Genomic DNA, 115,343 nt, shown 5'->3' on the forward strand with positions numbered 1-115,343 from the left:
GCCTAAAGGCACGCACGACGTGAAGAAGTTTATTAAACCGGCAGAATTGCTGGGCTGGGTGGATCAAACCAGTCTAAAAGAGCGCCATATGATCGGGCTGCATTATAACCCGATCACTAATACTTTTAAGCTCGGCCCCGGCGTTGATGTGAACTATATGCTGCACACACAGAATAAGTAAGGTTGTTGTTTGGATTCATCCGGCAACCGCGCTAATGCCTGATGCGACGCTTGTCGCGTCTTATCAGGCCTACAAATGCTCCCCGCCGACCGGATAAGGCGTTTACGCCGCATCCGGCAACCGTGCCAATGCCTGATGCGACGCTTGCCGCGTCTTATCAGGCCTACAAATGCTCCCCGCCGACCGGATAAGGCGTTTACGCCGCATCCGGCAACCGCGCCAATGCCTGATGCGACGCTTGCCGCGTCTTATCAGGCCTACAAATACTCCCGTAGGCCGGATAAGGCGTTTACGCCGCATCCGGCAACGATGCCGGGCGGACAGCGATTACCATTTCACCGTCATCGACAAAAACCCTGCCGTCTGGGCAAAATCATCGCTTCCTTTCTGCCACGCCACGCTGCCACGCAGCGAAACTCGCTGACTGATATTGCCCGTTACTCCCACTTTTATTTCACCACGCCGCTTCGCCGCATCGTCGCTGATTTGGCTACCATCTTCTTCAATTTCCGTCGAATGGGGATCGTGATAATAATTCAAATCCAACGTTGGCGTGATATGAAGCGCAGTATGCCATTCGCTGTGTAATCCCAGCCGCGTCTGAATATCATCGCCCTGCGATTGTGACACCCGCGCATGGTTAGCGGCGGTAAAATCATCCTGCTGCACGCCCTGATAAATCACCTGCGCCTGCGGTTCAATCACCACACCACGCCCCGGTAACCACTGATAGCCGGCTTCCAGCGAAGCAACGATCCCCGACGAATGGTAATGATCCGCACCATCACCTTGTTCAGAAACATCATTGCTAAACCAGGCATATTGCAGCCAGCTATCCAGCCATGCCCCTTGTTTTTGGCTACCGTGCTGAAACCAGCTTGAGGTCAGCCCAACAGCATAACCGTGGTTCTGGTTATCGGCGCGAGTTCCGGTCATGTTTGAGCGACTGTCCCCCTGATTATCACTGTAGCCACCTACGGCCCCTAGCATCCACTGGCCATCATCGCCCCAGTCTCCGCTTAACAGGTTGCCGCTAAGCTGTACCGTAGAAATGTCTTCATGCTGGGCCAACTGCCCTGCTGCTGTGTAATGATAATCTCCGCCGATAACGCGTAAATTCAGCGTCTGACCATCGCCACCAGCGTGATCGTGTCGCTCCATCATAAACGCCTGATTTGCCGCCCGAAGGTTATTAAAATATCCACCAACTTTGGCATTCAGCACAGGCTGATAAGCGGGTGTTGGGTCGGGCTCCGGCGTGGGATCGGGAGTCGGATCCGGATCGGGCGGTGGCGTCGGAGTGACTTTTTGCGAACGCAGATACCAGTCATTATCATCTTCCACCAACGTATAGTCGTAAGCGCCCATATTGACGTAGCCGCTGCCCGCCAGACTAAACTGCGCATTGTTTTGAAATTGCGTGGGATCGGCTGTGAAATCAATCACTTTAATGCCTGTAGATGTCGGCTCACCAATCCCGGTAATGGGGTTAACCACCACGGTCGTGTTGCCAGCAGTATTACCGTTCAACACCAGTTGGTCGCTTGCTGAGTCATCGCCGTTTAATTCGCTATCGAGCAGTAGCGTACCGCCGCCGGTATAATCACCGTTTACCGTCAGCGTATCGCCAGCGACGCCATTTTGCAGGCTAACCGCACCGGACGTATTGGTCAGATCACCATTAACCGTCACGTCTGAAAGATAAGTCAGACTGTCGGTTTCCAGGTTGGTATTAAGCTCACCTGTCAACATCACACCATCGGTGGCATTCACCAACGTACCGTCGCCGTTAAACAGCGAGGCATCCAGTGCGGCGGAAGTATCCTGCCCGGTCAGGCGCAAAACCGTACCATCGCTGATGTCGATAGTGCCGCTGGAAGTAGCATCAATAGACTGAATATCCTGATCCGCACCAGTCTCGAACGTCGCCCCATCACCGACCCACAGCGATGATGCATAAGGAAAGATATCCACAGCATCGCCTTTCAACGTGCCTTCTTCCACCCGCACCGCCGACTGCGCGGTGCCACTGGCAGTCAGTTCCAACGTTCCTGCACCTGTTTTCGTCAGTGTGGTTCCCGCGTCCTGCTGCTGCCCGCTGCTGTCAGCCATCAGTGCGCCCCACTGCGTGTCTACACCCGCATCCACCATCACTTCACCATCGGCGCGCATTTCGATATCACGTCCGCGGCCTGCCGCATCTGAACGCGTGTCAACGTCGGAGGTAATCTCCATCGTGCTATCTTGTTGATTATCAGTAAAGATAACCTGGCGGTTATAGTGGGTATCACCAAGCTGAGAGTTGTCGCTCACCACCAGCGTACCGGAAGCGATTTGTGTTGTGCCGAGGTATTGATTGTCATTTGCCAGGCTGACCTGCCCGTCACCTGCATCCACCACCACATAAACACCATTATTCCCGTCATCGCCAATATGCAGATCGTCGCCACCGTAAAGATCGACAACATCCTGCTGACCAATCACCGTACCGTCGCTGCCACTGATTTCCAGACCATCGTTCTCTGACGTACCGCTCTGCCAGGTAGTAAAATCGGAGAGATCCAATACGCCGCCATTTAACACGATGGACTGCGGATCGTCTTGCATCTCCGCAAGATCCGTGGCGTTACCCGAAAGCGAGAGGATTGCGCCATCTTCCACCACAATATCGCCGGTCAGCGCCATCGACTGCGCACCCGCCAGTACATAACTCCCGTTTTCAGCAATAGTCAGTTGCCCTTCCCCCTGAATTGTTCCGGCAAAACCGCCCTGGTTGACGGTAACATTGCCGCCAGCGTCAATATTTAAAGTGCCATTCTGAAAACCCGTTAACGAATGTACAAATGTTTGCTGAGTCGAACCGACGTTAAGCTCTGCCTGATTATCTGTTTGTCCGATACTACCAACGCTCAAGCCATAGCAATTTTGTGGATTACTTTGGCACTGACTGTCACCGACATTCATCAGCGAATTATTCCGCCCTAGCGTGACTTCACCGTTTTTAATTCTCATCTCGCCAGTAAAATAATTGTTATCAGCGTTAAGCACCAGTTCGCCCGCTCCGGCTTTGGTAATAACGCCCGTCCCCGCAATGGAGTCGATAGCCCCATCATTTTTTGTACTGCCAATGATCAAGGTTTTATCAGCCGCAACATCAAAACGGATTTCACTTGCCCCTGTATACAGAAAGCCTCCAGCTGCTGCCGAAGCGTCTTCACCATAAGCGGATGCGCTGTTATTCACATCTACTAATACGCCCCCGTTCTGGCTGTAGCTGTCATCAACAGCGATATCAATAAGATAAGGAGAAGTCGTGCTACTGGTATAAATTGCGCCACCATAACCTTCAGCAGTGTTATTTATGAACGAAGTATTGTTAATAATGGTAAATCCTGATGGGTGTGTTTTATCGCTATTATTATCAGTAATATCGATGGCTCCACCATCACCATCACTGTAACTTGTTGATGTATATGCCTGATTATTATCAAAAACAGTGTTATTTAAGTAGACATTATTATTAATCGAATAAATTGCGCCACCTTTACCATCATTAGCAACATTATCCGTAAATACGGCATTGGTAATGCTAAGATCAATATCACCAGCGTCATTTGTTCCCGCGGAGTAGATCGCCCCTCCATACCCTCCAGCGATGTTATTGTCAAAAATAACCTGAGTAAGGTTCAGCGTTGAGTTTTCTTTTGCAAAGATAGCTCCGCCATTATTATATTCACCGCTCACGGCATTATTTTCAAACAGAGTCATCCCTGTTCCGCCTTGTGCTGATAATGTGAAATCAGCACCTTGTTGTAAAAATACCGCGCCTCCACTGGCATCATTTGCCATAGAGGAAAAAACAAGCCATTGTCCGTCAGCAACATTCCAGGTCTGTGTACTACCTGAAAGACTTTGATAGCTGGCCCGACAACTGGCAGTAACGTTAACACCCTGACATGAAGCCAGAACCTGCGACGCGGCGTTTGCACGCGTAAACACGCAAGCAACGACGGCTGGGATAATTAATAGATATCCTTTCCTGATAAAAACAATCCGTTTTTTATTCATAATCTGACAGCCTGTGAGAAATAACACGCCATCATTAAAAGACATATTGTGATTGTAGATAATGATTAATTGTAAATAAGAAACATTTAAAACATATACACTAAAATAATATCTTCTAAAAGAAATAAATTATTCCTTTTGATACTAACCAAATTATGAAATAACAATAATTAAAACACATTAAACTGATTAATTCGTTTCTTGTTTACCTGGAATAATCAACATAACAAACTTTTATTTCACATCTGTTGATTAAAAAATACCTGTTCCGTGAACCGCAGCCATTTACATTCGCTCACATCATAAACATAACATTAAGTGCCGACGTTATATGAATTTGTGATGGCATCAATTTTCACCACACCTGACAAAAGCACAACAAATAACCTGGATCAATAATTATCTTAAATTGAGCGTTCAAGAAATCACCGAACGGTTATTTTTAACAAATTTTTCTCTTCCCATTGACTTTCCCGGACACCTTGTCTGACCTAAGGTACGCGGAAGTCGCTTTTTCCTTCCTGAGTTATCCACAAAGTTATGCACTTGCAAGAGGGCCGTTTTCACACTATCTTGCAGTGAATCCCAAACATACCCCCTATATATAGTGTTCGTTGCAGCTTTCCTTACTACAGGTAGTTGCCGTGAAACTATTGCGGAAAGAATTCCAAAAACAGGTACGACATACATGAATCAGAATCTGCTGGTGACAAAGCGCGACGGTAGCACAGAGCGCATCAATCTCGACAAAATCCATCGCGTTCTGGACTGGGCGGCAGAAGGACTGCATAACGTTTCGATTTCCCAGGTCGAGCTGCGCTCCCATATTCAGTTTTATGACGGAATCAAGACCTCCGACATCCACGAAACTATTATCAAGGCTGCCGCTGACCTGATCTCCCGTGATGCACCGGACTATCAGTATCTCGCCGCGCGCCTGGCAATTTTCCACCTGCGTAAAAAAGCCTACGGCCAGTTTGAGCCGCCTGCGCTGTACGACCACGTGGTGAAAATGGTCGAAATGGGCAAATACGATAATCATCTGCTGGAAGACTACACGGAAGAAGAGTTCAAGCAGATGGACACGTTTATCGTTCACGACCGTGATATGACCTTCTCTTATGCTGCCGTTAAGCAGCTGGAAGGCAAATATCTGGTACAGAACCGCGTGACCGGCGAAATCTACGAGAGCGCACAGTTCCTCTATATTCTGGTTGCTGCGTGCCTGTTCTCGAACTACCCGCGCGAAACGCGTCTGCAATACGTGAAGCGTTTTTACGACGCGGTTTCCACATTTAAAATTTCGCTGCCGACGCCAATCATGTCCGGCGTGCGTACCCCGACTCGCCAGTTCAGCTCCTGCGTGCTGATCGAGTGCGGCGACAGCCTGGATTCCATTAACGCGACCTCCAGCGCGATTGTGAAATATGTTTCCCAGCGTGCAGGGATCGGCATCAACGCCGGGCGTATTCGTGCACTGGGTAGCCCGATTCGTGGCGGTGAAGCGTTCCATACCGGCTGCATTCCGTTCTACAAACATTTCCAGACGGCGGTGAAATCCTGCTCCCAGGGCGGCGTACGCGGCGGTGCGGCAACGCTGTTCTACCCAATCTGGCATCTGGAAGTGGAAAGCCTGCTGGTGTTGAAAAACAACCGTGGGGTTGAAGGCAACCGCGTGCGTCATATGGACTACGGGGTACAAATCAACAAACTGATGTATACCCGTCTGCTGAAAGGTGAAGATATCACCCTGTTCAGCCCGTCCGACGTACCGGGGCTGTATGACGCATTCTTCGCCGATCAGGAAGAGTTTGAGCGCTTGTACACCAAATATGAGAAAGACGACAGCATCCGCAAGCAGCGTGTGAAAGCCGTTGAGCTGTTCTCACTGATGATGCAGGAACGTGCGTCTACTGGTCGTATCTATATTCAGAACGTTGACCACTGCAATACCCATAGCCCGTTTGATCCGGCCATCGCGCCAGTGCGCCAGTCTAACCTGTGCCTGGAAATCGCTCTGCCGACCAAACCGCTGAATGACGTTAACGACGAAAACGGTGAAATCGCGCTGTGTACGCTTTCTGCTTTCAACCTGGGTGCAATTAACAGCCTGGATGAACTGGAAGAGCTGGCCGTTCTGGCGGTACGCGCACTCGACGCGCTGCTGGATTATCAGGATTACCCGATCCCGGCAGCCAAACGTGGAGCGATGGGTCGTCGTACGCTGGGTATTGGTGTGATCAACTTCGCTTACTATCTGGCGAAGCACGGTAAACGCTACTCCGACGGCAGCGCCAACAACCTGACGCATAAAACCTTCGAAGCCATTCAGTATTACCTGCTGAAAGCGTCTAATGAGCTGGCGAAAGAGCAAGGCGCGTGCCCGTGGTTTAACGAAACCACCTATGCGAAAGGGATCCTGCCGATCGATACCTATAAGAAAGATCTGGATGCCATCGCTAATGAGCCGCTGCATTACGACTGGGAAGCATTGCGTGAGTCGATCAAAACTTACGGCCTGCGTAACTCTACACTGTCAGCGCTGATGCCTTCCGAGACCTCTTCGCAGATCTCTAATGCTACTAACGGCATTGAACCGCCGCGCGGTTATGTCAGCATTAAAGCGTCGAAAGACGGTATTCTGCGCCAGGTCGTTCCAGACTACGAACACCTGCACGATGCCTATGAACTGCTGTGGGAAATGCCGGGTAACGATGGTTATCTGCAACTGGTTGGTATCATGCAGAAATTTATCGATCAGTCGATCTCTGCGAATACTAACTACGATCCGTCACGCTTCCCGTCAGGAAAAGTGCCGATGCAGCAGTTGCTGAAAGACCTGCTCACCGCCTACAAATTCGGGGTCAAAACGCTGTATTATCAGAACACCCGTGACGGCGCAGAAGATGCGCAGGACGATCTGGTGCCGTCAATCCAGGACGATGGCTGCGAAAGCGGCGCATGTAAGATCTGATATTGAGATGCCGGATGCGGCGTAAAATGTCTTATCCGGCCTACGTCTCGAATTTTGTAGGCCTGATAAAACGCGCCAGCGTCGCATCAGGCTCTGGATGCCGGATGCGGCGTAAAATGCCTTATCCGGCATTAAACTCCCAACAGGACATATTCATGGCATATACCACATTTTCACAGACGAAGAATGATCAGCTCAAAGAACCGATGTTCTTTGGTCAGCCGGTCAACGTGGCCCGCTACGATCAGCAAAAATATGAAATCTTCGAAAAGCTGATCGAAAAGCAGCTCTCTTTCTTCTGGCGTCCGGAAGAAGTTGACGTCTCTCGCGACCGTATCGATTATCAGGCACTGCCTGAACACGAAAAGCACATTTTTATCAGCAACCTGAAGTACCAGACACTGCTGGATTCCATTCAGGGTCGTAGTCCGAACGTGGCACTGCTGCCGCTAATTTCTATTCCGGAACTGGAAACCTGGGTAGAAACGTGGGCATTTTCAGAAACGATTCACTCTCGTTCTTATACCCATATCATTCGTAATATCGTTAACGATCCGTCTGTTGTATTCGACGATATCGTCACCAACGAACAGATCCAGAAACGCGCGGAAGGCATTTCCCGCTATTACGATGAACTGATCGAGATGACCAGTTACTGGCATTTGCTGGGCGAAGGCACCCACACCGTCAACGGTAAAACCGTGACCGTTAGCCTGCGCGAGCTGAAGAAAAAACTTTATCTCTGCCTGATGAGCGTTAACGCGCTGGAAGCCATTCGTTTCTACGTCAGCTTTGCTTGTTCCTTTGCCTTTGCAGAACGCGAACTGATGGAAGGTAACGCCAAGATTATTCGCCTGATTGCCCGTGACGAAGCCCTGCACCTGACCGGTACTCAGCATATGCTGAATCTACTGCGCAGCGGCGCGGATGATCCGGAAATGGCGGAAATAGCCGAAGAGTGTAAGCAAGAGTGCTATGAGCTGTTTGTTCAAGCGGCACAGCAGGAGAAAGACTGGGCGGATTATCTGTTCCGTGACGGTTCGATGATTGGTCTGAACAAGGACATTCTCTGCCAGTACGTGGAGTACATCACCAACATCCGCATGCAAGCTGTCGGTTTGGATCTGCCGTTCCAGACACGTTCCAACCCGATCCCGTGGATCAATACCTGGCTGGTGTCGGATAACGTGCAGGTTGCCCCACAGGAAGTTGAGGTGAGTTCTTATCTGGTCGGTCAAATTGACTCGGAAGTGGACACCGACGATTTGAGTAACTTCCAGCTCTGATGACCCGCGTTACCTTGCGCATCACTGGCACACAACTGCTGTGCCAGGATGAACACCCTTCCCTTCTGGCGGCGCTGGAATCCCATAATGTGGCGGTTGAGTACCAGTGTCGCGAAGGCTACTGCGGCTCCTGTCGCACTCGCCTGGTTGCAGGTCAGGTTGACTGGATTGCCGAACCGTTAGCCTTTATTCAGCCAGGGGAGATTTTGCCCTGTTGTTGCCGGGCAAAAGGCGATATTGAAATAGAGTTGTGATCGGGTACTAGTGCCAGATGCGACGCTTATGCGTCTTATCTGGCCTACAACGATTACATGGCGTAGTAATACGCTTTCACCTGCTCCCAGTCGTCGGGAGGAATGGGAGATAAATACTTCTCCAGTTGGGCGAAATCATGCTGAGATGCTTTTTGACGACGCAATCGGCGGCGACTTTTTTCCAGATCAAGAAACCCCGCTTCCGCCACACCCTCCGTTTTCACATAAATATGACGAACGTAGCAACAGCCATGCTGACGCTTGACGCTATGCATTTTTTTAAACGCTTGTGCCACCGCGTGTAGCATTGCTTCACGCACATCGTCTGGGTAAGGGGTAATAGCATGTTGTGTATACCAGTCTGCAATACTGATGAAACCGGTCATATCCTCGGTAACCAGTAGCGCCCGCCATTCCCCTTCTCGTTTGATTGCTTCACCAAATACGATTTTCGGCACGATAACGCCCGCGCGCTCCAAATCGTTTATCACCTCAATCTCCCGCACAATCGTCGGGCGTCCAAAGGGATAGCGCAGCGAATGAAAGAGATGCTGAGTCATACGCTTCACATAAAGCTTTTTACCATCGCGCTCTACACACTGCACACCACTCATACCATTGCGTCGATAATTGGGTTCTTCGACCCAGTCTCCTTTGGTCGCCCACCAACGTTCAAATTGTTCGTCTTCCGTTCCTGACACCATTACTTACCATCCGGCACTATGTGTACGTTAATTATCAGGATGGAAATATAAAGTGTTGCCTTAAGAAATCCTTAAGATTTTTGTGTACAAAAATGGACTTGTTACAGAAGCAAAGCGGCATTCCGGGCAGACCGGAATGCCGAAGGTGAGATTATTTCTGTTGTTGCAGGAAGGTAACCGCTTTATCCGGGAAGTCAGTGAACAAACCGTTCACTCCAGCTTTGTTATACAAAATGTCATAAAGCTGATTCACATTCGTTGTGTAGGCCGGTAGCTTGTCGGCCCGCACGGTATAAGGATGCACCACCAGCTTATTCTGCTGTGCATCTTTTACCATTCCGGTAAGCTTGATATTACCCGGCTGCGATGTCTCATCAATCACCATATGGTAATCCGGGCCAATACCATCAGCGTATTCCGCCACCTGTTTCATGGCACCCGGCTTGAACATCCAGTCATAGCTGTAATTAACCCAGCTTCCGTCCGGTTGTTTCTGCTGAGTTTCGTTCCAGTCGGTATAGGCAATCAGCTGTACCAGGTTGAGGTCCATACCCATTTTAGGTTCCAGCTCATTCTTAATACGCTTCAGTTCATCAGCATCAAAGCATTGCAGATAAACCTTATCATCCTTACCGGTGTAGCCATATTTCTTCAGCACTTCCAGGGTTTTTGCCGCAATATCCTTCCCTTCCTGATGATGGAACCACGGCGCTTTAATCTCTGGATAGATACCAATATTTTTCCCGGTCGAATGGTTTAGCCCCTGAACAAATTCAATTTCCTCTTCGAAAGTGTGCACCCGGAAGTCAGATTTACCCATCGGGAAACGCCCGGGAAAAGTCTGCACTTTTTTACCGTTTTCAATATCGAAGCCTTCAGTGAATTTTAAAGACTTAATTTCATCCAGTGTAAAATCTATCGCGTAGTAACGGCCATCTTTACGCGCCCGATCCGGGAAACGATCGGCAACATCGGTTACCCGGTCAAGATAGTGGTCATGCAGAACGACCAGATGGTCGTCCTTCGTCATCACCAAATCTTGTTCAAGATAATCGGCCCCCTGCGCATACGCCATCGCCTTTGCAGGCAGCGTATGCTCCGGCAAATAACCACTGGCGCCGCGATGGGCAATCACTATTTTCTCACTGTTATCCGCCGCCATTGCACTGCTTCCCATGATCATTCCACTCATCATGATAGCCATGCTAAGTTTTTTCAGCGTCAATTTCATGCCATTAGCCTCCGTTGCGTTTTTGCTGTAATTCCTGATGGCGACGTTTTTCGCCAATCATCACGACAATTAACAAGATAACCGCCAGGATGCTGCCGCCAATCATCACCATGAAGCCGCCATCCCAGCCAAAGTAGTCAACGGTGTAGCCGACAATCGCGCTTGCCGCTACGGAGCCACCAAGGTAACCAAACAGTCCGGTAAAGCCCGCCGCCGTACCTGCCGCTTTCTTCGGCGCCAGTTCCAGCGCGTGCAGACCAATCAGCATGACTGGGCCGTAGATCAGGAAGCCGATAACAATCATACAAATCATATCGACAGTTGGGTTGCCTGCCGGGTTCATCCAGTAAACGATGGTGGCGATAGTCACCAGAGTCATAAAGAAGACGCCGGTTGCCCCACGGTTACCGCGGAAGACTTTGTCCGACATCCAGCCGCACAGCAGAGTGCCTGGAATGCCCGCATACTCATAGAAGAAGTAGGCCCAGGAGGATTTATCCAGCGCGAAGTGTTTCACCTCTTTCAGGTAAGTCGGTGACCAGTCGAGGATACCGTAGCGCAGCAGATAGACGAACACGTTGGCGATGGCGATGTACCACAGCAGTTTATTCGGCAGCACGTACTGCATGAAGATCTGTTTCGCGGTCAGTTCCTGTTCCGCTTTTTCGTTATAGTCGTCCGGGTAATCATTTTTGTACTCTTCGATCGGCGGCAGGCCACAAGATTGTGGGGTATCGCGCATCATCGCAAAGGCGAACAGAGCCACCAGAATGGCACAGAAAGCCGGCATATAAAGCGCCGCGTGCCAGTCATTAAACCAGGCCATCCCCAGCAGGAACAGCAGCGGCGGAATACCACCACCGACGTTATGCGCACAGTTCCACACCGACACAATGCCGCCACGTTCTTTCTGCGACCACCAGTGCACCATAGTACGACCGCACGGCGGCCATCCCATCCCCTGGAACCAACCGCAGAGGAACAGCAGCACAAACATCACCGCAATGCTCGATGTCGCCCACGGTACAAAGCCCATAAAAAGCATAACTGCCGCAGCAAGAATCAGACCTGCCGGCAGGAAAACGCGCGGATTCGAGCGGTCCGACACTGACCCCATGATGAATTTGGAAAATCCGTAGGCAATTGAGATCCCTGAAAGGGCAAAACCTAAATCACCTCGTGAGAACCCCTGCTCCACCAGGTAGGGCATCGCGAGAGCAAAGTTCTTACGAACCAAATAGTAAGCGGCATAACCAAAGAATATCCCCAGGAAAATTTGCCAGCGTAATCGACGGTAAGTCGGGTCGATCTCCGCAGCAGGTAAGCGCGCCTTGTGTGGCGCTGGTTTAAAAATACTCAACATTTATAGCCTCCGTGGCCGTGGTCTTATTTATGATTAACAGCCTGATTCAATGGAAGAACCTGCCGTTTCTTGAGTTGCCGCGATGTTAATTAATCATTCATTCCATGAATGTGAATTACCGCACACATTATTAAATAAGATTTACAAAATGTTCAAAATGACGCATGAAATCACGTTTCACTTTCGAATTATGAGCGATTATGCGCGAAATCAAACAATCCATGTTTTTTCTGTGGCTAAATGAGACAAAACGAACTTTTGAGGGATAACAATGAAAACTCGCGATTCGCAAACAAGTGACGTGATTATCATTGGCGGCGGCGCAACGGGAGCCGGGATTGCCCGCGACTGTGCCCTGCGCGGGCTGAAAGTGATTTTGGTTGAACGCCACGACATCGCAACGGGAGCCACCGGGCGTAACCACGGTCTGCTGCACAGCGGCGCACGCTATGCGGTTACCGATGCGGAATCGGCCCGCGAATGTATTAGTGAAAACCAGATTTTAAAACGCATTGCGCGTCACTGTGTCGAACCAACCAACGGCCTGTTTATCACCCTGCCGGAAGATGATCTCTCCTTCCAGGCGACTTTTATTCGTGCTTGCGAAGAGGCTGGAATCAGTGCTGAAGCCATTGATCCGCAGCAAGCACGCATTATCGAACCTTCCGTTAACCCGGCACTGATTGGCGCGGTAAAAGTTCCGGATGGCACCGTTGACCCATTCCGGCTGACCGCAGCGAACATGCTCGATGCAAAAGAACATGGTGCCGTTATCCTTACCGCTCATGAAGTCACGGGACTAATTCGTGAAGGCGCGACGGTGTGCGGTGTTCGTGTACGTAATCATCTCACCGGCGAAACTCAGGCACTTCATGCGCCTGTCGTAGTTAATGCCGCCGGGATCTGGGGGCAACACATTGCCGAATATGCCGATCTGCGCATTCGCATGTTCCCAGCGAAAGGATCGCTGCTGATCATGGACCACCGCATTAATCAGCATGTGATCAACCGCTGCCGTAAACCTTCCGACGCCGATATTCTGGTGCCTGGCGATACCATTTCGCTGATTGGCACCACCTCTTTACGCATTAATTACGATGAGATAGACGACAACCGAGTGACGGCAGAAGAAGTGGATATTCTGCTGCGTGAAGGGGAAAAACTGGCCCCCGTTATGGCGAAAACGCGCATTTTGCGGGCCTACTCTGGCGTGCGCCCGTTGGTTGCCAGCGATGACGACCCGAGCGGCCGTAACGTCAGTCGTGGCATCGTGCTGCTCGACCATGCCGAACGCGATGGTCTGGACGGATTTATCACCATCACCGGCGGCAAACTGATGACCTATCGTCTGATGGCGGAATGGGCTACGGATGCCGTCTGCCGCAAGCTGGGCAACACGCGCCCCTGTACGACCGCCGATCTGGCACTTCCTGGTTCACAGGAACCTGCTGAAGTCACCTTACGTAAAGTCATTTCCCTTCCTGCCCCACTACGCGGCTCTGCGGTTTACCGTCATGGCGATCGCACGCCAGCATGGTTAAGCGAAGGCCGTTTGCACCGCAGCCTGGTTTGTGAGTGTGAAGCCGTTACCGCTGGCGAAGTTCAGTACGCGGTAGAAAATCTAAACGTGAATAGCCTGTTAGATTTACGCCGTCGCACCCGTGTGGGGATGGGCACCTGCCAGGGCGAGCTCTGCGCCTGCCGCGCCGCCGGGCTGCTGCAACGCTTTAACGTCACCACCTCCGCACAATCTATCGAACAACTTTCCACTTTCCTTAACGAACGCTGGAAAGGTGTGAAGCCCATTGCATGGGGAGACGCATTGCGCGAAAGCGAATTTACCCGCTGGGTTTATCAGGGACTGTGTGGTCTGGAGAAGGAGCAGAAAGATGCGATTTGATACTGTCATTATGGGCGGCGGTCTTGCCGGATTACTCTGCGGCCTGCGATTGCAAAAACACGGTCTGCGCTGTGCCATTGTCACCCGTGGACAGAGCGCTCTGCATTTCTCATCCGGATCGCTGGACCTACTGAGCCACCTGCCAGACGGTCAGCCGGTGGCAGACATTCATGCAGGGCTGGAGTCTTTGTGCCATCAGGCACCTACCCACCCTTACAGTCTTCTCGGCCCACAACGCGTACTGGATCTCGCTTGTCAGGCGCAGACATTAATTGCGGAAAGCGGCGCGCAATTGCAGGGCAGCGTGGAACTGGCCCATCAGCGCGTTACCCCGCTCGGCACTTTGCGTTCGACCTGGTTAAGTTCGCCAGAAGTTCCCGTCTGGCCGCTACCCGCGAAGAAGATATGTGTGGTGGGAATTAGCGGGCTGATGGATTTTCAGGCGCATCTTGCGGCGGCTTCGTTGCGCGAACTGGATCTTTCGGTTGAAACTGCTGAAATTGAACTGCCGGAACTGGATGTGCTACGCAATAACGCCACCGAGTTTCGCGCGGTGAATATCGCCCGTTTCCTTGATAACGAAGAAAACTGGCCGCTGTTAATTGATGCACTAATCCCTGTCGCCAATACCTGTGAAATGATCCTGATGCCCGCCTGCTTCGGCCTGGCCGATGACAAACTGTGGCGCTGGCTGAATGAAAAACTACCTTGCTCACTGATGCTTTTGCCAACGCTGCCGCCTTCCGTGCTGGGTATTCGTCTGCAAAACCAGTTACAGCGCCAGTTTGTACGCCAGGGCGGCGTGTGGATGCCGGGCGATGAAGTGAAAAAAGTCACCTGTAAAAACGGCGTGGTGAGTGAAATCTGGACCCGCAATCACGCCGACATCCCGCTGCGTCCACGTTTCGCGGTTCTCGCCAGCGGCAGTTTCTTTAGCGGCGGGCTGGTGGCAAAACGCGACGGCATTCGCGAACCAATTCTCGGCCTTGATGTACTGCAAACCCCCACGCGGGGTGAGTGGTATAGAAGTGACTTTTTTGCTGCGCAACCGTGGCAACAGTTCGGCGTAACCACTGACGAGGCGCTACGCCCGTCGCAGGCAGGGCAAACCATTGAAAACCTGTTTGCCATCGGTTCGGTGCTGGGCGGATTTGATCCCATCGCCCAGGGATGCGGCGGCGGCGTTTGTGCTGTCAGTGCTTTGCATGCCGCTCAACAGATTGCCCAACGCGCAGGAGGCCAATAATGAACGATACCAGCTTCGAAAATTGCATTAAGTGCACCGTCTGCACCACCGCCTGCCCGGTGAGCCGGGTGAATCCCGGCTATCCAGGGCCAAAACAAGCCGGGCCGGATGGCGAGCGTCTGCGTTTGAAAGATGGCGCACTGTATGACGAGGCGCTGAAATATTGCATCAACTGCAAACGTTGCGAAGTCGCCTGCCCGTCCGATGTGAAGATTGGCGATATCATCCAGCGCGCACGAGCGAAATATGACACCACGCGTCCCTCGCTGCGTAACTTCGTTTTAAGTCATACCGATCTGATGGGCAGCGTTTCCACACCGTTCGCGCCAATCGTCAACACCGCTACCTCGCTGAAACCAGTACGGCAGCTGCTTGATGCGGCGTTAAAAATCGATCATCGCCGCACGCTACCGAAATACTCCTTCGGCACGTTCCGTCGCTGGTATCGCAGCGTAGCGGCCCAGCAAGCGCAGTATAAAGACCAGGTCGCCTTTTTCCACGGCTGCTTCGTCAACTACAACCATCCGCAACTGGGTAAAGATTTAATTAAAGTGCTCAATGCGATGGGAACGGGAGTGCAATTACTCAGCAAAGAAAAATGCTGCGGTGTGCCGCTAATCGCCAACGGCTTTACTGATAAAGCGCGTAAACAGGCGATCACAAATGTAGAATCGATCCGCGAAGCGGTGGGTGTAAAAGGCATTCCGGTGATTGCCACCTCCTCAACCTGTACATTTGCCCTGCGCGACGAATACCCGGAAGTGCTGAATGTCGACAACAAAGGCTTGCGCGATCATATTGAACTGGCGACCCGCTGGCTGTGGCGCAAGCTGGACGAAGGCAAAACGTTACCGCTGAAACCGCTGCCGCTGAAAGTGGTTTATCACACCCCATGCCATATGGAAAAAATGGGCTGGACGCTCTACACCCTGGAGCTGTTGCGTAAAATCCCAGGTCTTGAGCTGACAGTGCTGGATTCCCAGTGCTGCGGTATTGCCGGAACATACGGCTTCAAAAAAGAGAACTACCCCACTTCACAAGCCATTGGTGCGCCACTGTTCCGCCAGATAGAAGAGAGCGGCGCGGATCTGGTCGTTACCGACTGCGAAACCTGCAAATGGCAGATTGAGATGTCCACAAGCCTTCGCTGCGAACATCCGATTACGCTGCTGGCCCAGGCGCTGGCTTAAACCTCCTTCTGATGCCCGGTAAGCGCATTGCTTATCGGGCATTTTTGCGTACGCGATTCCGCGTCAAATGTACGCATTGCAACACAGTGAAAATTCCTCTGAAAACGTCTCGCAAAGGCTCAAACTGCCAGATGCCATCGGCCTGCGATCCCCGTAATGTCCCGTCATCATAAAAATCAGGTGACGGACAACCATGACTGAATCAACAACATCCTCCCCGCATGATGCGGTGTTTAAAACGTTTATGTTCTCGCCCGAAACCGCGCGGGATTTTCTGGAAATACATCTGCCGGAACCGCTGAGAAAACTTTGCAACCTGCAAACCTTACGCCTGGAACCCACCAGTTTTATTGAAAAAAGTTTACGCGCTTACTACTCGGATGTTTTGTGGTCGGTAGAAACCACCGACGGCGAAGGTTATATCTACTGCGTGATTGAGCATCAGAGTACTGCGGAAAAAAACATGGCCTTTCGACTGATGCGTTATGCCACTGCCGTCATGCAGCGCCATCTGGACAAAGGCTATGACAGAGTCCCTCTGGTAGTGCCAATGCTGTTTTATCACGGCGAAACCTCACCCTACCCATATTCACTTAACTGGCTGGATGAATTTGACGACCCGCAGCTTGCCCGGCAGTTGTACACCGAAGCTTTTCCGTTGGTGGATATCACCATCGTACCTGACGATGAGATCATGCAACATCGGCGTATAGCTCTGCTGGAACTGATTCAAAAGCATATTCGCGAGCGCGATTTAATCGGTCTGATCGACAGGATCACCACGCTTTTGGTTAGGGGCTTCACTAATGACAGCCAGGTGCAAACGCTGTTTAATTATCTGCTGCAATGCGGCGATACCTCCCGTTTCACCCGCTTTATTGAGGAGATTGCCGAACGTTCACCACTACAAAAGGAGAGATTAATGACTATTGCTGAACGGCTGCGGCAGGAAGGACACCAAATTGGCTGGCAGGAAGGTAAGATTGAAGGTTTGCAGCAAGGTAAATTAGAAGGTTTGCAGGAAGGCATGCATGAACAAGCCATTAAAATTGCCTTGCGAATGCTGGAACAGGGCATCGATCGTGACCTGGTACTCGCAACTACCCAGCTAAACGAAGCCGATCTGACAGCGAAAAACCACTAACTAACATACCGGCCCACAGGTAATCCCTATGGGCCTTTGATATTAATAACTTCCTGTTATGCGTGGCCCATTTTTGCCTGATTTAAATATCGCCAGTCGTTGATCCAGGGCATCGCTATAGAGCATCGTGTCAACGCCAACAGCGACAAAGTTCGCTCCCCACGCCAAACATTGCTGCGCCATATCAGGAGCCACAGCCAGAAAACCAGCCGCTTTACCCGCAGCGCGGATCCGACGAATGCTTGCTTCAATAATACACTGAACTTCCGGGTGGCCGGCGTTATCCGGATACCCCAACGACGCTGAGAGATCCGCAGGCCCAATAAATACGCCATCAATCCCTTCGACTTCGAGGATTTCGTCCAGGTTATCCAGTGCCGTTTTACTTTCCACCTGCACCAACAGACAAAGCGAGTCGTTGACTTGCGCCATGTAATTCTCAATGCGTCCCCAGCGCGCAGCACGAGCTACACTGGCCCCGACACCACGCTCACCGTAGGGTGGATATCGGGTAGCAGACACCACCTGACGTGCCTGTTCGGCAGTATCGACCATCGGGATCAGTAGGGTTTGAGCGCCAATATCCAGTACTTGTTTAATCAGCGACTTACTCCCCTCCACCGGGCGGATCACGGGTTGGCTGGCATAGGGCGCTATCGCCTGTAACTGGTGATAAAGATCCTGAATGGTATTTGGCGCGTGCTCTCCGTCAATCAGCAACCAGTCATAACCGGAAGTAGCGGCGATTTCTGCCATATAGGCAGTCGTTGAGCTTAACCACAGACCAATTTGCACTTCACCTTTGCGTAAGCGTTCTTTGAAGGGATTGGTTAATAATGCGTTCATCATATTCCTTAACCTATTAGTGATGTGCCACGTTAGTCTGCACAACTGAGCGACTTACACGTAGAGTGAAAATAATCAGCGAGCCGACGACCGCCACCGCAGCCAGCGTCAGCAATCCTGCCGCATCGCTGGCAAACAAGGTTTCTGCTTTTACGCGCAGGATCGGGGCGATAAATCCGCCCACTGCGCCAAACAGGTTAACAAAACCAATCCCCGCCGCCAGCGCCGTACCAGAAAGCAGTTGTGTCGGCATAGTCCAGAACACCGGCTGCACGGCAATAAACCCTATTGCTGCAACACATAGCGCAACGATTGCCAGTACTGGCGAAAGTAGCCCGGAAAGGCCAATACCAATGCCCGCGGCCAGCAATGTCAGCGCCGCGACATTGCGCCGTTCGCCGGTTTTATCGGAATAGCGCGGAATAAGCCAGGTCCCAAACAATGCCGCAACCCACGGAATAGCGGTGACCACAGAGGCCGTAAAGCCCACTTTTGTCCCCAGCAATGCCGCAACCTGCGTCGGCAGGAAGAAAATTAATCCATAAACCGCGACCTGAATGGTCAGGTAGATAATTGCCAGTTGCCAGACTCGTCCATTACGCAACGCATCGCTCAGTCGAGAAGTCACTTTCTGTTGTTCTTCACTTGCCAGTTGATTGATAAGCAACGTTTTTTCTTCTTTACTCAGAAAACGTGCCTGATCTGGTGTGTCATCAAGCCAAAAGAAAGTGAATACCCCAGCGCCGACTGCCAACAATCCTTCAATCACAAACATCCAGAACCAGCCGGGATGCCCCATAAATCCATGCATCTCCAGCAGCGCGCCGGAAAGCGGTGATCCCAGCGTTAATGCCAGCGGTGCACCCATATAGAACAGCCCCATAATGCTGGCGCGATTACGCTGCGGAAACCATTGCGAGGTGAGATAAATCATACCGGGGAAGAATCCGGCTTCCGCTGCGCCAAGCAGAGTGCGAACGATCAGAAATTTCGCTTCAGTATCGGCCCATGCCATTGCCGCCGAAAGAAATCCCCACAGCAGTGTCGTCGTACCAATCCAGGTTCTGGCCCCCAGTTTGCGCATCAACAGATTCGCCGGTACACCTAGAAACGCGTAAACCACAAAGAAAATACCCGCCCCCAGCGCATAAGCTTCATTACTCAGCCCGGTATCAATCTGGTAGGTCTGTTTGGCAAAACCAATATTCGAACGATCGAGAAACGCCAGCACATACAGTGCCAACATAAACGGGATCAAACGCGCGCGGTTTTTCTTCACCACGGCGTCAAGCAAAGCGGTGCTCATAAGAAGCTCCTTAGAACATGTGAGCGTTGCCGTTATCACGGCAACGCCCTGAGTGATTAGTGGCTGTAAGGGCGTTTCAGATTGCAGTCACGATTGAGTTCGACGCCGAAACCAGGTTTATCAAGTACTGATTTGTGAATACGACCATTCACAGGAACCGGCTCATTAAGCAGAATGGGGTCAAACTGCGGACGCATCGTTGAACAATCCGGACTGGTCATCAGGAATTCGCTAAATGGGGTATTAGTGAAAGTGATTACCGCATGGTGGGAGTAAACAGACGAACCGTGCGGCACCACCAGCTGTCCGCGTGATTTGGCAATTGCGGCAATTTCCACCAGCGTGGTTAAGCCACCACACCAGCCAACATCCGGCTGCATGATGTCGATACCGGTTTCTGAAAGCGTACGAAAAGATTGCAGTGTGCCGTGGTGCTCACCACTGGTGACCATCATTCCCGCTGGCGCGTTGCGTTTTAGTTCGCGATAACCTTCATACTGCTGTGGCGGCAGGCACTCTTCGATCCATTTCAGGTTATAGGGAGCGCAAGCATGGGCTAGTTTGGTGGCATAGTTCACGTCCTGGCTCATCCAGCAGTCGAGCATTAACCAGAAATCTTCACCACATTTCTTACGCATATCCGCGACCATAGCGGCATCTTTGCGGATCCCCGCATCGCCATCATGTGGCCCCCAGTGCGTCGGCATTTTGCCACCGATAAAGCCCATCTCTTTTGCCAGATCCGGACGTGCGCCAGTGGCGTAGAACTGGATTTCATCACGGACTGCGCCACCTAACAGTTTGTAAACCGGAAACCCAACCACTTTGCCGAACAGGTCCCACAGTGCCAGATCGACACAGGAAATCGTGTTCATCACCAGGCCACCAGAACCGGAGTAATACAGAGTGGCATTGAGCATTTGATCGTGAATCAGTTTGATATCACTGACACATTTGCCCTCGATAAAACGGTTAAGGTGTTTTTCGACGATAAAACACCCCATTTCACCGGCAGTTGAAACGGCGAAACCGCTCTGGCCGTTTTCTGCTTCAACTTCGACAATCAACGTGCCAAGAACGTTAATGCCAAATGACTGGCGCGACTGTTCGTAATCGCGGTATTTACTCATCGGGGTAGCAATGTGATCGTCAATCCAGTGATTCGCCCCCTGGTCGTGATAATCACCGCCACCAGCGCCTTTTTCTGCTGTAGCACCGCCAGTAAACCAGGCGCGAACCTGTTTGATTTTTGGTAAGGTCATGATGTTCTCCATTGTTATGAGGCCTGTAAGTCAAAGGGACTTTTCCATCCCAACAGACGTGAAATATCCCTGGCGCAGGCAATGGCTTTGCCCGCCAGATAATCACGGTATTCTTCGTTGATTTGTAAGCGAGTACCGACCACCGAGATCGCGGCGGTAAGTTCGTTATTGGCGTTAAACACCGGAGCGGCGACGCAACGAACATCGGCGTAATCTTCGCCGTTGTCATAGCTCCAGCCCTGACGGCGAATACGCGCCAGTTCCTCGTGGAGCAGTTGTGGATGAGTCATTGTGGTAGGTGTCGCCTTTTCCCAGACCAGTCCTTCGATAATGCTTTGCTGGACAGCGGCTGGTTGCCAGGCAAGAAGGCATTTCCCGATGCCGGAACGATAAAGCGAAAGGCTTTTCCCTTCATGGGAACGCACACTGATGGTGGCTGAAGACTCCACTTTCAGAATGTAATAAGCACTACCGTTATCGATGATCCCAAGGTGGCATAACAGCCCAGTGGTATCCATCAGTTGCGTCAGGCGTGGTCGCGCCAGCTCCCTGAGATCCATCTTGCTTAACGCATGAGCGGAAAGCTCCACCAGCTTGGTCCACAAACAAAAATTTTCCTGGTGATCAAGGCTAAGAAAACGCTGGCGTTTAAGTTCGTTAAGCAGCAGATAGGCCGTGCTTTTCGGGATCCCCAATGTGTCAATGATCGTTGCAGCACTACAAGGGCCAATGCGGGCAATCAGATTGAGAATATCAATAGCCCGTGTCAGGGCGGGTACTTTGCTTGATTCCAACATACTGGACTCCAGTCTTAGATACTGGAATCAGTCTCGTCGCTCAGGGTGAGTAAAATTGTGAAGCGCATCAAATCCCGTTTCTCGTCCAGCGGACTGGAGAAATTACGCACAAATTTGTGAATCAGCGCACGGATTTTTTCTTATTGAGTACAACAGGTTGGACAAATTTGCGGGAGGGGAATGTGCCGGTGCAGTAAACCGGCACAGAATGACTGATCAGACGGATAAGGTCATGGACTCAACAACCTCAATCCAGCCGTGCTCGCTGGCGATGTCCTGATTGTTCAGCCAACGGCGCAGCATATTCAACGCCATCATTGCACACACTTCCTGACGAATAGCCAGACTGTAGCGCGTAGTGCTGAAATGTACGCGCAGGGCATAAGTGCCGTCCGGCGTGGCTAGCGCAAAGTTGAGATATTCGTTCTCGAAACCCGAAACAGCCAGTGCCAGCCCGGCAAAATGGTTGGCCCGCCGTTCTGTAATCCAGTGCGCGGTTTGTGCCAGAGTCTCTTCCTGTGAAGGAACCACTTCACACGCCAGCAATGGCGCACCTGCGCGAGAAAGTTGCAAAGCCAATAAACCACCGGTGAATTGCTCGCTCAACGTCAGGCTGAACTGGCGGTTTTGCAATTCGCGACTGATCTGCGCGGGCAGTCCTTCGGTGCCTTCGTAAATCACGCTCTGTCCGGCAACACGTTTAACGTCCAGCCACAGTTTTTCCATCGCCTGTTGCTCGCTTGCCGGTCCGGTCAGCTTCAGTTCAATTATCGGCATCGAGGAGCGATAGCCCATTGTTACGCCCGGCGGCAGTTGTAGAGTGTCCAGGCTTTGTGCCAGATCGCTTTCCGAACGACCAAAGGTAGTCAAACGCAGACAAACCGGCGGCTGCGGTAAAGAAAAACGCTCGCGCAGGCGCGGCAGGATTTCGTGCTCGACCATCACCTTAAATTCTGACGGTACGCCGGGGGTAAAGAACATCAGGCAACGATTAAGCTGCACGGCAAAACCACAGGCGGTGCCTACGGGGTTATTGATGAACTCGGCACTCGCTGGCAATTCTGCCTGTTTACGGTTGCTCGGCGTCATCACGCGACCACGTTCGCGGAAATAACGTTCCATCTCTTTAAGCCAGGCTTCATGTAGCACCAGACCTTCACCTTTTGCTGTCGCAGCAGCGAGCGCGCTTAAATCATCGCTGGTTGGCCCCAGTCCGCCGTTGACGATCAGCACATCGGCGTGCTGACTGCGCTCACGAAGAATGGTGACTAAATCTTCAAGGTTATCGCCTACCGTATTACGGCGAGATAGCGGCAAGCCCTGATGAAAGAAAAAGTCGGCCAGCCAGGCTGCATTCGTGTCAACGATTTGCCCGTGTAACACCTCATCCCCGGTGGATAGCATTTCCACTTTTAACATGGTTATCTCCTGCTTTTGTTATCGAATCACTATAACGCAAAGGGAGATAAGGCATAGTAAGAAACTGAATGGCGCGACAGAACGCCGCGCCGGAAGGTATCAGAAGCTGGCGTTAACCCCGACATAAGGGCCGTCGGCCACGGCATTATCGCGATTGCCGTCTTTCCCCGACAGGTTCAGATAACGGTAGCCTGCCTCAATACTGACTGGACGCATAATGGTATAACGCGCGCCAGCATTCGCTTCTTCATAACTTTGAATACCGCTGGAGAGCGAATCCGGAGAGTAATAATACTCGCCAAACAGACGGAAGCTGTCGCCAATTTGCCACTGCAAACCACCACCGACTGCCGCCGCATAACCTTCATCACCGTAATTCGGGTTGGTATAAACACCTTTCCCACCTACAGTTGCCATTAACGGCCCCAGAGGAAGATTCAGGCCCAACCCCACGCCCGCGACATCACCGTCGTCGTCGTTATGTGTCCAGTTACCGCTTAACGCCAGTCCCGTAGACTCGGTCCCGAAACCGACGCCAATATTGGTGTATTCCTTACCTGCCTGGCCGCTGATGCTTATCGCATTTGCCGATGCAGAAACCAACAGCATTCCAGCCAGAACTGGTAGCGCAAATTTTTTCATTTTTACCTTTTTCCGCAAGAAGATAATCAACATTCCCCAAAGCTGCGGGATTGTACTGCCTGACGCAGAGGATTCAATGCGTGAAAAAAGCGATCTGCTAACTTATTGTAACTAAATACGTCTTTAATAATTTAACGCCGAAAAAATAAACATGATTTACGTTATAAACCAAAATAATAATCAGCGCAGTTATCATCGCAAAAGAGACTAATGTCACTTTCGCATATTTCTGAGTTGCCGTATTCTCTTGGTTTATTTTCGATTATAAGGAACATCCCTGTGCGACAACGGACTATTGTTTGCCCTTTGATTCAAAATGATGGTGCTTATCTGCTATGCAAAATGGCTGACGATCGCGGCGTTTTCCCGGGTCAATGGGCGCTTTCGGGTGGTGGCGTGGAACCTGGCGAACGTATTGAAGAAGCATTACGCCGTGAAATCAGAGAAGAGTTAGGCGAGCAACTGATTCTTACCGACATCACTCCGTGGACTTTCAGCGATGACATTCGCACTAAGACATATGCAGATGGTCGTAAGGAAGAGATTTATATGATTTACCTGATCTTTGACTGTGTTTCTGCCAACCGTGAAGTGAAAATAAACGAAGAGTTTCAGGAATACGCGTGGGTAAAACCTGAAGATCTGGCGCAATACGATTTGAATGTTGCGACCAAGAAAACATTACGTTTGAAGGGTCTTCTGTGATAGTGATGACAGCCATTACTGGCTGTCAGATTCAAAGATCAGTGATTGACAAATTCCCCATCCAGTAAAACTTTACCGTTTTCCACATGCATCACCAGTCCATCCAGATAATCTGGTTTAAATATCACGTTACGTTTATCTTTCGCGATATACGTCAGACAGTGATTGTGGGTGAAGATAACAATATTTTTATCAGGCGCTTTACTTTGTAAGTCTTTAATTGCGCTATAAATCTCATTACTACATTGTAGCAGTCGTTTATCTACCGTCAGTTTTTTGCCCGCAGAAAACCAGGTTGCCGACTGAATAGTCCGAACGGTATTACTGGAATAAAGATCGAAATCAGGGATATCTGCGCTGAAGGCTTTGCCCAGTTCACGCGCATCCTGAGAGCCATTTACCGTAATACCTGTTTTGTCTGACAAGCATTGATTGGAGGAACGATCGCAACGTTCTCCATGGCGAAACAGAACCACCACCGGGTGCTGCTGCGCTAGCCTGGCCAACGTTTTATTGTCGATTCGTGGCAACCCATTGCTACTCCAGGCAGCATGACTACCCAACCCGGCAATTACAGCAAGCACCAGTAAAATGAAGATATATTTTTTAGACTTCATCGAAGTCCGACAAAAAGCTAACACTTAAGCTCCACCTATAGACACGCGTAGCCAGCTAAATGACCGTGAAAAAAATAACATTTTCACCGGAAAATAGGGGCTGGGGATAGTATTAAAACATTACGATGCACGCAAAATGCCTTAAATCTTGTCAAATGAAAAGCCTGAAAAAGATAAAAAAACGAAAAAAACTAATATTTAAGTACTATATTAGTTCCTTAAGGTTAAATTAATATTCTACCCTTAGAATTTTACGCCAAATGGCAAAATACATATAACGCTCCCTATAACAAATATTAGTGAATAGATGGGAAAAGTATTCAATGGCCGAAGGAATAATAATGTCAGATTTTTTGCCCTTTTCACGTCCGGCAATGGGTGTGGAAGAACTCGCTGCGGTTAAAGATGTTCTCGAATCTGGATGGATCACCACAGGTCCGAAGAATCAGGCGCTTGAACAAGCCTTTTGCCAGTTGACGGGAAACCAACATGCCATCGCGGTCAGTTCAGCCACAGCCGGAATGCATATTACGCTGATGGCGCTGGAGATAGGTGCTGGCGATGAAGTGATCACGCCTTCTCTGACCTGGGTATCAACTCTTAATATGATTTCTTTGTTGGGCGCTACGCCGGTAATGGTAGATGTCGATCGCGATATGCTGATGGTCACGCCTGAAGCAATCGAAGCAGCCATTACGCCGCGTACCAAAGCCATCATTCCAGTGCATTATGCCGGTGCGCCAGCAGATATTGACGCCATTCGCGCCATTGGCGAACGTTACGGTATCGCGGTTATTGAAGATGCCGCCCATGCCGTCGGTACGTATTACAAAAGCCGACATATTGGTGCGAAAGGTACTGCTATTTTTTCGTTTCACGCCATCAAAAACATTACCTGTGCGGAAGGTGGCCTGATTGTTACTGATGATGAAAACCTCGCCCGCCAGCTACGTATGCTGAAATTTCATGGTCTGGGCGTCGATGCATATGACAGACAAACCTGGGGCCGCGCGCCGCAGGCAGAAGTATTAACGCCAGGCTATAAGTACAATCTGACCGATATTAACGCCGCGATTGCCCTGACACAGTTAGCCAAATTAGAGCAACTCAACACCCGTCGTCGGGAAATTGCCCTGCAATATCAGCAAGCACTGGCAGCTCTCCCGTTCCAGCCTTTAAGCCTTCCCGCATGGCCGCACATTCACGCCTGGCATCTGTTTATTATTCGTGTCGATGAACAACGTTGTGGTATCAGCCGCGATGCGTTGATGGAAGCGTTAAAAGAAAAAGGCATTGGCACCGGGTTACATTTCCGCGCCGCTCACACGCAAAAATATTATCGCGAGCGTTTTCCCACGCTGTCGTTACCGAATACCGAATGGAACAGCGAACGCATCTGTTCGTTGCCGCTTTTTCCAGATATGACCACCGCCGATGCCGACCGCGTCATCGCTGCCCTTCAGCAACTCGCAGGACAATAAGCCATGTTTGAAATCCACCCTGTTAAGAAAGTCTCGGTGGTTATTCCCGTCTATAACGAGCAGGAAAGCTTACCGGAATTAATCAGGCGCACCACCGCAGCCTGTGAATCGCTGAGGAAAGAGTATGAGATCCTGCTGATTGATGACGGCAGTAGCGATAATTCCGCACAAATGCTCGTCGATGCCTCACAAGCAGAGGGCAGCCACATCGTGTCTATTTTGCTTAATCGTAATTACGGACAGCATTCGGCGATCATGGCAGGTTTCAGCCACGTTACCGGCGACTTAATTATTACCCTCGATGCCGATCTCCAGAATCCGCCAGAGGAGATCCCCCGTCTGGTAGAAAAAGCCGATGAAGGTTACGACGTAGTGGGTACTGTGCGCCAGAATCGCCAGGATACCTGGTTTCGTAAAACGGCATCGAAGATGATTAATCGACTTATTCAGCGCACCACCGGCAAAGCGATGGGCGACTATGGCTGTATGTTACGCGCCTATCGCCGTCATATTATCGATGCCATGTTGCACTGCCATGAACGCAGCACCTTTATCCCGATTCTGGCGAATATCTTCGCTCGCCGCGCCATTGAAATTCCGGTACATCATGCCGAGCGTGAGTATGGCGAATCTAAATACAGCTTTATGCGCCTGATTAATTTGATGTACGACCTGGTGACCTGCCTCACGACCACACCGCTACGTATGCTGAGTCTTCTCGGCAGCGTGATTGCGATTGGGGGTTTCAGCATTGCGGTACTGCTGGTGATTTTACGCCTGACCTTCGGACCACAATGGGCCGCGGAAGGCGTCTTTATGCTATTTGCCGTGCTGTTTACTTTTATTGGCGCTCAGTTTATCGGCATGGGATTGCTCGGTGAATATATTGGCAGGATCTACACCGATGTCCGCGCCCGCCCCCGCTATTTTGTTCAGCAAGTTATCCGTCCATCCAGCAAGGAAAATGAATAATGAAAACCGTCGTTTTTGCCTACCACGATATGGGATGCCTCGGTATTGAAGCCCTGCTGGCTGCCGGTTACGAAATTAGCGCCATTTTTACCCATACTGATAATCCTGGCGAAAAAGCCTTTTATGGTTCGGTCGCTCGCCTGGCGGCGGAAAGAGGCATTCCGGTTTACGCGCCGGATAACATTAATCATCCGCTGTGGGTGGAACGCATTGCCCAACTGTCACCAGAGGTGATTTTCTCTTTTTATTATCGCCATCTCATTAGCGATGAGATTTTACAGCTCGCTCCCGCAGGTGCATTTAATCTGCATGGTTCGCTGTTACCAAAATATCGTGGTCGCGCGCCGCTGAACTGGGTGCTGGTGAACGGTGAAACGGAAACGGGCGTAACATTGCACCGAATGGTTAAACGTGCCGATGCCGGGGCCATTGTTGCCCAACTGCGCGTTGCCATTGCGCCAGATGATATCGCCATTACGCTGCATCATAAATTGTGCCATGCCGCGCGTCAGTTGCTGGAACAGACGTTACCCGCCATTAAACACGGTAAGATTCTGGAAATAGCCCAACGCGAGAACGAAGCCACCTGTTTTGGTCGCAGAACACCAGAAGACAGCTTCCTCGAGTGGCACAAACCGGCAGCCGTATTGCATAACATGGTCCGCGCCGTCGCCGATCCGTGGCCGGGTGCCTTCAGCTATGTTGGTAATCAAAAATTTACCGTCTGGTCGTCACGCGTACATCCTCATACATCCGCAGCACAGCCGGGAAGCGTGATTTCTGTTGCGCCGTTGCTGATTGCCTGTGGCGATGGCGCGCTGGAAATCGTCACCGGACAAGCGGGCGACGGCATTACTATGCAGGGCTCACAATTAGCGCAGACACTGGGCCTGGTGCAAGGTTCACGCTTGAATAGCCAGCCTGCCTGTGCCGCCCGACGCCGTACCCGGGTACTCATCCTCGGGGTGAATGGCTTTATCGGTAACCATTTGACAGAACGCCTGCTGCGCGAAGATCACTATGAAGTTTACGGTCTGGATATTGGCAGCGACGCGATAAGCCGTTTTCTGAATCATCCGCATTTTCATTTTGTTGAAGGCGATATCAGCATTCATTCCGAATGGATTGAGTATCACGTCAAAAAATGTGATGTCGTGTTGCCGCTGGTGGCGATAGCTACGCCGATTGAATATACCCGCAACCCGCTACGCGTATTTGAACTCGATTTTGAAGAGAATCTGCGCATTATCCGTTACTGCGTGAAGTACCGTAAGCGAATCATCTTCCCGTCGACTTCAGAAGTTTATGGGATGTGTAGCGATAAATACTTCGATGAAGACCATTCTAATTTAATCGTCGGCCCGGTGAATAAACCACGCTGGATTTATTCAGTATCAAAACAATTACTTGATCGGGTGATCTGGGCGTATGGCGAAAAAGAGGGGTTGCAGTTCACCCTCTTCCGCCCGTTTAACTGGATGGGGCCACGACTGGATAACCTTAATGCTGCGCGAATTGGTAGCTCACGCGCTATTACGCAACTCATTCTCAATCTGGTGGAAGGTTCACCGATTAAGCTGATTGATGGCGGAAAACAAAAACGCTGCTTTACTGATATTCGCGATGGAATCGAAGCGTTATACCGCATTATCGAAAATGCGGGAAATCGCTGCGACGGCGAAATTATCAACATTGGCAATCCTGATAACGAAGCGAGTATTGAAGAACTCGGCGAGATGCTGCTGGCGAGCTTCGAAAAACATCCGCTGCGCCATCACTTCCCACCGTTTGCGGGCTTTCGCGTGGTAGAAAGTAGCAGCTACTACGGCAAAGGATATCAGGACGTAGAGCATCGTAAACCGAGCATCCGCAATGCCCGCCGTTGCCTCGGCTGGGAACCGAAAATTGATATGCAGGAAACCATCGATGAGACGCTGGATTTCTTCCTGCGCACTGTCGATCTTACGGATAAGTCATCATGACCAAAGTAGGTTTACGTATTGATGTCGATACTTTTCGTGGCACCCGCGAAGGGGTGCCACGTCTGCTGGAAACCTTAAGTAAGCATAATATTCAGGCCAGCATTTTTTTCAGCGTCGGCCCGGACAATATGGGCCGCCATCTCTGGCGACTGGTGAAGCCACAGTTTTTGTGGAAGATGCTGCGCTCAAACGCGGCATCACTTTATGGCTGGGATATTTTACTGGCAGGTACGGCATGGCCAGGAAAAGAGATTGGTCATGCCAATGCCGATATCATTCGTGAAGCGGCTAAATACCACGAAGTCGGCCTGCACGCCTGGGATCACCACGCCTGGCAAGCCCATAGCGGCAACTGGGATCGGCAAACAATGGTAGACGATATTGCCCGCGGCCTTCGTACCCTGGAAGAGATTATCGGCCAACCGATAACCTGCTCCGCTGCTGCTGGCTGGCGTGCCGACCAACAGGTGATCGAAGCAAAAGAAGCGTTCCATTTGCGCTACAACAGCGATTGTCGTGGGGCGATGCCGTTTCGTCCCTTGCTCGAATCAGGAAAACCTGGCACTGCACAAATTCCAGTGACATTACCTACCTGGGATGAAGTGATTGGCCGGGATGTGAAAGCGCAAGATTTTAACGGCTGGCTACTCAACCGCATCCTGCGAGATAAAGGGACGCCGGTTTATACCATCCATGCTGAAGTTGAAGGTTGTGCTTATCATCCTGATTTTGTTGATCTCCTGAAGCGTGCCGCCCGTGAAGGCATTACTTTTTGTCCATTAGGCGAGCTGCTGCCGGAGACGTTGCCGCTCGGACATGTGGTGCGTGGAAGAATCGCTGGACGTGAAGGCTGGCTGGGTTGCCAACAAGTTGCGGGAACTCGTCCATGAAATCCATTCGCTATTACGCCGCATTCTTTGCGTTTATTACCGTCTATTATCTCTTGCCGATTAATTATCGCCTGCTCTGGCAACCTGATGAAACGCGGTATGCGGAAATCAGTCGGGAAATGCTGGCTTCCGGCGACTGGATTGTGCCCCATCTGTTAGGGCTACGTTATTTCGAAAAACCGATTGCCGGATACTGGATTAACAGTATTGGGCAATGGCTGTTTGGCGCGAATAACTTTGGTGTGCGAGCAGGTGTTATCTTTGCGACTCTGTTAACCGCCGCGCTGGTGACCTGGTTTACTCTGCGCTTATGGCGCGATAAACGTCTGGCACTACTCGCCGCTGTGATTTATCTCTCGCTGCTTATTGTCTACGCCATCGGCACTTACGCCGTGCTCGATCCGTTTATTGCATTCTGGCTGGTGGCGGGAATGTGTAGCTTCTGGTTGGCAATGGATGCGCAAACGTGGAAAGGCAAAAGCGCGGGATTTTTACTGCTGGGAATCACCTGCGGTATGGGGGTAATGACCAAAGGTTTTCTCGCCCTCGCCGTGCCGGTATTAAGCGTGCTGCCATGGGTGGCGACGCAAAAACGCTGGAAAGATTTCTTTATTTACGGCTGGCTGGCAATCATCAGTTGTGTACTGACGGTTCTCCCCTGGGGGTTAGCAATAGCGCAACGGGAGCCTGACTTCTGGCACTATTTTTTCTGGATTGAGCATATTCAACGCTTTGCGATGGATGATGCCCAACATAAAGCCCCGTTCTGGTACTACTTGCCTATCATCATTGCCGGTAGCCTGCCATGGCTGGGATTACTCCCCGGTGCGCTGCGTTCTGGCTGGAAAAACCGCAACCATTCCGCAACCGTCTATCTCTTGAGTTGGACGGTGATGCCACTGCTGTTTTTCTCCGTCGCTAAAGGCAAGCTGCCGACCTATATTCTTTCCTGCTTTGCGCCTCTGGCAATACTGGTGGCGTATTACGCGTTGCAGGCAGCAAAAAATAATCCTCTGGCGTTGCGGATTAATGGCTGGATCAATATCGCATTTGGCGTCACTGGCATTATTGCCACGTTTGTAGTCTCTCCCTGGGGACCAATGAGTACGCCAGTCTGGCAAACTTTCGAAATCTATAAAGTCTTTTGCGCATGGTCGATTTTTTCGCTATGGGCATTTTTCGGCTGGTACACATTAACGAACATTGAAAAAAACTGGCCTTTTGCGGCACTTTGCCCGTTGGGGCTGGCGTTGCTCGTGGGTATTGCGATCCCCGACAGAGTCATGGAAGGCAAACATCCGCAATTTTTTGTCGAGATGACGCAAGAGTCACTCCAGCCGAGCCGCTATATTCTTACGGATAGCGTCGGCGTTGCCGCAGGTCTGGCATGGAGTCTGCAACGCGATGACATCATCATGTATCGCCAGACGGGGGAGTTGAAATATGGCCTCAATTATCCGGATGCGAAAGGCAGATTTGTCAGCGGTGATGATTTCGCCAGCTGGCTTACTCAACATCGCCAGGAGGGGATTATTACTCTCGTGCTTTCGGTAGACCGCGATGAGGATATCAACAGCCTTGCCATTCCACCTGCAGATGCTATCGATCATCAGGGGCGTCTGGTGCTCATTCAGTATCGGCCCAAATGATCTGGCTGATTTTAGTCTTTGCCAGCCTGCTTAGCGTAGCCGGGCAGCTCTGCCAGAAACAGGCAACTCGCTTTGTGGCAATAAGTAAACGGCGCAAACATATTGCACTGTGGCTGGCGCTGGCATTGATGTGTCTGGGGCTGGCAATGGTGCTCTGGCTGCTGGTATTACAGAACGTGCCGGTAGGCATTGCCTATCCAATGTTGAGCCTGAATTTTGTCTGGGTGACGCTGGCAGCAGTAAAACTGTGGCACGAACCAGTGTCTTTTCGTCACTGGTGTGGGGTGGCCTTCATTATTGGCGGCATTGTGATTCTCGGGAGTACGGTGTAATGGGCCTGATGTGGGGATTATTCAGCGTCATTATTGCTTCTGCTGCGCAATTAAGCCTGGGTTTTGCGGCGAGTCATCTGCCGCCGATGACGCAATTATGGAATTTTATCGCGGCGCTTTTTACTTTTGATTTCGGTGCCCGGATGCTGGTCGTCGGCCTGGTTGGCTATCTGATCTCCGTTTTTTGCTGGTATAAGGCGTTGCATCGGCTGGCACTCAGCAAAGCCTATGCCTTACTGAGTATGAGTTATGTACTGGTATGGATTGCATCAATGGTACTTCCCGGCTGGGAAGGGACCTTCTCGCTGAAGGCTATGCTGGGCGTAGCCTGTATTATGGGTGGATTAACGCTGATTTTTCTACCAGCAGCAAAACAACGCTACTGACTTTTGCAGCCAGACTGACATTGTCGCCCCCATTCCTCAACACTATAACTGCTCGCCGAAATGACTTTCACCGTGCGCTGTTTTTCCCGGTTGATGCAATAAAGCGCATCCTGTAGCGGAGAAAGCAGGTCACCTGATTTAACGCTAAAGTCAGTTTGCACTTCGGCAATCATTTTTATCGTGCCGCCAGTATCACAAAGCTTCAGTACATGTCTGTTGTCTTGTTTATCGCTGCATGATTTTTTAACCAGCCATTCCATTGCACTATCCTGTCTGATAAGAATTGTCACATTAATTTACAGATTAACAGATAAACTCATTATCAATGGCAATGGAATAGCGGAAATGAGAGATGAAACTAATGATTTCTTAATACTGGCGTTGCACCCACTCTTTTAATGCCTGACGTGAAATCTTAATGCCGCCGTTTTTCAGCTCCAGCGGAAGCGTCAGCCAACGCACCGGTTGTTGAAAACGGGCCAACTTGTCTTTCACCCATTCGCTAAGATCAACGGTTTCGTGGTCATACTCCACCACCGCTACCGGTCGATGACCAAACTCCTTGTCAGTAACGGGGACGATAAACACCTGCAAAACCGCAGGATGCGCGGCAATCACACGTTCGACTTCTTCTGGCTGAATGCCTTCGCCACCACTGAAGAACAGATTGTCTAAACGTCCGACAATGGTCAGCTTGCCATTATGCATCTCACCGCGATCGCGCGTGGCGTACCAGCCTTCGTCATTAACCAGCGGCACCAGTTTCCCGTTACGCCAGTAACCTTCTGCCATACTGGCAGCCCGCAGCCACACTTCATCATTAACGATTTTCACTTCCCGCCCCGGCAGCGGCGAACCGACGTCAGCCAGGCCGTCCGCTTCTTTCGCGCAAACCGTGGAAGCGAACTCCGTCAGACCATAGCCGCAAAAGCAACGAATGCCCTGCTCGCGCGCCTGCTCCGTCAACTCAACCGGAATTGCCGCGCCGCCAAGTAACACCGCTTTCAGGGAAACTGAACTGCGGTTAACCAGCAAACGCCAGAGCTGTGTTGGCACCAGTGAAGCGTGAGTACAGCCTGCCAGCATTTGCTCCAATGGCTGTTTATCACGTACCGTCATCCGCGCACCAGCGTATAACCAGCGCCACATAATTCCCTGACCAGAGACGTGAAACAACGGCAAAGAGAGCAACCAGTCATCGTGATCGCCAAACGGAATTAGCGATAACACCCCTTCGGCACTGGCAAGATGAGCCTGATAAGTATGAACAGCGGCTTTCGGCAAGCCAGTGGAACCAGAGGTTAACGTCATTGAGCACAGACGCGTCGGCTGCCACGCAGCGGCATATGCGCCTTCAACCAGCTGAATGTGCAGCGACGTTAACGCCGGAAACGTGTTTTCCCCTTCCGGCACCAGCGCAAATTGCAGAGTGAGATTTGGCAGCAATTCCTCAAGCAACGGTTGCGGCAGTTGTGGATTCACGGGCAGCACCCGCGCCCCGCATTGCAGTAACGCCAGCCAGGCCAGCAGCGTTTGCGGCGTATTCCACGCCCGCAACATTACGCCGCTGCCCTCAACCACACCCTGCGCCGCAAAGCCGGAGGCTAATTCATCGACGCGAGCACAAAGCTTGCGCCAGTTGAGTTGCTCGTCATTAAGACGTAAGGCGATGGCTTCTCCCCGCACCTGCCGCCAGTGACGCCACGGCCAGTCAGAGAAGATCATAACAGCCGCTCCAGTGCATCAACTTCCACTAATGGCAGCGGGCTACCCGGCCAGCGACGAACCTGCTGCGCCTGCATCAGATCCAGCGTATCCAGCCCCGGAATGGTGTCTGGCGTTAACCAGGCAGCAATCCGCGCCAGTTGCGTTAAGCCTAAGCTCGACTCGATGGAAGAACTGATCACCGCCGTCAGCCCCAGCGCGTGCGCCGCCTGCACCTGCTCGCGGACTTTCTCCAGGCTGCCCGTGAGCGTGGGTTTGATCACCACCGCACGCACGCCCTCTTCCGCCACAAAGGCAAAATCCGGCTCGCGCAGGCTTTCATCCCAGGCAATGGCAATGCCGGTTTCACGGGCAAACGCACGCGAATCATCGCGGGTTTTGCACGGCTCTTCGAGAAACGCGATGCGGTGGCGATAGTCCGGGTTAACGTATTTGGCAAACTGCTGGCCTTTCAGCGGCGTCCAGGCGCGGTTCGCGTCAAGACGCAAATGCAGATCCGGAATTGCCTCCAGCAAAAGATTGACCACCATGCCGTCGCGCACGGCTTCGTACAATCCCACTTTGACCTTCGCCACTTTCTCGCCAGGCATATCGGCAAGTTTGAGGATCAGATCGTCCGGATCGCCATTACACAGCGGCGCAGCACGGTAATTGGCCGCCTGCGGGAGCGTATCTGCCAGTTCAGCCAGCGCGCAGCTTACGCCAAAGGCGACGGAAGGCATCTGTGGTAGCTCGCAATCGCCTGCCAGCCAGTTATGTACCCAGGCAAGCAGCACACTTTGCGCCTCTTCCCAGGTTTCCTGACTGAAGCCCGGCAGTGGGGAGATCTCCCCCCACCCTTCGCGCTCGCCCTCACGCAGGCAAACGTATAGCCCGTCGCGGGTTTTTAACCGCCTGTCGCGCAGAACCACCCCCGCGTCCATGGGGATCTGCCAGCGGTATACCTGCGCGCTACGCATTACGGATTCCGTTTAAATTTGCTGAAATCAGGCTGACGTTTCTGGTTGAAAGCGTTGCGACCTTCCTGACCTTCTTCCGTCATGTAGAACAGCATGGTGGCGTTACCCGCCAGTTCCTGCAGACCTGCCTGACCGTCACAGTCAGCGTTCAGTGCAGCTTTCAGGCAACGCAGCGCCATCGGGCTGTTTTGCAGCATTTCACGGCACCAACGGACGGTTTCTTTTTCCAGATCGGCCAGCGGCACCACGGTGTTCACAAGGCCCATATCCAGCGCCTGTTTTGCGTCGTACTGACGGCACAGGAACCAGATTTCACGCGCTTTTTTCTGCCCGACGATGCGAGCCATATAGGAAGCGCCCCAGCCGCCGTCGAAGGAACCGACTTTCGGGCCAGTCTGACCGAAGATGGCATTATCTGCCGCGATAGTCAGGTCGCACATCATGTGCAGAACATGACCGCCGCCGATGGAGTAGCCAGCCACCATCGCGACAACCGGTTTCGGACAGGTACGGATCTGACGCTGGAAGTCCAGCACGTTGAGGTGATGTACGCCGGAATCATCTTTATAACCGCCGTAGTCGCCACGTACTTTCTGGTCACCACCGGAGCAGAACGCTTTATCGCCCGCGCCAGTCAAAATGATCACGCCGATGTTGTCGTCATAACGGGCATCCGCCAGCGCCTGGATCATCTCTTTTACCGTCAGAGGACGGAAGGCATTGCGCACCTGCGGACGATTAATGGTGATTTTTGCGATACCGTCGGTGGATTTTTCATAACGAATGTCCTCGAAACCTTCGGAGCAATCGTGCCATTCAACCGGTGCGTAAAGCATTGCTTCATCAGGATAAATCATATTGTGTCCTTTAGTCAGAAACGCAAGATCTGCGCCAGACTTGCGATAACGCCAGCGGGATTTTCCCGATGCGCGTTATGTCCGGCGCGAGGAATGACATGGCAGTCGGCAGCCAGTTCCGCCGCCAGAGCGCGGAATTTGCTGTCACGTTCACCACATAAATAATAAAACGCAAATGTGCGGGCGCTAAGGTTAGCACGTAAATCAGGCTGGACGGCGAGAGAAGTGGCCTCCAGCATCGCGGCAAGGGTTGCGCCGTTATTGTTGCTGCGCAGCGCCACCAGCTCCCGGCGTTGATCGTCATTGAGCGAGGCAAAAACAGGCTGTTGATACCAGTCGGCAAATACCGCCGTTAACGGTTCTGAACAAAAACGCTGCGCCCAGCGATGATCGGAAAGCTGACGTTCCGTGCGTTGTTCAGCACTTTGCAGCCCGGGATGCCCACCTTCGACAATCACGCCACAAAGCCCCGCCATCCCCTGACAAGCCGCCATCATCGCCACCCGTCCACCGAGCGAGTACCCCACCAGCCAGAAGTTAAGGATGTTGTAACTAACAAAGGTTTTACGCAGTAAGTCGGTGACATCATCAAATCCATCGACGCTAATTGCCGCCGAACCGCCGTGACCTGGAAGATCAACATACAACCGCGAGTAGTCTGCAAACGCCTCGCCGACTTCCTGCCATTCGAGGCAATCGCCGGAGAAACCATGCAAAAACACCAGCCAGGGTAAACCTGGCTTGCCGTGTTTTGCCTGTGCGTGCAGGATCATAAATGGCTTACCTGCGCCAGCAGTTGCTGGAGGGTTTGCGCGCCGTCGGTGTCGTTAACCACCATTTCAATCACCGTGGTGGTCGGAGTGCGCCAGGCGTCGGCAAGTGCCGTTTCAAGTTCCTGCCAGTTTTGCGGACGATGATATTTCAGCTCAAACATCGCGGCAGCGTGCTCAAAATGGACGTTTTGCGGCATCAGATAGAAACGCTCGCGCTCGCTTTTCGGCGTCGGCAACAGCGAGAAAATTTGTCCGCCGTTGTTGTTCACCACAATTAATACCAGCGGCGCGGAAACCTGACGCAATAGCGCCAGCGCGTTGAGATCGTAAAGAGCAGAGAGATCGCCCACAATCGCCAGCGTCGGTTTACCACTAGCCCTCTGAACGCCTGCGGCGGTAGAAATCAGCCCATCTATTCCGCTGGCCCCACGGTTGCTATATACCGGGTAACCTGCCGGAAGTTGCGAAAGCGCATCAATCAGACGTACCACCAGGCTATTACCGACAAACAGTTGCCCCTGTTCAGGCAAATAGTCTCTGATGCGGTGCGCCAGTTGTGCTTCGCCAAACGCATCACGACGGGCAACAACTGCCTGCATTGCCTGTTCAGCCAGACGCGGGATCTCCACGCACCAGGGCTGGCGTTTTTCAGCCGGATGCAGCTCCAGCCAGTCGGCAATATTGGCGACCAGGCGACGTCCACGGTGGTGTGCCGGGTCAAGCTGCCCTTCGATGTTATCAACAATCCAGTATTCTTCTGGTTCACAGCTTGCCTGCCATTGCAGTAACCGTTTACCGGTCAGGCTGCTCCCCAGTTGCACGACAATCTGCGCCTGTTGCAGTTCGCTGGTCGCTTTGGCATTGCCTAACCAGAGATCGGCACACGGCAGCGGCTGCCCGGTTTGCGACAGCACGTCGCCAATCAGCGGCCAGCCAAGTGTTTGCGCCCACAGGGCAACTTTTTTGCCCTCTTCCGCACTCATGCGCCCGGCAACCACCACGCCGCGCTTTTGCCGCCAGAAGAACCAGTCGCGCTGTTTTTCGCTCTCAAGACGAGGCGCTTCACGCAGCCACGGTTTGTCGCCCTGCCACCAGTCGCCAAGACGTTGTTGCCAGCTAAGTCCGGTATCGTCCATCTCGCCATAAAGCGGTTCGGCAAACGGGCAGTTGATATGGACTCCGCCCGCATGCAGCGTGCCTAAAGCGTGGTCGATAGTAGAAACCAGCCAACGGGCGGGAATATCCTGCGTCGGGCGCGGTAGTGAAATGCTATGCGTAGGATGAGAGGCGAACATGCCCGGCTGACGAATTGCCTGATTTGCGCCGCAGTCAATCAATTCCGGAGGACGATCGGCGGTTAACAGGATCAGTTTTTCTCCGGTTAACCCAGCTTCAATCAGTGCCGGATAGAGATTCGCTACCGCCGTGCCGGAAGTCACTATCACCGCCACCGGCTGCTTGCTGACTTTCGCCAGCCCCAGCGCCAAATGCCCCAGCCCACGCTCATCAAAATGAGTGTGATGAATGAAAGCGGAATTTTCCGCCGCCGCCAGAGTTAATGGCGTAGAACGAGAGCCAGGGGCGATGCAGACGTGTCTGACGCCGTGACGTGTTAATGCTTCCAGAATGACCGCCGCCCAGCGTCGGTTAAATGCGCTTACTGACATGAGTTTGTCCGGTATCAATATTGCGGCTAAGTATAAGGAGCTACAAAAAGAGATTATTGATATGAATCGGTAATGATGCGACTCATTACTATTCCAATTGTAATAAAGTGCGCAGTCCTGCCGCTTTGTTGTCGATTTCCTGCCACTCCAGTTCGGGGTCTGAGCCTCGGACAATACCCGCTCCGGCATACAATCGCACGACATTGCCACTGATTTTCGCCGAGCGCAGGGAAACGCAGAATTCGCTTTGTTGTAATGAGAGATAGCCCGCAGAACCCGCATACCATTCACGGGTAAACGGTTCGTGCCGGGCGATGAACTGCCGTGCCAAATCGCGCGGTAAACCTGCCACCGCTGCCGTTGGCTGCAACTGATGCAGACAAACCACATCATCTGCCGTATTAAGCGAGGTCCAGATACAGCGACGCAGATGCTGCACTTTACGCAGACGAAGCACCTGCGGCGGTAAAACATCCAGCGCCTGGGTGTCGCTCTGTAATCGCTGGCAGATATCTTCCACCACCAGCATATTCTCGCGCTGGTTTTTATCATCCGCCATCAGCCACTCGCCCAGTTGCTGCGCCTGTTTATCATCAGGATGATTCGCCACCGTTCCCGCCAGTGCTTCAGTACGCAACGCTTTGTCACGCCGCCGCCAAAGCCGCTCAGGAGATGAACCCAGGAACGCGCTTTCGCCATCAAAGGCCATGTAGAAATGGTAGCAGTTCAGGTTCAACCGACGGCTGGCAGCCATCATTGCCGCCGCGTTAACTGAATCGGAGAAATGCAGGTCGGTCGCCCGCGCCAACACCACTTTATCCAGTTCACCTTCAGCAATGGTGTCGGTCGCCAGTTTAATTAACCCCGTCCAGGCTGGTTTGTCCGGCCAGTGATTTTCTTGGGTGATGGTTAAATGCAGAGCTGGCAACGGTTTAATATTTGCCAGAGCAGCAATGTATTCCTTTGCCTGATGTGCGTCTTGCTGAAGGGAGTTTTCGCTGAAAAGGGTCAGTCGAAGGGTCGCTTTGCCTGCACAGCGTCGCCATTCCAACCGCGGGAGGAGTAAATTGCCCTGGGAAGGGTCAAACGCATTCAGCCCCCAGATACGTAAGTCGGTGTGATCCGGGTATTGTCGGAGAAAACGCTGCGCCTGCGCCAGCGACGAAAAGCTGGCTATTGTACCCAGCACGGCAGCCTCTTCATCACCATTGCGTTGTTGCCAGTAAAATTGCGGATACATTTTCTGGCTGGCCAGCCAGCTTAAGGCATCAAAGGCGTCATTTAATGGGAAAGGAACATCAAAAACCCGAATGCCGGGCGTCGCTGGAAACTCTTGCGACAGATGGCGCAATAGATTTTCCAGCGCCGTAGTGAGTGATTGCACGCGGACCTCTCCCTGTTAAAAGCCTCACATTATACGGGGTACTGCAAAAAAAATGCAGTACCCCAGTGTAGGGAGGTTTTAACGGCGTGCCAGCAACAGTCCTAATACCAAACCAACCGCAGCGCCAACGCCAATCCCCTGCCACGGTTTTTCATGAACGTAGTCGTCGGCACGATAAACCGCTTGCTTCGCCCGATAGTAATAGCTGTCCGAAGCCTGACTGACTCTTTTTTTCACATCATCCAGCGCCTTCTCTGCTCGCGCCTTCAGCTCAACATATTTCTGATCGGCGGGATCGCCAGAGGAGCTCAGCACTTCTTCCAGTGTTTCACTCAGCAACGTCAGGTCGTCATCGATGCGTGTATCACCAAATTGATTAGACATTCTCGTTCTCCATTTGCTTAAAACCTGCCACTAACTATAGACAACGGTTATCAATTACGCCTGAATGACTTCGCGCGCCATCCCAATGTGGGGAATACCATCTTCCTCGTAGATATCCGTTACGGGGATAAAGCCAAAACTGCGGTAAAAGTTTTGTAAGTGCGCCTGCGCTCCCAGATAAATCGCCTTGTCCGGCCAGTGGCGCGTACATGATTCCAGCGCCTTACTCATCAGTTGCTGCCCCACTTTTTCGCCCCGCAACGCTTCGCTGACAATCACCCGACCAATCACCACCGGTTCGAGATCATCATCACTTTTCAGAATCCTCGCATACGCTACCAGTTTCCCGTTTTGCCAGCCGAGAATATGACGATTTTCCCCTACCAGATCGTCACCATCGACATCCTGATAAGGACAGTTTTGTTCGACAACGAATACCGCACAACGCAGTTGTAATAAGGCATAAAGATGAGAAACCGATAATTCAGAGTGATGAAGATCCTGCCAGTCGATCATGATGCGCTCCTTTTGGTTGTATGCCTTATACTAGCCGGATTATTTTTAGAAATGTGATGGTCTTATGGAATTAATTTTCTTAGGTACTTCGGCGGGAGTTCCGACCCGGGCGCGTAATGTCACGGCGATATTGCTTAATCTGCAACATCCGACCCAGGCCGGACTTTGGTTATTTGACTGTGGCGAAGGCACTCAACACCAAATGCTGCACACGGTGTTTAATCCCGGCAAACTGGACAGGATTTTTATTAGCCATCTTCATGGCGATCATCTTTTCGGCCTGCCCGGTTTGCTGTGCAGTCGTTCCATGTCAGGTATTGTGCAACCCTTAACCATTTATGGTCCGAAAGGTATCCGTGAATTTGTTGAGACAGCGCTACGCATTAGTGGCTCGTGGACCGATTATCCACTGGAGATTATTGAAATTAGCGCAGGCGAAATTCTTGATGATGGCTTGCGTAAAGTGACAGCTTATCCGATGGAACATCCGCTGGAGTGTTACGGCTATCGTGTAGAAGAACATGATAAGCCTGGTGCGCTGAATGCCCAGGCATTAAAGGCCGCAGGCGTACCGCCAGGCCCATTGTTTCAGGATTTGAAAGCCGGAAAAACTGTCACATTGGAAGACGGTCGGCAGATTAACGGCGCTGATTACTTAGCCGCGCCTACACCAGGAAAAGCGATCGCCATTTTCGGCGATACGGGTCCTTGCGATGCCGCGCTGGCGCTGGCCAAAGGTGTCGACGTAATGGTTCACGAAGCGACTCTGGATTTGGCGATGGAGGCCAAAGCCAACAGTCGCGGCCACAGCTCCACACGCCAGGCGGCGGCACTGGCCCGTGAAGCTGGTGTCGGTAAGCTAATCATTACCCATGTTAGTTCACGCTATGATGATAAAGGCTGTCAGCACTTGTTACACGAGTGCCGGACGATTTTCCCGGCAACTGAACTGGCGAGCGATTTCGCGGTGTTTAGCATTTAAGTCGAAAGCGGTGGTTAGTTGGCAGATTAATTTAATGATACCAACGCATTTATTTTTCATCTGTTTGCCGAATACGCTTGATGTCGATATCCGGCAAACAGATTTATCATTTATAGTTTTGTGAATTGTCCAGATCTTCCGCCAGCCCAATCAGACGAATAAATTCCGCTCTGTAGCCTTGTTGGTCGGGTCCTTTTGCTTGCCGCGCCCACTGTTCGATCTGCTGCCAGGATGTATTATTCAGGTATTCAGAACCGCGCAATTTTAGCCCATACGCAGAGACTGCTGCGCGAAAACGCATATATTCTGAAGGTGCGTTTATTGTGGGTGCCAACGGGAATTCAACTAACTGACTTTCTTTTCCCTGCGGGTATTTCCAACGAATCTTTAACCAGGCCAGTTCTTTCGCTTTATCTGATTTCGCTGATTTGTTATCCGGGACATAGCGTAACTTATCAATTGATGCTTTTTGCCCATTCAGCGTTAGCTGCCGGTGTCGACGTCAAGGCTAAACGTCGCCAACGGGTTTTGCGCTACCTGCTTAACCGGATTATCATCGAACAGCTGATAGCGAGCGGTTCCTGGATTTGCGATACGTGTAGCTTTTGCTTTAGCCGCTCTTTCAAATGTTGGCGCTTCCTGCAATCGCCCCTGCAAAGCCTGTTTGTCTGAGGATTGTTGCGCTTCATGCAGGGCTAAGGTTTTTGCTTTCGCGGCTTTAGCGGCGGCGGCTCTTTGCTCCGCCACTTTTGTTGCCGCTTGTTGCGCGGCAAGTACTTGCTGGTCTGTGGGTGTAGTAGATTGTTGTTGCTGACTTTCCTTATCATCAGATTCCGGCCCACATCCTCACAAAATCAAACTACTAATAAGCAACATGATTATATTTTTATTTCGCATATAAAATCCTTTTAAATAAACTCAACCACCAGACATAAAATAGACTCTTTGTATAATCCGGCTAATCTTAATAAAATACGATCTCGAAACCTATAACAAATAATGATTCAACAACGAAACCTATCAACAATTTATATATGAAAAAAATAACCTTTTCCTTTTTTATATTGTTCCTGTGTTCACTTCCTCTGATTGTTTTTTACCAACCCTGGGTCAATGCATTACCACCAACGCCCCAGCACGCAAGTCCCGAGCAATTAGAAAAAACAGTTCGCTATTTTACACAAACTGTGCATCCACGTAGTGCCGACAATATTGATAATCTGAATAGGTCCGCAGAGTATATAAAAGAGGTCTTTGTCAGTAGCGGCGCCAGAGTTACCGGGCAGGATGTCCCCATTACTGGTGGCCCCTACAAAAACATTGTTGCTGATTATGGTCCTACCGATGGACCACAGATTATTATCGGTGCGCACTATGACTCTGCCAGCAGTTACGAAAACGATCAATTAACCTATACGCCGGGAGCGGATGATAACGCCAGCGGTGTGGCAGGATTACTCGAACTGGCACGTTTGTTACAGCAGCAAGCGCCGAAAATAGGTGTGCAACTGGTCGCCTATGCGTCGGAAGAACCGCCCTTCTTTCGTAGCAATGAAATGGGGAGCGCGGTACACGCCGCTTCGCTTGAGCGTCCGGTGAAATTAATGATAGCACTGGAGATGATAGGTTATTAAGACTCCGCACCAAGGAGTCAGGATTACCCTTACTCTGTCATGTCCTGGCTTTATCCCGACCATGGTGATTTTATTGCTGTCGTCGGCAGAGTGCAGGATATCAGCGCTGTGCGTCAGGTAAAATCTGCGTTGTTATCAGCAAAAGAGTTGCCTGTTTATTCTATTAATGCACCTGGTTTTATTCCCGGTATCGATTTCTCCGACCACCTTAATTATTGGCAACACGATATTCCCGCCGTAATGATTACTGACACCGCTTTTTATCGTAATAAACAATACCACTTACCTGGCGATACCGCAGACAGACTCAATTATCAGAAAATGGCTCAGGTGGTGGATGGCGTTATAACCTTGTTGCAAAACAGTAAATAATAAAAATTTCTCGAGGAAGATCCAGAAAAAGCAACATGCGCATTTTATTTTCCCTCGTCTGTTTTAAGATGCGAAAAATTAAATTCAACGGAGGAAAAACAAATGGGAATGATTGGCTATTTTGCAGAAATTGACTCAGAAAGAATTAACCGACTGCTTGAGTCTACTGAAAAACCCTTAATGGACAATATTCATGACACGCTTTCAGGTTTACGCCGACTGGATATTGATAAACGCTGGGATTTTTTACATTTTGGCCTAACGGGTACCTCTGCTTTTGATCCAGCGAAGAATGATCCGCTGAGTCGTGCCGTGCTTGGTGAACACAGCCTCGAAGATGGCATAGATGGTTTCCTGGGATTGACCTGGAATCAGGAGTTAGCCGCGACAATCGACCGCCTGGAAGCTCTGGATCGAAGTGAGCTGCGTAAACAGTTTTCCATTCAGCGACTCAATGAAATGGAGATTTATCCGGGAGTGACCTTTTCAGAAGAGTTAGAGGGGCAACTCTTTGCTTCGATCATGCTTGATATGGAAAAGCTGATTAGCGCGTATCGACGTATGCTGCGACAAGGGAATCATGCGCTGACGGTTATTGTTGGGTGATATAGCTTGATGCCTGGGGGAGAAAGACCCATTAGTTAAAATTTACGCCAAGATCATCTTGAAAAAATATTTAACCATGGTCCGGTTTTTATCCCCTTGTATAAATATCGCTAAATGCTTGCTTAGTCGCATTCTTAAAGCAATGCCGTGTATTCGGTATATAACAGCGATGTCATCTGTGTTGGCAACGATTTGGAATCTTGGATGAAAACGGAACTCAACCTGTCATTACCTGGAAATTACCAGGTAGATAAAAAGTCTGTTCAATTTTGAGATGATTTTTTAAAAATCGTGTCCATTGTGACGACATGGGAAAAACTCAATATTATCCTCCACAAATTGCAGTAACACAGAATCAACATCTTTTGCAAGTTGGTCACAATGTGTGATAAGCATTTTGAATATTTCATCCTTTGTAATCTCATGAAAATTTTTTACCTTCTCTTTTAACTCATTATATCGGATTCTTGCAGTAACCATTTTTTTTGCAAGTTCTGACAATCCCAACGCTTGCAATTGTTGGTGAATATGATCACTTTCAAAAAAGATCCCACAATCCATTCCTTCCCAACCAACATATTCATGCCATTCATAAACCAGCATAAAAGTTTGTAAAACTGGCTGTAATAATTGGATATCTGCAAAACTAAACCAAAACTTACGCTTGAGATCCCACTCATATTCAATCGCCAATGCTATTTTGTTTAAGGCATCTCCGGCATCCTTATTTTTACGCAAAATCAATTCCGTCAGTGTATAGCGTTGTTCATCAATACGCCGAAGAGCTTCTGCAATATCATAGTTTGTAGCCAACAAAACATTCTCTGCTTCCTGATGTGTGACGTCTACTTTTGCAGTCAATATATTGATTTGATCAATATGAAAGAATTTAATGGCCTCATCAACATTACCGCCAGTCCTCTCTAGCAAACGTCTGGCAGACTGGATACCGACAGGTACGTGCTCCCGAAGTTTGCGAATTTCACTTAACCATTCCATGTCAAACCCCTTTAAATATTTATGATGCTATATATAACAACGTCTGGATCACGACCCAGCCTGACTGAATATTTCACCTTTTCCTGCTTAACATCCATGTTATGATGCGCCTGAAACTAATAAGACGTGTGGCATTGTCACTATTTATCCGCTAATGAATTCAAACAATGCCATTCATTTGATGAATACATTATTTCAGGGAATAATTATGACACCTTTAGAACGCATTACCCAACTTGTTAATATCAATGGTGATGTTAACGAGCCTGCTACCCCCCGTCCATTGTTATCTCTTGAGGATTTTTTTATCGGAAATAATATCCTCGGTTCAATATGTTGCAATGTGACTCCAGAACAATCTCCGCAAGCTATCTACCACCATTTGCTGAAAATTCGTGAGCGTAACGATGTCAGTGATGTTTTGGTAGAAATTACGATGTTCGATGACCCTAACTGGCCCTTTAGCGAAAGAATTTCAGTTATCACTTCTGCCTCACCCGAAGAAGTTCAGAATTGGTTTGCAGAAGAAATTGCCCCTGATGAGTGCCGGGAAGGATGGGAAGAAGATACAGATCATGGATGGGTTGAAGTCCCTGCGGGTATGCATCCGGTTAATTGTTGGTGGGATTAAAACATATTGCTCATTACGAAAAATTTTAAAAATACTTCATGGAGGATGTATATTGTCATTTTCAACGGGTGCTGTAATTATCATTTTTGCGTGTTATGCATTAGCCTTTATCATACCAATACTCTTTATCGTACCGTTTCTTCTTCGATGGGATAAAGAGAAAAGGGATAACACCGGTTTCATTTCTTTAATCTATCTGGAATTGCCAATCGGCACTACCGCATTAGCCTATTTATTTTATTTCAATAAGTATTTCGATTCTTTCTTTGAATATATTTTCAACCTCATACCCTATACATTAATTTTATGGTATGTGTGTTTTCTAAGGAAAAGCATATATTGCAGCCCACGCAAGATTTTATTTACAGGCTGGCGCGCCTTTGCCATTATATTTGTTTTACATACATTCTATTTATTCCCCATGAAAAACGAATCAGATTATGACACTGCTGTGAATACGGCACTAAGACAAGGGGATGGTACTGCATTGGATAAACTTTGGAAAACATGCCCGGAGGGTATCAATTCACTTTTGTTCAATATGAAATTTAACTATAACAGAACATATAACTTTGACTACCCAATCACTTCATTCGAGAAAGTTATCCAGTGTAGTGAATTTAAAGACGACTTTACCAGCGATTATGCTGTCAACTATTCTTTTGCTAACGTAACAAGCATTAATTTCTTAAAATTTCTATATAGCAAAATAGATGATAATAAAAAGAAAGAGATTCAGAATGATAAAGGTATTATAGACACTAGATTAATTGATTTAAAGCGATGTTTAAGAGACGAAAAGTGCAGTGCACAAAAAATCCAAATGCTCGATTTTCTACTAAAGCTCGTTCCAAAATGGCAAAAGCATTTATTTATCAAACCGGTAGACTTGCATAATTCTATTTTAAACTCAAATAAGCTTAGTGCTTCTTATTTTTCAAAATTTGTTCAACCTGAAAATGAAAATGACATTATCGCTATGCATGTTGTTTTAGGTGATAACCAGTCCGTAATATCAAAAATAAAGAACAAAGAATACCTACCTTCCGTGATTGGTCAAGAATATGGTGATTTTGGTGAAAATATAACATTAGTAAAGTTTATTATAATGAATGGTACTGAAGACATGATCGACTTCATCATTAACGATTTAAACGTTGATGTGGCGTGTTATGCAAGTGCGTCAACCATAAACTATAATACTATTGTCTCTTCAGACTATAATTATAAATACAATAAACGTTTCCAAAATAAAACCTGCACAAACCCAATCAAATCATAACACCATAAAAAAACCGCCGAAATCGGCGGTTTTTTAACATCAACACTCAACCTTACATCAGCGGCATTGCCAAACGCACAATACTAATCAGCGGTTGCGGCCATACACCCAGCACCAGTACCAACAGTGCAGAGATCAGCACCACGATACCGCCCGCGCTGTACTGCCAGTTTGACGGTGCATCGCGACCCGGTTGTTCCGGGGCGTGCAGGTACAGGCTCACCGCCACGCGCAGGTAGTAGTAAAGGCCGATTGCCGAACCGACAACCACGGCCCCCACCAGCCACCACAAGTGCGCCTGGACACCGACTGCCAGCACGTAGAACTTACCGATAAAGCCCAGCGTCATCGGAATACCGGCCAGAGACAGCATCATCACCGTCATCACCGCCGCGAGGATCGGACGATGCCAGAACAGACCGCGGTAAGAGAACAGGGAATCAGCATCCGGGCCACGATATGGGCTGGACATCAGGCTGACCACGCCGAACGCGCCGAGGCTGCTGAACAGATAACCGGCCAGGTAAACCCCTACCGCTTCCATCGACATCTCGCCAGTTTGCAGCGCAATCAGCGCCACCAGCAGATAGCCGAGGTGAGAGATAGATGAGTAACCGAGCAGACGTTTGATGTTGGTCTGGCTCAGCGCCATCAGGTTACCGAAGATGATGGAGGCAAAGGCGATAATCGCCAGCACCACGCGAATCGCTTCGCTGTCACCCACTGGTGCGTAAAGGAACAGACGCATCACCACACCGAAGATAGCGATTTTGCTCGCCGTCGCCAGGAAAGTGGAAACCGGCGCAGGCGCGCCCTGGTATACGTCTGGCGTCCACAGGTGGAACGGCACCAGAGAGAGTTTGAAGCCGAGGCCAACAATCATCAGGCCGAAACCTGCCAGCAACAGCGGCTCGTTGAGCATACCGTCGCCGAGGTTTTTACCCAGTGCAACGAACGACAGATCCCCAGACTGCGCATACACCAGCGCCATACCAAACAGCAGGAAAGAAGACGCTGCGGCAGAAAGAATGGTGTATTTGATACTGGCTTCCAGCGAACGTTTCTGGCGGAAAGCGTAACCGACCAGACCAAACAGCGGCAAAGAGATCAGTTCGATACCGAGGAACAGAGACGCCAGATGGTTAGCATTCGCCAGCAGGATCCCGCCCAGGGCGGCAATTAACACCAACAGGTAGAACTCGTCCTTGTTGTCGTTATAGCCTTCAAGCCACGGGTAGGCGAAAGTACAGGTGGCGAGGCTCGCCAACAATACCAGCCCGGTGTAAAGCATGGCGAAACCATCAACGCGCATCAGCGGCGTAACGTCCATAGCGCCCGCCTGGCCGACAAACCAGAGCGAAACCAGCGCCGCGTTAAGCCCAATAACCGAGAGCGTAGCGTTGAGGAAATGATTGCGTCGCCACGCAATGGAGAGCATCACAACCACCACCGTCAAGCCGACGATCAGCAACGGTAGCAGTGCGATCAGGTTTTGTGGAGTTATTGTCATGGCGATTTACGGCCTTGTAGTAGTAACGGAATTAACAAACCACTGCTGGATATTGCCAATCGCGGAGTGCGAGGTATCCAGAATCGGCTGCGGATAGAAGCCCAGCAGTACCAGCAGCACCACCAGCAACAGGATCATAAACAGCTCACGCAGCGACATCCCTGGCAGTTCCTGGCTGGCAATCTGGCTTTTCGCTTTACCGAAGTAAGCGCGATGCAACATCGCCAGCGAATAAACAGATGCAAAGACCAGCCCAAAGGTAGAGATAACGGTAATCACCGGGACAACCTGGAAGCTGCCGAACAGAATCATAAATTCGCCGACGAAGTTACCGGTGCCTGGCATCCCAAGCGTTGCCACCGCAAAGAACAGCGACAGTGCTGGCAGCCATTTCATCTTGCTCCACAGACCGCCCATCATGCGCATGTCGCGGGTATGGATACGTTCATAGAGCTGACCACAAAGAATAAACAGACCCGCCGCCGACAAGCCGTGCGCAATCATCTGGATTACCGCGCCCTGGTAGGCCAACTGGCTGCCAGTGTAGATAGCAATCAGCACGAAGCCCATGTGGGAAACCGAGGTGTAGGCGATCAGACGTTTGATATCGGTCTGGGCGAAGGCCATCCACGCACCGTAGAAGATGCCGATAACACCCAGCCACATAGCAATTGGCGCGAACTCTGCCGACGCGTTCGGGAACAGCGGCAGGGAGAAACGCAGCAAACCGTAAGCGGCAGTTTTCAGCAAGATCCCCGCGAGGTCAACGGAACCGGCGGTCGGAGCCTGGGAGTGCGCATCCGGCAGCCAGCCATGCAGCGGAACCACCGGCATTTTGACTGCGAAGGCGATGAAGAAGCCCAGCATTAACAGGTATTCCACACCACTGGACATTGGCGTATTCAGCAGCTCTTCATAGTTGAAGGTCCAGACGCCGGTCGCATTGTAGTGAACAAAAACCAGCGCCAGGATGGCGATCAACATCACCAGACCACTCGCCTGGGTGTAAATGAAGAACTTGGTTGCCGCCGTGATACGCGTTTTACCGTCAGAAGCTTTATGCCCCCACAGTGCGATCAGGAAGTACATCGGCACCAACATCATTTCCCAGAAGAAGAAGAACAGGAACATGTCGATGGCAAGGAACACGCCGATAACGCCGCCCAGGATCCACATCAGGTTTAGGTGGAAGAAGCCCTGATATTTTTCGATCTCGTTCCACGAACAGAGTACCGCCAGCACGCCGAGCAGACCGGTCAGCACGACCATCAGCAGCGACAGACCGTCAATGGCAAGATGGATAGAGATACCAAAACGCGGGATCCACGGCATGTCGAATTCAGACTGCCACTGCGGAATTCCGGCGGATTGCGTCAGTGAATAACCGCCCTGCAACCACAGTTGCAGCGACAGCGCCAGCGTCAATCCCATGGTGATCAGCGCTACCCAGCGCGGCACCTTGACGCCAAAGCGTTCGGTCTGCCAGCACAGGAAGCCGCCGATAAAGGGGATTAGTATTAACCAGGGTAATAACATAGCTAAGTATGTCCCTTATATTTACTCCTGCTCAGGCTATCTCACTCGCCAGCCCGAATCCCGGCAGTGCTCGCAATCCTCACGTACTTAAGTACGTTCCGGTTGCTGTGCGCTGGCGGTATCCGGTCTGACTTCGCCGATGACGCCTGTACTTCAGGAACAGTTACCTAAAATTTATTCTTAGTTCACAGACCCGGCGCAGCGCCGGGTATATTCACTCAGCCAACAACTCAACGCAGTACCATCAACAGTGCCAGCACCACGACCGCACCGATGCTCATGGATGCCACATACCAGCGCAGGTAGCCGTTCTCGCTTAACAGCAGACCTTTACCTGCAAAGCGGGAAAGAACCGCCGGGATGTTCATCATTGAGTTCAGCGGATCGCGTTTCAGCAACCAGGCAATCCCCAGGAACGGCTTGACGAATACTTTGTCATACAGCCAGTCGAAGCCCCAGGCGTTGTACCACCAGGTGCCCAGCAGGCGGCCCGGCGCACTGTTGGCGATGGAGGTCACCAGAGTACGTTTACCCAGCCACAGCCAGGCTGCCAGCAGAATGCCGACCACCGCGACCACGCCAGAGGTAATTTCCAGGGTCAACATGCTGCCGTGCGCCAGCTCCGTCGTTTGCGGAAGCACGCCCTGCAGCGGCGGTACAATCAGTGCGCCAACAAAGGTGGAAAGGATCAGCAGCACAATCAGCGGCAGGCTGTGAGTTACCCCTTTCACGGCGTGAGCGTGAATTTGTTCATTTCCGTGGAAGACGATGAAAATCATACGGAAGGTGTAGAGCGAGGTCATAAACGCACCGACCAGACCTGCCACCATCAGATTGATATGACCATTCGCCATCGCACCCGCGAGGATCTCATCCTTACTGAAGAAGCCCGCAGTGACCAGCGGCAGTGCCGACAGTGCTGCGCCGCCCACCAGGAAGCAGAGATAAACCAGCGGAATAGATTTACGCAGACCACCCATCTTGAAGATGTTCTGTTCGTGATGGCAGGCCAGAATGACGGAACCGGATGCCAGGAACAGCAGCGCTTTAAAGAACGCGTGGGTCATCAAGTGGAAAATCGCCGCATCCCATGCCTGCACGCCAAGCGCGAGGAACATGTAGCCAATCTGGCTCATGGTAGAGTAAGCGAGAACACGTTTGATGTCGGTCTGTACCAGCGCGGCAAAACCGGCCAGCAGCAGCGTAACCGCCCCAACAATACCCACCAGATGCAGAACTTCCGGGGTCATCAGGAACAGGCCGTGGGTACGGGCGATCAGGTAGACACCCGCGGTTACCATCGTTGCGGCGTGGATCAGCGCGGAGACAGGCGTCGGGCCCGCCATCGCATCAGCAAGCCATGTCTGCAACGGCAACTGCGCAGATTTACCAACCGCACCGCCCAGCAGCATCAGCGTCGCCCACATCAGCATGTTATTGCCGTCAGCAAAGTGCGCAGGCGCCAGTTCCACCATTTCACGGAAGTTCAGCGTACCCAACTCGTTGTAGAGAATGAACAGCGCGAAAGCGAGGAACACGTCACCCACACGGGTCACGACGAACGCTTTCATTGCCGCTGCGCCATTCTTCGGATCGGTGTAATAGAAACCGATCAGCAGATAGGAGCACAGGCCCACGCCTTCCCAGCCGAGGTACATCAGCAGCAGGTTATCGGCGAGCACCAGAACCACCATGCTGGCGATGAACAGGTTGGTGTAGGCGAAGAAGCGAGAGTAGCCCTCTTCACCGCGCATGTACCAGGAGGCGTACATGTGGATCAGGAAACCCACACCGGTAACCACCGAGAGCATGGTCAGCGACAGGCCGTCCAGCACCAGATTGAAACCGATGTTAAAGTCGCCTACCGACATCCACGTCCACAGCGGCTGGCTGTATGCCTGCTCACTGTTAGCGAAGAAGTCAACGCCGATAAAGGCAGTTACCAGCGCCGCCAGGCCCACAGAGCCAACGCCGACGATCGCCGAGACGTTTTCAGACCAGCGCCCACGGGAAAATGCCAGCAGGACGAAGCCAATCAATGGCAAAATAATGGTTAAGGCAAGCATGTTCATCCGCGCATCTCACTTACTGAATCGATGTTCAGGTTCTGGCGACGACGGTGAAGTTGCAGCAGCAGCGCAAGGCCGATACTCGCTTCTGCCGCCGCGAGGCTGATGGCGAGAATGTACATCACCTGACCGTCGGTCTGGCCCCAGTAGCTTCCGGCGACCACAAAGGCCAGCGCGGAGGCGTTAATCATGATTTCCAGACCAATCAGCATAAACAGCAGATTGCGACGGATAACCAGACCGGTTAAGCCAAGAACGAATAAGATTGCCGCGAGGATCAGTCCATGTTGTAAGGGGATCATGCGTGCTCCTCCATTTTTCTTTTCGCGCTGTCGTCTTTACGATTGCTCAGCACTTCACCCGCACGCTCTTCACGACCGACGTGGAAGGCCACAACCAGACCCGCGAGCAGCAGCATAGAAGCCAGTTCTACCGCCAGTACATAAGGCCCGAACAGCGTAATACCCACTGCTTTAGCACTGATTGGCGTACCGTCGATACCCTGATCGTTAACACCGAGGATGGCGTAAACAATCACCACCAGCATGATGGCCGACAAAATTGCCGGACCAATCCACACCTGCGGTTTCAGCCACTGGCGTTCTTGTTCGATTTCCGAACCGCCCAGGTTGAGCATCATCACCACGAACACGAACAGCACCATAATGGCACCCGCGTAGACGATAATTTCCAACGCACCGGCGAAGTAAGCGCCCAGCGAGAAGAACACCCCGGAAATCGCCAGCAGCGAAATAATCAGGTACAGCAGTGCGTGTACCGGATTGGTATGGGTGATCACTCGCAAGGTCGCAAGTATGGCTATTAGGCCACAGATATAAAAAGCGAACTCCATTGCCCCTCTCCTTACGGTAACAGGCTCTTGACGTCGATAGGCTTGGCTTCGTTCTCTGCTTCGCCCTTATCTTTGCCGTCGATTGCCATACCTGCCATCCGGTAGAAGTTATATTCCGGGTATTTGCCCGGACCGGAGATCAGCAGATCCTCTTTCTCGTAAACCAGGTCCTGGCGCTTGTATTCCCCCATTTCGAAATCCGGGGTTAACTGAATCGCCGTGGTCGGACAGGCTTCTTCGCACAAACCACAGAAAATGCAGCGTGAGAAGTTGATGCGGAAAAATTCCGGATACCAGCGACCGTCTTTGGTTTCTGCTTTTTGCAGCGAGATACAGCCGACCGGGCAGGCTACCGCGCAGAGGTTACAAGCTACGCAACGCTCTTCGCCGTCCGGGTCGCGGGTCAGAACGATACGACCACGATAACGGGGCGGCAGATAGACCGGCTCTTCCGGGTACATTCGCGTTTCGCGTTTGGCGAACGCGTGCAGGCCGATCATCCAGATACTACGAACCTGGGTGCCGAAACCTACTAACAATTCTTTTAAGGTCATGGTCTTATTGCCCCTTATTGCGCCTGCCAGAGAATGACAGCCGCCGTTACCAGCAAGTTGATCAGCGTCAGCGGCAGGCAGATTTTCCAGCCGAAGGACATTACCTGGTCATAACGCGGACGCGGTAACGACGCACGAATCAAAATGAACATCATCATAAAGAACGCGGTTTTCAGCGCGAACCAGATGAATGGCGGTAACAACGGGCCTTGCCAGCCACCGAAGAACAGCGTCACCATCAGTGCAGAGATGGTCACAATCCCGATGTATTCACCCACGAAAAACAGACCGAACTTCATGCCGGAATATTCAATGTGGTAACCATCCGCCAGTTCCTGCTCGGCTTCCGGCTGGTCAAACGGGTGACGGTGACACACCGCCACGCCCGCGATGGCAAAGGTAATAAAACCAAAGAATTGCGGGATGACGTTCCACACATGCGCCTGGCTGTTGACGATGTCGGTCATGTTGAATGAACCGGCCTGCGCCACCACGCCCATCAGGGAAAGCCCGAGGAACACTTCGTAGCTCAGGGTCTGCGCAGAAGCACGCATCGCACCCAGCAGCGAGTATTTGTTGTTACTTGACCAGCCCGCAAACAGCACCGCGTAAACCGCCAGACCGGCCATCATCAGGAAGAACAAAATCCCGATGTTCAAGTCGGCAACCACCCAACCTGGGCTGACTGGCACAATCGCAAAGGCCAGCAGCAGCGAGGTAAAAGCAATCATCGGTGCCAGGGTAAAGATGACGCGATCCGAGAATTTCGGGATCCAGTCTTCTTTAAAGAACATTTTGATCATGTCCGCAACCAGCTGGAGCGAACCGCCCCAGCCAACACGGTTAGGTCCGTAACGGTTCTGGAACAGACCCAGCAGGCGACGTTCGCCAAAGCTCATGAATGCCCCACAGGTGACAACCACCAGCAGGATCACCACCGCTTTGAGGATGGTCAGCAGGATCTCAATCAGTTCCGGTGATATCCAACTCATTGTTGTGCCTCCTTGAGATCCTCAAGATGCGCGCCGGCCAGCACCGGAGCAATGCCGGACATACCCATCGGCAAGCCCACCTGCCCTGCCGTCAGCCCTTCGGCGATTTCAACCGGTAGCGTGACCGTGTTGCCATCGTAGCTAAAGGAGACGCGTGTCCCCGCATTCACGCCCAACTTCGCGGCATCCGCTGGGTTGAGTTTGATGTACGGCTGCGGCATACGGCTCTGGAAGACCGGAGCACGCTGTGACAATTCATCGCTGCCAAACAGGTGGTAGTACGGCGCGATACGCCATTTCCCGTCCTGCGGCTGGAAGCGTGCCGGTACGCTGGTGAAGTAATCCAGACCGTTTTCGCTGGTTTCAAACAGACGCACGCCCGGATCGCCAAAGCGCAGTTTGCCGCCCACTTCGTCCTGGAATTTGTTCCACGCCTGCGGGGAGTTCCAGCCTGGCGCCCAGGCAAACGGCACTTGCGAACGGTGCGCGGTCGGCTGGTTGTTACCTTCCATCGAGAAGGTGAACATGGTGTCAATGTCCTGCGGCTGACGCGGCTCATGAACGCTGATGTTGGCGCGCATGGCAGTACGACCGCTGTAACGGTGCGGCTCACGGGCCAGTTTCTGCCCACGAATGCGGAATGTCGCATCCGGTGCGGCATCTTTGATACCCGCCAGTTCCGGGATTTTCGCCACAACGGCGTCAATCACGTGGTCGAGCTGCGTCCAGTCCACTTCTCGGCTCAGCAGGGTGCTGTGCAACGAGTGCAGCCAGCGCCAGCTTTCCAGCATGACAGTTTTGCTGTCGTAATAGGACGGGTCGTAAACCTGGAAGAAACGTTGGGCGCGGCCTTCATTATTAATTACCGTACCGTCACTTTCAGCAAAGCTGGCGGCGGAAAGCACCAGATGGGCGTTTTCCATGATCGCTGTGCGTTGATGGTCAACCACCATCACCAGCGGCGCTTTAGCCAGCGCAGCATTCACGCGGGTAGCGGAAGCGTGACGATGCAGATCGTTTTCCAGCACCACCACCGCGTCGGCGCGTCCGGTTTCCAGTTCGGTTAACGCTTCTTCCAGCGAACCACCACCCATAATGCCCAGCCCCATGCTGTTTACAGAACGGGCAATCATGGTGATACCGACGTCAGCGCCGCGACCTTTCAGGGCTTTCGCCACGTTAGCCGCAGCCTGAATCACTTCAGCGCTACCGGCGTTCGTCCCGGAGATAATCAACGGTTTCTTCGCACCAGCCAGTGCCTGCACGATGACGTCGATTTTGCTTTGCAGCTCAGGTTCGATACCGTCAACCGCTGGCGCGGAGTTGTCCAGCGCATGGGCGATGGCAAAACCTAAACGCGCCTGATCTTCAACCGGTGCGCGGTAAGTCCACGCCGCAATATCATCCAGACGGGTGTCATCAACGTTGGTAACAAACAGCGGATGCTTCGCACGCTGACCGATGTTGAGGATTGCCGCAATCTGCCAGTCAGCCACTTTCTGTGCTGCCGCCATTTCGCGCGCTTTACCTTTCACCGCCTGACGCACTGCCAGTGCGACGCGCGCGCCGGTCTGGGTAACGTCTTCCCCCAGCACCAGTACCGCATCGTAAGATTCGATTTCGCGCAGTGCCGGAGTATAAATGCCGCCTTCACGCAGCACTTTTAGTGCCAGTTGCAGACGTTCCTGCTCACCGTGAGCGATACCGGTATAGAAGTTTTCTTCGCCCACCAGCTCACGCAGCGCAAAGTTGCTTTCCACGCTGGCGCGCGGAGAACCAATACCGATCACTTTCTTCGACTGACGCAGAATATCTGCCGCGCCCTGCATTGCCTGTTCGGCGTTGAGGGTAATGAAATCATCGCCACGACGCTGTACTGGCTGACGCGGACGATCTTTCAGGTTGACGTAGCCGTAACCGAAACGACCACGGTCGCAGAGGAAGTAGTGGTTTACCGTACCGTTGTAACGGTTTTCGATACGACGCAGTTCGCCGTAACGTTCACCGGGGCTGATGTTACAGCCGATGGAACATTGCTGGCAGATGCTCGGCGCAAACTGCATATCCCATTTACGGTTGTAACGCTCGGAGTGCGTTTTGTCGGTAAATACGCCGGTTGGGCAAATTTCGACCAGGTTACCGGAAAATTCGCTTTCCAGCGTGCCGTCTTCCGGGCGACCGAAGTAGACGTTGTCGTGTGCGCCATAAACGCCCAGATCTGTACCGTCAGCGTAATCTTTGTAGTAACGCACGCAGCGGTAGCAGGCGATGCAGCGGTTCATTTCGTGAGAGATGAATGGCCCCAAATCCTGATTACGGTGGGTACGTTTGGTGAAACGGTAGCGACGGAAGGTATGCCCGGTCATCACGGTCATATCCTGAAGATGGCAGTTACCGCCCTCTTCACATACCGGACAGTCGTGCGGGTGGTTGGTCATTAACCACTCGACCACACTTTCACGGAACTGTTTCGCTTCTTCGTCGTCAATGGAAATAAAGGTGCCATCGGAAGCCGGTGTCATACAGGACATCACCAGGCGACCACGCGTGTCTTCCGCGTTTTGGTATTGCTTCACCGCACACTGGCGGCAAGCACCGACGCTTCCCAGCGCCGGATGCCAGCAAAAGTAAGGAATATCAAGGCCCAGAGACAGACAAGCTTCCAGCAAGTTGTCCGCTCCGTTGACCTCGTATTCTTTGCCGTCTACATGAATTGTAGCCATTAGCATGCTTCCAGTTTTCTCGGTCAGGGACCGAGCGTTAATCGAAATTCGGTTACCAGCGCTCTTTCAGCAGGTTCGGCTGAATCCCATTAATCAAATGGGTATTGCTGAACGGCTGTTTGATTCCCGCCTCAAATTCTTCGCGGAAATATTTGATGGCGCTCTGTAACGGCTCCACTGCACCAGGTGCGTGGGCACAGAAAGTTTTACCCGGGCCTAAGAATCGACACAGTTGCTCAAGTGTTTCGATATCACCCGGCTGGCCTTCGCCACGCTCCAGCGCACGCAGAATTTTCACGCTCCACGGCAGACCGTCGCGGCACGGCGTACACCAGCCGCAGGACTCACGGGCGAAAAACTCTTCCAGGTTACGCACCAGCGACACCATGTTGATCTCATGGTCAACCGCCATCGCCAGCGCCGTACCCAGACGGCTTCCCGCTTTACCGATACTTTCGAATTCCATCGGCAGGTCAAGGTGCGCTTCGGTCAGGAAGTCAGTCCCAGCGCCGCCTGGCTGCCAGGCTTTGAACTTCAGGCCATCGCGCATACCACCGGCGTAATCTTCGAGGATCTCGCGCGCGGTGGTGCCGAACGGCAGTTCCCACAGGCCCGGATTTTTCACCCGACCGGAGAAGCCCATCAGCTTGGTGCCAGCATCTTTACTTTTCGAGATGTTCTGATACCACTCCACGCCGTTAGCGAGGATCGCCGGAACGTTACACAGGGTTTCGACGTTGTTAACGCAGGTTGGTTTACCCCATGCGCCGGAGGTTGCCGGGAATGGCGGTTTTGAGCGAGGGTTAGCGCGACGCCCTTCCAGGGAGTTGATTAACGCCGTTTCTTCACCGCAGATATAGCGCCCTGCCCCGGTATGGACGAACAGTTCAAAATCAAAACCTGTTCCCATAATATTTTTACCGAGCAGACCCGCTTCGGTCGCTTCGGCAATGGCACGGCGCAGATTCACGGCTGCTTCAATATATTCGCCACGCAGGAAGATGTAGCCACGGTAGGCTTTTAGCGCAAACGCGGAAATAAGCATGCCTTCCACCAGCAGGTGCGGCAGTTGCTCCATCAGCAGACGGTCTTTATAAGTGCCAGGCTCCATTTCATCGGCGTTACATAGCAGGTAACGGATGTTCATGGATTCGTCTTTCGGCATCAGGCTCCACTTCAGGCCAGTTGAAAAGCCTGCACCGCCGCGCCCTTTCAGACCAGAGTCTTTAACCTGATTAACGATCTCGTCCGGAGACAGCCCGGTCAGCGCCTTACGCGCGCCTTCGTAACCGTTTTTGCTGCGGTATTCGTCCAGCCATACTGGCTGTTTGTCATCACGCAGACGCCAGGTTAGCGGATGCGTTTCGGGAGTACGGATAATGTTTTTCATTTATACCGCTCCAGCAGTTCAGGGATCGCTTCCGGGGTCAGATGCGCGTGAGTGTCCTCATCGATCATCATGTTTGGCCCTTTATCACAGTTCCCCAGGCAGCAGGTGGGCAGCAGCGTAAAGCGACCGTCAAATGTCGTTTGCCCTGGTTTGATGTTCAGCTTTTTCTCCAGCGCCGCCTGAATGCCTTGGTAACCGTTGATGTGACAAACCACGCTGTCGCAATAACGGATCACATGGCGGCCTACCGGCTGACGGAAGATCTGGCTGTAGAACGTTGCCACACCTTCGACATCGCTCGCCGGAATACCCAGCACATCGGCGATCGCGTGGATCGCGCCATCCGGCACCCAGCCACGCTGCTTCTGAACGATTTTCAGCGCTTCAATGGACGCCGCACGCGGGTCTTCGTAGTGGTGCATCTCGTGCTCAATCGCTTCACGCTCTGCCGCACTCAGCTCAAAAGCCTCGGTTTGTGGTTGTTGATTCTCGTGCATAATTAGCGGTCCACATCTGACATAACAAAATCGATACTGCCCAGATAAACAATCAGGTCAGACACCAGGCTGCCGCGGATCGCCGCCGGAATTTGCTGCAAATGCGCATAACTCGGCGTACGGATACGGGTGCGATAACTCATGGTGCTGCCGTCGCTGGTCAGGTAGTAACTGTTGATCCCTTTGGTCGCCTCAATCATCTGGAAAGATTCATTGGCAGGCATCACCGGACCCCACGACACTTGCAGGAAGTGGGTGATCAGGGTTTCGATATGTTGCAGCGTGCGCTCTTTCGGCGGCGGCGTGGTCAGCGGGTGATCCGCTTTGAACGGGCCTTCCGGCATGTTGTTGAGGCACTGCTCAAGAATGCGCAGACTCTGGCGCAGCTCTTCCACTTTAAGCATTACGCGGGTGTAGCAGTCAGAAACACCACCACCCACCGGGATTTCAAAGTCGAAGTTTTCATAGCCAGAATAAGGACGCGCCTTACGCACGTCGAAGTCGATCCCGGTGGCACGCAGGCCAGCACCGGTGGTGCCCCACTCCAGCGCCTCTTTCGCGCCATAGGCGGCAACGCCCTGGGAACGACCTTTCAGAATGGTGTTTTGCAGCGCCGCTTTCTCGTAAGACGCCAGACGTTTCGGCATCCAGTCGAGGAACTCACGCAGCAGACGATCCCAGCCACGCGGCAGGTCGTGCGCTACGCCGCCAATACGGAACCACGCCGGGTGCATACGGAAACCAGTGATTGCTTCCACCAGATCGTAAATTTTCTGCCGATCGGTAAAGGCAAAGAACACTGGCGTCATTGCGCCGACGTCCTGAATAAAGGTGGAGATATAGAGCAGGTGACTGTTGATGCGGAACAGTTCGGAGAGCATTACGCGAATGACGTTAACGCGATCCGGCACGGTGATCCCGGCCAGTTTCTCTACCGCCAGCACGTAAGGCATTTCGTTAACGCAGCCGCCGAGATATTCGATACGGTCGGTATACGGAATGTAGCTGTGCCAGGACTGGCGTTCGCCCATTTTCTCAGCGCCACGGTGGTGGTAGCCGATGTCGGGTACGCAGTCGACAATCTCTTCGCCATCGAGTTGCAAAACGATACGGAAAGCCCCGTGCGCCGACGGGTGGTTCGGACCGAGGTTGAGGAACATGAAGTCCTCGTTTTCGGTGCCGCGCTTCATCCCCCACTCTTCCGGTTTGAAGGTCAGGGCTTCCATCTCCAGATCCTGTTTGGCTTTGGTCAGCTCAAACGGCGAGAATTCGGTAGCGCGCGCCGGGTAATCTTTACGCAGCGGGTGACCTTTCCAGGTTTGCGGCATCATGATGCGGCGCAGGTTCGGGTGACCGTCGAAAGTAATGCCAAACAGATCCCAGGTTTCACGCTCATACCAGTTAGCGTTCGGGAACAGTTTGGTAAAGGTCGGTACGTGCAGGTCGTTTTCTGCCAGCGCCACCTTCAGCATGATGTCGCGGTTACGATCGATAGAAATCAGATGGTAGAAAACGGAAAAATCCGCGGCAGGTAACCCTTCGCGGTGTGTGCGCAGACGTTCGTCCATGCCGTGTAAGTCAAACAGCATGACGTAAGGTTTCGGCAGTTTCTTTAAGAAATCGCCAACTTCCAGTAATTGTTCACGCTTGATCCACACAACGGGAACCCCGGTGCGAGTCGCCTGAACAGTAAAGGCATCCGGCCCAAAACGGTTGCGCAGTTCGCCAATCACCGGATCATCAAGATGATCGCGGGTCTGCCAGGCGGGTTCTTGCGCGGTTAAGTCGGTCATATTGTTCACCATTGCAAATGGTCCGTGGTGACTGTCGGCGCAGTAAGCTTCGCGAAATAGATTTAGGAATAAGCGAAGAAAAATCCCTTTGCCGACAGGCGCAAATTAAATCTCGTCAGGTGTACGCAGGTTGGTTACGGCAATGCGTTCACCGCGCTTGCGTTCGCGCTCTGATTGCATATTGGCGCGATAAACGCCTTGATCGCCAACCACCCAGGAGAGCGGACGACGTTCTTTACCGATAGATTCCTGCAACAGCATCAGTGCCTGCATGTACGCTTCAGGACGCGGCGGGCAGCCCGGGATATACACATCAACCGGGATGAATTTATCGACGCCCTGCACAACGGAATAAATATCGTACATACCGCCGGAGTTGGCACAGGCACCCATTGAGATAACCCATTTTGGTTCCAGCATCTGGTCATAAAGACGCTGAATAACCGGTGCCATTTTTGTAAAGCAGGTTCCTGCCACCACCATCAGGTCAGCCTGACGCGGCGAAGCACGCAATACTTCTGCGCCAAAACGCGCCACGTCATGCACCGCGGTAAACGAAGTCACCATCTCAACGTAACAGCAGGAAAGACCGAAGTTATACGGCCAAATTGAGTTTTTACGACCCCAGTTAACCATGTCATTGAGCTTGCCCATAAACACGTTTTTGTTAACTTCTTGCTCCAGAGGGTCGGTTACGATCTCCTGCTTTTGCAGGGGGTAACGGTCGTTCTCACCGTTGGGATCTATGCGGGTGAGCGTATAATCCATCTTAATGCCTCGCGGTTAGCGTTGACGATTAGCGATACTGTTCGTTTCCGGGTTCATACGCTCGCGGCGTGAACGCGCGGGCGTCCAGTCCAGCGCGCCAATACGCACCAGATAAACCAGACCTGCCAGTAACACAAAAATAAAAATTGCAGCTTCCACAAAGCCTACCCAGCCGCTTTCGCGGATAGAGGTTGACCATGCGAACAGATACAGCGCTTCAACGTCGAAGATAACGAAGAACATGGCCACCAGATAAAACTTGGCGGACAGGCGTAAGCGGGCGGAGCCGACCGAGTCGATACCGGATTCAAACGGCACGTTTTTCGACCTCGCGCGTGCGCGACCGCCTAAAAACCAACCGCCTACCAGCATCAGGCAACACAGGCCAATGGCAACGATAAGAAAGATAGCGAATGCCCAGTGATGAGCGATGACTTCAGTGGATGTTGACATACTCATTGCTTACTCATCAAAAGTAGCGCCAGATTCACTGCTCTTCACGGCAGATGGACGCCACATCGATTCATGGGGAGGAATAAAAAAAACCTTACAACTACTGTAATAACAATTTTATACAGTGAATTGATGTGGTCTTTTACCCCTTTCTATAACCTTTTGTCAACTTTAACAAAAGTTTCTTCACATTAATTTACATAATACCAACAACCCTTGCATTTAATGCTCTTCATCCCAGATCATTGACGACTCCAGGAAAATTAGATGTTGTTGAATCGTGTCCGTTGTGAAGCAATGGAAAAAATACGGGCCTATTTTGACAGGAATTTGTGTCGATTCCTCCCCCTAAAAGAGAGTATTTTCTTGATCTGTGACACGCTTTTGTTAATCCATAACAAAAACACAGCAACAAGTTCACGTATTTTTTAACATTATTGTAGCAGGAGATTTTTATTAGGCGATTTTTGTTCGCGCGTATAGAGAATGGAGGTCGATTGAAAAATGAACACATTTGTTCAAAATCAGGAAAAGTCGTCATCATTTATTGTAAAAAAAAGCCACTGACGTTCAAAAAAACATCAGTGGCTTGTTTTTACAAATGTGGTTACCTGGTACCAGGCAATTATTCGTAATCGCCTTCAATTAACAGAGAATCATCCCCTTCATGGGCTCCTGTCGCGCTGAACTGCCATGGATTCTGATAACTCTCCATAGCCTGATATATCACCTGGGCCAGTTCATTACCGCTGGACGGATCATAGCAGAGCAAATATTCGGTATCTGGCAGTGGTGGTAAACCGTCCACAGCACTCAAGACGCGCAGGTCCGGACTCATCATTTCAACCGGCCTGGCCGTTACACCCAATCCCGCTTTCACGGCAGCACGGACCGCCGGCAACGTGGAGGCGACATAAGCCAGACGCCATGGAATATCTGCTTTATTGAGTGTTGCCAGAACCATATCGCGGAACGGACTAGGATCATCCAGCAACACCAGAGGGATCGGCTCGCCTTTTTGCAATACGTATTCCGCAGCGCAATACCAGTGCGTTGGAGAAGTTCTCAGATTCAACGCCTTAAAGGTATCAGGACGATTTGTGGTAACCATTAAATCCACTTCCTGGGACTTCAGCATATCTGCCATATAAGCATTACGCTTAACGCGGACATCCAGCGCAAGTTTCGGATAAACCGAACTCACGCGATTAAGCAGGAAAGGTAAGATCGTATCAGCAGATTCATCTGAAGCGCCGATTGTTAACACGCCCTGAAGATTACTGAACATCAATGATGAGCAAGCTTCATCATTAAAACGCAGGATCTTCCTGGCATAGCCAAGAAGCTGAATGCCATGTTCAGTTAACAGTTTGTTACGACCATGCCGAGCGAACAGTTCTTTCCCAACGAGTTGTTCAAGACGTTGCATTTGCTGACTAACAGCGGACTGAGTACGACACACGGCGGCAGCTGCGGCAGCAAAAGTGTTCAGATCGGCAACAGCAACAAATGTTCTCAGCAGATCGAGGTCGAGGTTAATTATCGGACGATTTGCACTTATCATATATTATCACTTACTGGCGGCTCATACTGAGCTGGTTAATGCTGTGCACACACAAACAAGCAATTCCATTTGTAATGTGCCTCCCTGGCAGTTTCATCCGGAAGTCTGGATGAAAGTTAAAATGCATATGAGTTGCACTAATAAGAACGACTCACATTGTTCCGTTATAATGCCTGAAGTAGTTCACAGAATATATCTTCAGGAATCGCATATCTATTAAGTTACTCACTCTTTTCTATTTATGACATGCGAGTGTTTGTGTAAATGTAAATGTTGATCCTTGTTCCACTACTAGCAAAGCGGCGCCACCCCAGCGTGAACACGCATAAGCGGCGATGATTTGTCTGCATCAAAAGTGGGGGTTCCGTCATTTAAGCGAGCATTTTACCCTAAAACCCATTTATTTATAAGGGCCATTGCGAATTATCTGATGCAAAGTTATGTTATGTTAGGCAAAGTAATCTTCTATTATTAATAAGCACAACAAAACCTTTTTGAATATTAAATAATAATTAATTAGCACACCCTGCATTCATTAATTACGCTTAACAATAGTTTCGCACGTCATCACCTATACGACACTTCGGCAATCACTACTCTGTTAATGTTTCACTTATAATGAAAATATCATGAATATGTTATGTTCGTGATTTCTTAAATCAAAGGAAATTCGCACATTTATCTACCAGACAAAAAACTATGCATTAGATTAATACTTAGAATAAATCACTACAAAACACAAATCACTAAGCATATGCATCTCAATATTTAACGATTATTAAGTTATTAACAGCACATTCCCTTCTTTTACTCTCGCAAAATCTTGTTCTGCAGAACTTCAAAACACCGCCTCGGGGGAGTACATTGTTCTAAGCTGACTTCCACGGCAGGGAGTGGCGATAACAGCAAAAAAGGTCAAGATTCATGTCACCCATTGAAAAATCCAGCAAGTTAGAGAATGTCTGTTATGACATCCGTGGTCCGGTGCTGAAAGAAGCAAAACGCCTGGAAGAAGAAGGTAACAAGGTATTGAAACTGAACATCGGCAACCCAGCCCCGTTCGGTTTTGACGCTCCTGATGAGATCCTGGTTGACGTGATACGCAACCTCCCGACCGCTCAGGGCTATTGTGATTCAAAAGGCCTCTACTCTGCGCGTAAAGCCATCATGCAGCACTATCAGGCGCGAGGCATGCGTGATGTTACCGTGGAAGATATTTACATCGGCAATGGTGTATCGGAGCTTATCGTTCAGGCAATGCAGGCCTTGCTGAACAGCGGGGATGAAATGTTGGTTCCTGCACCTGATTACCCACTATGGACCGCGGCGGTTTCGCTCTCCAGCGGTAAAGCGGTGCACTACCTTTGTGACGAGTCCTCTGACTGGTTTCCGGACCTCGATGATATTCGCGCTAAAATTACGCCTCGTACGCGCGGTATCGTTATTATCAACCCGAACAACCCTACCGGCGCGGTTTATTCCAAAGAGCTTTTAATGGAAATTGTGGAGATTGCGCGTCAGCATAATCTCATTATCTTCGCCGATGAAATTTACGACAAAATTCTCTACGACGACGCCGAGCATCACTCGATCGCGGCGATGGCGCCTGACCTGCTGACCATTACCTTTAACGGTCTGTCGAAAACGTATCGCGTGGCAGGCTTCCGTCAGGGCTGGATGGTGCTGAACGGGCCGAAAAAACACGCCAAAGGCTACATCGAAGGTCTGGAGATGCTGGCCTCAATGCGACTTTGCGCCAACGTTCCCGCACAACACGCGATTCAGACTGCATTGGGTGGCTATCAGAGTATCAGTGAATTTATCTTACCAGGCGGGCGTCTTTACGAGCAGCGTAATCGCGCATGGGAATTGATTAACGACATTCCAGGCGTTTCCTGCGTGAAGCCACGCGGCGCGCTGTACATGTTCCCAAAAATCGACGCCAAACGTTTTAATATTCACGACGACCAGAAGATGGTGCTGGACTTCCTGTTACAGGAAAAAGTTCTGCTGGTTCAGGGAACGGCTTTTAACTGGCCGTGGCCGGATCACTTCCGCATAGTTACGCTGCCGCGCGTTGATGATATCGAACTGTCATTAAGTAAATTCGCTCGTTTCCTTTCTGGCTATCATCAGCTGTAATCTTAAATTCACTGCCGGAGATTGCATCCGGCAGTGTTATCCCCCCACAATGATCTCATGAAGTCATCACACGCAAGGTCGTTATGAAGCAGAGCCATTTTTTTGCCCATCTCTCCCGTCTGAAACTCATTAACCGCTGGCCGTTAATGCGCAATGTACGGACAGAAAATGTGTCTGAGCACAGTTTGCAGGTGGCGATGGTCGCCCATGCGCTGGCTGCCATTAAAAACCGTAAGTTTGGCGGAAATGTCAACGCTGAACGCATCGCTCTGCTGGCGATGTACCACGATGCCTCTGAAGTACTCACCGGCGATCTCCCTACCCCAGTGAAATATTTCAACTCGCAAATCGCTCAGGAATACAAAGCCATTGAAAAAATCGCCCAACAAAAGCTGGTCGATATGGTTCCGGAGGAGTTGCGGGATATTTTCGCGCCATTAATCGATGAAAATGCGTATAGCGATGAAGAAAAGTCGCTGGTGAAACAGGCTGATGCACTTTGTGCCTATCTGAAATGTCTGGAAGAGCTCGCAGCCGGAAATAATGAATTTTTGCTGGCAAAAACGCGGCTGGAAGCGACGCTTGAAGCGCGCCGCAGCCAGGAGATGGACTACTTCATTGAAGTCTTTGTTCCCAGCTTCCAACTATCGCTCGATGAGATTAGCCAGGATTCGCCGCTGTAAGCAGACAGATACCAGCCGACGCAGCCTGATAAGACGCGCCAGCGTCGCATCGGGCTCTCGTTAAAACGGAAACAGCATCGGAATCATCACCACGCAAACCGCCATCACAATAACGGTGAACGGTACTCCCAGCTTCACAAAATCACTAAAGCTGTAATTTCCCGGCCCTAAAACCAACGTGTTAACCGGTGAGGAAACTGGCGTCATAAAGGCGGCGGATGCTGCCATCGCCACCACCATGGCAAATGGATACGGCGAGACGCCCATTGTTTTAGCCGCGGCCAGCGCAATCGGCGCCATCAACACAGCCGTTGCCGTATTCGAAATAAACAAACCAATCACCGCCGACAAGACAAACAAACAGCCAAGCATCATATGCGGCCCGTAACCGCCGCCGATGTCCATTAACCCTTTCACCGCCAGCGCGACACCGCCTGTTTTCTGTAGCGCTACCGCGAACGGCATCATCCCAACGATCAAAATAATGCTCGGCCAGTGAATGGATTTATAGGCGCTTTCAGCATCGATACAGCGGAATTTCCCCATCAGCAGGCAGGCAATGATAGCCGCGATGGGATTAGGGATTTCATCAGTCAGCATTAACGCCACCATCAACACCAGACAGAAAATGGCATGGGGTGCCTGACTGTGCGCAGGCGATGCTTCACTCACTTCTTCCGGTAAGTTCAGCGCCACGAAGTCGCGGCCCTGTTTTGCCAACATACCGATAAGCTTCCAGTTACCGACGACCAGAATGATATCGCCCAGCAGCAGAGGCTCATCCGCCAGCGAACCTTCTAGCGCCACGCCGTTGCGTTTCAGGCCCACCACATTCAGTCCGTAGCGCGTACGAAAGCCAATTTCGCGCACCGATTTACCAATCAACTCAGACTCAGGAATTAATGAAATCTCCGCCATGCCAACATCAAGGGCTTGATCGGAAAAATACTCGCCGCGCAGCACCATCGGTTCCAGCAATTGTTCACTACAAAATTGTCGGAGATCGACATCAGCCGCAGACATATCAATAAGCAAAACGTCACGCGCCCGGAATTCAGAAACCCCGTTCACGTTCACAATAACGCGACGAAAACGCCGCCAGCGTTCAACACCGATGACGTTAGCGCCATAACGTTCACGTAATTTGAGATCGTCCAGCCGCTGGCCAATCATCGGCGAACCGGGACGAATGGCCAGGCGACGCGCGCGCCCGGTAAGTCGGTATTCACGGATAAGATCGCGGAAGGTACGACGCGTCCAGCCTTCGCGCGGCGGGGTCTGGGCATCCCCTTTCAGCATGAAACGCATCACTAACATATACAAGATGCCCAGCACCAGTACGACCAGGCCGATGGGGGTTACGCTAAAGAAACTAAAACCATGATAGCCTTCACGCAGCAATTCACTGTTAATCACCAGGTTAGGTGGCGTTGCCACCAGCGTCATCATGCCGCTGATCAGCCCGGCAAAACTTAACGGCATCATCAGGCGCGACGGCGACGTTTGCATGCGCATAGCGACGCTTAACACCACAGGGATAAAGATAGCGACGACGCCCGTTGAACTCATAAACGCGCCAAGGCCCGCAACGGTCAGCATCAACAAAACCAACATTTTGATTTCACTGTTGCCTGCCACTTTAACCAGCCATGTCCCCATTACAGTGGCGACACCCGTGCGGACTAAACCATCGCCAATAATAAACAAGGCGGCGATCAGTACCACGTTAGGATCGGAAAAACCGGAAAACACTTCAGGGACGGTCAGCGTACCGCTTAATGCAAACGCAACAATGACAAACAAAGCGACCGCATCCATACGCACTCTGCCAGTCGCAAACAAGACGATGGCAACCGCCAGTAATGAAAGAACCCAGATCAATTCACCGTTCACAACGTATCCTTGTTAATTGAGGGGGATGGCCTGATTCTGCCACAAAAAAGCCCCGTCGGGACGGGGCTAAATCATGATCTGGCGTTTCACGCAATAATAACGTCACCATTTGGCTGTTTGATCACAGTAATTTGTTCCAGACTATGGAGGACCAAATCTACCTCATTCAGACGCGGCGTCTCAGTCGGCGCATTGACTGCGATAACCTTGCAACCCGCCGCCAGGCCAGAAAGCACACCAGCGGGCGCATCCTCTACCACCACGCATTCCTGCGGCGCAAGGCCCAACAGTTGTGCACCTAACAGATATGCATCCGGCTCTGGTTTTCCACGTTTAACCCGCTCTGCGGTAACAAACACTTCCGGCGCGGGAAGTCCGGCGACTTTGTGACGTGCTCGCGCAACAGGCATGGAACCAGAAGTGACAATGGCCCACGGAATCCCCGCTTTATTCAAATGATTGAGTAAAGCTATCGCCCCTGGGAGTGCGGTAATACCTTCGGTTTCCGTGGCCTCGATTTGTTCCAGACGGGTAAACTCGGCGGCAATTTCCGTCTCCGATTTGCCCATCATGAAATGGCGCAGAGACGTAATCGCCTGTTTACCATGAATAAACGCCAGCACATCTTCCGGTGCTAGCCCATGACGTCTGGCCCAGTTGCTCCACGCCCGCTCTACCGCGGGCAGAGAATCCACCAGCGTTCCATCCAGATCAAACAGAAAACCTTTACACCGCACGCGGGCCTCCTCAGGCGTTGATGATTTGGTTAATTTCGTTAGCGCTCAGGTGATACTGACGCGGGCAGGCATGCCAGACATTCAACATGCGCAGATATTTCTCCCACATTGGCGTCTGGGCATTAAAACCGTGAGTTCCGGCATCAAAATGGGTGTAACGCCCTTCAACGTTAACCATAAAGCGGACATAACCGAGATAACGTGCTTCGGTGGCGGCGTCAAAGCCGAGGAAGGTGACACGACGTTCATCGATGGATTGCTGGTCCTGTAAATTAGACCAGGAAACATGCAGCGCGTGATACATCTCCATAATGTCGATGATAGTGCGGCAGGTTTCTTCTTTCAGCTCGCCAAACTCGCGATCCAGTTCACGCATTTGTAAACCATAACCACGCTCAATGATTGTTTGCAGGCGACGGTAACGTTCAGCATTTGCCGGATCGAGCATAGTCATCATTTTGTACTGGTTAGACAAAATAAGACGTTGCGCGTTGGTCATTTCCATTGTTGACTCCTGTATCACTCTACTACGGTGAAAAAAAAGAAGGCCGATGTCTGCCTTCTTTTATATGCGTAATCAGGGGTCAATTACAAATCATCAAGGAAAGTTTTATCCAGTTGTTTGAAGGCGCGCTTAAGCGTGTCAGCTAATGCCTGGTAATCTGGCTTGCCTTCAACAGGTGCCAGCACCTGTCCAGACTCCTGCAATTTACCGCGAACTTCATAAAACCAGTTGAGGATTGCAGGTGGTAATGGCGTTACAGAACGCTTGCCCAGCCACCACAGTCCCTGCATGGGTAAGCTTAGGGCGAACAACGCAGTGGCGACTGCCGGACCAAGCTGACCGCCCAGCGCAATCTGCCAGCAGAGAGTAAACACGGCGATCGGCGGCATAAAGCGGATCGCATAGCGCGTCATCTTAATGACACGATTCTCAACAAAGACCGGGGCAAGGCGTTTTTCCAGCGGCCACGTCTTTGAGTAATGCTGTCCCCGGCGAAACAAGCTAAAAAAATTAACAGAACGATTATCCGGCGTTGACATGCTTCACCTCAACTTCACATATAAAGATTCAAAAATTTGTGCAAATTCACAACTCAGCGGGACAACGTTCAAAACATTTTGTCTTCCATACCCACAATCAGGTATCCTTTAGCAGCCTGAAATGGCCGAGTAGTACATATTCATTGAGTCGTCAAATTCATAAACATTATGCCATTGGCTGAAAATTACGCAAAATGGCATAGACTCAAGATATTTCTTCCATCATGCAAAAAAAATTTGCAGTGCATGATGTTAATCATAAATGTCGGTGTCATCATGCGCTACGCTCTATGGCTCCCTGACGTTTTTTTAGCCACGTATCAATTATAGGTACTTCCATGTCGAGTAAGTTAGTACTGGTTCTGAACTGCGGTAGTTCTTCACTGAAATTTGCAATCATCGATGCAGCGAATGGTGAAGAGTACCTTTCTGGTTTAGCCGAATGTTTCCACCTGCCCGAAGCACGTATCAAATGGAAAATGGACGGCAATAAACAAGAAGCGGCTTTAGGTGCAGGCGCCGCTCACAGCGAAGCGCTCAACTTTATCGTTAATACTATTCTGGCACAAAAACCAGAACTGTCTGCGCAGCTGACCGCTATCGGTCACCGTATCGTACACGGCGGTGAGAAGTATACCAGCTCCGTAGTGATCGACGAGTCTGTTATTCAGGGTATCAAAGATGCAGCTTCTTTTGCACCGCTGCACAACCCGGCTCACCTGATCGGTATCGAAGAAGCACTGAAATCTTTCCCGCAGTTGAAAGATAAAAACGTTGCTGTATTTGACACGGCGTTCCACCAGACTATGCCGGAAGAGTCTTACCTCTACGCCCTGCCGTACAACCTGTACAAAGAGCACGGCATCCGTCGTTATGGCGCGCACGGCACCAGCCACTTCTATGTAACTCAGGAAGCGGCAAAAATGCTGAACAAACCGGTAGAAGAACTGAACATCATCACCTGCCACCTGGGCAACGGTGGTTCCGTTTCTGCTATCCGTAACGGCAAATGCGTTGATACCTCTATGGGTCTGACTCCGCTGGAAGGCCTGGTAATGGGTACTCGTTCTGGTGACATCGATCCGGCGATCATTTTCCACCTGCACGACACCCTCGGCATGAGCGTTGATGCCATCAACAAACTGCTGACCAAAGAGTCTGGCCTGCTGGGTCTGACCGAAGTGACCAGCGACTGCCGCTATGTTGAAGATAACTACGCGACGAAAGAAGACGCGAAGCGCGCAATGGACGTTTACTGCCACCGCCTGGCGAAATACATCGGTGCATACACCGCGCTGATGGATGGTCGTCTGGACGCTGTTGTATTCACCGGTGGTATCGGTGAAAACGCAGCGATGGTTCGTGAACTGTCTCTGGGCAAACTGGGCGTGCTGGGCTTTGAAGTTGATCGCGAACGCAACCTGGCTGCACGTTTCGGCAAATCTGGTTTCATCAACAAAGAAGGTACCCGTCCTGCGGTGGTTATCCCAACCAACGAAGAACTGGTCATCGCGCAAGACGCGAGCCGCCTGACTGCCTGATTTCACACCGCCAGCCCAGCTGGCGGTGCTGTTTTGTAACCCGCCAACCGGCGGTAACGAAAGAGGATAAACCGTGTCCCGTATTATTATGCTGATCCCTACCGGAACCAGCGTCGGTCTGACCAGCGTCAGCCTCGGCGTGATCCGTGCAATGGAACGCAAAGGCGTTCGTCTGAGCGTTTTCAAACCTATTGCTCAGCCGCGTACCGGTGGCGATGCGCCCGATCAGACAACGACTATCGTGCGTGCGAGCTCTTCCACCACGACAGCCGCCGAACCGCTGAAAATGAGCTACGTTGAAGGTCTGCTTTCCAGCAATAAAAAAGATGTGCTGATGGAAGAGATCGTCGCGAACTACCACGCTAACACCAAAGACGCTGAAGTGGTTCTGGTTGAAGGTCTGGTACCGACACGTAAACACCAGTTTGCCCAGTCTCTGAACTACGAAATCGCCAAAACGCTGAACGCGGAAATCGTCTTCGTTATGTCTCAGGGTACTGACACCCCGGAACAGCTGAAAGAGCGTATCGAACTGACTCGTAACAGCTTCGGTGGTGCCAAAAACACCAACATCACTGGCGTTATCGTTAACAAACTGAACGCACCGGTTGATGAACAGGGTCGTACTCGCCCGGATCTGTCCGAGATTTTCGACGACTCTTCCAAAGCTAAAATCAACAATGTTGATCCAGCGAAGCTGCAAGAATCCAGCCCGCTGCCGGTTCTCGGCGCTGTGCCGTGGAGCTTTGATCTGATCGCGACTCGTGCTATCGATATGGCACGCCACCTGAATGCCACCATCATCAACGAAGGCGACATCAACACTCGCCGCGTGAAATCTGTAACTTTCTGTGCACGCAGCATTCCGCACATGCTGGAGCACTTCCGTGCAGGTTCTCTGCTGGTAACTTCCGCAGACCGTCCTGACGTACTGGTTGCCGCTTGCCTTGCTGCAATGAACGGCGTAGAAATCGGCGCCCTGCTGCTGACTGGCGGCTATGAAATGGACGCGCGCATTTCTAAACTGTGCGAACGCGCTTTCGCTACCGGCCTGCCGGTATTCATGGTGAACACCAACACCTGGCAGACTTCTCTGAGCCTGCAGAGCTTCAACCTGGAAGTTCCGGTTGACGATCACGAGCGCATTGAGAAAGTTCAGGAATACGTTGCTAACTACATCAACGCTGACTGGATTGACTCTCTGACTGCCACTTCCGAGCGCAGCCGTCGTCTGTCTCCGCCTGCGTTCCGTTATCAGCTGACCGAACTGGCGCGCAAAGCGGGCAAACGTATCGTTCTGCCGGAAGGCGACGAACCGCGTACCGTTAAAGCAGCCGCCATCTGTGCTGAACGTGGTATCGCAACTTGCGTACTGTTGGGTAACCCGGCAGAGATCAACCGAGTTGCAGCGTCTCAAGGCGTAGAACTGGGCGCAGGCATTGAAATCGTTGATCCGGAAGTGGTTCGCGAAAAATATGTTGCTCGTCTGGTCGAACTGCGTAAGAACAAAGGCATGACCGAAACCGTTGCCCGCGAACAGCTGGAAGACAACGTGGTTCTCGGTACCCTGATGCTGGAACAGGATGAAGTTGATGGTCTGGTTTCTGGTGCTGTTCACACTACCGCAAACACCATCCGTCCGCCGCTGCAGCTGATCAAAACTGCACCGGGTAGCTCTCTGGTATCTTCCGTGTTCTTCATGCTGCTGCCGGAACAGGTTTACGTTTACGGTGACTGTGCGATCAACCCGGATCCGACCGCAGAACAGCTGGCTGAAATCGCCATCCAGTCCGCGGATTCCGCCGCAGCCTTCGGTATCGAACCGCGTGTGGCTATGCTCTCCTACTCCACCGGTACTTCTGGTGCAGGTAGCGACGTAGAGAAAGTTCGCGAAGCAACTCGTCTGGCGCAGGAAAAACGTCCTGACCTGATGATCGACGGCCCGCTGCAGTACGACGCTGCGGTAATGGCTGACGTTGCGAAATCTAAAGCGCCGAACTCTCCGGTTGCAGGTCGCGCTACCGTGTTCATCTTCCCGGATCTGAACACCGGTAACACCACCTACAAAGCGGTACAGCGTTCTGCCGACCTGATCTCCATCGGGCCGATGCTGCAGGGTATGCGCAAGCCGGTTAACGATCTGTCCCGTGGCGCACTGGTTGACGATATCGTCTACACCATCGCGCTGACTGCGATTCAGTCTGCACAGCAGCAGTAATCTCGTCATAATCCGCAGCCTTACTGCTGCGGATATCAGAACCGGAAATAGCCACTATTTCCGGTTTTTTATTCTCTTAATTTGCATTACTCCTTTCTGATTATCTTGCTTAACTGCGCTGCATCAATGAATTGCTTCATCTCACTTTGCATACTTACCACTTTGTCTTGTGCAAGGGAAAATTTGCGCTATGTCAGCAATCACTGAATCCAAACCAACCAGAAGATGGGCAATGCCCGATACTCTGGTGATTATCTTTTTTGTTGCTATTTTAACCAGTCTCGCCACCTGGGTTGTTCCGGTGGGAATGTTTGACAGTCAGGAAGTGCAATATCAGGTTGATGGTCAGACAAAAACACGCAAGGTTGTAGACCCTCACTCATTTCGCATTCTGACCAACGAGGCGGGCGAACCAGAGTATCACCGTGTACAACTGTTCTCGACGGGCGATGAACGCCCCGGCCTGATGAACTTCCCGTTTGAAGGGCTAACCTCTGGTTCGAAATATGGGACCGCCGTTGGCATCATCATGTTTATGCTGGTGATTGGCGGCGCGTTTGGCATCGTGATGCGTACAGGAACTATTGATAACGGCATCCTGGCGCTTATCCGCCACACACGAGGGAATGAAATTCTTTTCATTCCGGCGTTATTTATTCTCTTTTCACTCGGCGGTGCGGTATTTGGCATGGGGGAAGAGGCAGTCGCCTTTGCCATCATCATCGCGCCACTCATGGTACGGCTGGGTTATGACAGTATCACCACCGTCCTGGTAACCTATATCGCTACGCAAATCGGTTTTGCCAGCTCGTGGATGAACCCGTTCTGCGTGGTCGTCGCCCAGGGGATCGCTGGTGTTCCGGTGCTTTCTGGCTCCGGTTTGCGCATCGTGGTATGGGTAATCTCTACTCTGATTGGCCTGGTCTTCACCATGGTGTACGCCTCACGGGTGAAAAAGAATCCTCTGTTGTCACGCGTTCATGAGTCCGATCGTTTTTTCCGCGAAAAACAGGCGGATGTCGAACAGCGCCCATTTACCTTTGGTGACTGGCTGGTATTAATTGTTTTAACCGCCGTCATGATCTGGGTGATTTGGGGCGTTATTGTCAATGCCTGGTTTATTCCTGAAATTGCCAGCCAGTTCTTCGCTATGGGTCTGGTAATTGGCATCATCGGCGTTGTCTTCCGTCTGAATGGTATGACGGTAAACACCATGGCTTCATCATTTACCGAAGGCGCGCGAATGATGATAGCCCCCGCCCTGCTGGTTGGTTTCGCCAAAGGGATTTTGCTGCTGGTAGGTAACGGCGAAGCCGGTGATGCCAGCGTACTGAATACCATCCTCAACAGCATTGCCAATGCCATTAGCGGCCTTGATAACGCAGTCGCGGCGTGGTTTATGCTGCTCTTCCAGGCGGTATTCAATTTCTTCGTGACATCCGGTTCTGGTCAGGCAGCGTTAACCATGCCGTTACTGGCACCGCTTGGCGATCTGGTCGGCGTTAACCGTCAGGTTACCGTGCTGGCCTTCCAGTTTGGCGATGGCTTCAGTCATATCATTTACCCGACCTCGGCTTCGTTAATGGCCACGCTCGGTGTTTGCCGGGTGGACTTCCGTAACTGGATAAAAGTGGGGGCAACACTGCTTGGGCTGCTGTTTATTATGTCCAGCGTGGTGGTGATAGGCGCCCAGTTGATGGGCTACCATTAAAAACGTTAAGAGCCGCGATTGCGGCTCTTAGATTGATGACAACGGAAAAATTGCCTGATGCGCTACGCTTATCATGCCTACATGGCCCATGCAATATATTGAATTTGCAATATTTTGTAGGCCGGATAAGGCATTTACGCCGCATCCGGCATAAACAAAGCGCACTTTGTCTACAACCTGAGAGCCGCAACTGCGGCTCTTTTTTCATTCTGCCGTTTCAGTCTCTACGGCTTCATTGTTGGCATTGCGCTTCATCCACAACGCCAAAGCTTTTAGCGAGTCTGGTGTGAACTCATCGCAACGAGCGGTGATTTCTTCTGGCGTCAGCCAGCAGACCTCGCTGACTTCATCTTCCTGAAGGGCGAAAGGGCCGTGAGAAACACAGCTGAACAACGCGCCCCAGACACGGCAATTTTTATCTTCGAAATAGAACTGCCCGTGCTCGGCAAAGGGGACACCGGCAATGCCCAACTCTTCTTCCGCTTCGCGACGTGCGGATTCCAGCAGTTGTTCATCAGCCTGGACCACACCACCAGCAGTAGCATCTAACATGCCGGGTAAAAAGTCTTTTGTCTCGGTACGACGCTGGACCAGAATTTTGCCCATACCATCATGCACGACGATGTAAGTTGCACGATGACGCAGACACTGTGCCCGCATTTGTTCCCGGCTGGCTTGTGCAATGACTTCGTTATCTTCATTGACAATATCCACCCATTCAGTACTTGCCAAACGACGCTGTTCCATTATCAGGAAACCTTCTTTTTCTGGCGCTCTTACGGCGCATTTTGAGTTGTTGGGTAAATTACGGATTAATCGCGACCTGCGCAATGATACTTTGATCATTGAGTGCGATTACGCTTAGTACGTCATCTTCGAGCATGCCGTAGCTCGCCAGATTGCCGCCTTTCGGAATGCTAACCGAACCGGGGTTGAAGTGGAAAATCTCCCCCCGCTGCTCCGCCACCGGCAGATGGGTATGACCATACACCAGCACGTCGTTCTGGTTTAACGCCGGCAGATTATCCGGGCCAAACAGATGCCCATGTGTCAGAAACAGGCGCTGTTTTTCCAGCAACACCTGTTGCCATGGCGCGGTCATTGGGAAATGCAGCAGCATTTGGTCCACTTCACTGTCGCAGTTGCCACGTACAGCGATGACTTTATGCGCCACTTCATTCAAGCGTTCCGCCACCTTTGCCGGCGCATAGCCCTCCGGTAAAGCATTGCGTGGGCCGTGATTCAACACGTCGCCAAGAATCACCAGCCACTGCGCGCCGCTTTGGGCAAACAACTCCAGTACACGTTCCGTCGCCGGTAACGACCCATGAATGTCCGATGCAAACATCAGTTTCATCACTCACTCCTCGTCGAAAAAACGTAAGCTATGATACTGGATTCTGTCGCTGCTATCAGCCAGATTGCTTTGCTGAAAGTGCAATAAAACGCTGAACTGAAGCACGCTGCCACTGGAATGCCGCATAATCCACCATACGCTCCGGCACCTCATCGCCGTGCAGCACCAGACGATTAATCATTAGCGCTAAATCAGTGTCGGCAATGCACCACTCGCCAAACAAATTAGGCTGGTTATGCGTCAGTAAATGTTCTGCCATTGCGAACAATTTCTGCGCGCTGGCTTTTCCCTCCGCCGTTAGCGGTGCTTTTTTTGCGCCAGCAAAAACGACATCCGTCGAACGCTCTTCACGCAGAGGCATCAGGTCGCTCCGCAGCCATGCCTGAATCTGCCGTGCACGCGCCCGGTTTTGCAGATCCAATGGATAAATGCGTTCCCAGGTCGGCGGCGCAAAACGGTCTTCCAGATATTCCGCTATGGCAGAGGATTCACTCAACTCAAAATCATCAATCTGTAACAAAGGCACGCGGCGTGTCTGCCCGTAACCTTGCCACGTCGGCTGTAAATGTTCACCGCTGTCAAGGTCGATAGTCTTTATATGAAAAGGTAGTCCTTTCTCCTGCAACGCCACCCAGGCAGATAACACGTAGGGGGAGAAAAAATGGGCATCTGACCAAAGCGTGATAGCGGGTTTACTCATTATATCCTCGGCGATAAAGGGACTTGCTCTCAAACTATAGAGCCTTTTTGCCACGGTTACTTGATGAAAACTCACGCAAGCCTCCCGGGTTTCTATACTTGAGATGTTCAGATTATTAGACAACCGGAGCTGCAATGATCGATCTCTATTATGCCCCTACCCCAAATGGCCACAAAATTACGCTGTTTCTCGAAGAGGCTGGCCTGGATTATCGTTTAATTAAGGTTGACTTGGGGAAAGGCTGTCAGTTTCGCCCGGAGTTTTTGCGCATTTCGCCGAACAATAAAATTCCGGCAATTGTTGATCATTCACCGACTGATGGCGGCGAACCGTTAAGCCTCTTTGAGTCAGGTGCAATATTGTTGTATCTGGCAGAGAAAACGGGACTATTTTTAAGTCACGACCCGCGTGAGCGCGCCACCACCTTACAATGGTTATTCTGGCAGGTTGGCGGCCTGGGGCCAATGCTCGGACAGAATCATCATTTTAATCATGCTGCGCCACAGACTATTCCTTACGCTATTGAACGTTATCAGGTTGAAACCCAGCGTCTGTATCAGGTACTCAATAAGCGCCTGGAAAACGCCCCCTGGCTTGGCGGCGAAGATTACAGCATTGCGGATATTGCCTGTTGGCCGTGGGTAAATGCATATGCTCGTCAGCGGATTGACCTTGCTATGTACCCGGCAGCGAAGAACTGGCATGAGCGGATCCGTTCGCGCCCAGCCACCGGACAATCACTATTAAAGGCCCAATTGAATGATGAGATCTCAGATAGTTAACTGAGAAAGGTTCTCGTGTATTATTCCAGTCTAAGTAAAACAACAGGGAACCTGCAATGTCACAACCTGCCGCTATTATTCGTATAAAGAACCTTCGTTTACGTACATTTATCGGAATTAAGGACGAAGAGATTAACAACCGTCAGGATATCGTTATCAATGTCACGATCCACTACCCCGCCGATAAAGCGCGTACCAGTGAAGATATTAATGACGCGCTGAACTATCGCACCGTCACCAAAAACATCATTCAACACGTAGAGAATAACCGTTTCTCTTTGCTGGAAAAATTAACTCAGGATGTGCTCGATATCGCACGAGAACATCACTGGGTAACCTATGCTGAAGTGGAGATCGATAAACTGCACGCGCTGCGCTACGCCGATTCGGTATCAATGACCTTGAGCTGGCAGCGTTAACCGCCATATCGGGAGGCTGCATGAATATAGTGATCACCGGAGGGACTGGATTAATTGGTCGCCATTTAATCCCGCGTTTGCTGGAGTTGGGCCATCAGGTCACTGTGGTGACGCGTAACACGCAGAAAGCCAGTTCAATCCTCGGCCCTCAAGTGACACTATGGCAAGGGCTCGCCGATCAAAGCAACCTCAACGGCGTTGATGCGGTAATCAACCTGGCTGGCGAACCGATTGCCGACAAACGCTGGACTCGCGAGCAAAAAGACCGACTGTGCCAAAGTCGCTGGAATATTACGCAAAAACTGGTGGATTTAATTAACGCCAGCAACACGCCGCCGTCGGTCCTTATTTCCGGTTCGGCGACGGGATATTACGGTGATTTAGGTGAAGTTGTAGTTACCGAAGAAGAGCCTCCGCATAACGAATTTACCCATAAACTCTGCGCTCGTTGGGAAGAAATTGCCTGTCGGGCGCAAAGCGACAAAACGCGTGTGTGCCTGCTGCGTACCGGTGTGGTGCTGGCACCAGATGGCGGAATTCTCGGCAAAATGCTGCCGCCGTTTCGCCTCGGTTTAGGTGGCCCAATTGGCTCTGGTCGGCAGTATCTGGCCTGGATTCATATCGATGATATGGTCAACGGGATTCTCTGGCTGCTGGATAACGATCTGCGCGGACCGTTTAATATGGTTGCCCCCTATCCGGTACGCAACGAACAATTTGCCCACGCGCTCGGTCATGCACTGCATCGCCCGGCAATTATGCGCGTCCCCGCCACCGCTATTCGGCTGTTAATGGGCGAATCTTCAGTTCTGGTATTAGGCGGGCAACGTGCGCTGCCAAAAAGGCTGGAAGAAGCGGGATTCGCTTTTCGCTGGTACGATTTAGACGAGGCGCTGGCAGACGTTATTCACTGATGTGTTTTACCGCGAACATCCGCCAGTTAGTTCCTGGTAATTCAGAATTAGTGGCTTTTCGCCAAAAGGTCGTCTGGCGAAAGTCGGGTCAACATCAGGATGACTTCGCGGTCAAATCCTTTTTCCAGCATCTCCTGAGCAATTCGCAGGGCTTCTTCGTGTTTGCCCTGCATTGCGCCTTCTTCACGTAATCTGTCAGCAATGGTCATCAGTTTCTCCTTTTCTTGTGGTGCACGTTCCGCTATCTCACCAATAAATGCGCGGAAGCGCTGGGCATCCCCCGTTTGTAATACGTAATTAAACAGGGCTTTTAGCTGCCTGTCATTAGTGTTGCCTGTAATAAGCAGAGAAACTATTTGATCGACTAATCCCAACAGATCGCGCTGGCGAATATGTTTCTGCATTAACTCCAGCAACGCCATTTTGCGGTGTTGCATAATCTCGTCATCCGGCACTACGGTAATATCCACCAGCGGAAAAGCCGATGAATAAATTTGGCGGGCAATAGCAGGTTCTGCAAATTCATCAAGCCAACATAGAGAATAAGGATAAGGACTTCTGCAACCATGATAAAACAGCATCGGGATCACTAACGGAAGCTCTTTATAGCCTGCATCAAGATGGTTTTGCATTGCCGCGATAGAATAGCGCATCATGCGAAAAGCCATTAATTCTTCCGCCTTACTTTGGTGTTCAATAACGACATAAATATATCCCATCCCCTCATCAGTTTTCACTGACCACAAGATGTCGGAATAATATTGCCGCAGGTTTTCATCAATAAAACTGTTTGGTTCCAGTTTTAACGTCGATAAATCACAAAGTTTACGTAGAGGCGCAGGAAGGTGAATATCAATAAAATCCCGTGCGGTGTCCGGATGACGTAAAAAGGATTTAAATACCGCATCATGCGGTGTGGAAGTTGTCGATATGGTCATGGCGTTCCGTCACCCCTCAAATTTAAGATGACGAGACAATAACCACCCTTTATAAGCAATGCAGCAGGCAGTTTTTATATCTGGACAGTGAATTCAGAACTATTTTAAGTGGACTGCAATATATACATGTCAATGGAAGCCAACTCGCAAATTAGCCTTGAAAATACTCCGGCAGCATTAGCCACCGGAGAGGCAATTATTTCAGCGATCCCTTAAGGAACTGTTGCAAACGAGGACTTTGCGGGTTGCCAAATAATTGTTCTGGCGCACCCTCTTCTTCGATTTTCCCCTGATGGAGGAAAATAACATGTGTGGAGACATGGCGAGCAAATTCCATTTCGTGGGTTACCACCACCATCGTTTTGCCCTCTTCCGCCAGCTGCTGCATAATGCGCAGCACTTCGCCCACCAGCTCCGGATCAAGGGCCGATGTAGGTTCATCAAACAGCAGAACTTCTGGTTCCATTGCCAGCGCCCTTGCGATGGAAACACGCTGTTGCTGACCGCCGGACAGATGCACCGGATATTTCCCCTGCGCACGTTCGTCTATGCCGACTTTCGCCAGATATTTCACCGCCCGCTCGCGCGCTTCATGCTTGCTCAGGCCCAGCACCTGAATGGGCGCTTCCATGACGTTTTCCAGCACCGTCATGTGGCTCCAGAGATTGAAGTGCTGGAACACCATCGTCAGGCGCGTGCGCAGTAAACGCAGCTGATTTTTATCGGCGACTTTCAGTTGGCCGTCTTTATCCCGCACCAGATTGATAGTCTGGCCGTTAACCACGATCGTGCCTTCACTCGGTTTTTCGAGGAAGTTAATGCAACGCAGAAAGGTACTTTTCCCCGATCCCGACGATCCGATGATGCTGATCACATCCCCGGCGTTCGCTTGCAGTGACACCCCTTTCAGCACTTCATGTTCGCCGTAGCGTTTGTGCAAATCGATAACGTTTAATTTATTCTCGGACATCGTATTCTCAGTGCGTTGAAGAAGGTTTCACATGCTGCAACCAGCGTTTTTCCGCTCTGCGAAAGAGGCTGATCAGGACATAAGAGATGATTAAATAGAGTACCGCAGCAATGCCAAAGGCGGTAAAAGGTTGATACGTCGCGGCGTTGATATCACGGGCAATTTTCAGCAGATCCGGCACCGTGGCAGTAAACGCCAGCGCAGTAGAGTGCAACATCAGGATCACTTCGTTGCTGTAGGCCGGTAAAGCAATACGCAGCGCCGACGGTAAAATAATGCAGCGATACATTTTAAAGGTCGAGAAACCATAGGCCCTGGCAGCTTCAATTTCCCCGTGCGGCACCGAGCGGATCGCTCCGGCAAAAATCTCGGTGGTGTAAGCACAAGTGTTAAGCGTCAGCGCCAGCACGGTACAGTTCAGGCCACTGCGGAAAAAGGTGTTAAGGAACTCGGTCCCTTTAACAATCTCCAGCGTGTACATGCCGGAATAGAACACCAGCAACTGCACATACAGCGGCGTACCGCGAAAAATATAGGTAAATAACCAGATTGGAAACTGGATGTATTTATTACTTGAGACGCGACCAATCGCCAGAAACAGCGCCAGAATTCCGCCTATCACTACTGACAAAATCAGCAACCAAAGGGTAATCGCCACGCCGGTAAAGCGATAACCGTCGGTCCACAACAGCGGTTTCCAGTATTCATGTAAGATTTCGATCACAGGTCAGCCCTCTTCACACCCACGGAGTAGCGGCGCTCAAGGAACAGCAGCACACCATTGGAAACGGTGGTGAAAACCAGATAAATCACGCCACAGACGATGGCGAAATAGAACGGTTCCCATGTACTTTTGCCTGCCAATTGGGTGGCTTTCACCACATCTTCCAGGCCGAGTAACGAAACCAGAGCGGTAGATTTGAGGATCACCTGCCAGTTGTTGCCAATGCCCGGCAGAGCGTAACGCATCATCGCCGGAAACATAATCCGCCGAAATACTTGCCCGCGAGTAAAACCGAACGCCGTAGCCGCCTCTATTTGTCCTTTCGGCACCGCCATAAACGCGCCACGGAACGTTTCGGTGAAGTAAGCACCGTAAATAAAACCCAGGGTGATAATACCGGCAACCATCGGGTCGATATCAATCTGTCCGACGCCCATCGCTTCCGTCACCGCGTTTAGCGCAATCTGCAAACCGTAAAATATCAGCAGCATCAACACCAAGTCCGGCACGCCGCGAATCAGCGTGGTGTACCCTTCGAAAATCAGCCCCGAAAGCCGATTTTGCGAGAGCTTACCGCCAGCGCCAATTAAACCGATGATTACAGCGAGCACTACAGAGCTGATAGCCAGCTCCAGCGTGACGAGCGCCCCCTGTAAAATAACACCTGAAAACCCATACAACATGCAGCCTGTCCTGTCGTGTGTGGTGAATTTCCTGCCTCTTGTCTCCCTCCGGTTACCCAAAGGGAGCGGGCTTTCTTTCACCGATGGTGATTAACCACCATAAACATCAAAATCGAAGTACTTTTTCGCTAATTTCTCGTAAGTACCGTCAGCGCGCATTTCGGCAAAGGCTTTGTTCAGTGCCTCGCGCAGTTCGTTATCTTCTTTACGCAGGCCCATGCCGGTGCCTACGCCAAACAGTTTTTCATCTTTAACAGACGGGCCACCGAATTTGTAATCTTTACCGACTGGCTGTTTGAGGAAACCTTCGCTGGCGGCAACTTCGTCCTGGAACGCGGCATCAATACGCCCGGCGGTCAGGTCAGAATAAATGTTGTCCTGCCCCTGATAAGAGACGATTTCAATGCCTTTTGGCGCCCAGTGCTCGTTACCAAATGTCTCCTGGGTCGTGCCCTGCAATACGCCCACCCGCTTGCCTTTCAGCGATTCTACTGTCGGCTGAATGTCGGAATTTTTCGCCACAACCAGGCGAGAATCGGCGGCGTACAATTTGTCGGTGAAGGCTATTTCCTGCTGACGTTTTTCGGTGATGGAAAGCGATGACATGATGGCGTCAATCTTCTTCGCTTTTAATGACGGAATTAACGCATCCAGCGGGTTTTCGACAAATGTACATTGCGTATTGATGCGTTTGCACAGTTCCTTCGCCAGGTCGATATCAAAGCCAACCAATTCACCTTGTGAATTTTTTGATTCAAACGGTGCATAAGTCGGGTCAGTACCGATGCGAATATTTTGCGGAATAGCAGCAAAAGCAGCAGTCGCGCTGGAGAAGGCCAGAACCAAGGAGAGCGATAGCACCAGTTTTTTCATAATGTCCTCAACTGACAGTCTTTTAATAGGGAATATTTACAGGTTTGTTACACTTATCGTGCCATAAAATTGACCAACAAGGCAAAATATCCTGGCCCGTTAATCGTATTATTTTTCATTAAAATTGCTTAAGTATGCATTTCAATGCACCACGATAGTGCAACAAACCTATAATGCACCATGATAATGACGCTATCAGGTGCAGCTTCCCTGCGACGTATCAGTCACCGTAGACATTAAAATCGAAGTACTTTTTCGCCATCTTGTCGTAAGTACCATCCTGGCGCAGTTCGCCAAGCGCCTTATTAAACGCAGCCGTCAGTTCAGCATCATCTTTACGTAGCCCGACACCGGTGCCGTCACCGAAGTATTTTTTGTCTTTCACTGAAGGGCCAGCAAAGGCGAACTCTTTACCGGCAGGTTGCTTAAGGAATCCTTCACTGGCGGCGACTTCATCTTGTAACGCAGCATCCAGACGCCCCGCAGCAAGATCGGAATAGACTAAATCCTGGTTGGCATAAGCCACAACATCAATACCTTTACTGCGCCAGGTATCGTTAGCGTAGGCTTCCTGGGTGGAGCCTTGCAGCACTCCGACATGTTTACCTTTCAGTGAATCCAGCGTTGGCTGAATAGGTGAACCTTTAGCGGCAATCAGACGGGAATCCGCGGCGTACAACTTGTCAGAGAAAGCAATCTCCTGCTGACGTTTATCGGTAATGGAGAGCGACGAAATAATAGCGTCGATTTTTTTCGCTTTCAGTGAGGGGATCAGCGCATCAAAGTCACTGGCAACCCAGGTACATTTCACCTGCATCCGTTTGCACATCTCGTTACCGAGATCGATATCAAAGCCAACAAAGTCACCTTTGGCATCTTTCGATGAGAACGGTGCATAGGTGGTATCCGTTCCGATACGTACCGTCTCCGGCAGCGCCGCGTAGCTGGAAGCTGCTGCGGAGATACCGACTAACAAAGACAGAGCGAGAATCGACTTCTTCATACATAACCCTCAAGTGAAATGGCTTTTTTATATTGTGTATTGTGTTGTGTGTTTGCAGGCTCGTTCATGCAGGTCTTATGCCATCTTGCCGACAGCAGCAACATTCAACGTAAAATATGTTAATAAGACGTTGCATTATTGTCCTGAAATTGAAGATAGCAGGTATGGCGGTTGAATCGCAGCGTTTCGATTCAATGGAAGGAACAAAATGTCGAGGATTTGATCGCGGTTGCAAAATTGCCCTGAAACAGGGCAACAGCAGAGTTATGCGCCCTGCCAGCGGGCAAAGAGATCTTCGGGAAGGGTTATCGCAAACTGGTCAAGAACACGGTTAACCGTCTGATTTATCACATCATCAAGGGATTGCGGGCGATGATAAAACGCCGGAACGGGAGGCATAATCACCGCACCGATTTCAGCCGCCTGAGTCATTAAACGCAGGTGGCCTAAGTGCAATGGTGTTTCACGCACGCAGAGCACCAACGGGCGACGCTCTTTCAGCACCACATCTGCCGCGCGGGTCAACAGGCCATCGGTATAGCTATGGACAATGCCGGAAAGGGTTTTGATTGAACAGGGTAAAATCACCATGCCCAGCGTCTGGAAAGAACCAGAAGAGATGCTGGCAGCAATATCGCGCGCATCATGAGTTACATCGGCTAACGCCTGCACTTCGCGCAGGGAAAAATCCGTTTCTAGGGATAAGGTCTGGCGCGCCGCCTGGCTCATAACCAGATGCGTTTCGATGTCTGTGACATCGCGCAGAACCTGTAATAAGCGCACGCCATAAATCGCGCCGCTGGCACCACTGATGCCTACAATGAGTCGTTTCATAGAGAGTTGCCCTGTCAGACTTGCAGGCAGACTTTGCAGGATTTCGGCGGGAGTTGCAAGTCAGGGTGCCAGACTGGCACCCTGAGTGAAGGCATCATCCTTCGTTATGCATTTCCAGGTTTTCCACTTCGTTCTGACGTTGCAATGCTTTGGCGTCGTCATTACGTAAAGTATCGAGAAAATCGAGGTAGCCCTGATCAACATCTTTGGTGACGTAGACGCCGTTGAACACCGAGCATTCAAACTGCTGGATATCCGGATTTTCAGCGCGAACGGCTTCGATCAGATCGTTGAGATCCTGGAAAATCAAACCGTCGGCACCGATGATCTGGCGAATTTCATCCACTTCACGGCCGTGAGCGATCAGTTCCGTGGCACTCGGCATATCAATACCATAAACGTTCGGGAAGCGAATTTCCGGTGCCGCAGAGGCGAGGTACACTTTCTTCGCTCCGGCTTCGCGTGCCATCTCGATAATTTGTTCAGAGGTGGTGCCGCGCACGATGGAGTCATCAACCAGCAGGACGTTTTTATCGCGGAACTCAGCGCGGTTGGCGTTCAATTTACGGCGCACAGATTTACGACGCAGTTGCTGACCCGGCATGATGAAGGTACGACCAACATAGCGATTTTTAACAAAGCCCTGGCGGTACGGTTTGCCCAGAATTCGGGCTATTTCCAGCGCGATATCGCAAGAAGTTTCCGGGATCGGGATCACCACGTCAATATCCAGATCTTCCCATTCACGGGCAATTTTCTCGCCCAGTTTCGTGCCCATATTCACACGCGCGCTGTAAACGGAAATTTTGTCGATGAACGAGTCAGGACGGGCAAAGTAAACATACTCAAACAGGCACGGATTGCTGACCGGATTGTCAGCACACTGACGGGTAAACAACTGCCCTTCTTCAGTGATGTAAATCGCTTCGCCTGGGGCGACGTCACGCAGGAACTCAAAGCCCAGCGTATCGAGCGCAACGCTTTCGGAAGCGACCATATATTCTGTGCGATTCTCGTCGATATCACGTTTCCCCAACACCAGCGGACGAATCCCGTTAGGATCGCGGAAGGCGACCATACCGTGGCCGATAATCATCGCCACGCAGGCATACGCGCCGCGAATTTGGCGGTTAGTCGCGGCAATGGCGGAGAAAATGTTGTCGGCTTCCAGCGGGTAGTGGCGGAAGTTGTCCAGCTCGCTGGCGAAGATATTAAGCAGAATTTCCGAGTCAGAAGTGGTGTTGATGTGGCGGCGTTTTTCTTCAAACAGTTTTTTACGCAACTCGTGAGCGTTGGTCAGATTGCCGTTGTGGGCAAGCGTAATACCATACGGAGAGTTAACGTAAAACGGCTGCGCTTCAGAGGCACTGGAGCTGCCAGCCGTAGGGTAACGCACATGACCAATGCCCATATTGCCCTGCAAACGCTGCATATGGCGAGCTTCAAATACATCGCTCACCAGCCCGTTCGCTTTACGCAAACGGAAGCAGTTATTGGCATCTATGGTGATGATGCCGGCGGCATCCTGACCGCGATGCTGAAGCACCGTTAAGGCATCATAAATCGACTGGTTAACCGGCATAACACCGGCGATACCGACAATACCGCACATACGTCTTTTTCCTCGTTAAGCCACATCTCAGAGCACTTACGCCCTGGGCAAGAAACTTGACGAGCTTTGCAGATAATCAAAAAACCATCTGATGATAAAACTGAACTGCGGGATCAATTGTGATTTGCTCCAGTCTTCGCTTTTCGACACCCCAGTAAAGGAGTCGAGAAAGAAAAGAATAGCGGCGACAATCAGCACACCGCGCAACGCACCGAAACAGACGCCCAGCACCCGATCGGTGCCTGACAACCCCGTTTTCTCCACCAGCTGGCCTATCACGAAGTTCACGATAGCACCAACGATCAGGGTAGCGATAAACAGTACCGCGATGGCAATCCCATTTCGAACCAGTTCGTCTTCAAAGCCCGTAAACCAGACTGACAGGTAAGTGTAGTAATGACTGGCAACAAAGAAAGCACAACCCCATGTCACCAGCGATAACGCTTCACGAACAAAGCCGCGGATCAGGCTAACCAGAGAGGAAAAAGCAATCACCGCGATTATGGCGTAATCAATCCAGACCATATGTGTCCCACGATTTTACGCCCTGTCATCCTGTTCGGGGCGCATTCTAACAGAAAAAGAAAACGTTTGCGTAGGGATTTCCTTCCCGCGCATCAATAAAAATGGCGCTGAAAAAATATTCAACGCCATCGACTTTTTATGCCTTTGCGGCATCGGGCAATCATTGTCGGATGCGGCGTGAACGCCTTATCCGACCTACGGTTCTGCTCCAGCACAGGCCTGATAAGACATGCTGGCGTCGCATCAGGTAAAACCGTATTAATTCGGCGTGTAGCCCATCACCACGCCGCTCAAACCAGAGATCTGCTTCAGTTCGCCAAGCGATCCTTTCAGCTTATCTTTTGAGGCATCTGGCCCCACGAGAATACGGGTGATTTTACCCTGCACTGGCGTTGACGGCGAAGTATAAACCCGATATCCCGCGCCACGCAGCTTACCGACAATCTCATTCACTTTATCGGCATTTTTCAGCGCGCCCAGTTGCACAACATAGGCTTTACCCGTCGGCGCTGCCTTTTCTTCAACAACCGGCTTCGGTTCTGGCTTCGGCGGGGGCGGCACTTCAACCTTCGGCTTAGGCGGATCCACCGGTTTCGGTTTCGGTGGAGCGACCGGTGCAGGCTCCGGTTCAAACACGGTATTATTGGCCGCAATGGTTGTCGGGTCGAGCGAAGGCGCTGCGGCATCACCTGCCCGCACCTCTTCTGCCGCGCCTTCTGGCGGCTGTGTCGGCAACGCCTGAGTGGCGGCTGGCATCATATCTGGCTCGTCACGATCGCCCGCTTTCGGCACCAGCGGGATCGCTGCAAACTCATCCTGATAATGTTTTTTCTGCCCATCAAGCAATCCTGGAAGCACAATAACTCCCAGAGCTACCAGCACAATAGTGCCAACTAACCGATTCTGAAACTTACTCGCCACCGCTTCTCCTCGCGTCAATCACTTCCATGACATGTGCGACCGTATGGAACGAACCACACACCAGCACGGTATCTTCCGGTTTAGCGTCCGCCATTGCGGCTTCCCATGCCTGCGCAACGCTATCGAATGGTTTGCCGTTCCCCAGATGCTCAAGCAGTTGTGCTGCCGTGGCACCACGCGGCCCTTCCAGTGGCGCACAATACCAGTCATCAACCACGCTTTTCAACCAGGCCAGTGTTCCGGCAATATCTTTATCATGTAGCATACCGATAACCGCCAACACGCGCCCGTTTTTCGGTAACGCTTTCATGCGTCCGGTAAGATATTCCGCCGCATGAGGATTATGGGCGACATCAAAAATAACGCGTGGCGTCTCGCTCACAATCTGGAAACGTCCAGGCAAAATTGCGCTGGCGATACCGTCGCGAATTGCCTTTTCACTGACTTCCAGGCCGCTGGCACGCAGTGCCGCCAGCGCCGTTGCGGCATTCGGTTGCGGGACAAGTGGCAACGGTAATCCCGCCAGCGTGCCGTGAGCATCGGTAAATGACCAGTCATGGTCAGTGACGGAATAATTCCACTCAACGCCACAACGTTGCAACAGTGCGCCTTTCTCCTGTGCTACATCGGCAATGGTGTAAGGCATTTCCGGTTCACCGACGATTGCCGGTTTTTCGCTGCGGAAGATCCCCGCTTTCTCACGACCAATGCTTTCACGATCTGGCCCCAGCCAGTCGGTATGATCCAGCGCAATACTGGTCACCACGGCAACATCAGCATCGACAATGTTAGTAGCATCCAGACGACCGCCCAGACCTACTTCCAGAATCACCACATCGAGTTGCGCCTCTTTGAACAACCACAATGCCGACAGCGTACCGTATTCAAAATAAGTCAGAGAAATATCGCCGCGCTCGGCCTCAATCTCGGCAAAAGAAGCCGTATGGGCCGACTCCGCCAGTTCTTTGCCCTGTATACGAACGCGCTCGGTATAACGCACCAGATGCGGCGAACTGTAGACCCCCACCCTGTACCCTGCCGCCATCAGAATCGACTCCAGCGTACGGCAGGTCGTGCCTTTGCCATTAGTTCCCGCAACGGTAAACACAAACGGTGCAGGTTTAAGGACGCCAAGACGCGCCGCAACCTGGCTGACGCGATCAAGGCCGAGATCGATAGTTTTACTGTGCAGGTTTTCCAGATAAGAAAGCCACGAAGCCAGAGGCGACGCGGCTTGAGGAGTGCGTTTGATAATCATGGTATCCGCTGATTCGTTACGGGGAGAATAAATAGCAAAAGGGCAGAGCCAGTGGCCCTGCCCTTATCAGTTATCAGGCCTCTGGTTCCTGATCCGGCACCGGTGGCACCACTTCGCCTTCACGCGGCGCATCAGGATTAGGCGCTGGCAGATTCATCAGCTTCGCCAGAATGCTCGCCAGTTTCAGGCGCATTTCCGGTCGACGGACGATCATATCGATGGCGCCTTTCTCGATCAGGAATTCACTGCGCTGGAATCCTGGCGGCAGTTTTTCGCGAACGGTCTGTTCGATAACGCGCGGACCGGCAAAGCCGATTAACGCTTTCGGTTCAGCAATATTGAGATCGCCCAGCATCGCGAAGCTTGCAGAAACACCGCCCATAGTCGGGTCGGTCAGTACAGAAATGTACGGTAACCCGCGCTCCTGCATTTTCGCCAGTGCTGCAGAGGTTTTCGCCATCTGCATCAGCGACATTAACGCTTCCTGCATACGTGCGCCACCAGAAGCGGAGAAGCAGATCAGCGGGCAGTTATCTTCCAGCGCTTGCTCAACGGCACGCACGAAACGAGCGCCAACCACTGAACCCATTGAACCGCCCATAAAGGCGAATTCGAATGCCGCAGCGACAACCGGCATACCATACAGAGTGCCTTTCATCACCACCAGCGCGTCTTTTTCGCCGGTTTCTTTCTGCGCAGAGGCCAGACGGTCTTTATACTTTTTGGAGTCACGGAACTTCAGCACATCTTTCGGCTCAAGCTCGCTACCCAGCTCCACAAGGCTGCCTTCATCTAACAAGCTATGCAGGCGGTTACGCGCCGACATACGCATGTGATGGTCACACTTCGGACAGACCTCAAGATTACGTTCCAGTTCAGCGCGGTATAAAACCTGACCGCAGCTATCACACTTAGTCCACACACCTTCAGGAATGCTCGCCTTGCGGGTGGGAGTAATGTTGCTTTTAATTCGTTCAATCCAGCTCATTAGGGACCTTTCTGTCTGAACCTGGTTCGATGCCAGTTTTATCTTTGGGGACGCATAATGCCATTTTTGCCCCCAACAGACCATGAATGTTGCACATTAAAACATAACAGCCCGAAACTTTGGATAAAAAAGTGGTCGAACCGCGGAGTTACTTTTTATTTTGCAGCGCGTTTGTGACGAATAAATTCGAAAACCCCAGGCAATATTGAAACAAAAATAATGCCAACAATCATCAGTTTAAGGTTACTCTGAATGAAGGGGAGCGTGCCGAAGAAATAACCTGCGTAGGTAAAAATCAGTACCCACAACAGTGCACCAATCACGTTAAAAGCGGCGAAATGACGATACGACATGTGACCCATTCCCGCAACGAACGGCGCGAACGTTCTGACGATCGGTACAAAACGGGCGAGAATAATTGTTTTGCCGCCATGTCTCTCGTAAAACTGATGAGTCTTATCAAGATAACTACGACGAAAAATTTTCGAATCCGGATTACTGAACAGTTTGTCACCAAATAACCGCCCAATGGTGTAGTTGACCGCATCACCCACAATTGCAGCAATCAACATCAGTACCACCATCATATGGACGTTGAGATCATTAGTCTCCAGAGATGCCAACGCGCCAGCGACAAACAGCAACGAATCACCAGGCAGGAATGGCGTTACCACAAGCCCGGTTTCACAGAACAGAATCAAAAACAGAATGGCATAAACCCAGACGCCGTACTCTGCGACCAGTTCCGCCAGATGCACATCAATATGCAAAATAAAATCGATGAGGAAATAAATCAGGTCCATAATTGCCTATGCCTTGTACTCTTCATTTCTCAGGCTGTAACTGCATTGGCTACAGCCTGAAATTTTTAGAGCATTATTCTCATTAGTCCGCCAGAAACAGCGGGCCCATTGGCGGTTTTGGAAGATCAAATCGGTCAGGGTAATCTACCGCAACCAGATACAGCCCTTCCGCTTTCGCCGTTGCTGCCGCCAGCGTTCTGTCCTTTGCCGCTAACAGCTCTGCTATCCAACTCTCTGGCTGGTTGTGGGCGCCTACTTCCATCAGGCTACCGACAATATTCCTCACCATATGATGTACAAAGGCATTCGCTTTGATATCTACCACCACATAAGGACCATGTCGCGTGACGTTAATATGCATAACGTTGCGCCACGGCGTTCGGGACTGGCACTGCACCGCGCGAAATGAGGTGAAATCATTCTCGCCCAACAAGCATTGCGCAGCCCGATGCATCCGTTCGGCATCCAGCGGTTCGTAAAAATGGGTTACCCCTTTACTTAGTACCGCCGGGCGCAGCCGATGATTGTAGATGATGTAGCGATAACGGCGAGCCGTGGCGCTAAATCGGGCATGAAAATCATCAGGTACAGCTTTAACCCAACGCACAGCGATGTCACCAGGTAAATTCGCATTTACGCCTAATGTCCACGCCGCGTCTTTGCGCTGCGCGGTGGTTTCGAAATGCACTACCTGCCCGGTGCCGTGTACGCCTGCGTCAGTACGCCCGGCGCAGAAGACGGTGATGGGCTCGTTCGCCACCTGGGAGAGCGCCTTTTCCAGTTTCTCCTGCACACTGCGGACTTCGTTCTGCCGTTGCCAGCCGTAATACCTACTGCCGTCGTACTCAATGCCCAGCGCAATTTTATAAACTGGCGGTTGTTGCTGGTCGGACATTAGTACAGATACTCCTGCACCAGTTTCTCGGCGATTTTCACTGCCATCAGTGCGCCGCCAAAACGGACGTTATCGGCCACCGACCAGAACTGGATTTGCTCTGGAATACCGTAATCATTGCGCACGCAGCCCACAGAAAGATGCGGCGTACCGGAAGCGTCACCCACCTGCGTAGGGAATTCGTTCTCTTCGGAAAGCACAATATCTTCGCCCTGGGTAAAGGCATCACGCGCTTCTTCTGCCGCCAGCGGACGCAGAGCTTCAAAGTTGACCATCTGAGCGTGACCGTAAAATACCGGTGCCTGCACGACGCTTGCCGAAATCATCAGCCCTTCGTCCTGCATGATTTTGCGCACTTCATCGACGATACGACGTTCTTCACGCACGCTACCTTCCCTGTCCGGCAGTAACGGCAGCATGTTGAACGCCAGCTGACGTCCGAAGAAATCTTCTTCGTCAATCGGAATGCCGTTGAGCAATTTCGCACTCTGCCCCGCTAACGCATCGACCGCTTTTTTGCCCTGGGCGGAGGCTGAAATCAGGCTGGTAACGCTAATACGCGACAATCCGCCCTGATCGATTAACGGTTTCAGAGAGGCCAGCAGCTGGCTGGTCAGGCTGTCCGGTACGGCAATGACATTACGGTTACGGTAATCAGCAAGTACAAACGGGTTTACTTCCGGCACCACCAGCGGTACGTCGGGTTCGAGAGCAAACAATCCGCTGCTGTCGATAACCAGGCAGCCTGAGTTGGTTGCTTCTTCAACCCAGGTCGCGGTCGCTTCTTTGCCTGCGACAAAAAACGCCAGTTGCGCCTGCGTCCAGTCAAATTCGGCAGCATCCTGCACGGTGATTGTCTTACCACCAAAGCGCAGATGTTCGCCTGCGCTTTCGTTACGTGCCAGTGCATAAATTTCCCCAACCGGGAACTGACGTTCAGCCAGCGTTTCAATCAGGGCTTCGCCCACAGCGCCAGTTGCGCCCAGGACGGCAATGTTCCAGCCTTCAGACATGGTGGTTTACTCCAGAAAATGCAAAGCTCCCTGCCTATGTTACAGCAGAGAGCATGAAGAAGAGATTAACGAGCCGGATGATGAACGGCGTTAAAACCCAGTTTACACAGTAATGATGCCGCACTGGCGTCATTACAAATCACATACAGAGACGACCATTCACGGCGCTCAAGGTAATTTTTGCGCAGTTTATCGAACTCACCCGGTATTCCGGCGACTTTACGCAACGGCGCATCGTCGCGGCGCACATCATACACCAAATGCACCAGCCTTTTTAGCGTCGGCTGATCGAGCGGACCATGCAGCGTGATACGGCCAAACTCCGGCGCGGGCAGTAAAGTATCCAACGCCACGTGCTGTTCATGACCAATAAACTTGCTGTAGGCTTCAAACACTTGCGTTGTGCCACGCGCTTTACCTTCGAGGGTGTAGCCCGCGATATGCGGCGTGCCGATATCCACTTTTTGCAGCAGCTCGACGTTGAGTTCTGGCTCGCCTTCCCAGACATCCAGCACTACGCTTAACTTCTGACCTTCATTCAGGCAGGTCAGCAGTGCGGTATTATCGACAACGGCACCACGGCAGGCGTTAATCAGAATCGCCCCCGGCTTCAGGCTGCGAATCAGTTTTTCATCCGCCAGATGCCGCGTTTTGTACGGACCATCTTTAAAGAGTGGAGTATGGAAAGTCAGAATGTCTGCTTGCGCGACCAGTTCATCAAGAGGGCGGAAATCCCCCTCATCCCCACGATCGGCGCGTGGTGGATCGCAAAGTAATGTTTTGATCCCCCACGCTTCCAGCCGTGCCTGTAAACGTCGCCCGACGTTGCCGACGCCCACGATCCCCACGGTACGCTCGTGCAGTGAAAATCCATCGCGTTCGGCGAGCATCAGCAGTGACGAGAAAACATATTCCACTACCGCAATCGCATTGCAGCCAGGTGCAGCAGAAAAACCAATTCCCGCCTGCTTTAACCACGCTTCATCGACATGGTCCGTCCCCGCGGTCGCGGTGCCAATAAATTTTACTGGTTTTCCTGCCAGTAAAGATTCATTCACTTTCGTGACCGAACGCACCATCAAAGCATCTGCATCATCCAGTTCAGCAACTGGAATTGGACGCCCCGGAACCGCTTTCACCTCCCCCAGACGACTAAATAATTCGCGGGCATAAGGCATATTTTCATCAACAAGGATTTTCACGTTTGTGGTACCTGTATGAGAACGAGAGTTAACCGGACAAGTGTGCCATAATCTCGCGGCCAGGCATACTTGCGATGATTTCAGGTATAAGGATACGTAATGATACAACCAATTTCCGCCCCTCCTGGGCAACCACCGGGTCAGGGGGATAAACTGTCGTCTGGCGCAGGCAATCAGCCTTTATCCAGCTTGCAACGTACAGTGCTGGAAAGTTTGATAACCAAAGTGACTTCGCTGACGCAACAGCAGAGCGCGGAATTGTGGGCCGGTATAAAGCACGACATCGGTCTGCCAAGCGATTCACCGTTACTTTCACGCAATTTCCCCGCCGCAGAACAAAACCTTGCACAACGTTTACTGGCCGCGCAAGAAAGCCATTCTGTCCGCCAGCTTTTGGCGCAATTGAGCGAGTACTTACGGCTGGGGAATAATCGTCAGGCGGTCACAGATTACATTCGTCATAACTTTGGTCAGACGCCGCTGAATCAACTCTCACCGGAGCAATTAAAAACCGTCCTGACGCTGTTACAGGAAGGGAAGATGGTTATCCCGCAGCCGCAACAGCGCCAGGCGACCGACCGCCCTTTGCTACCGGCAGAACACAATACGCTTAAGCAACTGGTGACTAAACTCGCGGCGGCAACAGGAGAACCCAGCAAGCAGATTTGGCAATCTATGCTGGAACTTTCTGGGGTAAAAAATGGAGAGTTGATCCCGGCCAAAATGTTTACCCACCTGGTTACCTGGTTGCAGGCACGCCAGGTGTTAAGTCAGCAAAATACACCGACACTGGAGTCGCTTCAGATGGCGCTAAAACAGCCACTGGATGCCAGCGAGTTGACAGTATTATCGAGCTATGTTGAGCAAAAATATGGCCTTTCTCAGCATTCAGCCCTGACTTCCGCACAGGCCGAGGATATCCTCAACCAGCTTTATCAACGGCGGGTGAATGGGATTGAACCGCGAGATATTCAACCGTTGCTCAATCCCTTTACGCCATTCATTAACACGATGCAAGAAATGGCCATGCGCCCCAGCCTGTGGATATTGCTGACCGCCATCATCGTGATATTGGTCTGGTTATTGAGTTAACCACGACGAAATGACAGTATCGTCACGATAATCCCCAGCACCGCCGATATCGCCCCGGCAAGGAATACCGACGAGTAGCCAAATGTGGTCGCCAGGACACCTGCCAGTGGCCCGGAAACACCGAGGGCGATATCCTGAAACGCCGCATAACCGCCGAGCGCAGTACCGCGAACCTGAGACGGAACGCGCTTAACCACTTCCACACCAAGCGCCGGGAAGATAAGTGAACACCCTGCCCCGGTTAACGCCGCACCGGCTAACGCCACCCACGCGCCAGGTGCTTGCCAGAGCAGCAACAAACCTACCGTTTCGACAAGCAAAGAGACAATCGCCACTTTCACGCCGCCAAAACGGTCTGGCATCCAGCCGAACATGACGCGCATCACGACAAATGCGCCGCCAAATGCGGTGAGTGTAAAACCTGCCATCGCCCATCCTTTGCTGGCAAAGTAGAGCGATACAAAGGTTCCGATAACCGCAAAGCCAACGCCCTGAAGCGCCAGACCAAGACCCGGTTTCCAGATAAGTCCGACAACGCTCCACAGTGATGGACGTTCTCCCGCCATTGCCGGTACTTTGCGTACTGTGCCGTTACAAGCCCACGCCAGCAGGGGCAATGCCATTGTCGTAAGCGCCAGTGCGGCAAAACCGTAATGGCTATGAATCAACAAGCCAAGCGGTGCGCCCACCGCCAGTGCGCCATAAATCGCCATTCCGTTCCACGACATCACTTTGCCTGAGTGTTTTGGCCCGACAATGCCCAATCCCCAGGTCAAAGCGCCCGTCAGTAACTGGCTTTCGCCAAAACCAAGAATCAAACGCCCGACGACCAGCAGGGCAAATTTAATTGGTGCGGAGACAGGCAAAAGCGCCGCCAGCAGCAGCGCGCCGCCAGCCAGACCGCAGGCGAACATACCCTGAAGCGCCGAACGTTTTGCGCCATATTGATCGGCCAGTCGTCCGGCGTAGCCACGCGTCAGCACCGTGGCCAGAAACTGAATGCCGACGGCAATCCCGACCATGGTGTTGCCATAGCCCAGTTCATGATGAACAAACAGCGGGATAACCGGCAACGGCAGCCCTACGGTCATGTAAGTTAGAAAAACCGCAAAAGCGATGCGGAAGAGCGAAAAATTGGCAGAAGATCGTGTTTCTGTTTGGCTTACAGCAGTCATGCATTACTCCAGAATGCAGCGCAAGGCGAGGAGTCTCCCCGTCTCATCTCTCTGGTTTTCAGGGTTACGGTGCGTTGGCAGGATTTAACGCGTACGTCTTTTCAGAAGGAAATCGACAAAATGGGAAGTTTGCCTGGAACAGGCGGCGATTGTCAATGATGTGAAAAAGGGAACCATCGGGTTCCCTTTTGCGTTAGTGCCGGATGCGACATTGTCGCGTATCGTCGGATGCGACGCTGGCGCGTCTTATCCGACCTACTCCGAATTAATCTTTCAGCTTACGCATTACCAGCGTGGCGTTGGTGCCGCCGAAGCCGAAGCTGTTAGACATCACGGTGGTCAGTTCGCGATCGGTCGTTTCGGTCACGATGTTCAGACCCGCAGCCTGCTCGTCCAGCTCTTCAATGTTGATGCTCGGGGCGATAAAGCCGTGTTCCAGCATCAGCAGAGAGTAGATAGCTTCCTGTACGCCAGCAGCGCCCAGAGAGTGACCGGTCATTGCTTTGGTTGCAGAAATCGCCGGGCTCTTATCGCCGAACACTTCACGGATAGCCGCCAGCTCTTTCACGTCGCCAACCGGAGTCGAAGTACCGTGGGAGTTCAGGTAGTCGATTGGGGTATCAACACCGTGCATCGCCATCTTCATGCAGCGCACTGCGCCTTCGCCAGACGGAGCAACCATGTCTGCGCCATCAGACGTTGCGCCGTAGCCAACGATTTCAGCGTAGATATGAGCACCACGAGCCAACGCGTGTTCCAGTTCTTCGACCACCACCATACCGCCGCCGCCAGCGATAACGAAACCGTCACGGTGAGCGTCATAAGTACGGGAGGCTTTTTCCGGGGTGTCGTTGTATTTGGTAGACAGCGCGCCCATTGCGTCGAATTCGCAGGCCATTTCCCAGCACAGCTCTTCGCCGCCGCCGGCAAACACGATGTCTTGTTTGCCCAGTTGGATCTGCTCTACTGCGTTACCGATACAGTGTGCGGAAGTCGCACACGCGGAGCTGATGGAGTAGTTAACGCCGTGGATTTTGAACGGCGTGGCGAGGCAGGCAGAAACGCCAGATGCCATCGCTTTAGTGACCACATACGGGCCAACCGCTTTCAGGCCACGCGGGCCGCGCATTGCGTCAGCGCCGAACACCTGGAAACGCGGAGAGCCGCCGCCGGAACCTGCAATCAGGCCAACGCGCGGGTTATTCTGGTAAGCTTCCGGGGAGAGGCCAGCATCTGCAATTGCCTGCTCCATAGAAAGGAATGCATAAATGGATGCGTCGCTCATAAAGCGCACAACTTTACGGTCAATGAGGCCAGTGGTATCCAGTTTTACGTTGCCCCAAACGTGGCTACGCATGCCGGAATCCTTCAGCTCCTGAGAGAAAGTGATCCCTGAGCGTCCTTCACGCAGAGATGCCAGGACTTCCTGCTGGTTATTACCGATGCTGGAAACAATGCCCAGGCCAGTAATCACTGCACGTTTCATTCAATACCTCTGTAAGTCGCACATAGAGTAAGTTTCGAATGCACAATAGCGTACACTTGTACGCCGAACAAGTCCGATCAGCCAATTAATAGAGAAATTTGCGCAGCCTGGCACACATCGCTAAGATCGAGCCACCGCCTGTAAGACGAGTAACTTACGTGAAACACTACTCCATACAACCTGCCAACCTTGAATTTAATGCTGAGGGTACACCTGTTTCCCGAGATTTTGACGATGTCTATTTTTCCAACGATAACGGACTGGAAGAGACGCGTTATGTTTTTCTTGGGGGTAACCAATTAGAGGCACGCTTTCCTGAGCATCCGCATCCTCTGTTTGTGGTAGCAGAGAGCGGCTTCGGCACCGGATTAAACTTCCTGACGCTTTGGCAGGCATTTGATCAGTTTCGCGAAGTGCATCCACAGGCGCAGTTAAAGCGCCTCCACTTTATAAGTTTTGAGAAATTTCCCCTCACCCGTGCGGATTTAGCGCTAGCGCACCAACACTGGCCGGAACTTGCGCCGTGGGCGGAACAGCTTCAGGCGCAGTGGCCTTTGCCCCTGCCCGGTTGCCATCGTTTATTGCTCGATGAAGGCCGCGTAACGCTGGATTTATGGTTTGGCGATATAAACGAACTGACCAGCCAACTGGACGATTCGCTAAATCAAAAAGTAGATGCCTGGTTTCTGGACGGCTTTGCGCCAGCGAAAAACCCGGATATGTGGACGCAAAATCTGTTTAACGCCATGGCACGACTGGCGCGTCCGGGCGGCACGCTGGCGACATTTACTTCTGCCGGTTTTGTCCGCCGCGGTTTGCAGGAAGCCGGATTCACCATGCAAAAACGTAAGGGCTTTGGGCGCAAACGGGAAATGCTTTGTGGGGTGATGGAACAGACATTACCACTCCCCTGCTCCACGCCGTGGTTTAATCGTACGGGCAGCAGCAAACGGGAAGCAGCGATTATCGGCGGCGGTATTGCCAGCGCGTTGTTATCGCTGGCGCTATTACGTCGCGGCTGGCAGGTAACGCTTTATTGTGCGGATGAGGCCCCCGCGCTGGGTGCTTCCGGCAATCGCCAGGGGGCGCTGTATCCGCTTTTAAGCAAACACGATGGGGCGTTGAACCGCTTTTTCTCTAATGCGTTTACTTTTGCTCGTCGGCTTTACGACCAATTACCCGTTAAATTTGATCATGACTGGTGCGGCGTAACGCAGTTAGGCTGGGATGAGAAAAGCCAGCATAAAATCGCACAGATGCTGTCGATGGATTTACCCGCAGAGTTGGCTGTAGCCGTTGAGGCAAATGCGGTTGAACAAATTACGGGCGTTGCGACAAATTGCAGCGGTATTACTTATCCGCAAGGTGGCTGGCTGTGTCCGGCGGAACTGACCCGTAATGTGCTGGTACTGGCGGAACAGCAAGGTTTGCAGATTCGTTATCAACATCAGTTACAGGATTTATCCCGTAAGGATGACGGTTGGTTGTTGAATTTTGCAGGTGATCAGCACGCGACGCATAACGTGGTGGTACTGGCGAACGGGCATCAAATCAGCCGTTTCAGCCAAACGTCGTCTCTGCCAGTGTATTCAGTTGCTGGTCAGGTCAGCCACATTCCGACAACGCAGGAACTGGCAAAACTGAAGCAGGTGCTGTGCTATGACGGTTATCTCACGCCACAAAATCCGGCGAATCAACACCATTGTATTGGTGCCAGTTATCATCGCGGCAGCGAAGAGACGGCGTACAGTGAGGACGATCAGCAGCAGAATCGCCAGCGGTTGATTGATTGTTTCCCGCAGGCACAATGGGCGAAAGCGGTTGATGTCAGTGATAAAGAGGCGCGCTGCGGTGTGCGTTGTGCCACTCGCGATCATCTGCCAATGGTAGGCAACGTGCCTAATTATGACGCTACACTCGTGGAATATGCGTCGCTGACGGAGCAGAAAGAGGAGGCGGTAAGCGCGCCGATTTATGACGATCTCTTTATGCTTGCTGCTTTGGGTTCGCGTGGTTTGTGTTCTGCCCCGCTGTGTGCCGAGATTCTGGCGGCACAGATGAGTGAAGAACCGATTCCGATGGATGCCAGTACGCTGGCGGCGTTAAATCCGAATAGGTTATGGGTGCGGAAGTTGTTGAAAGGTAAAGCGGTTAAGGCGGGGTAATCTGCTTTGGCATTGTTTGTCGGATGCGGCGTGAACACCTTATCCGACCTCGTCTGACTTGTAGGCCTGATAAGACGCAATAAGCGTCGCATCAGGCATGGTGCTCCAGACGCCGCAACTTACTGCTGTGACGCCTGCTGAAACAGGTGTTCCCACATATCGGTTACCAGCGCCTGGTCCCGCGGCGACAACTCACCGGCACCAATAGCTTTTTCCAGACTCTGGCTAACCGTCGTATGCACCGCCTGAGCGGAGTGGTCATCACCACTTTCCAGTTCTGCGATGGCTAATGTCAGGTGGCCACGCAAATACCCACTGGCAAATAACTCATCATCACTGGCATGGTCAACCATACCGTCGATTAATGCCAGAATGCGTGATTCAAACTCCGCGATCATCTTCTTTCCTCATTGTAAAACGTGGCGCCGGCTTCAGTTGAGCGCTTCCGGCCACGGGAATTGTTCCGCCGTAAGTTCCGGCGTGTGATAATAATTTTGTAATGCTTTAATTAAGCGTGCCGGACGTTCTGGAATACCGTTAGCCAGATAATCCATCAACTGCGCATGTACTCGCCGTTGAAACACCACACGATCCGGTTCGAAATCCCCTTCCAGATTGTCGCAACTGACGTTAAACGGATATCCCGCCGCCACGCAGAACAACCAGTCGAGCGCCTGCGGCTTCACTTCAACATCTTCAAACTGGCTTTGCGTTTGGGCATCGCGACCGTCCGGGCAATACCAGTAACCGAAATCAACCAGTTCACGGCGCGCTTTCCCGGCAATACACCAGTGCGAAATCTCATGAATTGCGCTGGCATAAAAGCCATGAGCGAAGACGATTCGGTTATACGGTACTTCCGCATCAGCAGGAAGATAGATCGGTTCGTCGTCGCCTTTAATCAGACGGGTATTAAATTCATCGGCAAAGCAGCTATTAAAAATTTCAATTAACTGCTCATAGTGGTGTGTACTGTTCATTAGTTCATCCCCAACCAGTGGAGGATCTCCTGTCCGTGGCTATCATAAAGTAATTTGGCACTCATCACCGCCGAGACGATAACGATCATCGGGCGGATCAGCTTTTGTCCTTTGCTCAACACCAGTCGTGAACCCATGCGCGCGCCGAGGAACTGCCCCACCAGCATCACAAAGCCCGTCGCCCAAATCACTTTGCCGCCGAGAATAAACAGCAGTAAACCGCCGATATTTGACGTTGCGTTGAGTAATTTTGCGTGAGCCGTGGCTTTGGCGAGGTTGAATCCGCACAGCGTAACGAAAGCCAGCGCGTAAAACGATCCGGCTGCCGGGCCAAAGAATCCGTCATAAAAACCGACGCAGCCACCGGCAATTAACGCGAAGGGCAAACCGTACATCCGGCGCTGGCGATCTTCTTCACCCAGCTTTGGCATCAGCAAGAAATAGAGGCCGATGCAAATCACGAGGATGGGCAATATCTGCCGTAATATATCGGCCTGAACATATTGCACCAGCAGTGCGCCACTCATTGAGCCGACAAAGGTCATGGCGATATTGAGTTTTTGATCGCTTAAACTAACCACTTTGCGGCGAATAAAGTAGATAGTGGCGGAAATAGAGCCACCGCAGGCTTGCAGTTTATTGGTTGCCAGCGCGTTAGCGGGAGACATCCCCGCCGCCATCAATGCCGGAATAGTGAGTAACCCACCGCCACCGGCAATCGAGTCGATAAATCCCGCCAGCATGGCGACAAAAAAGAGAACTCCCAGCAGCAGCGGGGAAACCATAAACAGGCTATTAAACGTTTCCATTAGATCACGTGCTCATCCAGTAGCGCCTGGCAGGAAGGCGGCAACGGAGGCGGTGTCTTCTTCTCAGGCTTTGTTGTTCCCGGTTTTGGAGGTTCAAACCAGCTTTGCAGTTCTGCCCCGCAACCATCGCCTGGTGGCGGTAAAGGTTGATCTTCACACTCCAGACTATCGGCAGGACAACGTAATCGTACATGCATATGCGCGCGATGCTGGAACCAGGGTCGCACTTTGCGCAACCAGTCGCGATCGGTGCCGGCATCAAGGCAAAGTTGTTGTTTAATCGCCGGATTAACAAAAATGCGCGTGACGTCTTTGTCCTGGGCGGCAAGTTTGATCAAGCTGAAAATTTCCGGCTTCCACAGCGTCGGGACAACGTGTTTACCGTCGCGGGAAACCAAATCTAATGCTTGCGGGCGCAAGAGCTGCGCAGAGGTCCAGCGTGTTTTTGGCAGTTGCAGGAAGATATCGACATCCAGTCCGGTCTGGTGGCTGGCGTGACCGCCGTTGAAACGCCCACCAGCAGGCATCCCCATATCGCCAATCAACACCGTCCCCATGCCCAGATTGCTCACCTGACTACTCAGACGTTGGATAAACATCACCAGGTCCGGGTGACCGAAGTAGCGACGCTGATCGGTACGCATGACCTGATAATGTTCGGACTGTATCGGCAGCGTGTCAGCGCCGACGATACAACCATTGGAGAAACTACCTATCGATTGTGCGCTACCCGGCACAGGTTGGGTTATTTTTTGCCACGGCGTCGCTGCCTGGCTGACGCTACTGGCAAGCAGGGCCAGCAGCGCAATCGCAGTTTTGTTCATTTTTTACCAGCGTGGAATATCAGTCTTCACATCGGCATTTTGCGCCCGCTGCCGTAACAGGTGATCCATTAAAACGATCGCCAGCATCGCTTCAGCGATCGGCACCGCGCGGATCCCGACACAAGGATCGTGACGACCTTTGGTGATCATCTCAACTTCTTCGCCAAAGCGGTTAATGGTGCGCCCCGGCACGGTAATGCTGGAGGTCGGTTTTAGCGCCATATGGGCAATGATTTGCTGCCCGCTGCTAATCCCGCCGAGAATGCCGCCCGCATGGTTGCTCTGGAAACCTTCTTTGGTGATTTCGTCGCGGTTCTGGCTGCCGCGCAGCGCCACCACGTCAAAACCATCGCCAATTTCCACACCTTTCACCGCGTTAATGCTCATCAGCGCGTGGGCGATGTCGGCATCCAGGCGGTCAAAGACCGGCTCTCCAAGTCCGGCAGGGACGCCACTGGCAACAACGGTGACTTTCGCGCCAATGGAGTCGCCCTCTTTTTTCAGCGCGCGCATCAGTTCATCCAGCACGTCGATTTTGTCAGGGTCCGGGCAGAAGAACGGATTTTGCTCGACCTGCGACCAGTCTTTGATTTCCAGCGGAATGTCGCCCATTTGGGTCAGGCAGCCGCGAATTTCGACACCGAATTTCTCGGCAAGATATTTTTTGGCAATCGCCCCTGCCGCAACGCGCATGGCGGTTTCACGGGCGGAAGAGCGTCCACCGCCGCGATAGTCGCGCAAACCGTATTTTTGTTCGTAGGTGTAATCGGCATGGCCTGGACGGAAAACGTCCTTAATTGCGCTGTAATCCTGAGAACGCTGGTCGGTGTTTTCTATGAGTAGGCCAATGCTGGTGCCGGTGGTCACACCTTCAAAAACACCGGAGAGAATTTTGACCTGATCCGGCTCGCGGCGCTGGGTGGTATAGCGCGATGTCCCCGGGCGGCGGCGGTCAAGATCGTGTTGCAGATCCGCTTCCGTCAGCGGAATGCCTGGCGGAACACCATCGACGATGCAACCGAGCGCCAGCCCGTGCGATTCGCCGAAGGTGGTTACGCGAAAGAGTTGTCCAATTGTGTTTCCAGCCATCACGGCTCCGTTATTGTTGTGTTTGCGTGTTTATTTAATCTTTATAAATCGCGAAATGTTCACGTGCGGCAATAAGCTGCGCTTTGGTGAGCATAAACACACCGTCGCCGCCGTTATCAAACTCCAGCCAGGTGAACGGAACATCCGGATATTGTTCCATAAGATGTACCATGCTGTTGCCGACTTCACAAATCAGCACACCATCATCAGCAAGATAATCTGCCGCGTTACCGAGAATGCGGCGGGTCAGTTTCAGGCCGTCGGTACCAGACGCCAGGCCCAGTTCCGGCTCGTGACGGTATTCATTTGGCAGGTCGGACATATCTTCCGCATCGACATACGGCGGGTTGGTGACGATCAGGTCGTACTGCACTTTCGGTAAATCACGGAACAGATCGGAACGAATCGGGATGACATTGTGGATCAGACCGTGTTCTTCGATGTTCTGTTCGGCAACCGCCAGCGCGTCTGGAGAGATGTCCACCGCGTCGACTTCCGCTTCCGGGAAAGCATAAGCGCAAGCAATAGCGATGCAGCCGCTCCCGGTACACATATCTAAAATGTGCTGCGGTTGCTTGCTGATGAGTCCGGCAAATTTATTGTTGATCAGTTCACCAATCGGCGAGCGCGGCACCAGCACGCGTTCATCGACGTAAAATTCATGGCCGCAGAACCACGCTTTGTTGGTCAGATAAGCCACCGGAATGCGTTCGTTGACGCGGCGGATCACGCGCTCAACAATGCGGTGTTTTTCGCTGGAGGTCAGACGCGCATTGCGCATATCTTCCGGAATATCCAGCGGCAGGTAGAGCGAAGGCAACACCAGCTGTACGGCTTCATCCCACGGGTTATCGGTGCCGTGACCGTACCAGATATTTGCCGCGCTGAAGCGGCTAACCGACCAGCGCAACATGTCCTGAATGGTTTGCAGCTCATTTACTGCTTCATCAACGAAAATTTTATCCACGTATTCCTCCAGGGCATGATCGCAATAATTTCGGCGGCTAGTTTGCCATGAAGATGACGATAAATCAGCATTCACGCGCGGTGAGTGAGGAAAAATACGTTTAAAACGATCGATTGCGCGACGAGTCGGGTAAACTGTAGGGAAATTAGAAATAGAGACACATCAATGAAAAAGAAAACAACACTTAGCGAGGAGGACCAGGCTCTGTTTCGCCAGTTGATGGCGGGGACTCGCAAGATAAAGCAAGATACGATTGTCCATCGACCACAGCGTAAAAAAGTCAGCGAAGTGCCGGTGAAACGGTTAATTCAGGAGCAGGCCGATGCCAGCCATTATTTTTCCGATGAGTTTCAGCCGTTATTGAATACCGAAGGTCCGGTCAAATATGTTCGCCCGGATGTAAGCCATTTTGAGGCGAAGAAACTGCGGCGCGGTGATTATTCGCCGGAGTTGTTTCTTGATTTGCACGGTCTGACGCAGCTACAAGCCAAACAGGAACTGGGCGCGTTGATTGCCGCCTGCCGCCGTGAACATGTGTTTTGCGCCTGTGTGATGCATGGGCATGGTAAGCATATTTTGAAGCAACAAACACCACTGTGGCTGGCGCAACATCCGCATGTGATGGCGTTTCACCAGGCCCCCAAAGAGTACGGTGGTGATGCGGCGTTATTGGTGTTGATTGAGGTGGAAGAGTGGCTGCCGCCTGAGTTGCCCTGAACGCAAAACCGGATACGGCATAAACGCCGTATCCGGTTTGGTCGCTACAACATATTCAGCACATACTGGAATCGGCAAGTGGAATCTATTGGCTGCGGTGTAGTAGTATCGACACGCACCACAATATCATGTAGTTGTTTGTCGGTTATCGCATGTCGGTTTGGTATGGTTGTCACTTTGCTATCTGTACAACCATATGACGTAAAAGTGATCATTTGCGAAATAAAACGACAATATGCGCCACGCTCGTTAAATTGGCTACCATCACACAACTTGCCATCCTTCATCAAAAAGGTAGGGAGTGTATTTTCGATTACCCCTCCCGTGGATTTCAATGATAACAGCTTGCTATGCACTACCGAATTTGGACTCCATGAAACATCATAAGGGTCTAAAGGAACTGGCGGACAGGTGGAGTTAAACGCTGAAGGCCCCAGGTAAACAGTACCAGTCGCTCTTGCTTGTGTTTTGATATTACTGGTCACTATCCAGGGACAGCTACCGGGATCGCCTTCAACGATAATATCCATGATAACCTTACTACAACTAAAACCTCCCGATGTCGGCAACCCTGGGCAATTCGATGAGTCAATATAATCCCCACTTTTCACATTAATTTCTGGTGCTGTCCCTGGCCCATTCCAGGATATATTGGGAATATCTCCGGTATAAAGAGTATAACCATCCCGGTGATATGTTCCCTGATAGACGCCAGATAAAGTTTGGACATTAAGTTCATACCAGATTGCGGTATTACCGTTACCGGCATACCCCATCAACGTGTGCATATCACGAAATATTGTTGATGCCATCGCGGTGGGTACCATTAGTATCAACACTAGTAAGCAAAAAACATGGCGTAATTTTTTCATTTTAAAGGTACTCAAACGTTGCGGTTAGCTGGGCGGTAAAATTGCCAGGAGTCACATCACGACCGCTTTTTGCCTGTAACCAGGCCCGGAAATTAAGACTATTGCTGCCGTTATTAAGTACAAAGGTCGCTCCAGTAGAACTGTTGATGGCAACAGGTGTGCCGTCGTTTTTTTCCATTCCTATACCAACTCCCTGCGCACCCGATGACGCATCCAGCGCCAGAATACCCGGCTGTTCGCTATCTTCCGTGCCGGTCAAGGTTACCTTTACGTTGTATGACGTTGGTCCCTTACAGTCTTTCAGTTGAAAAACCACCGGCACACGGGCCGACTGCCCGGCGACCACTAAATCTTGTGCACTCACCGTAGGAAACTGTACTTCCGCCAGCAATCCTTGTGTCTCTACCGGTGTACAGGTTTTATTCAATAAATTACCGTAAAAATGCAGGTTGTCAGCCGCCTGCACCGGCGCTACACAGAGCAGCATTAAGCTCCCCAGCAGCGTTGCGAGAACATATTCTTGTGTTTTCATTGGTAATCCACCTGTAGCGTGGCATACGCGGAAAATGCTCCGTCTCCCAACACCGCGCCGCTGGCTTTCACCGGTACCGCCTTGAGCATTGGGGGGCTGGCAGGATCAATACTCAGAGGTTTATCCAGCTCAAACGGACTGCCATTTTGTTGCATTTCAATGCCCAGGTCGGTAACGCTGGTCTGGACTGCCGACGTATTGTAATTGGTGGGAGTCCCCTTCCAGGTCAGAGTCATCTCCCAAACCGCATCACGAACTCCAGAATCACAGGTGATCTCATAGGGTACAGTCTGACGAAAGTTAACACCGTCAATGTCATTAATAAGGATGTCGCCAAAATCCACTTCAATGGTTTTCCCGCCGCTAATGGTACAAACTGGCGGTGATACCAAAGTTCCGTGAAAAGTAATGTCTGGTGTCGCCGCCTGTACCACGCAACAGCAACCACAAATCACAAAAAAACCGAGTCGTTTCATTGGTAATCCACCACCATCGTCATACTGGCGTTAAATTCCGACGCCGCGAATGATACACCGCTCTCTTTTACTGGCACCGCTTTCAGTTTCGGTTGGCTGTTGATGTTGAAAGGCGTCCAGTTGTTTTCGCCAATCGGAAACAGCGAATTATCAGACGCACTTTCAATTCGAATCCCAAATCCAGAAATTCCTGTACTCAACACTGTTTCGCCATTAATCGTGGTAGTCGTTCCCTTAAACTGCATTTGCAGGTCGTCACTTAGACTTCCCTTACAGTCCAATTTGTACTCAGCATTCATGCGATAGTTGGTGCCATTGATCTTTTTGATGATCACATCACCAAACTCCACAGCACTACCCGTTACTGAACAAGGTGGCGGAGCATCGACCAGCACCCGCAATATCAGATCAACGGATTTCGATTCTCCGCCTGCCGCAGGATGGCTCACCACACCAAAAACCAGCAGTAATTTAACCAGAAACATCTTTCTCATCGGATTCTCCTGGAATCAGCCTTTGCTGCTTAGTTCTTCATCCACCAGGCAGGCACTACCGCTACAGCGGAAAAAGAGCGGCATACGCGCACCATAGTCGTTGACATAGGTCAGCACTGGTGTGCTATCCATTTTCACGTTTAACGGGGCGTTGGTTTTGGGCGGCATGACTAACGGCGAGAAACCTGCCGCTGGATTGCCATTTTTCTGCGTACTGGCGTTGCTGATGATGACGTAATACGCCGTTGGGTTATTGACGGTAAATTCCTGGCCGCTGCGTGTTAGGGTCACTTTATACTGCCAAGGAGTTTGTGTGCTGCTTTTTTCCAGTACCTTAGGACGCCAGAAAAGTTTGATACGTGTCTGCAGAGCAATTTGCAGCGTGTTAGCTTTATTCGATTTAGGCGGGATCTCGCGAACGTTAAAGTAGAACATCGTTTCGCGATCGGCAGGCAATTTGTGGATATCTGGCAATCCCTGAATTTTCACCTGACCGTTCATCATCGCATCAATACGCTGTACAGGAGGTAAAACAGCTAATGGTGAACTCACCTTGTTACCCTTTTCATCTTCAATCCAGCTTTGCGCCAGGTAAGGAAGTTTAGGATCGTTATTACGTAGGGTAACACTAATAGATTTGTCACTTTCGTTAAAAATCAAACGGGTACGATCGGGCGTCACTGAAGCCTGCGCGTAAAAACTTGCAGCCGCCGCCATCAACGTCAATGCAGTGACGATCTTTTTTGAAGAGATATGTTTAGACATGGATCATTCCTTAATCACGTTATTAATTCGATGAAACAGACATTGGTGGTTCCATTGGTGTCACCTGTTGTGTCTGCTCCTGAATGACGGGCTGAATATCATGTGATATTGCGGGAGCACTTCCCCCAATTTGCTGGCATGGCAACAGCAAGCCATTGAAGAGATCATCCGGTAGCGGGTCCGGCAGACTGATATCGCAGTGGGATTCTCCCTCCCAGGATACCGTCATGCGTTCACCCGGTTTAACGCCCGCCAGATAGACATTCCCTTCATCATCAACCAGACCAACTTGCTGTTTATTAACATTTTTCACTTCCGCACCAAATGGCGGATGACTACCATCCTGCAATCGCAATACCGCCATTGCTTTCTGCCCACTGATCACCGCAAATTTACGATAACCAATGGCACCTTCCGTTAGCGTTGCCTGGACCACCGACTGGGTGGCCTCAGCATTTTCTGGCAGGTTATTCAAATCGATATAAGCCTGATTACGGTAGTAGTCGTTAACATCGGCCACCACGGCTTTACCAAACATGTTGGTATAAACAGCAGCACCGTTGCCTTCTACTGGCACATTGGCAACACCATCGGCATCAATCAGCAAACGCGTACCGCCCATGTTCTGCGTGCGATGCAGCGCGCCGCCGTGGGCAGTCAGCGTTGCACCGCCCTGTAAAGAGATACCCGCGGAAGTGTATTGCCCTTCATGATAGTTGGCGCTCAGATCAACTTTTGCCATAGTGCCATCGTGGCTGTAATAACCATCTACACTGGCGTGGTTTTCACTGGTCCCTGTGCTCACCGTATAGTGGCTGGCGTCATCTATTCGATGGTACAAGCTCGCCTGGCTGCTGTCGGCACCACTGCCATAGTTGCCGTTGTAACTAATGGTGCTGCTGTCACCCCACGGCAGGCTTAAGGAAAGATAAATACCTTTATCGGCATTGTTATCGTATTCATAGCGATAACCGGTCAGAGAAACGCTCATGTTTCTGATACTTCCCATATTGAAATAATGAGAAAGCATCATGTTGTAGTTGGTTTGATCTTCGCTGTCCCAGTAGGTGTGGTGGGAATAGTTGAGATAGACCGAAACACGCGCATCCCTGAAGTTCTGGTTGTAAGTGACCGTATACATCTCTTTGTCGTTACCCGTGCGCGCCCGATCGGCGTTGTTAGCATCCAGGTATTCGCTCATGGTCATGTAGTTTTTTTCAGAGAAGCGATATCCGGCAAAGGTCACACGGCTGTTGAGTTCATCAAAATCTTTGGCATAACTGACACGATAAGAGTTACCATCCAGCGTTTTGTTGCCGTATACGCTGTTGTCGTCAAAACGAGTACGGGAGTGGGTAACGTCAAACGCTAACGCGCCAAACAGTGCCAAATCGCGTCCAAGTCCAATTGCCGCTGACTGGTAGTTTTCATCCGCTAACGCACCGCCATAGAGCGACCAGCCATTGGCAATCCCCCATGATGCCTCGCCTCCCGAGAAGAAACTCCCTTCGACATGATGATCCCAGTTTTGCGGACGGCCCATCGCCACTTTATATCGCACCTGGCCTGGTCGGGTCAGAAACGGCATGGAAGCCGTGCTGACGTCATATTCCTGCACCTGACCATTTTGTTCTTCAATACGGACATGCAGAGTACCAGATACCGAATCACCAATATCCTGAATACGGAACGGGCCTGCGGGGACCTGGGTTTCATAAAGGACGCGCCCCATTTGCGTTATCGTAACTTTCGCGGTGGTATGTGCTACACCGGAAATATCCGGAGCGTAGCCGCGAAGGTTTGGCGGCAACATTTGATCGTCGGTGCTGATGCTACCGCCAATGTAGCTAAAGCCATCAAAAATATCGGAGTTGAGGTAATCTTCGCCCAAAGAAAGTTTGGCTTTTAATGACGGCAAGGCGCGCCAGGCGTAGTAACGGCTCCACTCCCAGTTTTTTTGCGTGCCGCTATCGTTAGCATCACCATCATCGTTACTGCGGGTATGCCGATAGTCGCTCTGCCAGTCGGCACGCAGGCGCCACGGGCCAACGTTAACGCCAACCGTACCATTACCACTAATATCGTTAGTATCATCCCCACCCTCTTCATGCCGGGTCTGGGCGTTGATACTGTAATCGGCAATAAGACCGGGAATACCTTCATCCCAACGTGAAGGTGGATCCCATTCACTGTCGGTATATTCAAGATAAGCCTGTGGCAAAGAAATCACGAGAACTGACTGGCTTAAATCGCCAGTCATTTCCATGCCATTTAACGGTTCAGTATTCAAACACTGACCATCACGAATCCATTGCAAATTTTTCGTGATATCTTCTTTAAAGCCTAACTGAGCAACCAGTTCAGGCGGTAAGCAGGCATACGATTTATCAGGATTGTTTTCGACTGCGTACCAGTAGATATCGTATTCATCAGGTAAGGATTGGTTATTTACATGAACCTGTAAATTATATTTACCCGGCTCAACATAACCTTTTTGGGAAAAACGACCCAAATCAATTTTGGTATTCCCTTTTAACTCGAGAAATCGGGCATCAAACTGAATGGTATCATCTGCCAGGGCATAAAATGGACTTCCGGAAATTGCCAGAGCAATCCACCACGAAAGCCCCCGTAAACGGAGAAAAGAATGTTCGGGCATTTACGTATCCATCCGTAATTATTATAATTTAATTATCTTTCATTTAAAAACCCCATAACTTTGCAGTTATGGGGGAGTCACATTAAAGATACGTAATCTGGAATGTTGTTAGCGTTTCAAACGGAGCCGGAGTTGGTGTTACCGCAGCAGTTTCACCGACTAACCAGGCTTTAAATTTCAGCGTTTGTTTCTGTTTGCCTTTACCCGTTGAACTGTCCATTGCGATGGCCTGATCGATACCTTTGCCCAGGTCATAGCCTTTACCACGCTGGTCGCCAATCACCAGACTTACGTTTGGAACTTCGGTGCCATTATCCAGGTTAGACAGGGAGTAATTATTTGGATTACCGGAATATGGATTACCGGTAAATGTCGTGGTCATCGTTGTTTCAGTATTGAAATTGCAATCCTGTAAACGAATCTGGAAATCCTTTGGTGTGGTAGTTTTGCCACCCGTTAAAGAACCGGTACCGATGCTCCCCATATCCACTTCCAGCTTATGGTCATCAGGAACAATTGAGCACGGAGAGTCTTCAATTATACCGAAAAATCTCACTGTACCGTTGTTCCCTGCGGCTACGACCGATGCTGAAGTCAGCGCCCCCATAAGCATTGCTGTGGCGACGGCTGCTTTTACAAACTTACTCATTATTTGTCCTTAAATCATAAATGATTAAAATGTCAGCCAACTGACATATTAATACTGAATATAATAACTTTCAGTGTAATTTGCAGTGGCTTATAACCCACCATTGAATAGGATTTCTGAGGTCTCGTGAGATGATATTCTTTGGCGTGGCGAGCATGTTGATATTATAGAGCGCGTGACACAATTTAAATTTACTAACAACAATATTTAGAAATATTTAAATGATTAACAAAACAAATAATATTTTGAGAACTTTCCTGGAATTACGTGGCAAATGACTAAAATATGGTATAAACACATCATGGAGTGAATGATTAAAGAGCAAAAAACAACCAACAACAAATAACACGATTGTATTTTTATTTTTTGCCGATACAATATTAAAACACTAAAATTAATATAAAATCAAGACCAAAAAATATCTCTTTTCTACTCTCTTATTCTGCGTTCACAGTGGTTAACTCTGGAAATAAAATACAAGAAAAGGTAATGAATATTTCTAGATGTAACTTTATGCAAATCGGCGATTAAACGCTAAAAAGATGCCATCTGCATCGTTATTGGGAGAATTTCAATAAGGTATGAACAATTCAGGCCCGATAGCTTGCGCCATCGGGCACTTTACGATCACATCAGATTGCTTTTGCCATTTTCAAATTACACGGACTCATCTGCCAGTTGAATGTGCCGTTTCCGCTTTCATCAAGCGTTACGCTGGCAATGGCCGAAGTGGTAAACATAGGCGGCGTTTCGCCCGGACATAACTCGGCAACCAGATACCCGACTAACGGTAAGTGGGAGATAACCAGTACCGAAGCGACACCTTCGTTGGTCAGCGCCTGTAAATATGCACTGACCAGCCCTACATCGCCGCAGGGCGTCAACTCCGGCAGAACTTCCACGTTGGAAGGCAGGTTCATACAATCCCCTACTTCCTCCAGTGTTTGCTCGGCTCGCAGGAACGGGCTCACCAGAACACGTTCGACTTCCACTTTTTGACCTTTCAACCAGTTCGCCATCAGGCGAGATTCGTCACAACCGTTAGTGGTCAGAGGACGAACCGAATCACTGGCGGCATCGAGGGCTGCGTCGCCGTGACGCATGATAAAAACTTGCATATTGCACCGCTTTTGTTAACCAGATTCACCCGCCCCGTTCATCTGAAACCAGAGAAACAAGGCGGTGGCCGGCATTGTGCCTTATCCATTCACCGAATGAAACGCTGTTTTTTACCTCAATGGCGCAAGTATAGTCAATATGCGTTTACATTTTGACCAACACTCCGCCATTCAGCGCGGATTCATATAGCTTTGACCCTTTTATTGAGGGTCAGTTGCACTTGTTTTCCAAAAACTTTCCCCGCGCTCGCTCATCTCTAATAGACGCTCGCAAGGGGTAAAACGAGAACCATACTGCGTGGCCAGTCGTTGCATTGTTGCAACGACTTCCCCCGCGCCGAGAGCATCGATATATCGGAACGGGCCACCAAGAAACGGAGGGAAGCCTATTCCAAATACCGCGCCAATATCCCCGTCACGCACACTTCGGATAACCTGCTCGTCCAGACAACGTACTGCTTCATTCAGCATCAACATCACACACCGTTCAGCAACCTGCGGTGCGGAGAGTCGCCCCTGCCCTTGTACACCAATTAGCGGGTAAATGGCGGGATCGACCTGTTTTTTGCTTTTACGCCCTTTTTGGCCATAAAGATAGAAACCTCGGCCATTTTTTCTGCCTTTGCGATCATCATTCAAAATTGAAGAAACAACATTTGCAGGCGCGCTAAAACGTTCTCCATAAGTTGCTTCCAGTACAGGAATAATTTTAGTCCCGGTATCAATTCCTACCTCATCCAAAAGTTGGATTGGTCCCACCGGAAAACCAAATTTCACCAGCGCGGCATCAA

General features: G+C 51.2%; 106 protein-coding genes and 2 pseudogenes (2 of these 108 only partly in view). 32 read left to right on the forward strand and 76 right to left on the reverse strand.

Annotated elements, in window-relative coordinates; genetic code table 11:
* Window positions 1–181 carry the final stretch of a bifunctional 2-polyprenyl-6-hydroxyphenol methylase/3-demethylubiquinol 3-O-methyltransferase UbiG gene (gene ubiG, locus D9734_RS09975; RefSeq protein WP_130207157.1) on the forward strand. The gene continues 542 nt to the left of window position 1, outside the view, so the window shows 181 of its 723 coding nt (coding positions 543–723); the start codon falls outside the window, past its left edge; the stop codon is at window positions 179–181.
* A gap of 327 nt (window positions 182–508) precedes the next feature.
* Here ubiG and yfaL read toward each other — a convergent pair whose 3' ends face one another.
* Window positions 509–4,249, reverse strand: coding sequence for an AIDA-I family autotransporter adhesin YfaL/EhaC (gene yfaL, locus D9734_RS09980; protein WP_130207158.1), 3,741 nt, complete (start codon window positions 4,247–4,249; stop codon window positions 509–511).
* A 688-nt stretch (window positions 4,250–4,937) separates the two neighbouring features.
* On the opposite strand from yfaL, the gene nrdA reads away from it, so the two are divergent.
* From nrdA to yfaE, 3 genes are all read left to right on the forward strand, one after another.
* The gene (nrdA, locus tag D9734_RS09985) at window positions 4,938–7,223 is read left to right on the forward strand and encodes a class 1a ribonucleoside-diphosphate reductase subunit alpha (protein WP_130207159.1); all 2,286 of its coding nucleotides are present in this window, start codon (window positions 4,938–4,940) and stop codon (window positions 7,221–7,223) included.
* Window positions 7,224–7,378: 155 nt separating this feature from the next.
* The gene (gene nrdB / locus D9734_RS09990; protein ID WP_130207160.1) at window positions 7,379–8,509 is read left to right on the forward strand and encodes a class Ia ribonucleoside-diphosphate reductase subunit beta; all 1,131 of its coding nucleotides are present in this window, start codon (window positions 7,379–7,381) and stop codon (window positions 8,507–8,509) included.
* A complete protein-coding gene (gene yfaE / locus D9734_RS09995; RefSeq protein WP_130207161.1) occupies window positions 8,509–8,763 on the forward strand; it encodes a ferredoxin-like diferric-tyrosyl radical cofactor maintenance protein YfaE in 255 nt (84 codons plus the stop codon). Before nrdB ends, yfaE begins: the two co-directional genes overlap by 1 nt.
* Before the next feature lie 53 nt (window positions 8,764–8,816).
* On the opposite strand, the gene inaA is transcribed toward yfaE, so the two are convergent.
* From inaA to glpT, 3 genes are all read right to left on the reverse strand, one after another.
* Entirely contained in the window at window positions 8,817–9,467 is a 651-nt protein-coding gene (inaA, locus tag D9734_RS10000; RefSeq protein WP_130207162.1) for a lipopolysaccharide kinase InaA, read from the reverse strand.
* A 151-nt stretch (window positions 9,468–9,618) separates the two neighbouring features.
* Window positions 9,619–10,698: a glycerophosphodiester phosphodiesterase gene (gene glpQ / locus D9734_RS10005; RefSeq protein WP_130207163.1), complete on the reverse strand. Its 1,080-nt coding sequence runs from the start codon at window positions 10,696–10,698 to the stop codon at window positions 9,619–9,621.
* Window positions 10,699–10,702: 4 nt separating this feature from the next.
* The gene (gene glpT, locus D9734_RS10010) at window positions 10,703–12,061 is read right to left on the reverse strand and encodes a glycerol-3-phosphate transporter (RefSeq protein WP_064526704.1); all 1,359 of its coding nucleotides are present in this window, start codon (window positions 12,059–12,061) and stop codon (window positions 10,703–10,705) included.
* 271 nt (window positions 12,062–12,332) lie between these two features.
* On the opposite strand from glpT, the gene glpA reads away from it, so the two are divergent.
* The 4 genes from glpA (at window position 12,333) to D9734_RS10030 (ending at window position 17,541) form a co-directional block, all read left to right on the forward strand.
* On the forward strand, window positions 12,333–13,961 hold the full coding sequence (glpA, locus tag D9734_RS10015) for an anaerobic glycerol-3-phosphate dehydrogenase subunit A (protein WP_130207164.1): 1,629 nt from the start codon (window positions 12,333–12,335) through the stop codon (window positions 13,959–13,961).
* Window positions 13,951–15,207, forward strand: a complete 1,257-nt coding sequence (gene glpB, locus D9734_RS10020; protein ID WP_130207165.1) for a glycerol-3-phosphate dehydrogenase subunit GlpB — start codon at window positions 13,951–13,953, stop codon at window positions 15,205–15,207. The genes glpA and glpB overlap by 11 nt, the downstream gene beginning before the upstream one ends.
* Window positions 15,207–16,397, forward strand: a complete 1,191-nt coding sequence (glpC, locus tag D9734_RS10025) for an anaerobic glycerol-3-phosphate dehydrogenase subunit GlpC (RefSeq protein WP_001000377.1) — start codon at window positions 15,207–15,209, stop codon at window positions 16,395–16,397. The genes glpB and glpC overlap by 1 nt, the downstream gene beginning before the upstream one ends.
* Window positions 16,398–16,590: 193 nt before the next feature.
* Window positions 16,591–17,541 carry an ISNCY family transposase gene (locus D9734_RS10030; RefSeq protein WP_130207166.1) on the forward strand — a complete coding sequence of 317 codons (951 nt, stop codon included), beginning with the start codon at window positions 16,591–16,593 and terminating at the stop codon, window positions 17,539–17,541.
* 42 nt (window positions 17,542–17,583) lie between these two features.
* On the opposite strand, the gene yfaU is transcribed toward D9734_RS10030, so the two are convergent.
* From yfaU to D9734_RS10060, 6 genes are all read right to left on the reverse strand, one after another.
* Complete coding sequence (yfaU, locus tag D9734_RS10035; protein ID WP_130207590.1) at window positions 17,584–18,387, reverse strand: 2-keto-3-deoxy-L-rhamnonate aldolase; 804 nt, start codon at window positions 18,385–18,387, stop codon at window positions 17,584–17,586.
* Window positions 18,388–18,403: 16 nt separating this feature from the next.
* On the reverse strand, window positions 18,404–19,693 hold the full coding sequence (locus D9734_RS10040; RefSeq protein ID WP_130207167.1) for an MFS transporter: 1,290 nt from the start codon (window positions 19,691–19,693) through the stop codon (window positions 18,404–18,406).
* A 56-nt stretch (window positions 19,694–19,749) separates the two neighbouring features.
* On the reverse strand, window positions 19,750–20,955 hold the full coding sequence (rhmD, locus tag D9734_RS10045) for an L-rhamnonate dehydratase (RefSeq protein WP_130207168.1): 1,206 nt from the start codon (window positions 20,953–20,955) through the stop codon (window positions 19,750–19,752).
* Between the two features lie 14 nt (window positions 20,956–20,969).
* Window positions 20,970–21,752 (reverse strand): IclR family transcriptional regulator, encoded by a 783-nt coding sequence (locus D9734_RS10050; RefSeq protein ID WP_130207169.1) that lies wholly within the window; start codon window positions 21,750–21,752, stop codon window positions 20,970–20,972.
* A gap of 216 nt (window positions 21,753–21,968) precedes the next feature.
* Complete coding sequence (locus tag D9734_RS10055) at window positions 21,969–23,171, reverse strand: nicotinamide mononucleotide deamidase-related protein YfaY (RefSeq protein WP_130207170.1); 1,203 nt, start codon at window positions 23,169–23,171, stop codon at window positions 21,969–21,971.
* Between the two features lie 99 nt (window positions 23,172–23,270).
* A complete protein-coding gene (locus D9734_RS10060; protein WP_130207171.1) occupies window positions 23,271–23,813 on the reverse strand; it encodes a YfaZ family outer membrane protein in 543 nt (180 codons plus the stop codon).
* Between the two features lie 279 nt (window positions 23,814–24,092).
* Between D9734_RS10060 and nudI the strand changes: the two genes are divergently transcribed.
* Complete coding sequence (nudI, locus tag D9734_RS10065) at window positions 24,093–24,518, forward strand: nucleoside triphosphatase NudI (RefSeq protein ID WP_130207172.1); 426 nt, start codon at window positions 24,093–24,095, stop codon at window positions 24,516–24,518.
* A gap of 38 nt (window positions 24,519–24,556) precedes the next feature.
* Here the strand turns inward: nudI and ais are convergent, their stop codons facing one another.
* Window positions 24,557–25,159, reverse strand: a complete 603-nt coding sequence (ais, locus tag D9734_RS10070; RefSeq protein WP_130207173.1) for a lipopolysaccharide core heptose(II)-phosphate phosphatase Ais — start codon at window positions 25,157–25,159, stop codon at window positions 24,557–24,559.
* Between the two features lie 317 nt (window positions 25,160–25,476).
* Here ais and arnB point away from each other — a divergent pair, with 317 nt between their 5' ends.
* The 7 genes from arnB to arnF are packed head-to-tail and all read left to right on the forward strand — an operon-like array spanning window position 25,477 to window position 32,827.
* Complete coding sequence (gene arnB, locus D9734_RS10075; RefSeq protein ID WP_130207174.1) at window positions 25,477–26,616, forward strand: UDP-4-amino-4-deoxy-L-arabinose aminotransferase; 1,140 nt, start codon at window positions 25,477–25,479, stop codon at window positions 26,614–26,616.
* Between the two features lie 3 nt (window positions 26,617–26,619).
* Window positions 26,620–27,588, forward strand: a complete 969-nt coding sequence (arnC, locus tag D9734_RS10080) for an undecaprenyl-phosphate 4-deoxy-4-formamido-L-arabinose transferase (protein ID WP_130207175.1) — start codon at window positions 26,620–26,622, stop codon at window positions 27,586–27,588.
* Window positions 27,588–29,570, forward strand: coding sequence for a bifunctional UDP-4-amino-4-deoxy-L-arabinose formyltransferase/UDP-glucuronic acid oxidase ArnA (arnA, locus tag D9734_RS10085; protein WP_130207176.1), 1,983 nt, complete (start codon window positions 27,588–27,590; stop codon window positions 29,568–29,570). The genes arnC and arnA overlap by 1 nt, the downstream gene beginning before the upstream one ends.
* Window positions 29,567–30,460 carry a 4-deoxy-4-formamido-L-arabinose-phosphoundecaprenol deformylase gene (gene arnD, locus D9734_RS10090; protein ID WP_130207178.1) on the forward strand — a complete coding sequence of 298 codons (894 nt, stop codon included), beginning with the start codon at window positions 29,567–29,569 and terminating at the stop codon, window positions 30,458–30,460. Before arnA ends, arnD begins: the two co-directional genes overlap by 4 nt.
* The gene (gene arnT, locus D9734_RS10095; protein WP_130207180.1) at window positions 30,457–32,109 is read left to right on the forward strand and encodes a lipid IV(A) 4-amino-4-deoxy-L-arabinosyltransferase; all 1,653 of its coding nucleotides are present in this window, start codon (window positions 30,457–30,459) and stop codon (window positions 32,107–32,109) included. The genes arnD and arnT overlap by 4 nt, the downstream gene beginning before the upstream one ends.
* Complete coding sequence (gene arnE / locus D9734_RS10100) at window positions 32,106–32,441, forward strand: 4-amino-4-deoxy-L-arabinose-phosphoundecaprenol flippase subunit ArnE (RefSeq protein WP_130207182.1); 336 nt, start codon at window positions 32,106–32,108, stop codon at window positions 32,439–32,441. The genes arnT and arnE overlap by 4 nt, the downstream gene beginning before the upstream one ends.
* Window positions 32,441–32,827, forward strand: coding sequence for a 4-amino-4-deoxy-L-arabinose-phosphoundecaprenol flippase subunit ArnF (gene arnF / locus D9734_RS10105; protein ID WP_130207184.1), 387 nt, complete (start codon window positions 32,441–32,443; stop codon window positions 32,825–32,827). The genes arnE and arnF overlap by 1 nt, the downstream gene beginning before the upstream one ends.
* Here the strand turns inward: arnF and pmrD are convergent.
* The 9 genes from pmrD to D9734_RS10150 form a co-directional block, all read right to left on the reverse strand.
* A complete protein-coding gene (gene pmrD / locus D9734_RS10110; RefSeq protein ID WP_130207186.1) occupies window positions 32,821–33,087 on the reverse strand; it encodes a signal transduction protein PmrD in 267 nt (88 codons plus the stop codon). The genes arnF and pmrD overlap by 7 nt on opposite strands.
* Window positions 33,088–33,196: 109 nt before the next feature.
* The gene (menE, locus tag D9734_RS10115) at window positions 33,197–34,552 is read right to left on the reverse strand and encodes an o-succinylbenzoate--CoA ligase (RefSeq protein ID WP_130207188.1); all 1,356 of its coding nucleotides are present in this window, start codon (window positions 34,550–34,552) and stop codon (window positions 33,197–33,199) included.
* Window positions 34,549–35,511 (reverse strand): o-succinylbenzoate synthase, encoded by a 963-nt coding sequence (gene menC, locus D9734_RS10120; protein ID WP_130207190.1) that lies wholly within the window; start codon window positions 35,509–35,511, stop codon window positions 34,549–34,551. Before menC ends, menE begins: the two co-directional genes overlap by 4 nt.
* Window positions 35,511–36,368: a 1,4-dihydroxy-2-naphthoyl-CoA synthase gene (gene menB, locus D9734_RS10125; protein WP_000639996.1), complete on the reverse strand. Its 858-nt coding sequence runs from the start codon at window positions 36,366–36,368 to the stop codon at window positions 35,511–35,513. The genes menC and menB overlap by 1 nt, the downstream gene beginning before the upstream one ends.
* 14 nt (window positions 36,369–36,382) lie before the next feature.
* Window positions 36,383–37,141, reverse strand: coding sequence for a 2-succinyl-6-hydroxy-2,4-cyclohexadiene-1-carboxylate synthase (gene menH, locus D9734_RS10130; RefSeq protein ID WP_130207192.1), 759 nt, complete (start codon window positions 37,139–37,141; stop codon window positions 36,383–36,385).
* Window positions 37,138–38,808 carry a 2-succinyl-5-enolpyruvyl-6-hydroxy-3-cyclohexene-1-carboxylic-acid synthase gene (gene menD / locus D9734_RS10135; RefSeq protein ID WP_130207194.1) on the reverse strand — a complete coding sequence of 557 codons (1,671 nt, stop codon included), beginning with the start codon at window positions 38,806–38,808 and terminating at the stop codon, window positions 37,138–37,140. Before menD ends, menH begins: the two co-directional genes overlap by 4 nt.
* Window positions 38,809–38,896: 88 nt before the next feature.
* Window positions 38,897–40,192, reverse strand: a complete 1,296-nt coding sequence (menF, locus tag D9734_RS10140) for an isochorismate synthase MenF (protein WP_130207196.1) — start codon at window positions 40,190–40,192, stop codon at window positions 38,897–38,899.
* A gap of 78 nt (window positions 40,193–40,270) precedes the next feature.
* Window positions 40,271–40,576 (reverse strand): stress response protein ElaB, encoded by a 306-nt coding sequence (elaB, locus tag D9734_RS10145; protein ID WP_001564816.1) that lies wholly within the window; start codon window positions 40,574–40,576, stop codon window positions 40,271–40,273.
* Window positions 40,577–40,630: 54 nt separating this feature from the next.
* Entirely contained in the window at window positions 40,631–41,092 is a 462-nt protein-coding gene (locus tag D9734_RS10150; RefSeq protein ID WP_130207198.1) for a GNAT family N-acetyltransferase, read from the reverse strand.
* Window positions 41,093–41,156: 64 nt separating this feature from the next.
* Between D9734_RS10150 and rbn the strand changes: the two genes are divergently transcribed.
* Window positions 41,157–42,074, forward strand: coding sequence for a ribonuclease BN (gene rbn, locus D9734_RS10155; RefSeq protein ID WP_130207200.1), 918 nt, complete (start codon window positions 41,157–41,159; stop codon window positions 42,072–42,074).
* A gap of 106 nt (window positions 42,075–42,180) precedes the next feature.
* Here rbn and D9734_RS10160 read toward each other — a convergent pair.
* Window positions 42,181–42,971: pseudogene (locus D9734_RS10160) on the reverse strand (von Willebrand factor type A domain-containing protein).
* A 137-nt stretch (window positions 42,972–43,108) separates the two neighbouring features.
* Here D9734_RS10160 and D9734_RS10165 point away from each other — a divergent pair.
* Both D9734_RS10165 and D9734_RS10170 read left to right on the forward strand, forming a co-directional pair.
* Window positions 43,109–44,080: pseudogene (locus D9734_RS10165) on the forward strand (M28 family metallopeptidase).
* Window positions 44,081–44,182: 102 nt separating this feature from the next.
* Window positions 44,183–44,686, forward strand: coding sequence for a YfbM family protein (locus D9734_RS10170; protein WP_130207202.1), 504 nt, complete (start codon window positions 44,183–44,185; stop codon window positions 44,684–44,686).
* 282 nt (window positions 44,687–44,968) lie between these two features.
* Here the strand turns inward: D9734_RS10170 and D9734_RS10175 are convergent, their stop codons facing one another.
* On the reverse strand, window positions 44,969–45,685 hold the full coding sequence (locus D9734_RS10175) for a hypothetical protein (RefSeq protein ID WP_130207204.1): 717 nt from the start codon (window positions 45,683–45,685) through the stop codon (window positions 44,969–44,971).
* 208 nt (window positions 45,686–45,893) lie between these two features.
* Here D9734_RS10175 and D9734_RS10180 point away from each other — a divergent pair, with 208 nt between their 5' ends.
* Window positions 45,894–46,316 (forward strand): hypothetical protein, encoded by a 423-nt coding sequence (locus D9734_RS10180; RefSeq protein ID WP_130207206.1) that lies wholly within the window; start codon window positions 45,894–45,896, stop codon window positions 46,314–46,316.
* Window positions 46,261–47,598: a hypothetical protein gene (locus tag D9734_RS10185; protein WP_130207209.1), complete on the forward strand. Its 1,338-nt coding sequence runs from the start codon at window positions 46,261–46,263 to the stop codon at window positions 47,596–47,598. Before D9734_RS10180 ends, D9734_RS10185 begins: the two co-directional genes overlap by 56 nt.
* 52 nt (window positions 47,599–47,650) lie before the next feature.
* On the opposite strand, the gene nuoN is transcribed toward D9734_RS10185, so the two are convergent.
* From nuoN to lrhA, 14 genes are all read right to left on the reverse strand, one after another.
* Window positions 47,651–49,108 (reverse strand): NADH-quinone oxidoreductase subunit NuoN, encoded by a 1,458-nt coding sequence (gene nuoN, locus D9734_RS10190; protein ID WP_000156701.1) that lies wholly within the window; start codon window positions 49,106–49,108, stop codon window positions 47,651–47,653.
* A gap of 6 nt (window positions 49,109–49,114) precedes the next feature.
* Entirely contained in the window at window positions 49,115–50,644 is a 1,530-nt protein-coding gene (gene nuoM / locus D9734_RS10195; RefSeq protein WP_130207211.1) for an NADH-quinone oxidoreductase subunit M, read from the reverse strand.
* Between the two features lie 230 nt (window positions 50,645–50,874).
* Window positions 50,875–52,716 (reverse strand): NADH-quinone oxidoreductase subunit L, encoded by a 1,842-nt coding sequence (nuoL, locus tag D9734_RS10200; RefSeq protein ID WP_130207213.1) that lies wholly within the window; start codon window positions 52,714–52,716, stop codon window positions 50,875–50,877.
* On the reverse strand, window positions 52,713–53,015 hold the full coding sequence (nuoK, locus tag D9734_RS10205) for an NADH-quinone oxidoreductase subunit NuoK (protein WP_000612644.1): 303 nt from the start codon (window positions 53,013–53,015) through the stop codon (window positions 52,713–52,715). The genes nuoL and nuoK overlap by 4 nt, the downstream gene beginning before the upstream one ends.
* Window positions 53,012–53,566, reverse strand: a complete 555-nt coding sequence (gene nuoJ / locus D9734_RS10210; protein ID WP_130207215.1) for an NADH-quinone oxidoreductase subunit J — start codon at window positions 53,564–53,566, stop codon at window positions 53,012–53,014. The genes nuoK and nuoJ overlap by 4 nt, the downstream gene beginning before the upstream one ends.
* A gap of 11 nt (window positions 53,567–53,577) precedes the next feature.
* Window positions 53,578–54,120, reverse strand: a complete 543-nt coding sequence (nuoI, locus tag D9734_RS10215) for an NADH-quinone oxidoreductase subunit NuoI (RefSeq protein ID WP_000172749.1) — start codon at window positions 54,118–54,120, stop codon at window positions 53,578–53,580.
* A 14-nt stretch (window positions 54,121–54,134) separates the two neighbouring features.
* On the reverse strand, window positions 54,135–55,112 hold the full coding sequence (gene nuoH / locus D9734_RS10220; RefSeq protein WP_000118507.1) for an NADH-quinone oxidoreductase subunit NuoH: 978 nt from the start codon (window positions 55,110–55,112) through the stop codon (window positions 54,135–54,137).
* A complete protein-coding gene (gene nuoG / locus D9734_RS10225; RefSeq protein ID WP_130207217.1) occupies window positions 55,109–57,835 on the reverse strand; it encodes an NADH-quinone oxidoreductase subunit NuoG in 2,727 nt (908 codons plus the stop codon). Before nuoG ends, nuoH begins: the two co-directional genes overlap by 4 nt.
* Window positions 57,836–57,887: 52 nt before the next feature.
* The gene (gene nuoF / locus D9734_RS10230) at window positions 57,888–59,225 is read right to left on the reverse strand and encodes an NADH-quinone oxidoreductase subunit NuoF (RefSeq protein WP_000789507.1); all 1,338 of its coding nucleotides are present in this window, start codon (window positions 59,223–59,225) and stop codon (window positions 57,888–57,890) included.
* Window positions 59,222–59,722: an NADH-quinone oxidoreductase subunit NuoE gene (gene nuoE, locus D9734_RS10235; RefSeq protein WP_000545042.1), complete on the reverse strand. Its 501-nt coding sequence runs from the start codon at window positions 59,720–59,722 to the stop codon at window positions 59,222–59,224. Before nuoE ends, nuoF begins: the two co-directional genes overlap by 4 nt.
* 2 nt (window positions 59,723–59,724) lie before the next feature.
* Window positions 59,725–61,527 (reverse strand): NADH-quinone oxidoreductase subunit C/D, encoded by a 1,803-nt coding sequence (gene nuoC, locus D9734_RS10240; protein WP_000247878.1) that lies wholly within the window; start codon window positions 61,525–61,527, stop codon window positions 59,725–59,727.
* A 93-nt stretch (window positions 61,528–61,620) separates the two neighbouring features.
* Window positions 61,621–62,283 (reverse strand): NADH-quinone oxidoreductase subunit NuoB, encoded by a 663-nt coding sequence (gene nuoB / locus D9734_RS10245; RefSeq protein ID WP_000386733.1) that lies wholly within the window; start codon window positions 62,281–62,283, stop codon window positions 61,621–61,623.
* A gap of 15 nt (window positions 62,284–62,298) precedes the next feature.
* Entirely contained in the window at window positions 62,299–62,742 is a 444-nt protein-coding gene (gene nuoA, locus D9734_RS10250; RefSeq protein WP_000062997.1) for an NADH-quinone oxidoreductase subunit NuoA, read from the reverse strand.
* A gap of 619 nt (window positions 62,743–63,361) precedes the next feature.
* Window positions 63,362–64,300 (reverse strand): transcriptional regulator LrhA, encoded by a 939-nt coding sequence (gene lrhA, locus D9734_RS10255; protein WP_130207219.1) that lies wholly within the window; start codon window positions 64,298–64,300, stop codon window positions 63,362–63,364.
* Between the two features lie 924 nt (window positions 64,301–65,224).
* On the opposite strand from lrhA, the gene alaA reads away from it, so the two are divergent.
* Entirely contained in the window at window positions 65,225–66,442 is a 1,218-nt protein-coding gene (gene alaA / locus D9734_RS10260; protein ID WP_064526608.1) for an alanine transaminase AlaA, read from the forward strand.
* 83 nt (window positions 66,443–66,525) lie between these two features.
* Window positions 66,526–67,125, forward strand: a complete 600-nt coding sequence (yfbR, locus tag D9734_RS10265; protein ID WP_130207221.1) for a 5'-deoxynucleotidase — start codon at window positions 66,526–66,528, stop codon at window positions 67,123–67,125.
* A gap of 60 nt (window positions 67,126–67,185) precedes the next feature.
* Here yfbR and D9734_RS10270 read toward each other — a convergent pair whose 3' ends face one another.
* The 4 genes from D9734_RS10270 to yfbV all read right to left on the reverse strand — a co-directional run bounded on the left by D9734_RS10270 (window position 67,186) and on the right by yfbV (window position 70,799).
* Window positions 67,186–69,018 (reverse strand): SLC13 family permease, encoded by a 1,833-nt coding sequence (locus D9734_RS10270; protein WP_130207223.1) that lies wholly within the window; start codon window positions 69,016–69,018, stop codon window positions 67,186–67,188.
* 86 nt (window positions 69,019–69,104) lie between these two features.
* A complete protein-coding gene (gene hxpA / locus D9734_RS10275) occupies window positions 69,105–69,755 on the reverse strand; it encodes a hexitol phosphatase HxpA (RefSeq protein WP_130207225.1) in 651 nt (216 codons plus the stop codon).
* Between the two features lie 10 nt (window positions 69,756–69,765).
* On the reverse strand, window positions 69,766–70,260 hold the full coding sequence (locus D9734_RS10280) for a YfbU family protein (protein WP_064526599.1): 495 nt from the start codon (window positions 70,258–70,260) through the stop codon (window positions 69,766–69,768).
* An 83-nt stretch (window positions 70,261–70,343) separates the two neighbouring features.
* On the reverse strand, window positions 70,344–70,799 hold the full coding sequence (yfbV, locus tag D9734_RS10285) for a terminus macrodomain insulation protein YfbV (protein WP_000106627.1): 456 nt from the start codon (window positions 70,797–70,799) through the stop codon (window positions 70,344–70,346).
* A gap of 338 nt (window positions 70,800–71,137) precedes the next feature.
* On the opposite strand from yfbV, the gene ackA reads away from it, so the two are divergent.
* From ackA to yfcC, 3 genes are all read left to right on the forward strand, one after another.
* Window positions 71,138–72,340, forward strand: coding sequence for an acetate kinase (gene ackA / locus D9734_RS10295; RefSeq protein WP_130207228.1), 1,203 nt, complete (start codon window positions 71,138–71,140; stop codon window positions 72,338–72,340).
* A 73-nt stretch (window positions 72,341–72,413) separates the two neighbouring features.
* Window positions 72,414–74,558, forward strand: coding sequence for a phosphate acetyltransferase (pta, locus tag D9734_RS10300; protein WP_130207230.1), 2,145 nt, complete (start codon window positions 72,414–72,416; stop codon window positions 74,556–74,558).
* A 190-nt stretch (window positions 74,559–74,748) separates the two neighbouring features.
* Entirely contained in the window at window positions 74,749–76,269 is a 1,521-nt protein-coding gene (gene yfcC / locus D9734_RS10305) for a putative basic amino acid antiporter YfcC (protein WP_130207232.1), read from the forward strand.
* A 204-nt stretch (window positions 76,270–76,473) separates the two neighbouring features.
* Here the strand turns inward: yfcC and yfcD are convergent, their stop codons facing one another.
* From yfcD to yfcF, 3 genes are read right to left on the reverse strand one after another with little or no spacing between them, the layout of a single operon-like run.
* A complete protein-coding gene (yfcD, locus tag D9734_RS10310; protein ID WP_130207234.1) occupies window positions 76,474–77,016 on the reverse strand; it encodes an NUDIX hydrolase YfcD in 543 nt (180 codons plus the stop codon).
* A 58-nt stretch (window positions 77,017–77,074) separates the two neighbouring features.
* Window positions 77,075–77,626 carry a phosphodiesterase gene (gene yfcE, locus D9734_RS10315; RefSeq protein ID WP_064526570.1) on the reverse strand — a complete coding sequence of 184 codons (552 nt, stop codon included), beginning with the start codon at window positions 77,624–77,626 and terminating at the stop codon, window positions 77,075–77,077.
* 55 nt (window positions 77,627–77,681) lie between these two features.
* On the reverse strand, window positions 77,682–78,326 hold the full coding sequence (gene yfcF / locus D9734_RS10320; RefSeq protein ID WP_130207236.1) for a glutathione transferase: 645 nt from the start codon (window positions 78,324–78,326) through the stop codon (window positions 77,682–77,684).
* Window positions 78,327–78,460: 134 nt separating this feature from the next.
* On the opposite strand from yfcF, the gene yfcG reads away from it, so the two are divergent.
* From yfcG to D9734_RS10335, 3 genes are read left to right on the forward strand one after another with little or no spacing between them, the layout of a single operon-like run.
* A complete protein-coding gene (gene yfcG, locus D9734_RS10325) occupies window positions 78,461–79,108 on the forward strand; it encodes a GSH-dependent disulfide bond oxidoreductase (RefSeq protein WP_130207238.1) in 648 nt (215 codons plus the stop codon).
* A 56-nt stretch (window positions 79,109–79,164) separates the two neighbouring features.
* Window positions 79,165–79,527, forward strand: coding sequence for a dihydroneopterin triphosphate 2'-epimerase (folX, locus tag D9734_RS10330; RefSeq protein ID WP_130207240.1), 363 nt, complete (start codon window positions 79,165–79,167; stop codon window positions 79,525–79,527).
* 20 nt (window positions 79,528–79,547) lie between these two features.
* Entirely contained in the window at window positions 79,548–80,441 is an 894-nt protein-coding gene (locus tag D9734_RS10335) for a TIGR01777 family oxidoreductase (RefSeq protein WP_130207242.1), read from the forward strand.
* Between the two features lie 47 nt (window positions 80,442–80,488).
* Here D9734_RS10335 and D9734_RS10340 read toward each other — a convergent pair whose 3' ends face one another.
* The 16 genes from D9734_RS10340 to pdxB form a co-directional block, all read right to left on the reverse strand.
* Window positions 80,489–81,379 carry an Rpn family recombination-promoting nuclease/putative transposase gene (locus tag D9734_RS10340; protein WP_130207244.1) on the reverse strand — a complete coding sequence of 297 codons (891 nt, stop codon included), beginning with the start codon at window positions 81,377–81,379 and terminating at the stop codon, window positions 80,489–80,491.
* Between the two features lie 196 nt (window positions 81,380–81,575).
* A complete protein-coding gene (hisP, locus tag D9734_RS10345) occupies window positions 81,576–82,349 on the reverse strand; it encodes a histidine ABC transporter ATP-binding protein HisP (protein ID WP_130207246.1) in 774 nt (257 codons plus the stop codon).
* A 7-nt stretch (window positions 82,350–82,356) separates the two neighbouring features.
* Complete coding sequence (locus tag D9734_RS10350) at window positions 82,357–83,073, reverse strand: ABC transporter permease (protein WP_130207248.1); 717 nt, start codon at window positions 83,071–83,073, stop codon at window positions 82,357–82,359.
* Window positions 83,070–83,756 carry a histidine ABC transporter permease HisQ gene (gene hisQ, locus D9734_RS10355; protein ID WP_130207250.1) on the reverse strand — a complete coding sequence of 229 codons (687 nt, stop codon included), beginning with the start codon at window positions 83,754–83,756 and terminating at the stop codon, window positions 83,070–83,072. Before hisQ ends, D9734_RS10350 begins: the two co-directional genes overlap by 4 nt.
* Window positions 83,757–83,846: 90 nt before the next feature.
* The gene (gene hisJ / locus D9734_RS10360) at window positions 83,847–84,629 is read right to left on the reverse strand and encodes a histidine ABC transporter substrate-binding protein HisJ (RefSeq protein ID WP_000737621.1); all 783 of its coding nucleotides are present in this window, start codon (window positions 84,627–84,629) and stop codon (window positions 83,847–83,849) included.
* A 220-nt stretch (window positions 84,630–84,849) separates the two neighbouring features.
* Complete coding sequence (gene argT, locus D9734_RS10365; protein WP_130207252.1) at window positions 84,850–85,632, reverse strand: lysine/arginine/ornithine ABC transporter substrate-binding protein ArgT; 783 nt, start codon at window positions 85,630–85,632, stop codon at window positions 84,850–84,852.
* Window positions 85,633–85,896: 264 nt separating this feature from the next.
* Window positions 85,897–86,466, reverse strand: a complete 570-nt coding sequence (gene ubiX, locus D9734_RS10370; RefSeq protein ID WP_000825700.1) for a flavin prenyltransferase UbiX — start codon at window positions 86,464–86,466, stop codon at window positions 85,897–85,899.
* 94 nt (window positions 86,467–86,560) lie between these two features.
* Window positions 86,561–88,078, reverse strand: coding sequence for an amidophosphoribosyltransferase (gene purF, locus D9734_RS10375; protein WP_130207254.1), 1,518 nt, complete (start codon window positions 88,076–88,078; stop codon window positions 86,561–86,563).
* 36 nt (window positions 88,079–88,114) lie between these two features.
* Entirely contained in the window at window positions 88,115–88,603 is a 489-nt protein-coding gene (cvpA, locus tag D9734_RS10380) for a colicin V production protein (protein ID WP_000262113.1), read from the reverse strand.
* A 258-nt stretch (window positions 88,604–88,861) separates the two neighbouring features.
* On the reverse strand, window positions 88,862–89,524 hold the full coding sequence (dedD, locus tag D9734_RS10385; protein ID WP_130207256.1) for a cell division protein DedD: 663 nt from the start codon (window positions 89,522–89,524) through the stop codon (window positions 88,862–88,864).
* Entirely contained in the window at window positions 89,514–90,782 is a 1,269-nt protein-coding gene (gene folC / locus D9734_RS10390) for a bifunctional tetrahydrofolate synthase/dihydrofolate synthase (protein WP_130207258.1), read from the reverse strand. The genes dedD and folC overlap by 11 nt, the downstream gene beginning before the upstream one ends.
* Window positions 90,783–90,855: 73 nt before the next feature.
* Window positions 90,856–91,770 carry an acetyl-CoA carboxylase, carboxyltransferase subunit beta gene (accD, locus tag D9734_RS10395; protein WP_064526523.1) on the reverse strand — a complete coding sequence of 305 codons (915 nt, stop codon included), beginning with the start codon at window positions 91,768–91,770 and terminating at the stop codon, window positions 90,856–90,858.
* Window positions 91,771–91,925: 155 nt separating this feature from the next.
* Window positions 91,926–92,573 carry a DedA family protein gene (locus tag D9734_RS10400; protein ID WP_130207260.1) on the reverse strand — a complete coding sequence of 216 codons (648 nt, stop codon included), beginning with the start codon at window positions 92,571–92,573 and terminating at the stop codon, window positions 91,926–91,928.
* Between the two features lie 82 nt (window positions 92,574–92,655).
* Window positions 92,656–93,468, reverse strand: a complete 813-nt coding sequence (gene truA, locus D9734_RS10405) for a tRNA pseudouridine(38-40) synthase TruA (RefSeq protein WP_001283597.1) — start codon at window positions 93,466–93,468, stop codon at window positions 92,656–92,658.
* Window positions 93,468–94,481: an aspartate-semialdehyde dehydrogenase gene (locus D9734_RS10410; protein ID WP_130207262.1), complete on the reverse strand. Its 1,014-nt coding sequence runs from the start codon at window positions 94,479–94,481 to the stop codon at window positions 93,468–93,470. Before D9734_RS10410 ends, truA begins: the two co-directional genes overlap by 1 nt.
* Before the next feature lie 65 nt (window positions 94,482–94,546).
* Window positions 94,547–95,683, reverse strand: coding sequence for a 4-phosphoerythronate dehydrogenase PdxB (pdxB, locus tag D9734_RS10415; protein WP_130207264.1), 1,137 nt, complete (start codon window positions 95,681–95,683; stop codon window positions 94,547–94,549).
* A gap of 99 nt (window positions 95,684–95,782) precedes the next feature.
* Here pdxB and flk point away from each other — a divergent pair, with 99 nt between their 5' ends.
* Window positions 95,783–96,775, forward strand: coding sequence for a flagella biosynthesis regulator Flk (gene flk / locus D9734_RS10420; protein ID WP_130207266.1), 993 nt, complete (start codon window positions 95,783–95,785; stop codon window positions 96,773–96,775).
* Here the strand turns inward: flk and D9734_RS10425 are convergent.
* Together D9734_RS10425 and fabB are read right to left on the reverse strand one after the other, a co-directional pair.
* On the reverse strand, window positions 96,772–97,950 hold the full coding sequence (locus D9734_RS10425) for an MFS transporter (protein WP_130207268.1): 1,179 nt from the start codon (window positions 97,948–97,950) through the stop codon (window positions 96,772–96,774). The genes flk and D9734_RS10425 overlap by 4 nt on opposite strands.
* 265 nt (window positions 97,951–98,215) lie before the next feature.
* Complete coding sequence (gene fabB, locus D9734_RS10430) at window positions 98,216–99,436, reverse strand: beta-ketoacyl-ACP synthase I (RefSeq protein ID WP_000817178.1); 1,221 nt, start codon at window positions 99,434–99,436, stop codon at window positions 98,216–98,218.
* A gap of 158 nt (window positions 99,437–99,594) precedes the next feature.
* On the opposite strand from fabB, the gene mnmC reads away from it, so the two are divergent.
* Complete coding sequence (gene mnmC, locus D9734_RS10435) at window positions 99,595–101,601, forward strand: bifunctional tRNA (5-methylaminomethyl-2-thiouridine)(34)-methyltransferase MnmD/FAD-dependent 5-carboxymethylaminomethyl-2-thiouridine(34) oxidoreductase MnmC (protein WP_130207270.1); 2,007 nt, start codon at window positions 99,595–99,597, stop codon at window positions 101,599–101,601.
* A gap of 119 nt (window positions 101,602–101,720) precedes the next feature.
* Here mnmC and D9734_RS10440 read toward each other — a convergent pair whose 3' ends face one another.
* From D9734_RS10440 to prmB, 6 genes are read right to left on the reverse strand one after another with little or no spacing between them, the layout of a single operon-like run.
* Window positions 101,721–101,999 (reverse strand): YfcL family protein, encoded by a 279-nt coding sequence (locus tag D9734_RS10440; protein ID WP_000559761.1) that lies wholly within the window; start codon window positions 101,997–101,999, stop codon window positions 101,721–101,723.
* Between the two features lie 33 nt (window positions 102,000–102,032).
* On the reverse strand, window positions 102,033–102,581 hold the full coding sequence (gene epmC / locus D9734_RS10445; RefSeq protein ID WP_130207272.1) for an elongation factor P hydroxylase: 549 nt from the start codon (window positions 102,579–102,581) through the stop codon (window positions 102,033–102,035).
* The gene (locus tag D9734_RS10450; protein ID WP_064526496.1) at window positions 102,581–103,390 is read right to left on the reverse strand and encodes a sulfite exporter TauE/SafE family protein; all 810 of its coding nucleotides are present in this window, start codon (window positions 103,388–103,390) and stop codon (window positions 102,581–102,583) included. The genes epmC and D9734_RS10450 overlap by 1 nt, the downstream gene beginning before the upstream one ends.
* Entirely contained in the window at window positions 103,390–104,214 is an 825-nt protein-coding gene (gene mepA / locus D9734_RS10455) for a penicillin-insensitive murein endopeptidase (RefSeq protein WP_130207274.1), read from the reverse strand. Before mepA ends, D9734_RS10450 begins: the two co-directional genes overlap by 1 nt.
* A gap of 3 nt (window positions 104,215–104,217) precedes the next feature.
* A complete protein-coding gene (aroC, locus tag D9734_RS10460) occupies window positions 104,218–105,303 on the reverse strand; it encodes a chorismate synthase (RefSeq protein ID WP_130207276.1) in 1,086 nt (361 codons plus the stop codon).
* Window positions 105,304–105,337: 34 nt separating this feature from the next.
* Complete coding sequence (gene prmB / locus D9734_RS10465; RefSeq protein WP_130207278.1) at window positions 105,338–106,270, reverse strand: 50S ribosomal protein L3 N(5)-glutamine methyltransferase; 933 nt, start codon at window positions 106,268–106,270, stop codon at window positions 105,338–105,340.
* Window positions 106,271–106,435: 165 nt separating this feature from the next.
* Here prmB and smrB point away from each other — a divergent pair, with 165 nt between their 5' ends.
* Window positions 106,436–106,987 carry an endonuclease SmrB gene (gene smrB, locus D9734_RS10470; RefSeq protein ID WP_000730816.1) on the forward strand — a complete coding sequence of 184 codons (552 nt, stop codon included), beginning with the start codon at window positions 106,436–106,438 and terminating at the stop codon, window positions 106,985–106,987.
* Between the two features lie 44 nt (window positions 106,988–107,031).
* On the opposite strand, the gene D9734_RS10475 is transcribed toward smrB, so the two are convergent.
* The 9 genes from D9734_RS10475 to fadJ all read right to left on the reverse strand — a co-directional run.
* Entirely contained in the window at window positions 107,032–107,859 is an 828-nt protein-coding gene (locus tag D9734_RS10475) for a StfH/YfcO family fimbrial adhesin (protein ID WP_130207280.1), read from the reverse strand.
* A 1-nt stretch (window position 107,860) separates the two neighbouring features.
* Window positions 107,861–108,346 carry a fimbrial protein gene (locus tag D9734_RS10480; protein ID WP_240780538.1) on the reverse strand — a complete coding sequence of 162 codons (486 nt, stop codon included), beginning with the start codon at window positions 108,344–108,346 and terminating at the stop codon, window positions 107,861–107,863.
* Window positions 108,347–108,387: 41 nt separating this feature from the next.
* Entirely contained in the window at window positions 108,388–108,867 is a 480-nt protein-coding gene (locus D9734_RS10485; protein WP_130207284.1) for a fimbrial protein, read from the reverse strand.
* On the reverse strand, window positions 108,864–109,361 hold the full coding sequence (locus D9734_RS10490) for a fimbrial protein (protein ID WP_130207286.1): 498 nt from the start codon (window positions 109,359–109,361) through the stop codon (window positions 108,864–108,866). Before D9734_RS10490 ends, D9734_RS10485 begins: the two co-directional genes overlap by 4 nt.
* A gap of 15 nt (window positions 109,362–109,376) precedes the next feature.
* On the reverse strand, window positions 109,377–110,078 hold the full coding sequence (locus D9734_RS10495) for a fimbria/pilus periplasmic chaperone (protein ID WP_240780539.1): 702 nt from the start codon (window positions 110,076–110,078) through the stop codon (window positions 109,377–109,379).
* Window positions 110,079–110,148: 70 nt separating this feature from the next.
* Window positions 110,149–112,785 (reverse strand): fimbrial biogenesis outer membrane usher protein, encoded by a 2,637-nt coding sequence (locus D9734_RS10500; protein WP_130207290.1) that lies wholly within the window; start codon window positions 112,783–112,785, stop codon window positions 110,149–110,151.
* An 82-nt stretch (window positions 112,786–112,867) separates the two neighbouring features.
* Window positions 112,868–113,434, reverse strand: coding sequence for a fimbrial protein (locus D9734_RS10505; RefSeq protein WP_130207292.1), 567 nt, complete (start codon window positions 113,432–113,434; stop codon window positions 112,868–112,870).
* A 632-nt stretch (window positions 113,435–114,066) separates the two neighbouring features.
* Window positions 114,067–114,552, reverse strand: a complete 486-nt coding sequence (sixA, locus tag D9734_RS10510) for a phosphohistidine phosphatase SixA (RefSeq protein ID WP_130207294.1) — start codon at window positions 114,550–114,552, stop codon at window positions 114,067–114,069.
* 201 nt (window positions 114,553–114,753) lie between these two features.
* Window positions 114,754–115,343 carry the 3' portion of a fatty acid oxidation complex subunit alpha FadJ gene (gene fadJ, locus D9734_RS10515; RefSeq protein ID WP_130207296.1) on the reverse strand. Its footprint extends 1,555 nt past the window's final position, so the window shows 590 of its 2,145 coding nt (coding positions 1,556–2,145); the start codon falls outside the window, past its right edge — the gene reads right to left on this strand; the stop codon is at window positions 114,754–114,756.

Source organism: Escherichia sp. E14S1 (genome assembly GCF_004211995.1).
Taxonomy (GTDB): domain Bacteria; phylum Pseudomonadota; class Gammaproteobacteria; order Enterobacterales; family Enterobacteriaceae; genus Escherichia.

Bases quoted from the DNA above. Each gene is read 5' to 3' on its own strand.
- yfaL (WP_130207158.1), bottom strand. From the start codon at position 4,249: ATGAATAAAAAACGGATTGTTTTTATCAGGAAAGGATATCTATTAATT.
- nrdA (WP_130207159.1), top strand. From the start codon at position 4,938: ATGAATCAGAATCTGCTGGTGACAAAGCGCGACGGTAGCACAGAGCGC.
- nrdB (WP_130207160.1), top strand. From the start codon at position 7,379: ATGGCATATACCACATTTTCACAGACGAAGAATGATCAGCTCAAAGAA.
- yfaE (WP_130207161.1), top strand. From the start codon at position 8,509: ATGACCCGCGTTACCTTGCGCATCACTGGCACACAACTGCTGTGCCAG.
- inaA (WP_130207162.1), bottom strand. From the start codon at position 9,467: ATGGTGTCAGGAACGGAAGACGAACAATTTGAACGTTGGTGGGCGACC.
- glpQ (WP_130207163.1), bottom strand. From the start codon at position 10,698: ATGAAATTGACGCTGAAAAAACTTAGCATGGCTATCATGATGAGTGGA.
- glpT (WP_064526704.1), bottom strand. From the start codon at position 12,061: ATGTTGAGTATTTTTAAACCAGCGCCACACAAGGCGCGCTTACCTGCT.
- glpA (WP_130207164.1), top strand. From the start codon at position 12,333: ATGAAAACTCGCGATTCGCAAACAAGTGACGTGATTATCATTGGCGGC.
- glpB (WP_130207165.1), top strand. From the start codon at position 13,951: ATGCGATTTGATACTGTCATTATGGGCGGCGGTCTTGCCGGATTACTC.
- glpC (WP_001000377.1), top strand. From the start codon at position 15,207: ATGAACGATACCAGCTTCGAAAATTGCATTAAGTGCACCGTCTGCACC.
- D9734_RS10030 (WP_130207166.1), top strand. From the start codon at position 16,591: ATGACTGAATCAACAACATCCTCCCCGCATGATGCGGTGTTTAAAACG.
- yfaU (WP_130207590.1), bottom strand. From the start codon at position 18,387: ATGAACGCATTATTAACCAATCCCTTCAAAGAACGCTTACGCAAAGGT.
- D9734_RS10040 (WP_130207167.1), bottom strand. From the start codon at position 19,693: ATGAGCACCGCTTTGCTTGACGCCGTGGTGAAGAAAAACCGCGCGCGT.
- rhmD (WP_130207168.1), bottom strand. From the start codon at position 20,955: ATGACCTTACCAAAAATCAAACAGGTTCGCGCCTGGTTTACTGGCGGT.
- D9734_RS10050 (WP_130207169.1), bottom strand. From the start codon at position 21,752: ATGTTGGAATCAAGCAAAGTACCCGCCCTGACACGGGCTATTGATATT.
- D9734_RS10055 (WP_130207170.1), bottom strand. From the start codon at position 23,171: ATGTTAAAAGTGGAAATGCTATCCACCGGGGATGAGGTGTTACACGGG.
- D9734_RS10060 (WP_130207171.1), bottom strand. From the start codon at position 23,813: ATGAAAAAATTTGCGCTACCAGTTCTGGCTGGAATGCTGTTGGTTTCT.
- arnB (WP_130207174.1), top strand. From the start codon at position 25,477: ATGTCAGATTTTTTGCCCTTTTCACGTCCGGCAATGGGTGTGGAAGAA.
- arnC (WP_130207175.1), top strand. From the start codon at position 26,620: ATGTTTGAAATCCACCCTGTTAAGAAAGTCTCGGTGGTTATTCCCGTC.
- arnA (WP_130207176.1), top strand. From the start codon at position 27,588: ATGAAAACCGTCGTTTTTGCCTACCACGATATGGGATGCCTCGGTATT.
- arnD (WP_130207178.1), top strand. From the start codon at position 29,567: ATGACCAAAGTAGGTTTACGTATTGATGTCGATACTTTTCGTGGCACC.
- arnT (WP_130207180.1), top strand. From the start codon at position 30,457: ATGAAATCCATTCGCTATTACGCCGCATTCTTTGCGTTTATTACCGTC.
- arnE (WP_130207182.1), top strand. From the start codon at position 32,106: ATGATCTGGCTGATTTTAGTCTTTGCCAGCCTGCTTAGCGTAGCCGGG.
- arnF (WP_130207184.1), top strand. From the start codon at position 32,441: ATGGGCCTGATGTGGGGATTATTCAGCGTCATTATTGCTTCTGCTGCG.
- pmrD (WP_130207186.1), bottom strand. From the start codon at position 33,087: ATGGAATGGCTGGTTAAAAAATCATGCAGCGATAAACAAGACAACAGA.
- menE (WP_130207188.1), bottom strand. From the start codon at position 34,552: ATGATCTTCTCTGACTGGCCGTGGCGTCACTGGCGGCAGGTGCGGGGA.
- menC (WP_130207190.1), bottom strand. From the start codon at position 35,511: ATGCGTAGCGCGCAGGTATACCGCTGGCAGATCCCCATGGACGCGGGG.
- menB (WP_000639996.1), bottom strand. From the start codon at position 36,368: ATGATTTATCCTGATGAAGCAATGCTTTACGCACCGGTTGAATGGCAC.
- menH (WP_130207192.1), bottom strand. From the start codon at position 37,141: ATGATCCTGCACGCACAGGCAAAACACGGCAAGCCAGGTTTACCCTGG.
- menD (WP_130207194.1), bottom strand. From the start codon at position 38,808: ATGTCAGTAAGCGCATTTAACCGACGCTGGGCGGCGGTCATTCTGGAA.
- elaB (WP_001564816.1), bottom strand. From the start codon at position 40,576: ATGTCTAATCAATTTGGTGATACACGCATCGATGACGACCTGACGTTG.
- D9734_RS10150 (WP_130207198.1), bottom strand. From the start codon at position 41,092: ATGATCGACTGGCAGGATCTTCATCACTCTGAATTATCGGTTTCTCAT.
- rbn (WP_130207200.1), top strand. From the start codon at position 41,157: ATGGAATTAATTTTCTTAGGTACTTCGGCGGGAGTTCCGACCCGGGCG.
- D9734_RS10170 (WP_130207202.1), top strand. From the start codon at position 44,183: ATGGGAATGATTGGCTATTTTGCAGAAATTGACTCAGAAAGAATTAAC.
- D9734_RS10175 (WP_130207204.1), bottom strand. From the start codon at position 45,685: ATGGAATGGTTAAGTGAAATTCGCAAACTTCGGGAGCACGTACCTGTC.
- D9734_RS10180 (WP_130207206.1), top strand. From the start codon at position 45,894: ATGACACCTTTAGAACGCATTACCCAACTTGTTAATATCAATGGTGAT.
- D9734_RS10185 (WP_130207209.1), top strand. From the start codon at position 46,261: ATGGATGGGTTGAAGTCCCTGCGGGTATGCATCCGGTTAATTGTTGGT.
- nuoN (WP_000156701.1), bottom strand. From the start codon at position 49,108: ATGACAATAACTCCACAAAACCTGATCGCACTGCTACCGTTGCTGATC.
- nuoM (WP_130207211.1), bottom strand. From the start codon at position 50,644: ATGTTATTACCCTGGTTAATACTAATCCCCTTTATCGGCGGCTTCCTG.
- nuoL (WP_130207213.1), bottom strand. From the start codon at position 52,716: ATGAACATGCTTGCCTTAACCATTATTTTGCCATTGATTGGCTTCGTC.
- nuoK (WP_000612644.1), bottom strand. From the start codon at position 53,015: ATGATCCCCTTACAACATGGACTGATCCTCGCGGCAATCTTATTCGTT.
- nuoJ (WP_130207215.1), bottom strand. From the start codon at position 53,566: ATGGAGTTCGCTTTTTATATCTGTGGCCTAATAGCCATACTTGCGACC.
- nuoI (WP_000172749.1), bottom strand. From the start codon at position 54,120: ATGACCTTAAAAGAATTGTTAGTAGGTTTCGGCACCCAGGTTCGTAGT.
- nuoH (WP_000118507.1), bottom strand. From the start codon at position 55,112: ATGAGTTGGATATCACCGGAACTGATTGAGATCCTGCTGACCATCCTC.
- nuoG (WP_130207217.1), bottom strand. From the start codon at position 57,835: ATGGCTACAATTCATGTAGACGGCAAAGAATACGAGGTCAACGGAGCG.
- nuoF (WP_000789507.1), bottom strand. From the start codon at position 59,225: ATGAAAAACATTATCCGTACTCCCGAAACGCATCCGCTAACCTGGCGT.
- nuoE (WP_000545042.1), bottom strand. From the start codon at position 59,722: ATGCACGAGAATCAACAACCACAAACCGAGGCTTTTGAGCTGAGTGCG.
- nuoC (WP_000247878.1), bottom strand. From the start codon at position 61,527: ATGGTGAACAATATGACCGACTTAACCGCGCAAGAACCCGCCTGGCAG.
- nuoB (WP_000386733.1), bottom strand. From the start codon at position 62,283: ATGGATTATACGCTCACCCGCATAGATCCCAACGGTGAGAACGACCGT.
- nuoA (WP_000062997.1), bottom strand. From the start codon at position 62,742: ATGAGTATGTCAACATCCACTGAAGTCATCGCTCATCACTGGGCATTC.
- lrhA (WP_130207219.1), bottom strand. From the start codon at position 64,300: ATGATAAGTGCAAATCGTCCGATAATTAACCTCGACCTCGATCTGCTG.
- alaA (WP_064526608.1), top strand. From the start codon at position 65,225: ATGTCACCCATTGAAAAATCCAGCAAGTTAGAGAATGTCTGTTATGAC.
- yfbR (WP_130207221.1), top strand. From the start codon at position 66,526: ATGAAGCAGAGCCATTTTTTTGCCCATCTCTCCCGTCTGAAACTCATT.
- D9734_RS10280 (WP_064526599.1), bottom strand. From the start codon at position 70,260: ATGGAAATGACCAACGCGCAACGTCTTATTTTGTCTAACCAGTACAAA.
- yfbV (WP_000106627.1), bottom strand. From the start codon at position 70,799: ATGTCAACGCCGGATAATCGTTCTGTTAATTTTTTTAGCTTGTTTCGC.
- ackA (WP_130207228.1), top strand. From the start codon at position 71,138: ATGTCGAGTAAGTTAGTACTGGTTCTGAACTGCGGTAGTTCTTCACTG.
- yfcC (WP_130207232.1), top strand. From the start codon at position 74,749: ATGTCAGCAATCACTGAATCCAAACCAACCAGAAGATGGGCAATGCCC.
- yfcD (WP_130207234.1), bottom strand. From the start codon at position 77,016: ATGGAACAGCGTCGTTTGGCAAGTACTGAATGGGTGGATATTGTCAAT.
- yfcE (WP_064526570.1), bottom strand. From the start codon at position 77,626: ATGAAACTGATGTTTGCATCGGACATTCATGGGTCGTTACCGGCGACG.
- yfcF (WP_130207236.1), bottom strand. From the start codon at position 78,326: ATGAGTAAACCCGCTATCACGCTTTGGTCAGATGCCCATTTTTTCTCC.
- yfcG (WP_130207238.1), top strand. From the start codon at position 78,461: ATGATCGATCTCTATTATGCCCCTACCCCAAATGGCCACAAAATTACG.
- folX (WP_130207240.1), top strand. From the start codon at position 79,165: ATGTCACAACCTGCCGCTATTATTCGTATAAAGAACCTTCGTTTACGT.
- D9734_RS10335 (WP_130207242.1), top strand. From the start codon at position 79,548: ATGAATATAGTGATCACCGGAGGGACTGGATTAATTGGTCGCCATTTA.
- D9734_RS10340 (WP_130207244.1), bottom strand. From the start codon at position 81,379: ATGACCATATCGACAACTTCCACACCGCATGATGCGGTATTTAAATCC.
- hisP (WP_130207246.1), bottom strand. From the start codon at position 82,349: ATGTCCGAGAATAAATTAAACGTTATCGATTTGCACAAACGCTACGGC.
- hisQ (WP_130207250.1), bottom strand. From the start codon at position 83,756: ATGTTGTATGGGTTTTCAGGTGTTATTTTACAGGGGGCGCTCGTCACG.
- hisJ (WP_000737621.1), bottom strand. From the start codon at position 84,629: ATGAAAAAACTGGTGCTATCGCTCTCCTTGGTTCTGGCCTTCTCCAGC.
- argT (WP_130207252.1), bottom strand. From the start codon at position 85,632: ATGAAGAAGTCGATTCTCGCTCTGTCTTTGTTAGTCGGTATCTCCGCA.
- ubiX (WP_000825700.1), bottom strand. From the start codon at position 86,466: ATGAAACGACTCATTGTAGGCATCAGTGGTGCCAGCGGCGCGATTTAT.
- purF (WP_130207254.1), bottom strand. From the start codon at position 88,078: ATGTGCGGTATTGTCGGTATCGCCGGTGTTATGCCGGTTAACCAGTCG.
- cvpA (WP_000262113.1), bottom strand. From the start codon at position 88,603: ATGGTCTGGATTGATTACGCCATAATCGCGGTGATTGCTTTTTCCTCT.
- folC (WP_130207258.1), bottom strand. From the start codon at position 90,782: ATGATTATCAAACGCACTCCTCAAGCCGCGTCGCCTCTGGCTTCGTGG.
- accD (WP_064526523.1), bottom strand. From the start codon at position 91,770: ATGAGCTGGATTGAACGAATTAAAAGCAACATTACTCCCACCCGCAAG.
- D9734_RS10400 (WP_130207260.1), bottom strand. From the start codon at position 92,573: ATGGACCTGATTTATTTCCTCATCGATTTTATTTTGCATATTGATGTG.
- truA (WP_001283597.1), bottom strand. From the start codon at position 93,468: ATGTCCGACCAGCAACAACCGCCAGTTTATAAAATTGCGCTGGGCATT.
- D9734_RS10410 (WP_130207262.1), bottom strand. From the start codon at position 94,481: ATGTCTGAAGGCTGGAACATTGCCGTCCTGGGCGCAACTGGCGCTGTG.
- flk (WP_130207266.1), top strand. From the start codon at position 95,783: ATGATACAACCAATTTCCGCCCCTCCTGGGCAACCACCGGGTCAGGGG.
- D9734_RS10425 (WP_130207268.1), bottom strand. From the start codon at position 97,950: ATGACTGCTGTAAGCCAAACAGAAACACGATCTTCTGCCAATTTTTCG.
- fabB (WP_000817178.1), bottom strand. From the start codon at position 99,436: ATGAAACGTGCAGTGATTACTGGCCTGGGCATTGTTTCCAGCATCGGT.
- D9734_RS10440 (WP_000559761.1), bottom strand. From the start codon at position 101,999: ATGATCGCGGAGTTTGAATCACGCATTCTGGCATTAATCGACGGTATG.
- epmC (WP_130207272.1), bottom strand. From the start codon at position 102,581: ATGAACAGTACACACCACTATGAGCAGTTAATTGAAATTTTTAATAGC.
- D9734_RS10450 (WP_064526496.1), bottom strand. From the start codon at position 103,390: ATGGAAACGTTTAATAGCCTGTTTATGGTTTCCCCGCTGCTGCTGGGA.
- mepA (WP_130207274.1), bottom strand. From the start codon at position 104,214: ATGAACAAAACTGCGATTGCGCTGCTGGCCCTGCTTGCCAGTAGCGTC.
- aroC (WP_130207276.1), bottom strand. From the start codon at position 105,303: ATGGCTGGAAACACAATTGGACAACTCTTTCGCGTAACCACCTTCGGC.
- smrB (WP_000730816.1), top strand. From the start codon at position 106,436: ATGAAAAAGAAAACAACACTTAGCGAGGAGGACCAGGCTCTGTTTCGC.
- D9734_RS10475 (WP_130207280.1), bottom strand. From the start codon at position 107,859: ATGAAAAAATTACGCCATGTTTTTTGCTTACTAGTGTTGATACTAATG.
- D9734_RS10480 (WP_240780538.1), bottom strand. From the start codon at position 108,346: ATGCTGCTCTGTGTAGCGCCGGTGCAGGCGGCTGACAACCTGCATTTT.
- D9734_RS10485 (WP_130207284.1), bottom strand. From the start codon at position 108,867: ATGAAACGACTCGGTTTTTTTGTGATTTGTGGTTGCTGTTGCGTGGTA.
- D9734_RS10490 (WP_130207286.1), bottom strand. From the start codon at position 109,361: ATGAGAAAGATGTTTCTGGTTAAATTACTGCTGGTTTTTGGTGTGGTG.
- D9734_RS10495 (WP_240780539.1), bottom strand. From the start codon at position 110,078: ATGGCGGCGGCTGCAAGTTTTTACGCGCAGGCTTCAGTGACGCCCGAT.
- D9734_RS10500 (WP_130207290.1), bottom strand. From the start codon at position 112,785: ATGCCCGAACATTCTTTTCTCCGTTTACGGGGGCTTTCGTGGTGGATT.
- D9734_RS10505 (WP_130207292.1), bottom strand. From the start codon at position 113,434: ATGAGTAAGTTTGTAAAAGCAGCCGTCGCCACAGCAATGCTTATGGGG.
- sixA (WP_130207294.1), bottom strand. From the start codon at position 114,552: ATGCAAGTTTTTATCATGCGTCACGGCGACGCAGCCCTCGATGCCGCC.